Annotated in this window: 103 protein-coding genes and 2 tRNA genes (2 of these 105 cut by a window edge); 34 read left to right on the forward strand and 71 right to left on the reverse strand. The window is 69.4% G+C overall.

Annotated elements, in window-relative coordinates:
* The 11 genes from mobF to ACZ7OI_RS02670 form a co-directional block, all read right to left on the reverse strand.
* Positions 1 to 287, reverse strand: the beginning of a protein-coding gene (mobF, locus tag ACZ7OI_RS02620; protein WP_470262476.1) for a MobF family relaxase. Its footprint begins 4,150 nt before the window's first position; the window shows 287 of its 4,437 coding nt (coding positions 1–287); it begins with the start codon at positions 285 to 287; the stop codon falls past the left edge of the window.
* A gap of 220 nt (positions 288 to 507) precedes the next feature.
* On the reverse strand, positions 508 to 1,425 hold the full coding sequence (locus ACZ7OI_RS02625) for a DUF2637 domain-containing protein (RefSeq protein ID WP_470262477.1): 918 nt from the start codon (positions 1,423 to 1,425) through the stop codon (positions 508 to 510).
* On the reverse strand, positions 1,422 to 3,767 hold the full coding sequence (locus ACZ7OI_RS02630; protein WP_470262478.1) for a hypothetical protein: 2,346 nt from the start codon (positions 3,765 to 3,767) through the stop codon (positions 1,422 to 1,424). Before ACZ7OI_RS02630 ends, ACZ7OI_RS02625 begins: the two co-directional genes overlap by 4 nt.
* On the reverse strand, positions 3,764 to 4,519 hold the full coding sequence (locus tag ACZ7OI_RS02635; RefSeq protein ID WP_470262479.1) for a hypothetical protein: 756 nt from the start codon (positions 4,517 to 4,519) through the stop codon (positions 3,764 to 3,766). The genes ACZ7OI_RS02630 and ACZ7OI_RS02635 overlap by 4 nt, the downstream gene beginning before the upstream one ends.
* The gene (locus ACZ7OI_RS02640) at positions 4,516 to 4,779 is read right to left on the reverse strand and encodes a hypothetical protein (RefSeq protein WP_470262480.1); all 264 of its coding nucleotides are present in this window, start codon (positions 4,777 to 4,779) and stop codon (positions 4,516 to 4,518) included. The genes ACZ7OI_RS02635 and ACZ7OI_RS02640 overlap by 4 nt, the downstream gene beginning before the upstream one ends.
* Positions 4,776 to 4,985, reverse strand: coding sequence for a hypothetical protein (locus ACZ7OI_RS02645; protein ID WP_470262481.1), 210 nt, complete (start codon positions 4,983 to 4,985; stop codon positions 4,776 to 4,778). The genes ACZ7OI_RS02640 and ACZ7OI_RS02645 overlap by 4 nt, the downstream gene beginning before the upstream one ends.
* 95 nt (positions 4,986 to 5,080) lie before the next feature.
* Complete coding sequence (locus tag ACZ7OI_RS02650; RefSeq protein WP_470262482.1) at positions 5,081 to 5,482, reverse strand: hypothetical protein; 402 nt, start codon at positions 5,480 to 5,482, stop codon at positions 5,081 to 5,083.
* Positions 5,479 to 6,036, reverse strand: coding sequence for a hypothetical protein (locus ACZ7OI_RS02655; RefSeq protein WP_470262483.1), 558 nt, complete (start codon positions 6,034 to 6,036; stop codon positions 5,479 to 5,481). Before ACZ7OI_RS02655 ends, ACZ7OI_RS02650 begins: the two co-directional genes overlap by 4 nt.
* Positions 6,033 to 6,416, reverse strand: a complete 384-nt coding sequence (locus ACZ7OI_RS02660; protein WP_470262484.1) for an SsgA family sporulation/cell division regulator — start codon at positions 6,414 to 6,416, stop codon at positions 6,033 to 6,035. Before ACZ7OI_RS02660 ends, ACZ7OI_RS02655 begins: the two co-directional genes overlap by 4 nt.
* Complete coding sequence (locus tag ACZ7OI_RS02665) at positions 6,416 to 8,428, reverse strand: type IV secretory system conjugative DNA transfer family protein (RefSeq protein WP_470262485.1); 2,013 nt, start codon at positions 8,426 to 8,428, stop codon at positions 6,416 to 6,418. The genes ACZ7OI_RS02660 and ACZ7OI_RS02665 overlap by 1 nt, the downstream gene beginning before the upstream one ends.
* The gene (locus ACZ7OI_RS02670) at positions 8,428 to 8,697 is read right to left on the reverse strand and encodes a helix-turn-helix domain-containing protein (RefSeq protein ID WP_470262486.1); all 270 of its coding nucleotides are present in this window, start codon (positions 8,695 to 8,697) and stop codon (positions 8,428 to 8,430) included. The genes ACZ7OI_RS02665 and ACZ7OI_RS02670 overlap by 1 nt, the downstream gene beginning before the upstream one ends.
* 285 nt (positions 8,698 to 8,982) lie before the next feature.
* Between ACZ7OI_RS02670 and ACZ7OI_RS02675 the strand changes: the two genes are divergently transcribed.
* Both ACZ7OI_RS02675 and ACZ7OI_RS02680 read left to right on the forward strand, forming a co-directional pair.
* On the forward strand, positions 8,983 to 9,822 hold the full coding sequence (locus ACZ7OI_RS02675; RefSeq protein ID WP_470262487.1) for a GntR family transcriptional regulator: 840 nt from the start codon (positions 8,983 to 8,985) through the stop codon (positions 9,820 to 9,822).
* The gene (locus tag ACZ7OI_RS02680) at positions 9,819 to 10,484 is read left to right on the forward strand and encodes an HAD family hydrolase (RefSeq protein ID WP_470262488.1); all 666 of its coding nucleotides are present in this window, start codon (positions 9,819 to 9,821) and stop codon (positions 10,482 to 10,484) included. The genes ACZ7OI_RS02675 and ACZ7OI_RS02680 overlap by 4 nt, the downstream gene beginning before the upstream one ends.
* Positions 10,485 to 10,488: 4 nt before the next feature.
* Here the strand turns inward: ACZ7OI_RS02680 and ACZ7OI_RS02685 are convergent, their stop codons facing one another.
* The 5 genes from ACZ7OI_RS02685 to ACZ7OI_RS02705 form a co-directional block, all read right to left on the reverse strand.
* Positions 10,489 to 11,286, reverse strand: a complete 798-nt coding sequence (locus tag ACZ7OI_RS02685) for a phosphotransferase (protein ID WP_470262489.1) — start codon at positions 11,284 to 11,286, stop codon at positions 10,489 to 10,491.
* The gene (locus tag ACZ7OI_RS02690; RefSeq protein ID WP_470262490.1) at positions 11,283 to 12,587 is read right to left on the reverse strand and encodes a tyrosine-type recombinase/integrase; all 1,305 of its coding nucleotides are present in this window, start codon (positions 12,585 to 12,587) and stop codon (positions 11,283 to 11,285) included. Before ACZ7OI_RS02690 ends, ACZ7OI_RS02685 begins: the two co-directional genes overlap by 4 nt.
* An 81-nt stretch (positions 12,588 to 12,668) precedes the next feature.
* Positions 12,669 to 12,744: transfer RNA gene (locus ACZ7OI_RS02695), tRNA-Ala, on the reverse strand.
* A gap of 29 nt (positions 12,745 to 12,773) precedes the next feature.
* Entirely contained in the window at positions 12,774 to 12,944 is a 171-nt protein-coding gene (locus tag ACZ7OI_RS02700) for a DLW-39 family protein (RefSeq protein ID WP_020663676.1), read from the reverse strand.
* 157 nt (positions 12,945 to 13,101) lie between these two features.
* Positions 13,102 to 13,872 carry a phosphotransferase gene (locus tag ACZ7OI_RS02705; protein WP_470262491.1) on the reverse strand — a complete coding sequence of 257 codons (771 nt, stop codon included), beginning with the start codon at positions 13,870 to 13,872 and terminating at the stop codon, positions 13,102 to 13,104.
* 46 nt (positions 13,873 to 13,918) lie between these two features.
* Between ACZ7OI_RS02705 and ACZ7OI_RS02710 the strand changes: the two genes are divergently transcribed.
* Positions 13,919 to 14,533 (forward strand): DinB family protein, encoded by a 615-nt coding sequence (locus ACZ7OI_RS02710; protein ID WP_470262492.1) that lies wholly within the window; start codon positions 13,919 to 13,921, stop codon positions 14,531 to 14,533.
* On the opposite strand, the gene ACZ7OI_RS02715 is transcribed toward ACZ7OI_RS02710, so the two are convergent.
* From ACZ7OI_RS02715 to dnaA, 10 genes are all read right to left on the reverse strand, one after another.
* Complete coding sequence (locus ACZ7OI_RS02715; protein ID WP_470262493.1) at positions 14,534 to 15,931, reverse strand: hypothetical protein; 1,398 nt, start codon at positions 15,929 to 15,931, stop codon at positions 14,534 to 14,536. It abuts the gene before it with no gap.
* Between the two features lie 92 nt (positions 15,932 to 16,023).
* Positions 16,024 to 16,097 (reverse strand) — tRNA-Ile (locus ACZ7OI_RS02720).
* A gap of 72 nt (positions 16,098 to 16,169) precedes the next feature.
* Positions 16,170 to 16,820, reverse strand: coding sequence for a DUF3566 domain-containing protein (locus ACZ7OI_RS02725; RefSeq protein ID WP_470262494.1), 651 nt, complete (start codon positions 16,818 to 16,820; stop codon positions 16,170 to 16,172).
* Between the two features lie 35 nt (positions 16,821 to 16,855).
* Positions 16,856 to 19,492 carry a DNA gyrase subunit A gene (gyrA, locus tag ACZ7OI_RS02730; RefSeq protein WP_470262495.1) on the reverse strand — a complete coding sequence of 879 codons (2,637 nt, stop codon included), beginning with the start codon at positions 19,490 to 19,492 and terminating at the stop codon, positions 16,856 to 16,858.
* A gap of 50 nt (positions 19,493 to 19,542) precedes the next feature.
* On the reverse strand, positions 19,543 to 21,510 hold the full coding sequence (gyrB, locus tag ACZ7OI_RS02735; RefSeq protein WP_470262496.1) for a DNA topoisomerase (ATP-hydrolyzing) subunit B: 1,968 nt from the start codon (positions 21,508 to 21,510) through the stop codon (positions 19,543 to 19,545).
* Between the two features lie 197 nt (positions 21,511 to 21,707).
* Positions 21,708 to 22,343, reverse strand: a complete 636-nt coding sequence (locus ACZ7OI_RS02740; RefSeq protein ID WP_470263426.1) for a DciA family protein — start codon at positions 22,341 to 22,343, stop codon at positions 21,708 to 21,710.
* Between the two features lie 109 nt (positions 22,344 to 22,452).
* Complete coding sequence (gene recF, locus ACZ7OI_RS02745) at positions 22,453 to 23,607, reverse strand: DNA replication/repair protein RecF (protein ID WP_470262497.1); 1,155 nt, start codon at positions 23,605 to 23,607, stop codon at positions 22,453 to 22,455.
* Positions 23,608 to 23,625: 18 nt separating this feature from the next.
* On the reverse strand, positions 23,626 to 24,516 hold the full coding sequence (gene gnd, locus ACZ7OI_RS02750) for a phosphogluconate dehydrogenase (NAD(+)-dependent, decarboxylating) (RefSeq protein ID WP_470262498.1): 891 nt from the start codon (positions 24,514 to 24,516) through the stop codon (positions 23,626 to 23,628).
* Between the two features lie 49 nt (positions 24,517 to 24,565).
* Positions 24,566 to 25,699 (reverse strand): DNA polymerase III subunit beta, encoded by a 1,134-nt coding sequence (gene dnaN / locus ACZ7OI_RS02755; protein WP_470228658.1) that lies wholly within the window; start codon positions 25,697 to 25,699, stop codon positions 24,566 to 24,568.
* A 911-nt stretch (positions 25,700 to 26,610) separates the two neighbouring features.
* A complete protein-coding gene (gene dnaA, locus ACZ7OI_RS02760; RefSeq protein ID WP_470262499.1) occupies positions 26,611 to 28,299 on the reverse strand; it encodes a chromosomal replication initiator protein DnaA in 1,689 nt (562 codons plus the stop codon).
* A gap of 599 nt (positions 28,300 to 28,898) precedes the next feature.
* On the opposite strand from dnaA, the gene rpmH reads away from it, so the two are divergent.
* Genes rpmH through ACZ7OI_RS02785 form a run of 5 tightly spaced genes read left to right on the forward strand, consistent with a single transcriptional unit; the run spans position 28,899 to position 31,561 of the window.
* Positions 28,899 to 29,042 (forward strand): 50S ribosomal protein L34, encoded by a 144-nt coding sequence (gene rpmH, locus ACZ7OI_RS02765; protein ID WP_116205226.1) that lies wholly within the window; start codon positions 28,899 to 28,901, stop codon positions 29,040 to 29,042.
* 22 nt (positions 29,043 to 29,064) lie between these two features.
* Positions 29,065 to 29,496, forward strand: coding sequence for a ribonuclease P protein component (gene rnpA / locus ACZ7OI_RS02770; RefSeq protein ID WP_470262500.1), 432 nt, complete (start codon positions 29,065 to 29,067; stop codon positions 29,494 to 29,496).
* Between the two features lie 6 nt (positions 29,497 to 29,502).
* Entirely contained in the window at positions 29,503 to 29,829 is a 327-nt protein-coding gene (gene yidD / locus ACZ7OI_RS02775) for a membrane protein insertion efficiency factor YidD (RefSeq protein ID WP_116205228.1), read from the forward strand.
* 4 nt (positions 29,830 to 29,833) lie between these two features.
* Complete coding sequence (yidC, locus tag ACZ7OI_RS02780) at positions 29,834 to 30,994, forward strand: membrane protein insertase YidC (RefSeq protein ID WP_470262501.1); 1,161 nt, start codon at positions 29,834 to 29,836, stop codon at positions 30,992 to 30,994.
* Positions 30,995 to 31,021: 27 nt separating this feature from the next.
* A complete protein-coding gene (locus tag ACZ7OI_RS02785) occupies positions 31,022 to 31,561 on the forward strand; it encodes a Jag family protein (protein ID WP_067578310.1) in 540 nt (179 codons plus the stop codon).
* A gap of 236 nt (positions 31,562 to 31,797) precedes the next feature.
* On the opposite strand, the gene ACZ7OI_RS02790 is transcribed toward ACZ7OI_RS02785, so the two are convergent.
* The gene (locus tag ACZ7OI_RS02790) at positions 31,798 to 32,079 is read right to left on the reverse strand and encodes a hypothetical protein (protein ID WP_470262502.1); all 282 of its coding nucleotides are present in this window, start codon (positions 32,077 to 32,079) and stop codon (positions 31,798 to 31,800) included.
* A 276-nt stretch (positions 32,080 to 32,355) separates the two neighbouring features.
* Between ACZ7OI_RS02790 and rsmG the strand changes: the two genes are divergently transcribed.
* From rsmG to ACZ7OI_RS02805, 3 genes are all read left to right on the forward strand, one after another.
* On the forward strand, positions 32,356 to 33,036 hold the full coding sequence (rsmG, locus tag ACZ7OI_RS02795; RefSeq protein WP_344282431.1) for a 16S rRNA (guanine(527)-N(7))-methyltransferase RsmG: 681 nt from the start codon (positions 32,356 to 32,358) through the stop codon (positions 33,034 to 33,036).
* Positions 33,037 to 33,121: 85 nt separating this feature from the next.
* Positions 33,122 to 34,045 (forward strand): ParA family protein, encoded by a 924-nt coding sequence (locus ACZ7OI_RS02800; RefSeq protein ID WP_470263427.1) that lies wholly within the window; start codon positions 33,122 to 33,124, stop codon positions 34,043 to 34,045.
* The gene (locus ACZ7OI_RS02805; RefSeq protein ID WP_470262503.1) at positions 34,042 to 35,052 is read left to right on the forward strand and encodes a ParB/RepB/Spo0J family partition protein; all 1,011 of its coding nucleotides are present in this window, start codon (positions 34,042 to 34,044) and stop codon (positions 35,050 to 35,052) included. The genes ACZ7OI_RS02800 and ACZ7OI_RS02805 overlap by 4 nt, the downstream gene beginning before the upstream one ends.
* A 131-nt stretch (positions 35,053 to 35,183) precedes the next feature.
* Here ACZ7OI_RS02805 and ACZ7OI_RS02810 read toward each other — a convergent pair whose 3' ends face one another.
* Positions 35,184 to 36,134: a D-alanine--D-alanine ligase family protein gene (locus ACZ7OI_RS02810; protein ID WP_470262504.1), complete on the reverse strand. Its 951-nt coding sequence runs from the start codon at positions 36,132 to 36,134 to the stop codon at positions 35,184 to 35,186.
* 30 nt (positions 36,135 to 36,164) lie between these two features.
* Entirely contained in the window at positions 36,165 to 37,484 is a 1,320-nt protein-coding gene (locus tag ACZ7OI_RS02815; protein ID WP_344282443.1) for an aminotransferase-like domain-containing protein, read from the reverse strand.
* A 182-nt stretch (positions 37,485 to 37,666) separates the two neighbouring features.
* Between ACZ7OI_RS02815 and ACZ7OI_RS02820 the strand changes: the two genes are divergently transcribed.
* Positions 37,667 to 38,311 carry a GNAT family N-acetyltransferase gene (locus ACZ7OI_RS02820; RefSeq protein ID WP_470262505.1) on the forward strand — a complete coding sequence of 215 codons (645 nt, stop codon included), beginning with the start codon at positions 37,667 to 37,669 and terminating at the stop codon, positions 38,309 to 38,311.
* A gap of 888 nt (positions 38,312 to 39,199) precedes the next feature.
* Here ACZ7OI_RS02820 and ACZ7OI_RS02825 read toward each other — a convergent pair.
* The 9 genes from ACZ7OI_RS02825 to ACZ7OI_RS02865 all read right to left on the reverse strand — a co-directional run bounded on the left by ACZ7OI_RS02825 (position 39,200) and on the right by ACZ7OI_RS02865 (position 50,398).
* Positions 39,200 to 40,348, reverse strand: coding sequence for an N-acetylmuramoyl-L-alanine amidase (locus ACZ7OI_RS02825; protein WP_344282451.1), 1,149 nt, complete (start codon positions 40,346 to 40,348; stop codon positions 39,200 to 39,202).
* Between the two features lie 270 nt (positions 40,349 to 40,618).
* A complete protein-coding gene (trxA, locus tag ACZ7OI_RS02830) occupies positions 40,619 to 40,942 on the reverse strand; it encodes a thioredoxin (RefSeq protein WP_009085330.1) in 324 nt (107 codons plus the stop codon).
* 28 nt (positions 40,943 to 40,970) lie between these two features.
* Positions 40,971 to 41,963, reverse strand: a complete 993-nt coding sequence (gene trxB, locus ACZ7OI_RS02835; RefSeq protein ID WP_470262506.1) for a thioredoxin-disulfide reductase — start codon at positions 41,961 to 41,963, stop codon at positions 40,971 to 40,973.
* Between the two features lie 94 nt (positions 41,964 to 42,057).
* The gene (locus ACZ7OI_RS02840) at positions 42,058 to 42,855 is read right to left on the reverse strand and encodes a hypothetical protein (RefSeq protein WP_470262507.1); all 798 of its coding nucleotides are present in this window, start codon (positions 42,853 to 42,855) and stop codon (positions 42,058 to 42,060) included.
* Positions 42,852 to 43,517, reverse strand: coding sequence for an RNA polymerase sigma factor SigM (sigM, locus tag ACZ7OI_RS02845; protein ID WP_344282464.1), 666 nt, complete (start codon positions 43,515 to 43,517; stop codon positions 42,852 to 42,854). Before sigM ends, ACZ7OI_RS02840 begins: the two co-directional genes overlap by 4 nt.
* A gap of 31 nt (positions 43,518 to 43,548) precedes the next feature.
* Positions 43,549 to 45,147: a hypothetical protein gene (locus tag ACZ7OI_RS02850; protein WP_470262508.1), complete on the reverse strand. Its 1,599-nt coding sequence runs from the start codon at positions 45,145 to 45,147 to the stop codon at positions 43,549 to 43,551.
* Positions 45,148 to 45,226: 79 nt separating this feature from the next.
* Complete coding sequence (murJ, locus tag ACZ7OI_RS02855; protein ID WP_470262509.1) at positions 45,227 to 47,005, reverse strand: murein biosynthesis integral membrane protein MurJ; 1,779 nt, start codon at positions 47,003 to 47,005, stop codon at positions 45,227 to 45,229.
* A gap of 711 nt (positions 47,006 to 47,716) precedes the next feature.
* Positions 47,717 to 49,876 (reverse strand): DUF6049 family protein, encoded by a 2,160-nt coding sequence (locus ACZ7OI_RS02860; RefSeq protein ID WP_470262510.1) that lies wholly within the window; start codon positions 49,874 to 49,876, stop codon positions 47,717 to 47,719.
* 15 nt (positions 49,877 to 49,891) lie between these two features.
* Positions 49,892 to 50,398 carry an NUDIX hydrolase gene (locus ACZ7OI_RS02865; RefSeq protein ID WP_470262511.1) on the reverse strand — a complete coding sequence of 169 codons (507 nt, stop codon included), beginning with the start codon at positions 50,396 to 50,398 and terminating at the stop codon, positions 49,892 to 49,894.
* Between the two features lie 101 nt (positions 50,399 to 50,499).
* Between ACZ7OI_RS02865 and ACZ7OI_RS02870 the strand changes: the two genes are divergently transcribed.
* The 3 genes from ACZ7OI_RS02870 to ACZ7OI_RS02880 all read left to right on the forward strand — a co-directional run bounded on the left by ACZ7OI_RS02870 (position 50,500) and on the right by ACZ7OI_RS02880 (position 54,199).
* Complete coding sequence (locus tag ACZ7OI_RS02870; protein WP_470262512.1) at positions 50,500 to 51,945, forward strand: CCA tRNA nucleotidyltransferase; 1,446 nt, start codon at positions 50,500 to 50,502, stop codon at positions 51,943 to 51,945.
* Positions 51,946 to 52,055: 110 nt separating this feature from the next.
* Positions 52,056 to 53,381: a sensor histidine kinase gene (locus tag ACZ7OI_RS02875; RefSeq protein WP_470262513.1), complete on the forward strand. Its 1,326-nt coding sequence runs from the start codon at positions 52,056 to 52,058 to the stop codon at positions 53,379 to 53,381.
* Positions 53,366 to 54,199 carry a class I SAM-dependent methyltransferase gene (locus ACZ7OI_RS02880; protein WP_470262514.1) on the forward strand — a complete coding sequence of 278 codons (834 nt, stop codon included), beginning with the start codon at positions 53,366 to 53,368 and terminating at the stop codon, positions 54,197 to 54,199. The genes ACZ7OI_RS02875 and ACZ7OI_RS02880 overlap by 16 nt, the downstream gene beginning before the upstream one ends.
* Here the strand turns inward: ACZ7OI_RS02880 and ACZ7OI_RS02885 are convergent.
* The 5 genes from ACZ7OI_RS02885 to ACZ7OI_RS02905 all read right to left on the reverse strand — a co-directional run bounded on the left by ACZ7OI_RS02885 (position 54,185) and on the right by ACZ7OI_RS02905 (position 61,512).
* A complete protein-coding gene (locus ACZ7OI_RS02885) occupies positions 54,185 to 56,077 on the reverse strand; it encodes a TNT domain-containing protein (protein WP_470262515.1) in 1,893 nt (630 codons plus the stop codon). The genes ACZ7OI_RS02880 and ACZ7OI_RS02885 overlap by 15 nt on opposite strands.
* A 124-nt stretch (positions 56,078 to 56,201) precedes the next feature.
* The gene (locus tag ACZ7OI_RS02890) at positions 56,202 to 58,430 is read right to left on the reverse strand and encodes an ADP-ribosylglycohydrolase family protein (RefSeq protein WP_470262516.1); all 2,229 of its coding nucleotides are present in this window, start codon (positions 58,428 to 58,430) and stop codon (positions 56,202 to 56,204) included.
* Positions 58,431 to 59,801: a TNT domain-containing protein gene (locus ACZ7OI_RS02895; protein ID WP_470262517.1), complete on the reverse strand. Its 1,371-nt coding sequence runs from the start codon at positions 59,799 to 59,801 to the stop codon at positions 58,431 to 58,433.
* Between the two features lie 20 nt (positions 59,802 to 59,821).
* Entirely contained in the window at positions 59,822 to 60,124 is a 303-nt protein-coding gene (locus tag ACZ7OI_RS02900) for a hypothetical protein (protein WP_470262518.1), read from the reverse strand.
* Positions 60,125 to 60,204: 80 nt separating this feature from the next.
* Positions 60,205 to 61,512, reverse strand: coding sequence for an MFS transporter (locus tag ACZ7OI_RS02905; protein WP_470262519.1), 1,308 nt, complete (start codon positions 61,510 to 61,512; stop codon positions 60,205 to 60,207).
* Between the two features lie 1,515 nt (positions 61,513 to 63,027).
* Here ACZ7OI_RS02905 and ACZ7OI_RS02910 point away from each other — a divergent pair.
* Entirely contained in the window at positions 63,028 to 63,609 is a 582-nt protein-coding gene (locus tag ACZ7OI_RS02910; RefSeq protein WP_354735848.1) for a YqgE/AlgH family protein, read from the forward strand.
* Positions 63,610 to 63,662: 53 nt separating this feature from the next.
* On the opposite strand, the gene ACZ7OI_RS02915 is transcribed toward ACZ7OI_RS02910, so the two are convergent.
* On the reverse strand, positions 63,663 to 64,082 hold the full coding sequence (locus ACZ7OI_RS02915) for an SdpI family protein (RefSeq protein ID WP_470262520.1): 420 nt from the start codon (positions 64,080 to 64,082) through the stop codon (positions 63,663 to 63,665).
* A 65-nt stretch (positions 64,083 to 64,147) separates the two neighbouring features.
* On the opposite strand from ACZ7OI_RS02915, the gene ACZ7OI_RS02920 reads away from it, so the two are divergent.
* The 3 genes from ACZ7OI_RS02920 to ACZ7OI_RS02930 all read left to right on the forward strand — a co-directional run bounded on the left by ACZ7OI_RS02920 (position 64,148) and on the right by ACZ7OI_RS02930 (position 69,046).
* On the forward strand, positions 64,148 to 65,317 hold the full coding sequence (locus ACZ7OI_RS02920) for an esterase-like activity of phytase family protein (RefSeq protein WP_470262521.1): 1,170 nt from the start codon (positions 64,148 to 64,150) through the stop codon (positions 65,315 to 65,317).
* Positions 65,318 to 65,476: 159 nt separating this feature from the next.
* Positions 65,477 to 68,365 carry a leucine--tRNA ligase gene (gene leuS / locus ACZ7OI_RS02925; RefSeq protein WP_470262522.1) on the forward strand — a complete coding sequence of 963 codons (2,889 nt, stop codon included), beginning with the start codon at positions 65,477 to 65,479 and terminating at the stop codon, positions 68,363 to 68,365.
* Between the two features lie 51 nt (positions 68,366 to 68,416).
* The gene (locus tag ACZ7OI_RS02930) at positions 68,417 to 69,046 is read left to right on the forward strand and encodes a hypothetical protein (RefSeq protein WP_470262523.1); all 630 of its coding nucleotides are present in this window, start codon (positions 68,417 to 68,419) and stop codon (positions 69,044 to 69,046) included.
* Between the two features lie 7 nt (positions 69,047 to 69,053).
* On the opposite strand, the gene ACZ7OI_RS02935 is transcribed toward ACZ7OI_RS02930, so the two are convergent.
* Together ACZ7OI_RS02935 and ACZ7OI_RS02940 are read right to left on the reverse strand one after the other, a co-directional pair.
* Positions 69,054 to 69,821: a hypothetical protein gene (locus tag ACZ7OI_RS02935; RefSeq protein ID WP_470262524.1), complete on the reverse strand. Its 768-nt coding sequence runs from the start codon at positions 69,819 to 69,821 to the stop codon at positions 69,054 to 69,056.
* The gene (locus ACZ7OI_RS02940; RefSeq protein ID WP_470262525.1) at positions 69,818 to 70,693 is read right to left on the reverse strand and encodes an ABC transporter ATP-binding protein; all 876 of its coding nucleotides are present in this window, start codon (positions 70,691 to 70,693) and stop codon (positions 69,818 to 69,820) included. Before ACZ7OI_RS02940 ends, ACZ7OI_RS02935 begins: the two co-directional genes overlap by 4 nt.
* Positions 70,694 to 70,844: 151 nt before the next feature.
* On the opposite strand from ACZ7OI_RS02940, the gene ACZ7OI_RS02945 reads away from it, so the two are divergent.
* Positions 70,845 to 71,582 carry a 3-oxoacyl-ACP reductase family protein gene (locus ACZ7OI_RS02945; protein WP_470262526.1) on the forward strand — a complete coding sequence of 246 codons (738 nt, stop codon included), beginning with the start codon at positions 70,845 to 70,847 and terminating at the stop codon, positions 71,580 to 71,582.
* Here ACZ7OI_RS02945 and ACZ7OI_RS02950 read toward each other — a convergent pair.
* The gene (locus ACZ7OI_RS02950) at positions 71,579 to 72,316 is read right to left on the reverse strand and encodes a TetR/AcrR family transcriptional regulator (RefSeq protein WP_470262527.1); all 738 of its coding nucleotides are present in this window, start codon (positions 72,314 to 72,316) and stop codon (positions 71,579 to 71,581) included. The two genes, ACZ7OI_RS02945 and ACZ7OI_RS02950, sit on opposite strands and share 4 nt — an antisense overlap.
* Positions 72,317 to 72,658: 342 nt before the next feature.
* Here ACZ7OI_RS02950 and ACZ7OI_RS02955 point away from each other — a divergent pair, with 342 nt between their 5' ends.
* Genes ACZ7OI_RS02955 through ptsP form a run of 3 tightly spaced genes read left to right on the forward strand, consistent with a single transcriptional unit; the run spans position 72,659 to position 75,966 of the window.
* Positions 72,659 to 73,531, forward strand: coding sequence for a ribokinase (locus ACZ7OI_RS02955; RefSeq protein WP_470262528.1), 873 nt, complete (start codon positions 72,659 to 72,661; stop codon positions 73,529 to 73,531).
* A gap of 28 nt (positions 73,532 to 73,559) precedes the next feature.
* Positions 73,560 to 74,297, forward strand: a complete 738-nt coding sequence (locus ACZ7OI_RS02960) for a hypothetical protein (protein ID WP_470262529.1) — start codon at positions 73,560 to 73,562, stop codon at positions 74,295 to 74,297.
* Positions 74,290 to 75,966, forward strand: coding sequence for a phosphoenolpyruvate--protein phosphotransferase (ptsP, locus tag ACZ7OI_RS02965; RefSeq protein ID WP_470262530.1), 1,677 nt, complete (start codon positions 74,290 to 74,292; stop codon positions 75,964 to 75,966). Before ACZ7OI_RS02960 ends, ptsP begins: the two co-directional genes overlap by 8 nt.
* A gap of 55 nt (positions 75,967 to 76,021) precedes the next feature.
* Here the strand turns inward: ptsP and ACZ7OI_RS02970 are convergent, their stop codons facing one another.
* A complete protein-coding gene (locus ACZ7OI_RS02970; protein WP_470262531.1) occupies positions 76,022 to 76,684 on the reverse strand; it encodes a DUF1707 SHOCT-like domain-containing protein in 663 nt (220 codons plus the stop codon).
* 222 nt (positions 76,685 to 76,906) lie between these two features.
* Here ACZ7OI_RS02970 and ACZ7OI_RS02975 point away from each other — a divergent pair, with 222 nt between their 5' ends.
* Entirely contained in the window at positions 76,907 to 77,809 is a 903-nt protein-coding gene (locus ACZ7OI_RS02975; protein ID WP_470262532.1) for a hypothetical protein, read from the forward strand.
* Position 77,810: 1 nt separating this feature from the next.
* Here ACZ7OI_RS02975 and ACZ7OI_RS02980 read toward each other — a convergent pair whose 3' ends face one another.
* From ACZ7OI_RS02980 to ACZ7OI_RS02990, 3 genes are read right to left on the reverse strand one after another with little or no spacing between them, the layout of a single operon-like run.
* Positions 77,811 to 78,467, reverse strand: a complete 657-nt coding sequence (locus ACZ7OI_RS02980; protein ID WP_037809091.1) for a response regulator — start codon at positions 78,465 to 78,467, stop codon at positions 77,811 to 77,813.
* Entirely contained in the window at positions 78,464 to 79,600 is a 1,137-nt protein-coding gene (gene macS / locus ACZ7OI_RS02985; protein WP_470262533.1) for a MacS family sensor histidine kinase, read from the reverse strand. The genes ACZ7OI_RS02980 and macS overlap by 4 nt, the downstream gene beginning before the upstream one ends.
* Complete coding sequence (locus tag ACZ7OI_RS02990; RefSeq protein ID WP_470262534.1) at positions 79,597 to 80,817, reverse strand: AI-2E family transporter; 1,221 nt, start codon at positions 80,815 to 80,817, stop codon at positions 79,597 to 79,599. Before ACZ7OI_RS02990 ends, macS begins: the two co-directional genes overlap by 4 nt.
* Before the next feature lie 299 nt (positions 80,818 to 81,116).
* Between ACZ7OI_RS02990 and ACZ7OI_RS02995 the strand changes: the two genes are divergently transcribed.
* Together ACZ7OI_RS02995 and ACZ7OI_RS03000 are read left to right on the forward strand one after the other, a co-directional pair.
* The gene (locus tag ACZ7OI_RS02995) at positions 81,117 to 82,151 is read left to right on the forward strand and encodes a hypothetical protein (protein ID WP_470262535.1); all 1,035 of its coding nucleotides are present in this window, start codon (positions 81,117 to 81,119) and stop codon (positions 82,149 to 82,151) included.
* 194 nt (positions 82,152 to 82,345) lie between these two features.
* A complete protein-coding gene (locus ACZ7OI_RS03000) occupies positions 82,346 to 85,483 on the forward strand; it encodes a beta strand repeat-containing protein (RefSeq protein WP_470262536.1) in 3,138 nt (1,045 codons plus the stop codon).
* An 82-nt stretch (positions 85,484 to 85,565) separates the two neighbouring features.
* Here ACZ7OI_RS03000 and ACZ7OI_RS03005 read toward each other — a convergent pair whose 3' ends face one another.
* The gene (locus tag ACZ7OI_RS03005; protein ID WP_470262537.1) at positions 85,566 to 86,345 is read right to left on the reverse strand and encodes a dioxygenase family protein; all 780 of its coding nucleotides are present in this window, start codon (positions 86,343 to 86,345) and stop codon (positions 85,566 to 85,568) included.
* 103 nt (positions 86,346 to 86,448) lie between these two features.
* Here ACZ7OI_RS03005 and ACZ7OI_RS03010 point away from each other — a divergent pair, with 103 nt between their 5' ends.
* The 4 genes from ACZ7OI_RS03010 (at position 86,449) to ACZ7OI_RS03025 (ending at position 89,374) form a co-directional block, all read left to right on the forward strand.
* A complete protein-coding gene (locus ACZ7OI_RS03010; protein WP_470262538.1) occupies positions 86,449 to 86,988 on the forward strand; it encodes a YciI family protein in 540 nt (179 codons plus the stop codon).
* A 438-nt stretch (positions 86,989 to 87,426) separates the two neighbouring features.
* Positions 87,427 to 87,927 (forward strand): TetR/AcrR family transcriptional regulator, encoded by a 501-nt coding sequence (locus ACZ7OI_RS03015; RefSeq protein ID WP_470262539.1) that lies wholly within the window; start codon positions 87,427 to 87,429, stop codon positions 87,925 to 87,927.
* Positions 87,928 to 87,941: 14 nt separating this feature from the next.
* Positions 87,942 to 88,292, forward strand: coding sequence for a hypothetical protein (locus tag ACZ7OI_RS03020; protein WP_470262540.1), 351 nt, complete (start codon positions 87,942 to 87,944; stop codon positions 88,290 to 88,292).
* Between the two features lie 89 nt (positions 88,293 to 88,381).
* Complete coding sequence (locus tag ACZ7OI_RS03025) at positions 88,382 to 89,374, forward strand: aldo/keto reductase (RefSeq protein WP_470262541.1); 993 nt, start codon at positions 88,382 to 88,384, stop codon at positions 89,372 to 89,374.
* 191 nt (positions 89,375 to 89,565) lie between these two features.
* On the opposite strand, the gene dnaB is transcribed toward ACZ7OI_RS03025, so the two are convergent.
* The 12 genes from dnaB to ACZ7OI_RS03085 form a co-directional block, all read right to left on the reverse strand.
* The gene (dnaB, locus tag ACZ7OI_RS03030) at positions 89,566 to 90,969 is read right to left on the reverse strand and encodes a replicative DNA helicase (RefSeq protein ID WP_037809085.1); all 1,404 of its coding nucleotides are present in this window, start codon (positions 90,967 to 90,969) and stop codon (positions 89,566 to 89,568) included.
* A 715-nt stretch (positions 90,970 to 91,684) separates the two neighbouring features.
* Complete coding sequence (locus ACZ7OI_RS03035) at positions 91,685 to 92,482, reverse strand: ESX secretion-associated protein EspG (protein ID WP_470262542.1); 798 nt, start codon at positions 92,480 to 92,482, stop codon at positions 91,685 to 91,687.
* Positions 92,483 to 92,493: 11 nt separating this feature from the next.
* On the reverse strand, positions 92,494 to 93,870 hold the full coding sequence (locus ACZ7OI_RS03040; RefSeq protein ID WP_470262543.1) for a hypothetical protein: 1,377 nt from the start codon (positions 93,868 to 93,870) through the stop codon (positions 92,494 to 92,496).
* A 42-nt stretch (positions 93,871 to 93,912) separates the two neighbouring features.
* Complete coding sequence (locus ACZ7OI_RS03045) at positions 93,913 to 94,527, reverse strand: DUF3558 domain-containing protein (RefSeq protein ID WP_470262544.1); 615 nt, start codon at positions 94,525 to 94,527, stop codon at positions 93,913 to 93,915.
* Positions 94,528 to 94,534: 7 nt separating this feature from the next.
* Positions 94,535 to 94,942 carry a hypothetical protein gene (locus ACZ7OI_RS03050; protein ID WP_470262545.1) on the reverse strand — a complete coding sequence of 136 codons (408 nt, stop codon included), beginning with the start codon at positions 94,940 to 94,942 and terminating at the stop codon, positions 94,535 to 94,537.
* A gap of 236 nt (positions 94,943 to 95,178) precedes the next feature.
* Positions 95,179 to 95,643, reverse strand: a complete 465-nt coding sequence (rplI, locus tag ACZ7OI_RS03055) for a 50S ribosomal protein L9 (protein WP_470262546.1) — start codon at positions 95,641 to 95,643, stop codon at positions 95,179 to 95,181.
* A gap of 14 nt (positions 95,644 to 95,657) precedes the next feature.
* Positions 95,658 to 95,906: a 30S ribosomal protein S18 gene (gene rpsR, locus ACZ7OI_RS03060; RefSeq protein WP_009085242.1), complete on the reverse strand. Its 249-nt coding sequence runs from the start codon at positions 95,904 to 95,906 to the stop codon at positions 95,658 to 95,660.
* A gap of 34 nt (positions 95,907 to 95,940) precedes the next feature.
* Positions 95,941 to 96,474, reverse strand: coding sequence for a single-stranded DNA-binding protein (locus tag ACZ7OI_RS03065; protein ID WP_449668917.1), 534 nt, complete (start codon positions 96,472 to 96,474; stop codon positions 95,941 to 95,943).
* A gap of 29 nt (positions 96,475 to 96,503) precedes the next feature.
* Positions 96,504 to 96,827 (reverse strand): 30S ribosomal protein S6, encoded by a 324-nt coding sequence (rpsF, locus tag ACZ7OI_RS03070; protein WP_116206072.1) that lies wholly within the window; start codon positions 96,825 to 96,827, stop codon positions 96,504 to 96,506.
* 102 nt (positions 96,828 to 96,929) lie between these two features.
* Positions 96,930 to 97,850: a hypothetical protein gene (locus ACZ7OI_RS03075; protein WP_470262547.1), complete on the reverse strand. Its 921-nt coding sequence runs from the start codon at positions 97,848 to 97,850 to the stop codon at positions 96,930 to 96,932.
* Between the two features lie 79 nt (positions 97,851 to 97,929).
* Positions 97,930 to 98,838 carry a hypothetical protein gene (locus tag ACZ7OI_RS03080; protein WP_470262548.1) on the reverse strand — a complete coding sequence of 303 codons (909 nt, stop codon included), beginning with the start codon at positions 98,836 to 98,838 and terminating at the stop codon, positions 97,930 to 97,932.
* Positions 98,839 to 99,018: 180 nt separating this feature from the next.
* Complete coding sequence (locus ACZ7OI_RS03085) at positions 99,019 to 99,852, reverse strand: hypothetical protein (protein WP_470262549.1); 834 nt, start codon at positions 99,850 to 99,852, stop codon at positions 99,019 to 99,021.
* A 116-nt stretch (positions 99,853 to 99,968) separates the two neighbouring features.
* Between ACZ7OI_RS03085 and ACZ7OI_RS03090 the strand changes: the two genes are divergently transcribed.
* Entirely contained in the window at positions 99,969 to 100,742 is a 774-nt protein-coding gene (locus ACZ7OI_RS03090) for a deoxyribonuclease IV (RefSeq protein WP_037809070.1), read from the forward strand.
* A 45-nt stretch (positions 100,743 to 100,787) separates the two neighbouring features.
* Here ACZ7OI_RS03090 and ACZ7OI_RS03095 read toward each other — a convergent pair whose 3' ends face one another.
* Both ACZ7OI_RS03095 and ACZ7OI_RS03100 read right to left on the reverse strand, forming a co-directional pair.
* Positions 100,788 to 102,347, reverse strand: a complete 1,560-nt coding sequence (locus ACZ7OI_RS03095; RefSeq protein WP_470262550.1) for a glycosyltransferase family 87 protein — start codon at positions 102,345 to 102,347, stop codon at positions 100,788 to 100,790.
* A 35-nt stretch (positions 102,348 to 102,382) separates the two neighbouring features.
* Positions 102,383 to 103,450 (reverse strand): ROK family transcriptional regulator, encoded by a 1,068-nt coding sequence (locus tag ACZ7OI_RS03100; RefSeq protein WP_470262551.1) that lies wholly within the window; start codon positions 103,448 to 103,450, stop codon positions 102,383 to 102,385.
* 57 nt (positions 103,451 to 103,507) lie between these two features.
* Here ACZ7OI_RS03100 and ACZ7OI_RS03105 point away from each other — a divergent pair, with 57 nt between their 5' ends.
* Complete coding sequence (locus ACZ7OI_RS03105) at positions 103,508 to 104,566, forward strand: Gfo/Idh/MocA family oxidoreductase (RefSeq protein WP_470262552.1); 1,059 nt, start codon at positions 103,508 to 103,510, stop codon at positions 104,564 to 104,566.
* A gap of 66 nt (positions 104,567 to 104,632) precedes the next feature.
* Here ACZ7OI_RS03105 and ACZ7OI_RS03110 read toward each other — a convergent pair whose 3' ends face one another.
* The 3 genes from ACZ7OI_RS03110 to ACZ7OI_RS03120 all read right to left on the reverse strand — a co-directional run bounded on the left by ACZ7OI_RS03110 (position 104,633) and on the right by ACZ7OI_RS03120 (position 110,762).
* Positions 104,633 to 106,960, reverse strand: a complete 2,328-nt coding sequence (locus ACZ7OI_RS03110; RefSeq protein ID WP_470263428.1) for a transglycosylase domain-containing protein — start codon at positions 106,958 to 106,960, stop codon at positions 104,633 to 104,635.
* Positions 106,961 to 107,401: 441 nt separating this feature from the next.
* Positions 107,402 to 110,290: a transglycosylase domain-containing protein gene (locus ACZ7OI_RS03115; RefSeq protein ID WP_470262553.1), complete on the reverse strand. Its 2,889-nt coding sequence runs from the start codon at positions 110,288 to 110,290 to the stop codon at positions 107,402 to 107,404.
* Positions 110,291 to 110,360: 70 nt separating this feature from the next.
* On the reverse strand, positions 110,361 to 110,762 hold the full coding sequence (locus ACZ7OI_RS03120) for a DUF5318 domain-containing protein (RefSeq protein ID WP_470262554.1): 402 nt from the start codon (positions 110,760 to 110,762) through the stop codon (positions 110,361 to 110,363).
* Positions 110,763 to 111,008: 246 nt separating this feature from the next.
* On the opposite strand from ACZ7OI_RS03120, the gene ACZ7OI_RS03125 reads away from it, so the two are divergent.
* Together ACZ7OI_RS03125 and ACZ7OI_RS03130 are read left to right on the forward strand one after the other, a co-directional pair.
* A complete protein-coding gene (locus ACZ7OI_RS03125) occupies positions 111,009 to 111,566 on the forward strand; it encodes a PadR family transcriptional regulator (protein ID WP_452077986.1) in 558 nt (185 codons plus the stop codon).
* A gap of 65 nt (positions 111,567 to 111,631) precedes the next feature.
* The gene (locus ACZ7OI_RS03130; protein WP_470262555.1) at positions 111,632 to 112,720 is read left to right on the forward strand and encodes an inositol-3-phosphate synthase; all 1,089 of its coding nucleotides are present in this window, start codon (positions 111,632 to 111,634) and stop codon (positions 112,718 to 112,720) included.
* Between the two features lie 83 nt (positions 112,721 to 112,803).
* On the opposite strand, the gene ACZ7OI_RS03135 is transcribed toward ACZ7OI_RS03130, so the two are convergent.
* On the reverse strand, positions 112,804 to 113,661 hold the full coding sequence (locus tag ACZ7OI_RS03135; RefSeq protein ID WP_470262556.1) for an SAM-dependent methyltransferase: 858 nt from the start codon (positions 113,659 to 113,661) through the stop codon (positions 112,804 to 112,806).
* A 107-nt stretch (positions 113,662 to 113,768) separates the two neighbouring features.
* A protein-coding gene (locus ACZ7OI_RS03140; RefSeq protein ID WP_470262557.1) for an HAD family hydrolase crosses the window boundary here: on the reverse strand, positions 113,769 to 114,139 show its 3' portion. Its footprint extends 268 nt past the window's final position; 371 of the gene's 639 nt are visible here — the last part of the coding sequence; its start codon lies off the right edge, out of view; its stop codon occupies positions 113,769 to 113,771.

The following is a 114,139-nucleotide window of genomic DNA, read 5'->3' on the forward strand; positions in this document are numbered from 1 at the left end:
TCGTCCTCCGTCGGATATTTCCGGCCGGTGTGGCCGAGAGTGGACGCCTCGCCCCAGCGGGCCGGATCTTTGAACAGCTCGTCGCGCGGGTCCACGAACGACTCGAACACCGCGCGCATGTCCTGCTCGTCCACGAGCCCCGTCAGGCCCAGCGCCGCGGCTCCCGAGCCGTACCAGCGACCCGGCGGCTCCCCCGCCGCGACCGCGTCGGTGTAGTAGTTCTCCCGCCCCTTCGCGACCTCGTCCGTCAGGTACTTCACCGAATAACCGCGCCCGATCGACAGCATCACAACCCCCGAACAAGATCGACAAACCAGCTTTCAAGATCCACAACGGGAGTCGTGTTCCCGCGCGCCCGCCAGGGCGCAGCGCCCCGTCGGATCGTGATGCCGAGGTGTGCATTCCTTCTTTGGTCCTTGGCTTTGTCCTTTGGTGAGTGCGTGCTGGGTGTCTTGGTCTTCGTGAGTGGGTTGTTGGTGACTGATTTCGTGATGAGTGTCGTGGTGATCATGGGTTGGCCTGCTGGGTGCTGTGGTCGGTGATGAGTTGCAGTGAGGCGGGCTGGTTTCGCAGTTCCTGCAGGGCTGTTCCGGCGGTGCCGCGTGAGACATCGGCGAGTTCCATCAGCTGGTCGACCGTGGGCAGGTGCCCGGAGTGGATCTGAAAGCGGCGGGCCTCCGCGCGCGCCCGGTCCTTCTTCGGCGACGACACCGGCACGACTGGACGCTCCGGCTTCACCGGCTCCGGCTCCGCGTCCGCAGGCGGGTCGGGCTGTACGGTGTCGCCCTGCTCGGCTGTACGTCCATCCGCCGCCGCGACACTGGACGCGTCCAGTGCATGCGACTGAACGGGATCGGACTGGACGCCCGGGGATTGAACGGCCGGAGGCTGAACGGACACCGGAGCGGCGCCCGGCACGTCCCGCTCGACGCGCGCCGGGGACGCGGGAGTGTCGGCGAGCGGGCCGTCGGACGCTGCGTCCACCGTCGCGTACGGGCGGTCGGTGGCGAGCATGAACAGCAGGTGCGCGACGATCGCCGCCGCGACCGCGGGCCACGCCCCCACCCCGAACCGCAGCAACCCGTCCGCCGCCGAGGCGGCGCCGGCGGGGCGGGCGACCCCGCCGGCGAGATACACCGCCTGCGCGAGCCCGGACAACCCGGCCGCCAGGATCACCACGCCCCACGCGTACCTGCGCCCGTGCTTGGGCAGGCGCGACGTCGCCGCGTAGGCGACGATCGCGAGCCCGTCGGTGATCAGCGGGTAGATCCACGCGATCTGCCACGGCACCCCGGACGCCACCGCGACCTCGAACAGACCGTGCGCCGTCGCCGCCGCCGCGCCGAGCGCCACCAGCAGACCGGCGACGAACACCGCCGTCGCCGCCCGCTGCGGCCCCGCTGCTGTCGTGTTGTCCGTGCTCATCGTTCGTTCCCGTCGCAGTCCCGGTCGCAGTCCGCGGCCTCGGTGCAGGCGTCGTCGGTGTTCCACCGGGCGCACCGCTCGGCCCGCGCGTCGTCCTCGTTCGAGGACCGGGCGCGGTGCACGGCGGTTTCGGCCTCGGCCAGCGCCTGGTCGCACTCGCGCGCCGTATCGGTCAGGCGCGGCGGTTCCGGTTCGGCGAGCACCTCGTCGATCCGGTCCAGCATCGTGTCCACACCGGACACCGCAGACGCCTGATCCGTTCGCCCGGCCCGAATCCCGCGGCTGGGCGTGACCTGGATGCCGTCCTGCCGACCGACGGCGGTCGCCGCGTGCGCGGTGTTGTCGGCCGTCGTTCCTTGTGCGGCAGCAGGATCGGGGTTTCGCCAGATCGCGTCCGGGTGCGTCACGCTCCAGTCGTCGGCCGAATCGCCGCGGGCGGCGGCCTCCGCCACCTCGGCGTCGATGTCGGCCTGCTCCGCCGCGCGGTCGTCGGCTTCGATCCAGTCCTGCAGTGCGTCGCCCTCGTCGCGGTCGGCTATCCCGCTGACACCCCATGGGTCAGCGGCGGCGGGCGAATCGGCGACGGCTGTGTCCCGCCCCGTGGGGTTTTCCGCTTCCTGGACCGCGATCTGCTCGGGCGAGAGCCCGTTGAGGCGGTCCCGCGCGGCGGTGACGTTGTCCCAGAAGTTCGGGTCGTCGCCGCGTTCCTCTGCGCTGCACGTCGGGCAGTGCTCGACAGGCGTCCGGCAGCCGCTGGTGTGCGCGGTCAGCTCCGCTGCTTGTTCAAGGATCTCCCGGGCCCGCGCGACGCTCAGTGCGTCAGCGGCCTCGCGCCGTCCCCGCTCGTACTCGCTCGCTTCTTCGGCGACTTCGCGTTCGTGTTCGGCGGTCAGGTACTCCCGCGCAGCGGCGGGCAACTGCTCGCGGCTGAGCGAGTGCAGTTCGGCGGGGTCGAGCCCGACGCTGGCGAGCGACTCCTCGGTGACGGGTCCGTCCCCGAGCCGCGCGAGCCGTGCCTGGACGTCCTCGGCGTACGCGCGCTCGCCGTCAAGCAGCGGGACGCGGTCGCCGTAGCCGACGGTCAGGTTCCGGGCGATCCAGCTGTCCGGCTCCGGTTCCCGCTCGGGCACCGGCGACGGCGCGGGCGGGTTGTCCCGCCAGGCCGCGTCGTTGACGTCGGGTTCGCCGACGACCCGGTCGAGCAGGTCGCCGGTCAGCTGGCGCGGGTTCGCGACGACGACAGTGCCCAGGTCGGCGTCGACGAGGATGACGTCGCCCGCCTCGCGGTCGGCCAGGGCCGCGTCCGCGGCGGGCACCTCCGTGTCCCAGAAGTCGGTCCTGCTCGGGTCGTACTCGCGGCAGGTGGCGCACTCCTGCGGCGGAATCGCGCAGGAGGTGATGTGGTCGCGCGCCCGCGCCGCGCGCACCACCACCTCGCGAGCCCGCTGCTCGCTCATCGCGGCGGACCGACCGGCGGATGCCGTCTCGTTGGCCTGTGCCTGTGCCTGTGCGTGGTCGCGGGCGTGCCGGGCGGTCAGGTTCCGCGCGATCCAGCTGTCCGTCTCCGGTTCCCGCTCGGGCACGGTGTCCTCCAGGTCCGCGGCCGCGAAGTTGCCGGCCAGGATGTCGTCGACGCTGTAGTCGGCCAGCCGGGCACGGGCGCTGCCGACTTCGTGGTCCCAGAACCCGCTCGCGTCGAGCAGGTTCTCGCTGCAGGTCGGGCAATTCGCCTCGCCCAGGCTGCAGGTTTCGAGGTGCCGGGTGAGTTCCTCGGCACGGACGACGATGTCGCGGGCCTGTCCTGCCGTCATCGCCCCTGCGTGGTGGTCGGCGGCGATCGGGTCGTCCTGCGGATCGGCGAGTCCGTGCAGTTCCATCTGGTAGCGGGCCTCGGCGTGTTCGTGCGCGTCCTCGGCGTCGAGGTCGAACACCGGCTCCGTCTCGCCGAGGCGCTCGTGCAGGCTCGGCCACGCCATCGCCAGCAGACCCGGTTCCGCGCGGTAGAAGTCCGCTTCGGACACCCCGGTCCGCGCGCATTCCTCCTTTACCGCTTTGCGGTAGGCCGCGAGCCCGGACCGGTGCTCACGGTCCGCCTGTTCCATCGCGAAGCCGCCGACGTCGTCGATCCGTTGCGCGATCTCCGGGCGGATCACCGATCGCCGCCGCGCCCGCTCGCCCGCGATCCGCCGCGCGTCCTGCGGGCTGCGCCCGATGCCGAGCAGGAACTCTTCCTGTCGGCGCGCGATCCGATCGCGGACGACCTGCTGTTCGGCGGGGTCGAGGTAGGGCGAGGCCGCGTCCGTGCGATCGCGGCGTCGGCGGAATCTGTCGAGGATGCTCATCGCCGGACACCTCCGCTGCGGCGGCGCGCGGTCTCGGCGGCGCGCGCCTCGGTCACGAGCTGGTCATCGGGTTCGGGTGCGACGCTGGTGCGGTCTTCGCCCCACCACAGGGAAATCGGGGCGAGCGCGAGCCCTGCCGGGACCGGCGCGGCGGGCAGGTGGCGTTCGCCGCCGTCCTGGTGGGCTTCCAACGAGCAGTTCGCGGTCGCGGACTTGATCCGCTTGACCGCGCCGGGCCGGTAGCGGTCGTGCCAGTCCGCGGCGCGCCCGACGGTGGCGTCCTTGTCGACGTAGGCCGCGAGCCAGGACCGCATCAGGCACACCAGTTCCTCGACCACGTCCGGGTGCCACCACCAGCACTCCGGCAGCGCCGCCGCGGCGTCCGGGTAGCGCAGGAACACCCGTGTCAGCCAGAACGACAGGTCTTCGAGCATCTCCTGCGCGGCTTCGGCCGGATCGCGGCCGGCGTCCTGGCCGTCGGCCAGGTCCAGCCACGACGCCGGGTGCGTCTTCCCGCCGTCGCCGTCGGGGTTTGCTTGCTCGGCAAGAGTTTTGACTACCTTCGCGAGCTTGCTGACCTGCTCCGGCAGCGGCGCGACCTCGTCGTGCAGCGCCTTCAACTGCCCGGGCAACGGCGACACGGCTTCCACCGCCATCCGCAGCGCCTCGACTTCGCGCGCCAGGCCCGCGACCGCGCGCATCGTCTCCTCCGGATCCGGTCCGGCAGCAGAGTTGTTGTCGGTCGAGCTCATCGGGATTCGCCTCCCGTCTCGTTCCGAGGCGCGGCCTGCAGGACGTTCCAGACGACCGTCAACGAGTCGACCGGGCGTGCCACGGCCTCGTGCACGAACTCGGCGGCGGCAACCGGTCGCGTCGCGAGGCGGCGCAGAACGTCCTGGTGCTCGTCATGGCGGCCGCGGGCGTAGCCGCGGGCCCGCGCCTCGCGCTGCAACTGCCGGATCGCGCTGCGCGACAACGTGATCCGGTCCGTTCCGGACTGGTCGCTGTTCATCGGGTCACCTCCACGAGGTCGAAGCGGGTGTGCAGTTCGCGCCAGTCGGCGTGGTGCCGGCCGTCGGCGGTGCAGTAGCAGTCGGTGTGGTTCTCGGGCTGCCAGCGGCGGCCCATCTGGTCGCGCACCACCGGCCGGTCCGCCGGGACGGCGCACGGGGTCGCGGCGAGCCAGACCCGCGGCGCGACAGTGCTGGTGGTGGTCATCGGCCGGACTCCTTGCGTCGTTCGCGGGTGATGCGTTCCTGGTCGCGGGTGACCGAGTCGTGCAGGTCCCACGGGTCTTCGGGTGCGGGCATGGCTCAGCACTCCTCGCTGCCCGGGTCGGTCCCGTCCGCGCTGTGGCGGTCGGGCAGCAGCGCGCTGAGCACGACGACCACGTCGCCGCCGTGCGCGGGCAGCGCGCCGACCGCGCGCAAAGACGCCGCGCCGCCCGCCGCCGAGCAGCTGGTTTCGCGCAGGTCCAGGAACTCCGCCCAGCGGGCGAACAGCTCCCGCGCCTTCCGGTTCGTCAGGACCCGGCCGTACTCGTTGATCCGCCCGTACAGGCCGCCGAGGTCGGTCACCGTCCACGTCACCGGGGCCAGTTCCGCGACGGCGGCGCGGGACAGCACGGTCGCGAGGGCGGCGTGCGCTTTCAGCTGCCAGGTGCGACGTTCGGCGTCGATGACTGGGCCGAACAGGTCATCGGGGTTGTGGTTCACCGCGCCTCGCCTCCGCGGCTGAGGCGGACCAGCCGCCAGCGGCGCGACCCGAAGCGCGAGGCCGCTTCCGGCAACCTGGCCAGCAGTGCCGTCCGAGGCCGCCCCGGAGCGACGGCGAGCAGACCGGTGAGCACGGAGGCCTTGTGCCGCAGCCATTCCCGCCGCGCTGCCGCGCGATTCCCGTCGACCACGGCGGAAGCGCGCCAGTCGCAACCGCAGGCCACTTCCCAACCGCCCGGGTCGGTGTACCAACCCAGCTTCCGCGGCGCGTGCGCGGCGATCCGCGCACCGTGCGGCGCCGGGGTCGGGATCTCCTCCGGCCGCACCAGCAACGTGACCGGGTCCGAGAGCCGGTCACGCTCGAACCGCGGCCCGGTCCAGTCCGGGTTCGGTGCCGGCGACACCACATGCGGAGCAGGGCCCCACGACGCGGCGGTCAGCCGGTAGACCGTCCACGGCTCCGGGTGGCCCTCGACCAGCACCCGATCGCCGACCTGCACGTCCGAGGCCAGCATGGGGACCTGCACCCACTGTTCGAGATCGACGGGGTTCACAGCGCCACCCCCGGGAACTCGGCGGTGTCGGACCAGTCGAGTTCGGCGGTTTCCTGTCCGGCCAGCACGATGCCGTTGGTGGCGGCGAGGAACACCTCGACCTCGTCGCGGCGGAACACCGCCGTCCCGGTCCCGGCCGGAGTGGACATGCCCAGCACCACCAGGTCCGCGCGGACGGTGACCGTCACGTCCCCGATCCCGGCCTGCCCGTATATCAGGGCGTCGCAGAGCAGGTCGCGGGCGATGACCCACTCCACACCGGGCTGGATGGTGTCGAACCCGAGCGTGACCGCGTACGGGTCGTCGCGGTGATAGCTGGCCGAGACGGTGGTGTTCCCGGACTCCAGAAGCACCGGCAGTGCCACGGTGATCGCGTCCATCACTCGCCCTCCCCTGCTTCGGCCGGGGCGGCGTCCAGGCGCAGCGCATCCGCGCGCACCGCGGGTTCGGAATGGTCCTGTGCCGGGACCCGCACCCGCGCGGCACGTCGCTTGTCGCGGCGGGCTTCGGCGCGGGCAGCGAACCAGGATTCGCCCTGTTCCAGCCACGGCTCGACCCGGTCGGCCAGCGCGTCCACGAACGCGCCCACGCGGACCGCGAACTCGTCGCGGCGGTCCTGCCACCGCTCGAACGCCTCGGTCCAGCGCTCGACCCGCGCGCTGTTGCGTTCCGCGCGGACGGCGGCCTTGACGTCGCGGCGTTTCCACGCCATCTGCAGCTTCCCCACCGCCGCCGGCATCCCCCGGCGCACGATCACCGCGTGCATCGCGGGCAGCTGCGAGATCTGCCCCGCCGAGAGCACCGGCACCTTCCGCGGCGACCGGCCGGTCACGTTCCCGTCCGCGTCCTCGGTGTCCACGTGCTCGTCGCGGTCCGAGGTGAGCAGCGAGTAGGCGTTCAGGTCGTCCGGATCCCGCGACCCGCCCAAAACCAGCACGGTCGCGCTGTTGGTCATGATCGACGCCGCGCCGGTCGCGCCCCACCGCTCGATCAGCTGGGCCCGGGACTGGGCGCCGATGTGGATGGTGATGTTGCGCCCGCCCATGTCCGCGGTCCACTTGTGCAACGGAATCGGACAAATCAGGGCAGCTTCGTCGAGGGCCAGCGTCAGCGCCGGGTCCAGCCGGCCGCCCGGCGACTCCGACGCGATCCGCCGCGCCTCCCGGGCGATGTGCGCGGTCAGAGCCGCCACCAGGGGCGCGGTGTGGCCTTCTTCTGCGCCGAGCATGTACACCGTGCCGCGCTCGTCCAGCAGCTCGGCGACGTCGAACGCGCCGCCGGTGGCCGCCGCGTGGGCGGTCGGGTCGGTCAGCCACCCCAGCGCGGGCATGATCGTCGTCGTGATCGACGACCGGGTGCGCTCGTTCGTGGTCAGGAACTGCTGCGCCGCCGTCGCGAACGTCGGCTCACCCGACCTGCGCAACAGGCGCAGCACCTCGTCGGTCGCCTCTTCCGGGTCGGCGACCCACGCCTGCACGTCCCGCATCGCCAGCCCGCCCAGCGCGGCCGCGTGCAACAGAGCGGCGAGGGCCTGGCGCGCCAGCGCCACCCAGTGCTCCCGCTCAGTGTTGCCGTCCGCCGACGGCAACAGGTCACCGGCCCGGTGGGTCGCGGTCACCGGGTTCTCGCACCCCGACAGCGGGTCAAAGGTGATCGTCGACTCCAGTCCGGCCAGCCCGGACGGGTTGAACACGTACACCGGGCCCTTGCCGCGGCGCACCTTCGCGGTCAGGTCGATCAGGTCGGTGCGGGTGCTGGTCGCGATCACCGCACCCGGCGCATCCAGGATCCGGCACGCCAGCTCGCCGGTCTTCCCGGTCCGGGGCCCGCCGACCCGCAGCGTCACGTCCTCGACCGACGACCAGATCCCCTGCCCGCCGACCCGCGCCAACCGGGTCGCGTACTCCGTCACCGGCGTCCGCCGACGCTCCCGCCGCGACACCTCCCGCAGGCTCGGCTTCACCGTCTTCGCCTTGCGCCGCATCGCGAACGCCGACGCCACCCGGAAAATCTGCCACCGCGACGCCGTCCCGCCGTTGCGCCGCGAACGCCGCGACCACCGGCCGATCAACCCCCGCGACCCGCCCCGCGCCTGCACCGCCATCACCCCGACGACCACCAGCACCGGCAACCCGACCAGGCCCCACGGCCACACCTCATAGCCCGGCGTCGCGTCCGGAGCCTCGATCGCGAACCACACCGTCACGGCCGCCAAACCGGCCAGACCGATCATCAACCGCGCGACATTCCCGCGCGTCAACTCCACCAGCCGGAACAACGCCACGAACGCGCCTGCGACCACAAACCACGGCCACACCGGAACAAAGTCCGCCATCGCGGAACCCAAAAGAATCAACACACCCGCCGCCAGGGCAGCAATGAACGTGCGCATCAGGCCGCACCCCCGGCCGTCGAGGCGCGCCAGCTGTCGACCCACTCGGCGACGTCGACGCAGTTCCCGCTGTCTGAGGCGGCATCAAGCAGCCGCTCGACGGCTTTCGCCGGCACTACGTATCGACCTTGCCCAGCGCTACGACGAACTCGCAGTGCGGGAAACGCATCGTCCTGAATGAGGCGGTAGACGTATTCCTGCGAAAGGCTCAGGAGGGCAGCTGCCTCGGGAACCGTGTAGGTCGGCACGCCAGCGGCACGTTTGCTCATGGCGTTCCTCAAAGCCGCGGCACGCATCAGCTCACGGCACTGGGCACGCCCTGTTCGAGCATTCGCTGTCGTAACTTGTTCATGCATCTGGGTCTCCAAATGTCCGATGCGAGGCCCGGGCGGGGCGGCATCCCCGCCCGGGTCGCTTTGTTTCGGCCGTCTCCTACCTGTCCAACCTGCACAGGTTGTCTAGGCATATTTGAAGATACCCAGGTTGCCTAGGCATGTCAATCGGTTGTCTAGGCTGCCTAGCTCAGTGGGGGTCCAAGCCGTACCCTGAGCTGCATGGAGCTGGATCCGAACGACCCGTCGCCCGAGTTCAAGCAAGTCGCTAACGTCCTACGGGCCGCGATCCTGACGGGTTCCTACCAACCGGGCGACAAGCTGCCGTCCGGTCCGGACCTCGCAAAGGAATTCGGAGTTGCTCGAATGACTGTGCTGTCCGCGATTCGGGTCCTGCGAGATGAAGGGCTCGTCATATCAAGGCAGGGCAGCGGAACCTTCGTTCGAGAACGGACACAACGACCAGTTGACCTTCGATCGCACATCGAGCGGGCCTTCGAGGCTCCCGACGTGTCGGTGGACTTTGCTGGCTTTTCGGGCGAGACGTTGCACGGCGCGATCACTGAACCGTTGGACAAGATCCGAAACGGCCGACTGCGGCCAGAAGCCCTCTCTGTTCGAGTGCTCGTTCCCGATCCCCGACAGCCCTGGGCGTTGCCGGCCAGGGTCGAAGACCTCGCCGACAGCCCCGCCTTCCGCGCCCGCGCGACTCGAATCATGGAACGACACACGCTGGCGATCGTCGACGAGGTGAACGAGCTCGGCGAGCTTGGGCTCGTGACCAATGCCCGTGCCGAAGTGCGGGTGGTTCCTTCGGTTCCCCTCTTCAAGGTCTACCTGCTGAACAACGCCGAGGCGTTCTTCGGCTATTACCCGGTCCAGGAACACCAAGTCATGCTTGATGGAGAGCGAACCGGGATCTGGGACCTAATGGGCAAGGACGCGACGCTCTTTCGACACTCGACAGACGAGGACCAGGACAGCCTCGGAGCCGAGTTTGTCCGGCAGTCGAAGATGTGGTTCGAGTCGCTGTGGGACTCGGTCGGTCGGGAGTACCGATGACCGCGGACACGGCCGCCGCCGTCCTGGCGTCGACGTCCGCGGTCCTCCTCGACTTCGACGGCCCGGTGTGTTCGGTATTCAGCGCCTTTACTCCTGCGGAGGTCGCGAACGATCTGAGGGAAGCCCTCAACCTGCAGGACTCACCCGAAACCGGTGAGCCGTTCGAGCTCCTAACCTACGTTGCAAACTCATTCCCCGCAGCTGCGTCAGACGCAGAAGCTGAACTCGCTCGGCTGGAGCGAGTCGCCGTGATTGAGGCACAGCCGACTCCCGGAGCAGAAGCGCTCCTCCAACGATTCCATTCGACGGGCCGGCCGGTAGTCATCGTCAGTAACAACTCATCGAGCGCAGTAGACGTCTACCTCGATCAGCACGAGCTCCGGCAGTTCGTTGTCGGCGTATCGTCGCGCATCTCGCCAGATCCCGCACTACTGAAGCCGCATCCGCACCTGTTGAACCGTGGCGCGGAGCTCATTGGTGTGCCAATCGGCGACTGCGTGATGGTCGGAGACTCCACAACCGACATCGCGGCAGCGCATGCCGCTGGCGCGGCGGCAATCGGCTACGCAAACAAGCCTGGTAAGCGGGAGCGTTTCGAAGCGCTCGGCGTCACGGCCATCGTCGAACAGATGTCAGAGCTTCTGCAATTCCCGGTACAATAACGGCTCAGACTCGGGCTGCGACAGCTACGTATCGCCATGCCTTGGTACGTTCAAGGTCGAGTTCGAGGCGAGCAACCAGGTCATCAACACTTCGTTCGGACTTCCACGTGACAACCGCGACGTCATATTCGAGGTCGCCTGACACGGCCCGCGGATCAATCAAGCGGAACCCCGCGTCATCTCGGAGCACATTTCCGCTGGACATGTCTCCGTGACAAAGTGACGGCCGCTCATCTGGAGTCAGTTCTTCAAGCAGGGACAACGCATTCCGCCGCTCGGCTCGACTCGGGACAGCTAGACCGGGTGCCAAGTCAACCGCCCCAGCGGAGTTCAGGCGCGTCCGAAGCCAGGTTGAGACGCTCGGGAACGGGCCGGACGCTGAAACGCAAGCGAGAGGAGTCAGCACTGCTACCAACTCGGAAACAGTCGCGAGCCGTATGTCGCGGCTACCAGGTCGGACCTCGTCCATCACTGTCCACGTGCTGAACTCCGACCGCGCAACCTCATGCACTGTCGGCCCAACGCCCAACCGCGCAAGTTCGATCGCTGCAGCAGCCTGGCGCGGACCAGCCGGATCGGGAGTTGACTTGAGAACCAACCGGCTCCGCGGCGTCTCGACCGACACGACGAATCCGTACCGAGCGTTGAAAACGTGCAGTTGCCGTGCTTCGTACTTAACGCACAGCTGCCTGAACTCCCCGAGGACCGAGGATTCCCACTCGCGCGCACGGTCTGGCCAGCGCGCGCGAACGTCTCGGACGACACCAGCGGGCAGCAGAACTCGGCGCGGAGCGACCATCATCTAGCTCCGTGCCGGTTTTTTCGCGTCGGCCGCGAAAATTGGTTGCTGACCACGCTTGCTGCGCGCCGATCCGCCTCGGCAACCCAGGCGGCGTAAACACGTAGCGTGGTGGTCCCACCGTCCGCGTGCCCGAGCCGGCCCGCGACGGTGCGGATGTCGACGCCAGCGAGGATGAGTTCCGTAGCCGAATAGTGCCGGAGGGCGTGGAGATGGCTGTCGATCCCGATCGAAGCACACATGCGGCCATACCGGTGGGTGATGGCCGACCGGTTGCATGGCCGATCAAAAGTCGGAGAGTAGGAGAAGAGGTACGCGTCGTCGCTCGGCTCGACAGCCAGGGCACGCATGCGATCCTCGTAGTGGCTTCGGAGGTCCTGCAGCACCTCGATTGTGGCGTCGTCGAGTGAAATCCTGCGTGGTTGGTCGGTCTTCGTCTCGTGCACCGCGATGATCTGCCTCGCGAATTGCACGTCGCGCCAGCGGAGCCGGACAAGCTCGCTGCGGCGCACACCGGTCACCATCACCAGCCAGACAAGCGACCCCCAGGCGTCGTCCTGCTCCCAAGCCGCATTAATGATCTTCGCTGCTTGCTCCGTCGTCGGCGGGTCCGGATCGGGCTTCGGCGCCCGCGGCTTGCGTGCACTCTCCGCCGGGTTGCTCTTCACCCATTCCCACCGAATCGCTGCTGCAAAAGTCCCGCTGATCATGAAGTGCAGCTTGAGCACCGTTGCTTTGCCGAGCGGACTGCACTCGTGTGGCTGGCATTGCGTGACAATGCAGCCCTTTTCCTTGCAGTCGTGCGGCGGGTAGCCGGCGGCCGGTGGTCGCCCAGGCGGCCGCTTGTGCCGGACTGTTCGACACTCGTGTGGTCCTTCGATGCGATGCTCGATGTGCGGCTTGCCGTCGCAACGAGCTCGGCAACGCTGGATATCCGCGTAGAACTCCTCAAGCGTCCGCGCCTTGATCTTTGACAGCGGGGTATCACCGAACGCCGGGTAGAGGTGGTTCCGGGCGTAGCCCTCGTAAGTGTCGCGGGTCTCGTCGGTGAGCTCCGCGAGGCGAAGCCAGTCGTCCATCGCTACGCGGAAAGTAGCTTTGCTGCGGGCGTGACGTTCTTCGTCGACTTGGGCGATCAGCCGAGTCAGGATCCGGTCGGCTTCCTTCTCGTCGGTGGTCGACTCGGTGAGGTAGAGACGCCTGCCTGTCAGTGGGTCAACGCCGGCGTAGACCTTCACGCGCAGAGAGTTGCCTCGGCGCTCGATCTCGCCGCGGGAGCGTTTGTTAGCCGACTTCCTGGCCATGATCCGATCGTACCCGCACCCACCATAGCCCCCATTGATCAAATTTAAGAGCAATCAACGCGGTAAAAGTGCTGGTCAAGCTGGTGGACCTGAGGGGAATCGAACCCCTGACCCCCGCCTTGCAAAGGCGGTGCTCTACCAATTGAGCTACAGGCCCGGTGCGGACCGGGGTCCGCGAGGTGTGGGTCAGTTGCGGGACGCGTCCGCGGCCTTGGCCGGCGCGCTGCCGTTCGCCGACGGGGCGGCAGGCGTGGTGGCCTCACGCCACAGGTCAGCCTCGGCCTTGGCGGCCTTGTTCCGCTTGACGACGAACAGGACGCCGCCCGCGACGACCGCGAGTGCCAACAGCTTCTTCACCTGAAGCCCCCTTCTGAATGCTTGCGCTACCCCTCGATGCTACCGGACCCGTCGCGCGTCCCGTCCAGCGGTTCCGTCTCTCGTTCCACGTGGAACACCGGGAATATCCGGAGTGATCGGTCCGTTGAACCGGACGGCCCCAGCGGCCGCGCATCACTCAGCCCTGCCGGTCCTTCTCTTCCCGGCAGGGCTGACTCGTCTCCACGAGCCGCGCACGGGTGCCGGTGAGACCCGATTCGACCAGGTCAGGGCGGTCGTTCTCCAGTCCGTACGTCACCTCGTACCACGGGCCCAGCTGGTTCCACGCCCACGCGCGCCGACGCAGTTCGGGCGTGACCTCGTACTCCGCGGAGAACGCCGCGACACACTCGGCGGACGTCCCGAACAGCAGCCACGCCAGGTCCCGCGCGAGGTCGCCGATCGACACGTCGGACCAGTCGATCACGCCGCTCACCTGGCCGTCCTGCTTGAGCACGTGCTCCGGCCCGAGGTCTCCATGCACGACAGTGTTTGCTGGATAATCCTCAACCTCCGCCAGCAAAACACGAGCACGATCGGCCAGCGGACCAAGCAACTGCGGGACCGCATCCAGCGCCAGGACTTCCGGCTCCGCGCCCAGTTCGCGTGCCTTGGACACGTCCGCGCCGTGCAAAGCATGGAGAAACCGGCCGAGCGCGCGGCCGTCGTCAGCGGTCAGCTCGCCCGGTTCTCCTGGCACCAATTCATGCCGCACGACCAACGGATCTTCCTGCCACACAACGGGAATCGGCACCGCCAACGGCAGCTGCGGAGCCAGCCACGGCAGCACGGTCGTCTCCCGCAGCAGCCACGCGCGTACCTCGTCCCGCTTGGGTCGCCGCTCGACCCACCGCCCGTCGACAAGCGTCGCGACGCTGTCCCAACCCTCGCCCAGATCCTCGCCGGTCATGCCACACTGAACCAGGTCTTGCCGGCATCGGCCCAGGGAGTTTTCCGTGCCGCCGCCCCGTTTGGCTCCGCTGCTCGACCAGTTCGACTTCGCCCGCACCCGCCTAGTGAACCGCCTCACCGGTCCGTTCCTGGACAGCGGCGACGGCTCCGAAATACCGGTCAGCCCGATGACCGACGCCGAATACCACTGGCCGCCGGTCCCCGGGCACTGGTCGGTACGCCGCCGCGCCGACGGGCCCGGACCGCGCGCGACCCACCTGGCCGGCACCGGAGAGTGGGGCCGCGACGCCGCGCCGTACCCGCAACCGTCGCCACCGCCGTTCACCACCATCGCCTGGCGGCTCAGCCACCTCAGCGAAATGCTCGCCCTCCGCGCCGACCACACCGCGGGCACGCACACCAAAACCCGCGACGACTACCCGATCGCCGGCGACGTCACGACCGCCATCGCCGCTTTCGACACCGGTGCGACAGCCTGGCGCGAAGCCTTGCTGACCGTCGACGACGCCGCGCTGGACACCGTCGGCTACTGCACCTACCCGCACGGCAGCGACGCCGAAAACCCCTTCCTCGAAATCGTCTGGTGGGTCAACCAGGAACTCCTCCACCACGGCGCGGAAATCGCCCTGCTGCGCGACCTGTACCGGCAGACCCGCTGACTACACCGAAATCCCGGCGGCGAACGCGATCTCCAGAACCTGGTGCCGCTCAAAGGAACCCGTCCCGAGCAGAGCCGCGATACGTTGCTGCTGCGCATCACTCGGCTGGAGATACATCGGCAGCACCATCCGGTCCCAAGCCGCCCCGAACTCCAGGTCGGCGATCACCGCCTCCCAACCGCCGAGACCGCGGTGCAGCCACCACCCCCGACGCCGCAGCTCCGGATCCGCGGAATCCTTGAATACCACCAGATCCGCGAACGACCACAGCTGCGGACTGCTGCTGAGCACTTCTCCCGCCAGCCGGGCCACGCGCGAGTGCTCGCTCGTGATTTCGCGCAGCAACCACGGCACGTCCGAAGCGATCGCCTTGCCCCGCAGCAACGACAACCCGGTCTTCTTCAACGGCAGGTCCGAACTCTGGGCAAGACCGACGATCTCCGCACGGTCCAGCTCAGTCCCGGCCTCCGCGAGCCCGACGTACGCACGAGCCCGCACCACCGCCCGAGCAGCAGAACGCGCGACCGCCGCATAAACCTCGACCGGGTCCCGCCCCATTTCCTGCCAGCGCAGCCGAGCCCACAACCGCACCATCACCGACCGGTCGACCAGAAGTCGTTCCACCTCAACGGGATCGAGCTGCGCCGCGGTCAGCTTCACCAAACCCAGCACCCGACTCTCCGCGGACCGCCCGCGAAGCAGCGATTCAGCGATGACGTCCGGAGTCGCCAATTCAGCGACGACACCGATCAACTGCCGCCGGACGATCTGGTCCCGTTCCTGAGGCAGCAACCGGACCGCGTCCGGCAAGCCGAGCAATCCGGACTCGAAGCTGTGTCGAAACGCTGCCCGCCGTACGTCAAAGCCCTCGGAGTTTCGCAAGCACGCCCACACTGTTGCCTCGCCGTGCGCGGCGACCAGCTCACGCAGATAGCGCGCGAAAATTTCCGAACCCCGCCAGCGCTGCGAAATACGCTGCAGCAGTGGCATGATCCGCCCGGCCTGCACCAACGTCGTACGGCGCAGCACTTCTTGTACGGCCAGCTCCCGGACCACCTCGGAGTAGTCGGCAACCCGGACCGCCAAGGCCCGGTCGCTCAACGCGCCGTCCGAAGAGCACAACAGGCGAACTGCCCGCTCCCGCAGGTGTCCGTCGCGGTGCATCGAAGCCAGCGTCAGCGCAGCCACCGGAGCGCGCTTCAGCTTCCGATCCGTCACCCGACCCATTACCGGCTTCTCGGAGCGGGACTGGCGGGAGTAGTAGTCGATCCGCAGCAGCTCGCGCGCAGTCGCCGACTCAAGCCAAGCCGAGGTCGCGGCCAAGCCTTCGTGGTCGTCCCACTGCGCGGCGACCACCCCGAGGCTCAGCTGATAAAGGATCTCCGCCGGAGTCTGCATGCGGCTGATTCTGGCGACCGCACCACCCGGCAGTCATCCGAAATACCAGAAAGGCCGGTCCGCAGGAGCTGCGAACCGGCCTTCCGGAAATGTGGGCCCACCAGGACTTGAACCTGGGACCTCTTCGTTATCAGCGAAGCGCTCTAACCGCCTGAGCTATGGGCCCGTCGAACGAGGAGTACTTTACCGGACCCCTCATCCGCTCTTGCAACCGGGTATCGACCTTCGTGCAACCGGGTTACTCCCGCTCGGACAGGGTGACTTCCAGCCCGCCCGCGAGGTCCGCCGACACGTTGTAGATGAACGCGCTCACCGTCGCCAGCGCGGACACCAGCACGATGTTGATCGCCCCGAGGATCGCCGCGATGCCGAACACGCGACCGGCGCTGATCAGCGGTTCGGGGGACGCGTTCGCGCCCTCGCCGCCGACCAGGGACGAGTACGTGCCGTTCAGCTTGTCCCACACGCCCATGCCGTCGAGCACGGTGTAGAGCACGCCGACCGCGACCAGCCAGACGAAGAACATCGCGACGCCGAGCACCAGTGCCAGCTTCAGCACCGACCACGGGTCGAACCGCTTGATCTGCAGGCTCGCCCGCCGCGGGCCCCGGCCGGGACGGCGCAGCGCGCTCGGCGTCGGCCGGGTGCGGCCCGCGGGCGGAACGTCGTCCGCGGGCGGCGGTGCCTCGCCTCCGAAGAGCCGGGGCGCCGCCGTGCCGCTGACCGGGTAGTCGTTCTCGACCGCGGCAGGCTCGGGAGCCGCGGTGGGCACGTCCTCGGTCGCGATCCGCGCCGTGGCCATGGCCTCGGAGTCGCCGCCGCCGTCCTTGGCGGTGCGCTGCCAGGGCGGGTTGGCCGACGCGTCGTCGGCCTTGTCGGATGGTGCCACGTTGAGTCAGTCCTTACCCGTGCGTGGGGCGCCGATCACTGCTCCGGCGCCGTGCCGTCTTCTGCTGTGGGCTCCTCTGGCGTAGCCTCGGCCGCTTCTTCCGAAACCGATTCCTCCGAAACCGTCTCGGAAGCCTCGACTTCCGAGACCTCCGAAACCTCGGACGCCTCGGAACCGTCCTCGGCCGAGTCCTCGCCACCATTGGCGACGTCCGAACCCTCGTCCGCGTTGCGTGCGACCGCGAGAAGAGTGGTTCCGTCACCCAGGTTCATCAGCCGAACGCCCTTGGTCTGCCTGCCCGCCTTGCGCACGTCCCGCGCCGGCGTGCGGATGACCCCGCCGCTGGACGTGATGGCGAACAGCTCGTCGTCCTCGTCGACGATGAGTGCCCCCACCAGCCTGCCACGTTTACTGTCGTGCTGGATGGTGAGCACGCCCTTGCCGCCGCGGCCCTGTACCGGATAGTCCTCGATCGGCGTCCGCTTCGCATACGCGCCGTCCGTGGCGACCAGCAGGAACTTGTCCGGTTTGACCACGCTGATGCCGAGCAGTTCGTCACCCTCGTTGAACCGCATGCCCAGCACGCCCGAGGTCGGCCTGCCCATCGGGCGCAGCGCCTCGTCGGTCGCGTGGAAGCGGATCGACTGGCCGCCCGCGGACACCAGCAGCAGGTCGTCCTCGGCCGCCGCGAGCACCGCGCCCATCAGCTCGTCGCCCTCGCGCAGGTTGATCGCGATGAGCCCGCCCGCGCGGTTGGAGTCGAAGTCGGTGAGCTTCGTCTTCTTCACCAGGCCGCGCTGCGTGGCGAGCACCAGGTACGGCGCGACCTCGTAGTTCGGGATCTCGATGACCTGGGCGATCTGCTCGTCCGGCTGGAACGCGAGCAGGTTCGCCACGTGCTGGCCGCGCGCGTTGCGGTTGGCCTCGGGCAGGTCGTAGGCCTTCGCCCGGTACACCCGGCCCTTGTTCGTGAAGAACAGGATCCAGTCGTGCGTGGAGCAGACGAAGAAGTGCTGGACGATGTCGTCCTGCTTCAGCGTCGCGCCCTGCACGCCCTTGCCGCCGCGCTTCTGCGAGCGGTACAGATCGGTTTTCGTCCGCTTGGCGTAGCCCGTGCGGGTGATGGTGACGACCACGTCTTCCTGCGCGATCAGGTCCTCGACCGACACGTCGCCGTCGAACGGGATGATCTGGGTGCGCCGGTCGTCGCCGTACTTGTCGACGATCTCCATCAGCTCGTCGCGGATGATCGACCGCTGCCGCTCGGGCTTCGCGAGGATGTCCTTGAGATCGGCGATCTCCAGCTCGATCTCGGCCAGGGTGTCGATGATCCGCTGGCGCTCCAGCGCGGCTAGCCGGCGCAGCTGCATGTCCAGGATCGCGGTCGCCTGGATCTCGTCGATCTCGAGCAGCGACATCAGGCCCGGCCGGGCCTCGTCGGCCGAGGGCGAGCGCCGGATCAGGGCGATCACCTCGTCCAGCATGTCGAGCGCCTTGACCAGACCGCGCAGGATGTGGGCCCGTTCCTCGGCCTTGCGCAGCCGGTACCGGGTCCGCCGCACGATCACGTCGACCTGGTGCTTCACGTAGTGCCGGATGATCTGGTCGAGCCGGAGCGTGCGCGGCACGCCGTCGACCAGCGCCAGCATGTTGACGCCGAAGTTCTGCTGCAGCTGGGTGTGCTTGAACAGGTTGTTCAGCACCACCTTCGCCACTGCGTCGCGCTTGATCGTGACGACGATCCGCATGCCCGACCGGCTATTGGACTCGTCCGCGATGTCGGAGATGCCCGTGATCTTGCCGTCGCGCACCAGGTGGGCGATGTTTTCCACCAGGTTGTCCGGGTTGACCTGGTACGGCAGCTCGGACACGACCAGGATGGTGCGGCCCTTCGCGTCCTCTTCGACCTCGACCACCGCGCGCATCCGGATCGACCCGCGTCCGGTGCGATAGGCGTCCTCGATGCCGGAGGTGCCGAGGATCATCGCCTTGGTCGGGAAGTCCGGGCCCTTGATCCGCACCAGCAGCGCGGCCAGCAGCTCGTCGTCGGTCGCCTCGGGGTTCTCCAGCGCCCAGACGACGCCCGAGGACACCTCGCGCAGGTTGTGCGGCGGGATGTTCGTCGCCATCCCGACCGCGATCCCGGAACCGCCGTTGACCAGAAGGTTCGGGAACCGCGCCGGCAGCACGTCTGGTTCCTGCGTGCGGCCGTCGTAGTTGTCGGAGAGGTCGACGGTCTCCTCTTCGATGTCCGCCAGCATCTGCATGGCCAGCGGCGCGAGGCGGGACTCGGTGTACCGCATGGCGGCAGCCGGGTCGTTGCCCGCCGAACCGAAGTTGCCCTGCCCGTCGATCAGCGGGTAGCGCAGCGACCACGGCTGGGCGAGCCGCACGAGCGCGTCGTAGATCGCCGAGTCGCCGTGCGGGTGGTAGTTGCCCATGACGTCGCCGACGACGCGGGAGCACTTGTTGTACCCGCGGTCCGGGCGGAACCCGGAGTCGTACATCGAGTACAGGATCCGGCGCGCCACCGGCTTGAGGCCGTCGCGCACGTCCGGCAGCGCCCGCGACACGATGACGCTCATCGCGTAGTCGATGTAGGAGCGCTGCATCTCCTGCTGGATGTCGACCGGTTCGATCCGGTCGTGTTCCGGCGGCAAGGTTTCCGTCATGAGGTCCTTCTCGGTGAGCAGTCCTGGGGAAGCGAGTTAGGAGAGGACGCCTACACGTCCAGGAAGCGCACGTCCTTGGCGTTGCGCGTGATGAACGAGCGGCGGGCTTCCACGTCCTCGCCCATCAGCACGGAGAACAGCTCGTCCGCCTGTGCCGCGTCGTCGAGCGTGACCTGCCCGAGCAGCCGGTTCGCCGGGTCCATCGTGGTCTCCCACAGCTCCTCGGCGTTCATCTCGCCGAGACCCTTGTACCGCTGGATCGCGTCGTCCTTGGGAAGACGACGGCCCGCCTCGACTCCGGCCTGGATGACGACGTCCTTTTCCTTCTCCGAGTACGCGTACTCGGGCTCCGACCGCGGCCACTTGATCTTGTACAGCGGCGGCCGCGACAGGAACACGTGGCCGTGCTCGATCAGCGGCGTCATGAAGCGGAACAGCAGGGTGAGCAGCAGCGTGGTGATGTGCTGGCCGTCGACGTCGGCGTCGGCCATCAGCACGATCTTGTGATAGCGCAGCTTCGCGAGGTCGAAATCGTCGTGGATGCCGGTGCCGAGCGCGGTGATCAGCGACTGGACCTCGGTGTTCTTGAGGACGCGGTCGATGCGGGCCTTCTCGACGTTGATGATCTTGCCCCGGATCGGCAGGATCGCCTGGTACATCGAGTCGCGGCCTTCCTTGGCCGAACCGCCGGCCGAGTCGCCCTCCACGATGTAGAGCTCGCACTCGCCGGGGTCGTTGGAACGGCAGTCCTTGAGCTTGCCCGGAAGACCGCCGATCTCCAGCGCGCCCTTGCGCCGCACCAGGTCGCGCGCCTTGCGGGCGGCGAGCCGGGCCTGCGCCGACGAGATCGACTTGTTGATGATCGTCTTGGCTTCGCTCGGGTTGCGCTCGAACCAGTCGCCGAGCCATTCGTTCGACTGCTGCTGCACGAACGTCTTGGCCTCGCTGTTGCCCAGCTTGGTCTTCGTCTGGCCCTCGAACTGCGGTTCGGACAGCTTGATCGACACGATCGCGGCGAGACCCTCGCGCACGTCGTCGCCGGTCAGGTTCGCGTCCTTCTCCTTGAGCAGCTTCTTCTCGCGCGCGTACGCGTTGACCACGCGGGTGAGCGCGGCGCGGAAGCCCTCTTCGTGCGTGCCGCCCTCGTGCGTGTTGATCGTGTTGGCGAAGGTGTACACCGACGGCGTGAACCCGGTGTTCCACTGCATCGCGACCTCGACCTCGAGGCCGGCGCCCTTGGCGTCGAAGGAGATGACGCTCTCGTGGATCGGGTCCTTGCTGCCGTTGATGTGCTTGACGAAGTCCTCGAGCCCGCCCGGGTAGCAGTAGACCTTTTCCTTGATCCTCGCCGGCTTGCCCGCGGCGTCCTCTTCGGTCTCCTCGTCGGCGACGCGCTCGTCGCGCAGCGACAGGGTGAGGCCCTTGTTGAGGAACGCCATCTCCTGCAGGCGGCGCGAGATGGTCTCGAAGTTGTAGGTGGTGGTCTCGAAGATGTCGCCGTCGGCCCAGAACGTGATGGTGGTGCCGGTGTCGGTGGCCGGGCCGAGGTCCTCGAGCGGACCGGGGACCTGGTTCGTGTACTCCTGGCGCCAGCTGCGGCCGCCGACCTTGATCTCCGCGAGCAGCTTCGTGGACAGCGCGTTCACCACGGAGACGCCGACGCCGTGCAGACCGCCGGACACCGCGTAGGAGTCGCTGTCGAACTTGCCGCCCGCGTGCAGGATGGTGAGCACGACCTCGAGCGTCGGCTTCTTCTCCTTGGGGTGCATGTCGACCGGGATGCCGCGGCCGTCGTCGACTACCCGCACCCCGCCGTCCTCGAGGAGAGTAACCTCGACTTTGGTGGCGTACCCCGCCATCGCCTCGTCCACGGAGTTGTCCACCACCTCCTGGACCAGGTGGTGGAGACCGCGCTCACCGGTGGAACCGATGTACATGCCGGGGCGCTTGCGAACTGCTTCGAGGCCTTCGAGCACGGTGATGGACGACGCGTTGTACTCGCTCTTGTTCTCGGTCACCGGCGTTGTTTCTCCTCGTCTCGCCCGAGCGGACGTCCGCTACTACAACAGTGTACTTGGCCGCACGCGCTCACATGCGGCTAGGACACCCCTCAGCCGGTCGCAGAGGGACGAAATCACCCTCAGTTGAGTCATCTCGTATCTGAACCTGCGCGGCCCGGTTCTCGGGGAACTCACCCGCCGAAGCGCAACCCCCGTCAGCCGTACGTGTCACGCGGCCCGCGACCAGGCACGTGCCGGGGCCCTTTCCGCCAGCTCGGAGCGGTCGGACCCTGGATCCGCATCCGCTTGACCACGCCGTTCCCGACGCCCGCGGCGATCTTCGCCAGCAACTTGCCCTGCAGCAACCGCAACTGCGTCGCCCACGCGGTGGAACTCGCTCGGACGGTCAGCTCGCCGTCTTTCAGCGCAACCGGCTGGGCGTGTTCGGCTACGTCCTCGCCCACGAGCCGGGCCCACTGCCCGAAAACGCGCGCGTTGGTGACGGTGCCCTGCCAGCCGCTGTCGGAGACCAGCCTCGACACGAGCCTGCCGAGCGGCTGCGGGTCGCGCGGGTCCGCGCCGGGACCGGACCAGCGCCGGCGCGCCCGGTTCTGTCCGCCGCCCCCGGTGATACGACCGCGCCGGAGGTTCGGCGGGGCGCCGCGCTCGCGGGCTTTCGCCTTCGCCGCTTCGAGCGCGGCGTGCGCGAGGTCCCGGCCGGTCGGAGCATCCCCAGCGGGCGTCTCGTTCGGCCCAGTGGAACTGTCACGCTCAGTCGCGCCACGCGCGGGATTCCGGGGGGTGTCGTCCGCTTTCGAGGTGTCAAGACGGCCATCCGGCCGGTTCGTCACGCGCGGCGATAACGCGGCTCCGGGTTTATCCACACTGTCCACAGGTTTGTCCCCAGATCGGTGGGCAACTCGCGTGACCCCGGTCACCCGGCGTGGTCGTTGTGGCTGTTCAGGCACGGTTCACCTCCCCGTCGGCCACCGTGAACCTCGCACCGGCGAGCTCGGTGGGCACGTCCTCGGCCACCGCCGCGGTGATGAGCACCTGCTCGGCGCCCGCGGAGACCTCGGCCAGCCGGGCCCGGCGCTTGCGGTCGAGTTCGGCAAAGACATCGTCCAGCAACAACACCGGTTCGCCGGCTTCGGCACGCAGAAGCTCGTAACTTCCGAGCCGCAAAGCGAGCGCGAACGACCATGACTCGCCGTGGCTCGCGTACCCCTTCGCCGGGAGTTCGCCGAGGATCAGCTCCAGTTCGTCCCGATGCGGGCCGACGAGACTGATGCCTCGCTCCAGTTCCTGCCGCCGCGTGTCGGCCAACGCCTTCAGCAACAGCTCGCGCAGTACTTCCGCGTCCGCGCGCTCTCCGCCAGGCACTCCGTACGACGGTGGAAGCGCTTCGCCGAGCGAAGACTTGTACGCGATCTTCGCCGGGCGAGAGTCGGGCGCGACGCCCATATAAGCGTCGGCCGTGTACGGCGCGAGGTCCGCGATGAGGTTCAACCGTGCCGCCAGCAGGTGCGCGCCAGCCACCGAGAGATGGTCGTCCCACACATCGAGCGTCGACAGTGCGTACGGGTCTTCGCGACCAGTACGGCGTTTGCCCGCAGTCTTAAGAAGCGCGTTGCGCTGCTTAAGCACCTTCTCGTAGTCCGCGCGCACGCCCGCGTACCGAGGCGCGCGAAGCACGAGCAGTTCGTCCATGAACCGACGGCGTTCGCTCGGATCGCCGCGCACGAGCGAGAGGTCCTCCGGAGAGAACAGCACCGTACGCAGGATGCCGAGCACGTCGCGCGGCTTGCCGACCGCGCCGCGATTCACGCGAGCACGGTTGGCGCGGCCAGGCGTGATCTCGAGTTCGACCGTCAGCTCGCGGTCTTCGTTGACGACCGCGACCCGGACGAGCGCGCGTTCACAGCCATGGCGGACGAGCGGGGCGTCCGTGGCGACCCGGTGCGAACCGAGGGTCGCCACGTAGCCAATCGCTTCGAGCAGGTTCGTCTTCCCCCGGCCGTTCTGGCCGACGAGCACGACCGGCCCCGGTTCGAGGGCGAGGTCGGCCAGCGGCCAGGACCGGAAGTCGGTGACCTGGAGATGTCGCAGATACACGGGCGGGGACCGCGGGAGCTAGCTCCCGGCCTTCTTCACCGCGTGACCGCCGAACTGGTTGCGCAGCGCGGCGACGGCACGCATCGCGGCGGAGTCCTTCTGCCGCGAGGAGAACCGGGCGAACAGCGCGGCCGACAGCACCGGCGCCGGGACCGCGTTGTTGACCGCTTCCTCCAGCGTCCAGCGGCCTTCGCCGGAGTCCTCGACGTAGCCCTCGAGGTCGTCCAGATCCGGGTCCTCGTCCAGCGCGCGCACCAGCAGGTCGAGCAGCCAGGAACGGACCACGGTGCCGCGCTGCCAGCCCTTGATCACGGCGGGCACGTCGTCGACGGTCTTCGCGGCTTCGAGCAGTTCGAAGCCCTCGGCGTAGGCCTGCATGATGCCGTACTCGATGCCGTTGTGGATCATCTTCGCGTAGTGCCCGGCACCGACCGAGCCAGCGTGCGAGAAGCCTTCTTCGCGCGGGCCCTCCGGACGCAGCGCGTCGAAGATCGGCATCGCGCGCTGGACGTCCGACGCCGCGCCGCCGACCATCAGGCCGTAGCCGTTGTCCTTGCCCCACACGCCGCCGGAGACGCCGCAGTCGAGGTAGCCGACGCCGTGCGAGGCGAGCAGATCAGCGTTCAGCTTGTCGTCGGTGAACTTCGAGTTCCCGCCGTCGATCACCAGGTCGCCCTCGGACAGCAACTGCCCGAGCTCGGTGACGGTCTGCCGGGTCGGCTCCCCGGCCGGGACCATGATCCACACGATCCGAGGACCGGACAGCTTGGACACCAGGTCTTCGAGCGAGGTCGAGTCGCTGACGTCCTGGTTGCGGTCGTAGCCGACCACCTCGTGCCCGGCGGCGCGCAGCCGCTCGCGCATGTTGAAGCCCATCTTGCCCAGGCCGACGAGACCCAGCTGAACCATGAGATCCCCTTTGGATTGGATCGGTTTTCCTCGGTTGGACGCGCGCTGCTCAGCCCGGCAGCCGGACCGGCATGAGCAGGTAGAGATATCCGGGGACGACGTTGCCCTCGGCGTCGGCGGGCTTGATCAGCGCCGGCCGGTTGGGCGTGGTGAAGGTCAGCTCGGCCCGGTCGCTGTGCAGCGCGCCGAGCCCGTCGACGAGGTAGCCGGGGTTGAACGCGATGGTGACCGGCTCGCCCTCGTAGTCGACCTGAAGTTCCTCTTCGGCGCTGCCCTCGTCGTCGCCGCCCGCGGACAGCCGCAGGGAGCCGTCGCCGAACTCGAGCCGCACCTGGGTGCCGCGCTCGGCGACCAGCGACACGCGCTTGATCGACTCGGTGAGCGCGCTGACCTCGATGACCGCGCGCGAGGTGTGGTTCGCGGGCAGCAGCTGGCGGTACGGCGGGAACTCGGCGTCGAGCAGCCGGGTCGTCGTGTAGCGGCCGGCGCCGGACAGGCCGAGCAGGCCGTCGCCGGAAGCGAGCGCGAGCTGCACGGTGGTGCCCGCGCCGCCGAGCGTCTTGGCGGCCTCGGCGAGCGTGCGCGCCGGGACGAGCACCGCGGCGTCGGACAGGCCCTCGGCCGGCTTCCAGGTGAACTCGCGCATGGCGAGCCGGAACCGGTCGGTGGCGACGAGGGTGAGCGTTTCGCCGGAGATCTCCAGCCGCATGCCGGTGAGCATGGGGAGGGTGTCGTCCTTGCCGGCCGCGGTGGCGACCTGGGTGACCGCCTGGCCGAAGACGTCGCCGGTGAGTTCGCCCGCGCGGGCGGGCTGGGACGGCAGCTGCGGGTAGTCCTCGACCGGCATGGTCGGGAGGCTGAACCGGGCGCTGCCGCACGTGATGGTGGCGCGGGCGCCGTCGACGGAGATCTCCACCGGCTGCGCGGGCAGCGCCTTGGTGATGTCGGCGAGGAGGCGGCCGGAGACGAGCAGCCGTCCGCCGTCGGCGATGGTCGCGGGAACGCCGACCGTGGCCGAGACCTCGTAGTCGAAGCCGGAGACCGTGAGCGCGTCGGACTCCCCGTCCGCGCCCGCGTCGAGGAGGACGCCGCCAAGCACCGGCACCGGAGGCCGGGAGGGGAGGCTTCTGGCCACCCACGCGACGGCGTCGGCGAGCCCGTCGCGCTCGACGCGGATCTTCATGCGCGCTTCCTTTCGACAGCCGAGCCCCTCGGCTCGTGAAGGGGTCGCCGGGTACCGGGTCGTGAGCACCGCGTGCGACCGGGTCCCCGCCGGTCCGGTCCGCCCCGCGCGGGAACGGACCAGCTGCAGACATCCACGTTAGGCCGTCGCCGGGGGCGCCGTCACCTCGGCCTCCCCTTCGCTTTGTCGACAAGACGACACGAATCTCGGCTTGTCCCCAGTTTCGTCCTCCGCCTGTTTTTGTTCTGTTCTTTCTTAGAAGAGATGAAAAACCAGTAGCAGTAATAGGGGCTGTGGATTGTGTGGACAGGGCTCGTTCGCGCTGGTCGTAGCGTGCGGCGGCCTGTGGGCAGCCCTGGTGGCGGATCGGTGGATGGTTCGGCCGATCCGTGGATGGTTTCGGGCCGTCCCCGATTCATCCACAATCGGGCCCGGTTGTCCCCAGGGTTGTCCCCAGGCTGGGGCCGAGTTGTACCCAGGCTCTGGGGGCAGTCCGAGCGGTCGGGATCGCCCTGGAGAGTGACGAACCACAGCTGTGGATGACCTGTGGGCAACCTGGGGAATCAGCGTGGACAACCCTGGGGACAACCTGTGGATTCGGTGTGGGCGGGATGTGGATCGAATCCGGGTCGTCGCAGCTCCGGGATTCGTTGGCACTGTGGGCAAACTGCCCACACCCTGGGGAAAACCCCTTGTGTATCAATAAGTTTGAGAAATTCTGTGTACACAGGCTGTGGACGTCTGTGGATGCGTACGCGTGCTTCGCTCCTACGCCGCCGCGTACGCACGCTTCAGCTGCGTACGGGCGAGAAGCCAGTCAGGGCACCAAAAAGGGCACCACGGGTGTCCGTGGTGCCCTTGATCGTCGAAACAGGACTGTCTACAAGCGAGTGTCCAAACGCAGCAGTCGGCTACTGACGCGCGCGCTGCTTGATCCGCGACGTCAGCTCTTGCACCTGGTCGTAAATCCGCCTGCGCTCGGCCATCTCCTTGCGGATCTTCTTGTCCGCGTGCATGACGGTCGTGTGGTCGCGGCCGCCGAACGTCTGCCCGATCTTCGGCAGCGACATCTCGGTCAGCTCGCGGCAGAGGTACATCGCGATCTGGCGGGCCGTGGCGAGCGCCTTCGTCTTGCCGGGGCCGCACAGCTCGTCGAGCGTCACGTCGAAGAACTCGGCGGTGACGCCCATGATGGTCGGCGCGGTGATCTCCGGCGTGTGCGAATCCGGGATCAGGTCGCGCAGCACGATCTCGGCGAGCCCGGCTTCCACCGGCTGCTGGTTCAGCGACGCGAACGCGGTGACGCGGATCAGCGCGCCCTCCAGCTCGCGGATGTTCGCCTCGACCCGCGACGCGATGAACTCCAGCACGTCGCCGGGCACCGCGAGCCGGTCCTGCGCCGCTTTCTTGCGGAGGATCGCGATCCGGGTCTCCAGCTCAGGCGGCTGGATGTCGGTGATCAGGCCCCATTCGAACCGCGTCCGCAGCCGGTCCTCCAGGGTTTCCAGCCGTTTGGGCGGCCGGTCGGAGCTGACCACGATCTGCTTGTTCTGGTTGTGCAGCGTGTTGAAGGTGTGGAAGAACTCCTCCTGGGTGCCTTCCTTGCCCTCCAGGAACTGGATGTCGTCCACCAGCAGGATGTCGACGTCGCGGTAGCGCCGCTGGAAGGCGACCTTGCGGTCATCGCGCAGCGAGTTGATGAAGTCGTTCGTGAACTCTTCGGTGGAGACGTACCGCACGCGCATGCCCGGGAACAGCCGCTGCGCGTAATGCCCGACCGCATGCAGCAGGTGCGTCTTGCCGAGTCCGGACTCGCCCCAGATGAACAGGGGGTTGTACGCCCGTGCTGGCGCCTCGGCCACGGCGACCGCGGCGGCGTGCGCGAAGCGGTTGGACGCGCCGATGACGAAGGTGTCGAAGTTGTACTTCTCGTTCAGCTTCGTCTTCGACGTCTGCGGCTGCGCGGGCGCGGTGTAGGGCTGGCCCGCGATCGGCTGCCCGGCGAACCGGGGCCAGATCTCGTTGGCGGTCGCCAGCGCTTCGCCCTCTTCGTCGACTTCTTCGTCCGGGTCCTCGATGTCGTCCAGGCCGGGGTGGGCCGGGTGCATCGGCTGCTGCTGAGGTGGCGGCGGCGGGTCGACCCGCGCCGGCGGAAGACCGGCAGCTTCGACCTGCGGCCGCCGCGGCGGCGGTTTCGGCTTCGGGCGCTCCGGGCGCACATGGTCGGCCTGGCCGTTTTCCGTGTGCGGGCTCGCGGTCGGCATCGGCTCCGGCTGTGGGACATCGTTTTCCACCCGGGCGGGTGACGCCGCATAACGGGGAACCGGCGCCACCGGTTCGGTGCTGTCGACCTTCACCGCGAGCGACACCGGACGGCCGAGCCGACGGGACAGTGCTTCGGTGATCGAGGTGCGCAGCGCGCGTTCGATGGCTTCCTTCGCGAAATCGCTCGGCGCGGCGAGCAGCGCGGTGCCGTCGAGGAGACCGATCGGGCGGGTCACCCGCATCCAGGCTCGTTGCTGCGGGGAGAGGGTGCCGTCGGACAGCTCCCGCACCACCTGCTCCCAGATGACGCCCAGATTGTGCTGGTGCTCCGACACCGGTCTGACTCCCCTCCCCTCGTCGGCGCGCACGCCTCGGACGCATCCCGAGCACGTCCTGAAAGCTCGCCTCGAGCACGCGGTCCGGACTCACCCGCGCGACGGCACAGCGATATCCACAAAGTTGTCCACAGCTGTGCACTAATGTACGGCCGTCCGCAGCCACGCCACCTGCGGGCTCGGCGTACTCCCCGGGCGCCTCCACACCCCTGCCGCCGGCGAAGCGGCATCAGTCCTGCCCGCAGGCCGGAAGAGGCACGCTAACAAGCCCTGCCCGATGCCACAAGGCGTGGTGCTGCGCAAGCATTTCACGGTGTACGGCGTGTTGCCATTCGGTGCCGCGCCGTGCCGGGAGGCAGTCTCGCGGCACGGTCGCCGAGGGTGGCGGAGGGGCGCCTGCGGCGTTCACGACCGGGGTGCGTACCCTCGTAAGGTCTCCCGTATGCGACGGGTGCGTTTCGCGTGCCTACGTATGTCGTCGCTCGTCGTGACGAGACCACCCGGTGGTAGGAGACAGCACGAACTTCCGTGCGACCCGCACGACACGCCGGGCGCCGGGGAATCCGCCGTCGCCCGACGGCCGAGACACAGGAGAAGCAGTGAGCAAGGGCAAGCGCACCTTCCAGCCGAACAACCGTCGTCGCGCGAAGACCCACGGTTTCCGCCTGCGCATGCGGACCCGTGCGGGTCGCGGCATCCTCGCGGCGCGCCGTCGCAAGGGCCGCGCCGAGCTGTCCGCCTGATCCGGCTCCGCGCAACCGCGTCGTGCTGCCCGCTGGCGCACGTCTGCGGCGGAGCGAGGACTTCCGGGTCGTCCTCCGCCGGGGGTCCCGAGCCGGCAGGCGCCGCCTCGTCGTTCATGCGTTGACCACGGACCCGTCCGTGGCCGCCTCGTTCGCGGCCAGGGCGGGTTTTGTGGTGAGCAAGACCGTCGGCAACTCGGTGGTCCGCCACCGGGTGACCCGGCGGTTGCGCCACCTTGTTTCCGCGCGTCTCGGAACACTGCCCGCGGGCACTTCGTTGGTGGTACGGGCATTGCCTCCGGCGGCGTCCGCGTCGAGCGCTGAGCTCGGCTCCGATCTCGACGCCGCGCTGCGCCGGCTCGGCCTCGCGCCGTCCGGCCGTCCGGCCGGGGCCGATGCTCCCCGGCAGCCGCGTCAGCAGGGCGCGGCACCTGACCACGGATCAGCGGTGTAAACGCCCATGGACGCCACCTCCGAGCACAGCACCACCGAAGCACCCGAGGAAGGCAAGCCGCCCCGACCGGGACCCGTCGCGTGGGTGCTGCTCCTTCCCGTGCGGTTCTACCGCAAGGCGATCTCGCCCTTTCTTCCCCCGGCCTGCCGGTTCTACCCGAGCTGCAGCGCGTACGCAGTCGAAGCACTGACCCGCCACGGCGCGGCCAAGGGCTCCTACCTCGCGCTGCGCCGGCTGCTTCGCTGCGGCCCGTGGACCCCGCCTGGCCGCGACCCGGTGCCCGAGAAGTTCTCGTGGCGACACCGCACGCCTGAAACACCGATCGAGGAGTAGCTCAGTGCTCGATTTCATCTACTACCCCGTGTCCTTCATCTTGTGGTGTTGGCACAAGGTCTTCGGGTTCGTGTTCGGGGAAGCGACCGCGATCTCGTGGATCCTCGGCATCATCTTCCTGACGTTCACCGTCCGCGGCATCATGTTCAAGCCGTTCGTGAACCAGGTCCGGTCGATGAAGAAGATGCAAGACTTCGCGCCGGAAATGAAGAAGATCCAGAAGAAGTACGCGAACGACCGGCAGCGCCAGGCGCAGGAGATGCAGAAGCTCCAGCGCGAGCACGGCGTCAACCCGCTCGGCAGCTGCCTTCCGATGATCCTCCAGATTCCGGTCTTCATCGGCCTGAACCACGTGCTCCGCGCGTTCACCATGCCGCCCGCCGGCGGCGGCGCGAAGACCGAGAACTACTTCTTCAACGCGCACGATGTGAACTCCTACGTCAGCGCGAAGCTCTTCGGCGTCAACATGGGCGAGGCGGTCAACAACGGCGTCGGCGCCGTCGCCGGCCACGTCGCGAACGGCGGGTGGCACTGGGAGGTCCTCCCGGTCGCGCTGCCGCTGATGATCATCGCCTCGATCGCCACGCACCTCACCGCGCGGCATTCGGTCTCCCGACAGAACGCCTCGGCCGCGGGCACGCCGCAGACCGCGATCATGAACAAGCTCACCATGTACATCTTCCCGCTCGGTGTGCTCGTGTTCGGTGCGTTCTTCCCGCTCGGCCTTCTCTTCTACTGGCTGGCGAACAACGGCTGGACGCTCATGCAGCAGCGCCTCGTCTACACGAAGATCGACAAGGAAGAGGCGGCCCGCAAGGCGGAGGCAGCCGAGAAGCGCGCTTCGCTCGGCCCGAAGCCGGGCCAGAAGCCGACCGCGCCGAAGGTCGGGCAGAAGCCGGTGCAGCAGAAGAAGAACCAGCAGCAGGGTCAGCAGGGCAAGGTGACCAAGGCGGGTTCGGCGCACGGCTTCGCGCAGACGTCTTCCGGTGGCAAGTCCGGCAACGCGAAGTCCGACGGCGCCGCGTCGTCCGAGACGAAGGCGACCGAACCGGCGGAGAGCGCGCCGGAGCAGACGTCGAACCAGAACGGATCGAAGGAGAACGGCACCGGGGTGCCCGGACTCCTCAAGGACTCGAACAGGAAGTCGGGCCGCAAGCGTCGCTGACGCTTCGGTTCGGAGAGGAGACTAAAGATGTCGGAGACGGTCGACACGATCGACGCCGATCAGGAAGAGACGAGCGCACCGGCCGAGCCGAAGGCAGGCGGTGACGACGCTCTCGTGCAAGAGGGCGACATCGCCGGCGACTACCTCGAGCGTCTGCTGGATCTGCTCGACTACGACGGCGACATCGACTTGGACGTCGAAGCCGGCCGCGCGATCGTCAGCATCGACGGCGGCGACGACCTCGAGAAGCTGGTCGGCCCCCGCGGCACGGTGCTCGAAGCGCTGCAGGAGCTGACCCGCCTCGCGGTCCAGCAGGAGACCGGCTCGCGCAGCCGGCTGATGCTGGACATCGCCGGCTGGCGCGCGGACCGCCGGGAGGAGCTCCGCGAACTCGGCCGGTCCACCGCCGAGTCGGTGCTGTCGAGCGGCGAGCGGGTGCGCCTGCAGCCGATGAGCCCGTTCGAACGCAAGGTCGTCCACGACGCGGTCGCGACGGTCAAGGGCGTCACGAGCGAGAGCGAGGGCGAAGACCCGAAGCGGCGCGTGGTGATCTTCCCCGAGGACTGAGCCCTCGGACGCGGAGCACTGAGCCGAAGCGGCCCACCGGAGTGAATCCGGTGGGCCGCTTCTTTTATGCCCGCCGGTTGGCCCGGTGCAGCAGGTGCGTCACCCCGGCTTCCCTGGCGACCGCAATCGGTCCCGCTCCGAAGCGCACCGGCGCGACTTCCCCGAACAGAGTCTTCCCCCGCTGCCAGGACGACCGGGCACCAGTTCGATGCCGACCTCGTCGAGCAGATCGGCCTTCAGGCACGGCCGCGCCATGTGTCCCCCGCTGGTTGTTTGGCTCTCGCCACCGCCGCCTCGATTCGACCCGTGGCGAAGACGAAGCTCTCGTCGTCCTCCGGTCGGTCGCCGGGACAGCGCTGGGTCAGGACGACCGTGGTGGCGTTCATCGGATGGCGTCCACCCCACGCGTTGGTCAGGTCGTAGAGATGGCGGCCGACAACCAGTGCGTCAGCGTTCCCCCACTCCGACTTGAGCGACTCGGCGCTCGCCGCTGAGGTCCGGTGATGACCTTGCCCCATTGGTGAGTTCTCCCTCGGTGTGGTGTCCTCGCTGATGCATCGGACGACGGACGCCCGGTTCGACGCCGGAGCGAATTACAAGCGTGGCGTTTCACGTGAAACTCGCCGCCTGCTTCACCCGTGCGCCGCGTTTCACGTGAAACGACCTGTGGATCGCTCGGCGACTCGAGTGGAGTTGTCCACAGTTGCGGTCTGTCGGCTCGATTTGGCGTCGGCATCAGGGACAATCAACCGAGCGCGTTTCACGTGAAACGCGCGGAGCGAGGAGTGGGAGTAGTGAGCTTGGACGGCGCCACCGGGACGGTCCGGACCGCGGCGGTGGAGGTGTTCGGGGAGCGCGTCGAGCAAGCCGCCGGGTACGTGGAGCTGCTGGCGACTCATGGAGTCGAGCGAGGGTTGATCGGGCCGCGTGAGGTGGAGCGGCTGTGGGAGCGGCACGTGCTGAACTCTGCGGTGATCGGCGAGCAGATCCCGTCCGGGTCGCGCGTGGTCGACGTCGGGTCGGGTGCCGGGCTTCCGGGAGTACCGCTGGCGATCGCTCGACCGGACCTCGATATCGTGCTCTTGGAACCCATGGCTCGCCGGGTTGACTGGTTGGCCGAGGTCGCCGAGAAGCTGGAACTCCCGATCACCATCGTCCGTGGACGCGCCGAGGAGCGGTCCGTACGCGAGCAGCTGAGTGGCGCAGATGTCGTCACCGCCCGCGCGGTCGCCCCTCTTGCTCGGCTCGCGGGCTGGTGCCTTCCCCTGGTTCGTCCCGAAGGTCGACTGGTCGCCCTCAAAGGCGCCAGCGCCGCTGAAGAGATCTCCCGTGACCGCGACGCGGTGCGCAAGGCCGGTGGTGCCGAACCACAGGTCGCTGAATGCGGGAAGGCAGTACTCGAAGTCCCCAGCACGGTGGTCCTGATCCGTCGCCTGCCGCCGAAGCCGAACCGGCCACGCGGCAGACGGAGCTAGCGCACGACAGCGCCGCGCCGTTCCACGTGAAACATCGCGGTGTGAACGTCCCCGAATCGTCTACCAGGAGGAGGTGTCGAGACCGGTGAATCCCCCGCCGTCCGACTCCGCGGAGGCCAGCCAGGAGATGGGCTGGACGCCGATCGCTGAAGAAGCCGTTCGCGCCGCGAGCGTGCTTCACCCCAAGGAAGGGGTACTCCCCCGACCGGCTCGCCGCCGCGTGCTGACCGTCGCCAACCAGAAGGGCGGGGTCGGCAAGACGACCAGCACCGTCAACCTGGCCGCGGCGCTCGCCGTGCACGGGCTGAAAACGTTGGTGATCGACCTCGACCCGCAGGGCAACGCCAGCACCGCGCTCGACATCGACCACCGCTCCGGGACGCCCTCGATCTACGAGGTGCTCATCGGCGAGGTCTCGATCGCTGAGGCCGCGCAGCAGAGCGAGCAGTCCCCCAACCTCTTCTGCGTGCCCGCGACGATCGACCTCGCAGGTGCCGAGATCGAACTCGTCTCCATGGCGAACCGCGAGACGCGGCTCAAGGAGGCGCTGTCGGCCGAGGTGCTCGACCAGATCGGCGTCGACTACGTCTTCATCGACTGCCCGCCGTCGCTCGGTCTGCTCACCGTCAACGCGATGGTGGCGGCGCAGGAAGTGCTCATCCCGATCCAGTGCGAGTACTACGCACTCGAAGGTCTCGGGCAGCTCCTCAGCAACATCGAACTCGTACAGCAGCACCTGAACCGCGAACTCAGCGTGTCCACGATTCTGCTCACCATGTACGACGGTCGCACCAAACTGGCCGACCAGGTGACCAACGAGGTCCGCAACCACTTCGGCGACACGGTGCTGAAGACCGTCATCCCGCGCAGCGTGAAGGTGTCCGAGGCACCCGGCTACGGCCAGACCGTCCTCTCCTACGACCCCGGTTCACGTGGTGCCATGAGCTATCTCGACGCGGCGAAGGAGATCGCCGAGCGGGGTGTGAACGAGAGGAGCAGCACCACATGACTGAGCGCAGAGGAGGGCTCGGCCGCGGACTGGCGGCCCTGATCCCGACCGGGCCGGCGACGCCTCCTCCGGCCGCGACCGAGGCCACCACGGCCGCGGAGAAAGCGGTGCGCGAGGACAAGGGCTGGTTCGCCGCGAACGGCGCGGCGGGCCAGCCGAGCGGCGAGGTCGCCGGCGCGGTGTACCGCGAGATCCCGGTCAGCTCGGTCAAGCCGAACCCGAAGCAGCCTCGCCAGGTTTTCGACGAGGAAGCGCTCGCCGAACTCGAGCATTCGATCCGCGAGTTCGGGCTCATGCAGCCGATCGTCGTCCGCGAACTCGGGGACGACGAGTACGAACTCGTCATGGGCGAGCGCCGGCTGCGGGCCTCGCAGCAGGCGGAGCTCGAGGCGATCCCCGCGATCGTGCGGCAGACCGCCGACGAGTCGATGCTGCGGGACGCGTTGCTGGAGAACATCCACCGCGTGCAGCTGAACCCGCTCGAGGAGGCGGCCGCTTATCAGCAGCTGCTCGACGAGTTCGCGGTGACGCACGAGGAGCTGGCGAGCCGCATCGGCCGCAGCCGTCCGGTCATCACGAACACCATCCGGCTGCTCAAACTCCCCCTCGCCGTCCAGCGGCGGGTGGCGGCAGGCGTCCTGTCCGCCGGGCACGCGCGAGCTCTGCTGTCTCTGGAGGATCCGGAAAGCCAGGAGGAACTGGCGGCGCGGATCGTCGCGGAGGGCATGTCGGTGCGCGCCACCGAGGAAGCCGTCACGCTGAAGAAGAGCGAGAAGCCGGCCAAGCCGAAGGCCTCTCCCCGCAAGCCGATTCAGGCACCCGGATTGCAGGAACTCGCGAACCGGCTGTCCGATCGGTTCGACACCCGGGTGAAGGTCGACCTCGGCCGGCGCAAGGGGCGCATCGTTCTCGAGTTCGGCTCGGTGGACGACCTCGAGCGGATCGTCGGGATCATCGACGCGAATTCCGGGGAAAAATCGGCGAATCAGACCGACGAAACCGATTAGGGATCACCCAGGGGCGTTTCGTCACGGTGATGATTGCGGATCGGGGCGGCCATGGTCACCCGGAGTGGCCGCCGCAATCGACCGGCGCGGGGAGGGGCGGCAGTCCGCCGCCCGCCCCCGTCCGCCAGGTTTCAGTTCGCGCGGGCGACGGCGCGCGCGACGAGGTCCGCGAAAACTGAACCGAGTGTGGTGCCGGCGGCTTCGACGGCCATCGGCACCGTCGAGGTTTCGGTGAGACCCGGCGAGAGGTTCACTTCGAGGAAGTGGACTCCCCTGTCCGGCGTGATCACCGCGTCGGTGCGCGAGATGTCGCGCAGCCCGAGCCACCGGTGCGCGCCGACAGCGAGTTCGCCGACTGCCTTCGCGGCTTCGTCGGAAATCCGGGCCGGGGTGAAGAAGTCGGTAAGACCCGCGGTGTAGCGCGCGGTGTAGTCGTAGACGCCGCTCTCCGGCACGATCTCGACCGCGGGCAGGGCCTCGACCCCGTTCTCCCCTTCGATGACCGTGACGGCCACTTCAACGCCGTCTACGAACCGTTCCGCGAGCACGGTGTCGCCGTAAGCGAAGCAGCCGACCATCGCCGCGGGCAGCTCCGCCGCCTCCCGGACCACCTGCGTGCCGAGCGCCGATCCGCCCTGATCCGGCTTGAGGATCAGCGGCAGGCCGAGCCGCTCCACCATCGCGTCGAGCACCGACTGGGCACCCAGCTCCCGGAAAGTGCTGTGCGGCAACACAACCCAGTCCGGTGTAGAGAACCCGGCCTGCTGCACGAACGCCTTCGCGGTCGGCTTGTCCCAGGCCCGGCGGCAGCCCTGCGAATGGGTGCCGACGAACGGCACGTCAAGCATCTCCAGCACGGTCTGCACCGAGCCGTTCTCGCCCTCGCCGCCGTGCAGCGCGACGACAACCGCGTCCGGACGCTGCGTGCGCAGCCGTTCCAGCAGCCCGGCGTCGGTGTCCCACTCCTCCACCGTGAGGCCCTCGGCCCGCAGCGCGGCGGACAGCCTGCGCCCGGAGCGAAGCGAAACGTCGCGTTCGTGGGAAAGCCCGCCGGCGAGCACGGCAACGGTACGGTCGACCACCGTGGGAACTCCTTAGTGTTGCAGGGCCGGTCAGACCGTGTCCGGAGACGGGGTCTCGGGCCCCGGGATGGTGCGCGCCTTCACGCTACCGAAGGTGCGGCTGAGGTCCATTTCGGACTCGAGCACCGCGGCGAGGCGGCGCACGCCCTCCCGGATGCGCTCCGGCGTCGGGTAGCAGTACGACAACCGCATCTGGCGGGAGCCGAAACCGTCGGCGTAGAAACCGGTGCCGGACGCGTACGCCACCCGGGCGGTGACCGCGCGCGGCAACATTGCTTTGGTGTCAACGCCTTCCGGCACGGTGACCCACACGTAGAAGCCGCCGTCGGGGTTGGTCCAGGAGCAGCCGGGCGGCAGATACTGTTGCAGCGCCGACAACATCGCGTCGCGGCGCTCGCGGTAGTTCTCCCGGAACTTCTTGATCTGGCCCTTCCAGTCGTGCGTCGCGAGGTAGCGCGAGACGATCATCTGGTTGAAGGTCGGCGGGCACAGCGTCGCGGATTCCGCTGCCAGCACGAGCTTTTCGCGCACCGCGTGCGGCGCGAGCACCCAGCCGACGCGCAGCCCGGAGGCGAACGTCTTCGAGAAGGAACCGAGATACACGACGTTGTCCGGGTCGAGCGAGCGCAGCGCCGGGTAGGCCTGGCCGTCGAAACCGAGCAGGCCGTACGGGTTGTCCTCGATGATCAGCACGCCGTGCTCGCGGCAGATCTCGACGATTTCCGGACGCCGTTCGACCGAAAGGGTAACGCCGGCCGGGTTGTGGAAATTCGGGATCGTGTAAAGGAATTTGACCCGCTGCCCGGCCTTTTCGGCCTGGCGCAAGGCTTCCCGCAACCCCTCGGGCACGAGACCGTGCTCGTCCATCGCGACGTGCACGACGTTCGCCTGGTAAGCGGAGAACGACCCGAGCGCGCCGACGTACGACGGGCCTTCGGCGATCACGACGTCGCCGGGGTCGCAGAAGAGCCGGGTCACCATGTCGAGGCCCATCTGGGAACCGACGGTGACCACGACGTCGTCGGGGTGCGCCTTGATCCCCTCGAGAGCCATGATTTCGCAGATTTGGTCACGCAGCGCCGGAACTCCGTGCGCGGACCCGTACTGCAGGGCGACGAGCCCCTCCTCGGCGATGATCTCGCCGACCTGAGCCGAAAGCGTGTCGAGCGGCAGCGCGGCGAGGTTCGGCATGCCGCCGGCCAGCGAGACGACCTCCGGCCGGCTTGCCACTGCGAAAAGCGCGCGGATCTCGGATGCGGTCATCCCGGCGGTACGTGCCGCGTACCGGTCGAGATGCGGGTCGAGATTGTGGCGGCCGGTCTGCGGCTTGGCTGGGCGGTTCTCGGTCATCGGACACCTGAGGGCTCGGTGGGTACCTGCTGGTAGATCCATCGAGTGTAACCGCGGCCTCTTCCGGCTCCCCGCTCTTCCGGCGCTTGTCACATCGGCCTATCCTCGGGGAGGTTCTTCCGGTGCTGCCTGCGCTCTTGCGGGCGCCGAAGCCGGAGTTGAGGGGTCCAGGGAGGTTTCAGGTGTCACGTCGCGTGGTGGGCGTCACCCTGGACAATCTCGAGCACCTGCCCAAAAGCTGCCGGCAGTGCGTGTACTGGGAGCTGGCGCCGCATCTGAAGGCGCAGGCCGAGGAGTACGGCTCCACCGAGGTCGAGAAGGAAGCCTGGGTGTCCAGCGTGCTGCTGGAATGGGGTTCCTGCGGCCGCATCGTCTACAGCGACACGCTGCCGGTCGGGTTCGTGCTGTACGCCCCGCCGAACGCGGTGCCTCGCTCGCTCGCTTTCCCGACGTCGCCGCCCAGCGCCGACGCCGTCCTGCTCACCGCGTTCCAGATCCTGCCGGAATTCCGCGGCGGCGGACTCGGCCGGATGCTGGTGCAGGCCGTGGCGAAAGACTTGACCAAACGCGGCGTCCGCGCGATCGAAGCCTTCGGCGACGCCACCCCCGACGACGAGGATCCGCTCGGCCAGCACTCGTGCGTGCTGCCCGCGGCGTTCCTGCAGAGCGTGGGCTTCAAAACGGTGCGCCCGCACCCGAAGTACCCGCGGCTGCGCCTGGAACTGCGCTCGGCGATCACCTGGAAGGAAGACGTCGAAGCGGCCCTGGAGCGGCTGCTCGGCCAGGTGACGATCACGACCGCGGAACCGAGCCTCGGGCGAGCCTGACTGTTCTTGCTTCTGGTGCCGTTTAGGCGCTGTCCGGATCAGCCAGAATGACCTTGCTGGCACCCACCATGAACAGCCCGCCCGGCTTGCTCGCTGCGATCCGCAACACCCGGCTCCGGTCCGGCTCCGTCGTCACTCTCCGTGCTAATCGAGCGGAGCCCTTGGCTTCCCGCCGGACTTCCACCCCTGCTCGGATAGCCGCGATTGGCCCGCTTCGGCCCCGCCGCGGAGCCGCCTGAACAGCATCGATCGAGGTCAGCCCGCGCCCGGTTCCCCGCCGGTCCGCTTCCGCCCCGGATGTGGTCTGCCTCTGCTCGACGCGCCCCATACCACCTCAGGATCGCCGGGGAAACACCCACTCCCGGTACCTGTGTACAGCTGTGGAAGAACCCCCGAGTTATCCACAGATTGCAGATAGAGGCCGTGGAAAAGCTGTGGATGGATAGAATGGATCTGGGGACGCCCCCCGGTGAGGGCGGGGGTTGCCCCCAGGTGTGGTGGCGGCTGGAGCGGCTGGGCGCAAGTTCTTGTGGCGCCGGTTAAGCGGTGGGGTGGCTCCGGTTGTGGGGTGCTGGGGGTCGCGGTTGGCGGTGTGTGGGGTGGGGGCGCTGGGCGCGGTGGGGGTTCGGAGTGCCGGGCCGCGGGTGAGGCGGTTGGCGGTGACTGTGGGTAGTGGGTGGCTGAGGTGAGGGCGGGTCAGCACGGGTAAACGGGACCGGGGTGGGGCCTGGGCGCGCGGAGGGCTGAGAGGGGCGGTAGCCGGTTGGGGCGTGCTGGAGGTGGCCCCGGCGGCATTCGGCGATGAAAGTCCGGTGAAGGGCGTCTCAGGGGCGGAGACAGGGGGGCAAGACGGATGGCGGGGCTACCAGAAGAGGCCGAAGGAAGGGGCTATTCGGCCTTCGCGAGTTCGTGGGCCAGGACGTCGGCGAAGGTGAAGGTGCCGGTGGGCTGGTCGCCTTCGCCCAGGAGGTAGAGGCGCTTCACCGCGATGAGGATGCCTTCGGCCACGACGTCACGGAAGGCGGGGTCGCCGAGGCGGGCGGCGTCGTCCGGGTTGGTCAGGTAGCCGATTTCCACGCGGACGGCCGGGCAGCGCGTGCGGGTGAAGATTTCCCACGTCTTGTAGTGCGTGCGGCAGTCCAGCAACCCGGTCCGGGCGGCGACCTCGCGCTGGATGAAGCCGGCCAGCAGTTCGCCGACGGTGGACGTCGTGCCGTTGCCGGTGCCGAAGTGGAAGCTCGCGACGCCCTGGGCGCGCGGCGACGGGTTGCTGTCGCTGTGCAGCGACAGGAACAGGTCCGCGCCGGCGTCGTTGGCGAAACGGGCGCGTTCGAAGTCCGTCGGGCTGTGGTTCGGGCCTCGGCTGATCAAGGCTTCCATGCCGGTGGCCTGCATCCGGCCTTCGAGCCGTCGCGCCAGGTCCCAGGCGATGTCTGCTTCGCGCAGGCCGCCGGCGACGACACCGAGGTCCTCGCCGCCGTGGCCCGGGTCGATCACGATGCGCTTGCCGCGCAGGCGTGGGCCTGCCTGGCGCACCTGCTCCTGCTCGCGCAGGAAGACCGGGCGGCCGCCGCGGGCGCGCGGGGACGAGAGGCGGTGCAGTTCGCGGATGGTGGCCGGGCCGCAAATGCCGTCCGACGTCAGCCGCATGTCGCGTTGGAACGTGCGCAGGGCGCGCTCGGTCTGGGGGCCGAAGTAGCCGTCCGGGCGGCCCGCGTCGAAGCCCAGCTCGGTGAGCCGCTCCTGAAGAGTGAAAACGTCGTCGCCGTTCACCGGCGACGACAAAAGGTACTGGAGCGGGCGGCTCCCGAGGTGATAGCTGGCGCCCTTGAGCGCCTGGTACGTCGCCTGGCCCACTACGCCGTCGGTGATGAGCCCGCGGCGCTGCTGAAACGCGCGCACGGCCTGCTCTACCGCGACGTCGAACGTGTTGTACCGCTCGGTCCCCGCCACCGGCGGGAGCAGATCCATCCCGGCAAGGATCGACCTGATCTCGGCGACGTCGGGACCGGCGTCACCGCGGCGGAGTACCCGCATGCACTCCTCGCTCTTCCTCAGGCACCGAAACCGGCTCGATGCGAAACAGAAACCTGGGCAGGGGTGTACCCAGGCACCTATTGTGCCCTGTGAACTCTCGGTGAGTACGCAGGCCCGGTCGGTGCGCCGCCGGACGGGTGCGTCATCCCCAGGCAGACACGCCAGGTGCACCTGCGGACACCCCTCCGCGCGGGTGTCCCCCGAACGTGCGAGAACCCGGGCTGGCGGGTCGGATCGCCGCAGGCCCGGGTTCTCAGCAGGTGGACCGGCTCAGAGCACGTCGGCGAGATCGGACAGCAGCGCGGCCTTCGGCTTCGCGCCCACGATCTGCTTCACCGGCTTGCCGCCCTGGAACAGGATCAGCGTCGGAATCGACATCACCTGGTAGTCACGCGCCGTGTTCGGGTTCTCGTCGATGTCGAGCTTCGCGACGGTGATCTTGTCGCCGTTTTCCTTCGCGATCTCCTCGAGCACCGGGGCGACCATCTTGCACGGACCGCACCAGGTCGCCCAGAAGTCGACGAGAACGGGCTTCTCGCTGGTCAGGACGTCGTCCACGAACGACTTGTCGGTCACCTTCACGGGTTCGGACATCGCTTGCTCCTTCAATTCGGTGGGAAAGTCAGTGCTCGCCGGCGCCGTAGCCGCCGCCGACCAGTTCCGGTGCCTCGTGCGCCTCGGTTTCGCCGTGCTCCGCGAGCCATCGTTCCGCGTCGATCGCCGCGCTGCAGCCGGAGCCGGCCGCGGTGATCGCCTGCCGGTAGGTGCGGTCCACCAAGTCGCCGGCGGCGAACACGCCGGGCACGTTGGTGTAGGACGTGCGGCCCTGGGTGAGCACGTAGCCGTCCTCGTCCACGTCCACCTGGCCGCGCACCAGTTCGCTGCGCGGATCGTGGCCGATCGCGACGAAGAACCCGGTCACGTCGAGCGTCTTCTCCTCGCCGGACTGCGTGTCGCGCACCTTCAGGCCGGACACCGTCCCGTCGCCCTCCACGCCGGTGATCTGCGAGTTCAGCTGCCACTTGATCTTCTCGTTCGCGCGAGCGCGCTCGAGCATGATCTTCGACGCCCGGAACTCGTCGCGGCGGTGCACGATCGTCACGGACTTGGCGAACTTCGTCAGGAAGGTCGCCTCCTCCATCGCCGAGTCGCCGCCGCCGGCCACCGCGATGTCGTGGTCGCGGAAGAAGAAGCCGTCGCAGGTCGCACAGGCGGACACGCCGCGGCCGAGCAGCTCCTGCTCGCCCGGCACCTTCAGGTACCGCGCGGCGGCGCCCATGGCCAGCACGACCGCGCGCGCGGCGTAGCGCTTGCCGTTCGCGACGACGTACTTGATGTCGCCGGTCAGCTCAAGCGACTCGACGTCTTCCGCGCGCAGCTCGGCGCCGAAGCGCTCGGCCTGCTTGCGCATCTCCTCCATCAGGTCCGGACCCTGGATCCCGTCGCGGAAGCCCGGGAAGTTCTCGACCTCGGTGGTCGTCATCAGCGCGCCGCCGAACTGCGTGCCCTCGAACACCAGCGGTTCGAGCTGTGCGCGCGCCGCGTAGACCGCTGCGGTGTAACCGGCAGGACCCGACCCGACGACGATCAGGTTCCTGATTTCCTCGGCAGCCACCCGTCAACCTCCGCTCGTCATGACCTGTGCTCCAGGCTCAACACGATCGTAGGTGGAGGTGTTCCCGGCGGTGACGCCCGCTACGCCCCGCCCGCTACTTCTTGCCGACCACCTTGTCGAACAGCTTGTCCGCGTTGCCCGGCCCGCAGTCCGCGCCGAACGCGACCAGCCGGAACTGGGCGAGCTTGCCGGTGGTGTAAATCGCCACCACGCCCGGCTTGCCCCCGACGGTCACCGGCCGCACGCCTTCCGGCCGCACGTCCGGGTCCATTCCGGCCGCGGCGACGCACGCGTCGAACCGCTTCGAGTCCTGCAGCGGGCCGTAGTTCCGCACACCGAGGCCGCCGCTCAGCAGCGATTCGGCACCGCTGCCGTCGCTGCCGACGGACGGGCCGCCCACCGCGGACGGTGCGGGCGCGGCGACGCCTGAGGTGTCCGAGGTGGTCGCTCCGGGAACCGACAGCGTGATGGCCACCGCGGCGGCCGCGGCGGCGGTCAGGATCCCGGCGCCCCAGCCGAGCTGCCGGTTCCGCCGTTTCCGCGCCGCCGACAGGTCGACCACCGGGGCGACCGGCTGCTCAGCGGGCTCCGGTGCGGCCGCCGGAAACGTGGCCTCCTGCCGGGCCGCCGACTCCGCGGCGAGCGCGGCGTCGAGCCTTGCCGCGAACTCGGCGGGCATCGGCGGGGCCGGTTCCGCGGCGAGCGCGGACAGGTCGGCGGTGGTCGCTTCGAGGGCCTCGAGGATCGCGCTCGCCTCCGGATCCGCGCTCACCCGCGGCCAGAGCTGCGCTGCCTCCTGGTCGTCGAGGACCCCGGCGTGGAGGTCGGCGAGCAGGTCGACAGACCAGGGCGGCCCGATGGTTCCGCCTGCCCCCCGGCTCTCGTCCGTCATCGTCCCTCCCCGTTCCCCGGCGAGCGCTGGGCTCGCCCGGCACTCCGGGACCCCTCCGAAGTGGCGTGCTTGCGTTTGCTTTCGTTAGTTGGGACGTCGCCACCCCCGTCCGGGTTCCGCAGATGCCCGAGAACCTTCGCGAGTTTTCCCCGCCCGCGCGCGCAGCGGCTCTTGACCGTGCCCTCGGCGATGCCGAGCATTTTCGCCGTCTCCGCCACGGAATAGCCCTCGACGTCGACGAGCAGGATCGGCGCGCGCTGGTCCTCGGGCAGCTCGTCGAGCGCCTTGCGGACCAGCAGGCTGGTTTCCTTCTCCGCCATCGAATCGCCGGGCGCGGCCGGTTCGTTGAACTCCCCGGTCTCCGGCAGCGGAACGGTCGGGCGGGCCTGCCTTCGCCGGATCCGGTCGAGGCACGCGTTCACCACGATCCGGTGCAGCCAGGTCGTGACCTGCGACTCCGCGCGGAACTTGCCCGCCGCGCGGAAAGCCGAGATGAACGCCTCCTGCAGCGCGTCCGACGCCTCTTCCGGATCGCGCAGCGTGCGCAGCGCTACCGCCCACATGCGGTCTCGATGCCGCCGGACCAGTTCACTGAACGCATGCGGATCGCCCGCGGCGTGCGCCGCGATCAGATCCGCATCCGTGGGAGCTGCAGCCGTCACCCGGCAGAGCCTACTGAGTCGTGCTCGCAGCTCACGCCGCAGGCAGGAAGCTCAGCTCTCCGATCTGGCTCACGAAGCCGTTGCCGCCGTTGTCGCCCAGCTGGGTGATCCAGACGATGAAGTACTGGCTTTGCGTCGGCTGTTGCAGGGTGATCGTGGTGTCCGGCCCGTTCAGGTCGCCGCTTCCAACCACCTTGGTGTCGTCGAGCTGCGGATTCTTGGTGTCCGCCGAGCGGATCTCGACCTTCGTGCCCGGGCTGTCCGCGCTGATCTTCACCTGCGCGAGGTTCACCGGGTTGTCGAATTGGATCGCGATCCCGACGCCGGGCTTCAGCGCGGGCAGCTGCTGCTGGTACTGGTCGGTCTTCCAGACCGTTCCCGGATCGCCGTCGATCGTGTTCTTCGCCCGGCCCGCGTTGTCGCCGGAGCCCTGCGGGTTGTAGAGCGACGCCGACTTCGGGGCCACCGGGTCGCCCATCTTCGGCGCGGCGGGCGGCTGGTTCGCCGGCGGTGGGGCCTGGTTGCCCGGTTTCGCCGGAGCACTGCTCGGCGGGGCCGCGACGTTGATCGCCGGACCGGTGGGCTTGCCGTCGCCCTGGAACAGGTTGATCAGCATCAGCCCGCCCCACGCGAGGATCACCACAGTGGCGACCACCAGCACGGTCACGCCGAAGGCCAGCTTCCGCCGTCGCGCGACGTCCTTCACCGGCTTCTTCGTGGTCCAGATCGTGCCGTCGGTCTCCGCGGCCGCCTCGTTCTTGCCGACCGCGTTGATCAGCTGGGTGCGTTCCTCCTGCTCGGCGACCTGGCCGAGCACGCGCAGGATGGCCGAGCTGGTGCGGATCCCGCCGCTGCCGCCGTCCTCGATCGTGCGCACGGCCAGCGAAGACAGCTCCGGCGGCACCGCGGGCACCAGCGATCGCGGCGGCACGACGTGGCCCTGCGGCGTGAGCGGCGCCGCGGGGATCGCGGGCGGTCCGCCCGGCAGCGCCCAGCGTCCGGTGAGCAGCAGATACAGCACCGCGCCGAGCGCCTTGACGTCGTCGCGGAGAGTGGCTTCCGGCAGCGGGCCGGGGAAGGCGAGCTTGAGCGCGCCGCCCGGCGTGAGCCGCAGCCGCTGCGGGTGGTCGAGGCCGAGGACGAGGCCGTTCTGGTGCGCGTGGTCGACCGCTTCGGCGAGCGCCTGCACCATCCGCGCGGCCGCGGCGGGGGCCACCGGGCGCTGCGCGACCAGGTCCACCAGGTCGCTGCCCTTGGTCCACTCCGCCACCACGACGCCGAGCAAGCCCTCGCTCGAGGTGACCCCGCTGCCGAGGCTGAGCACGTCCAGCACCCTGGCGACGCCGCCGTGCCCGAACTTCGACGCGTGCGCGGCCCGCTCCAGCGTGCGCCGGGCCTGCCGGGCCGCCTCCGGATCCGCCGGATCGCCGACCAGCAAGGTCAGCGCGACGTCCCGCTTGAGCTGCCCGTCCCGCGCCCGCCACAGGTGCGCGGCGGCTCGTTCGTCCACCCCGAACTGGGCAAGCAGGCGATACCGGCCGTCCCCTACGACGCGTCCGGGCGCGAGCGATCCGCCCCGGGCGCGAATGCCCGCGGCGTCCCCCGCCTGCTCGCTTCGTCTCGTGTCCACGCTCTCTCCCGCTTCGCTCCCGGCACCGAGGGTACCCGGATCATCGGTCAGGGAAGCGTCGTGAGTCGTGAATCAATCGTTACCCGCGCTTGATCAATCGGGTGAATCTCGATGTTACGGGCTTCAGCTCCTCGACCTTCAGCGCCATGAGCACGCCGAACGAGACCACGATCCCGACGATTCCCTGCAGGATGAGCTTGATCCAGGCGTGCGGAACCGGGCTGAGCGACGAGGGCACGATCAGCCCGACGACCCACGCGGCCCCGACCCCGAGGACGCTCGCCACGACGGTGAAGAGGATCACCCCGATCACCCGCTTGCTGCGCAGGTTGCCGAGCGTCACCCACAGCCACACCTGGCCGAGCATCGCGCCGATCACATAGGTCAGCGCGTTCACCATCATCACGCCGAGCACCACGTTTTCCGCGTTCAGCAGCACCGGGCACAGGAACAGCAACGGCACCTTGACCACGGTCATCACGATCATGATCAACGTCGGCGTGCGGGCGTCCTTCATCGCGTAGAACACGCGCATCTGGAGCATCACCAGCGCATACGGCAGCAGCGCGAACGCCGTGATCGCCAGCGCCTGGCCCATCCGCTGGGCGTCCTCCAGCGTGCCCTTGCCCATCGCGAACAGCGCGACGCCCATCGACGAGCCGACGATCGTCATCACCGCGGAAATCGGCACGAGGGTGACCGTCGAGATCCGCGAGGCGTAGGACAGGTCGCTGACCAGCTTCTTCGTGTCGCCGTCGGCGGCGGCACGGCTCATCCTCGGCATGATCGCGGTCAGCAGCGAGACGCCGAGCACGCCGTAGGGCAGCTGGAACAGCAGCCACGCGTAGTTGTAGGCGGTGACGCCGCCCGAGGTGCCCTTGGTGAGCACGCGGGTGGTGATCGTGAGGCCGACCTGGCTGACCGCGACGTAGCCGACGACCCACAGGGCCAGCCCGCCGAACTCCTTCATCCGGCTGTCCAGGCCCCACCGCCAGCGCGGGCGGAAGCCCGACCGCAGCAGCGGCGGGATCAGCATGAGCGCCTGCGCGGCGATGCCGCCGGTGACGCCGAGGCCGAGCGTGAGCACCTTCGGGTCGGTGATCGACGGATGGTCGGTGTCGATCGAACCGGGCATCAGCCACACCACGAGGATGGTGAAGATGACCACCAGGTTGTTGATCACCGGAGCCCACGCGGTCGGTCCGAACACGTGCTTGGCGTTGAGCATCGCCGAGACCAGCGCGAACACGCCGTAGAAGAAGATCTCCGGCAGCAGCAGGTAGGCGAACGCCGTGGTCAGGCCGGAGCTCGCGTGCCCGGAGGAATCGATGTACAGCGAGGTGAACGCCGGCGCCGCGATCACCGCGATCACCGTGCCGATGAACAGCACGGTGATGCCGGTGGTCAGCAGCCGTTGCGCGTAGGCCTGTCCGTGGTCCGGATCGTCCTGCGAACGCACCAGCAGCGGCACCACCACACTGGTGAGCACGCCGCCGAGCAGCAGCTCGAAGATGATGTTCGGCATCGTGTTCGCGACGTTGAACGAGTCGGTCGCGATCCCGGAACCGATCGCCGCGACCAGCAGCACCTTCCACAGGAAGCCGGTGATGCGGCTGATCAGCGACGCGATCGCCATCCGGCCGGACGCCTTGGCGACCGAAGGGCCTTCGTCCTTCGGCTGCTCCGGAGCCTCGGTGGGACGCGCGAGCGGCGCGTCCTTGATCCGCGGCATGACCTGGGTGGCCAGCGCGTCGTACGGGCGCAGCACGTCCGGGTCGGCGGTCGGCCAGCGCGAGGGAGCCGCCAGCGGGACGCCCGCGGTGCGCGGGATGAACCGGGTGGCGTCCGGGTCCCGCATCGCTTCTTCCTGCCACGGCCGGATCGGCGCGCCGGGACGCGGGCTGCGGCCCCGGTGCACCGGGGGCGGCGGCGGGCCCGGCACGTTCGCGGGCGGCGGCGTCGGCTGCGGAAGCTGGCCGCGGTTAGGCGGCTGGTTCGCCGGCGGAAGCGGTTGCGCCCCCGGCGGCGGGAGTGGTTGCGGGCCGGACGGCGGGAGCTGCTGCGGACCCGACGGCGGCCCGGACGGCCTCGGCGGGGGCGGCCTGCGCACCGGCGGCATGGCGGCCCTGGTCGGGGCCGGTCGCTGGCCGTTCGGAGGCGGCGGCGGGACGCGGCGCGGCGCGCGGTCCCGTGGTTCGCGGGGCTCGCGAGGTTCTCGGGGTTCGCCGCCGCGCGGGTCGATCCGGCGCGGCTGAGCCCGGTCGGGAGGGGCAGGCGGACGGTCGTCCGGCAGCGGCATCCGGCGAGTGCCATTGGGCGGCGGCTGCCTGCGTTCTGCCGGCGGCGGAGGAGGCTGGCGACGGGCGTCCCGGACCGCGCGGCGAGGAGGCTGGTCGTCCCGCCTCGGCGCCGCGCCGTCCCGCCGAGGACGACCCGCACGCTCGGGTGGTTGACCCGGCTCTTTGTCCAACGCGTGCCCAATCCTCGGCGGTCCCCTGGTCCCTGCCATTGTGGCAGCGCCGACCCAGGGTAATCGGGAACGGGCGCGAGCACCCGGCCCCTTCGGATGTCAGGGCGTGCCGCCTCGGCTTTCCTTGATCCGCCGGTAGATCCGCCGGGACGCCAGCAGGAGCAGCGCGCAACCAGCGGCAACCGTGACGATGATGGTGATCGGGCCGTATTCGGTCGAGGTCAGCTCGAACCGCGCGGTCGCGCCGAGATCGGTGCCCGAAGGGGTGGTCAAGGACACATCGACCGACAGCCGCCCGGCCCGCAGCGCCTCGATCTGCACGTATTTGGTCTGCCCGCCCTTCGCCGGGAAGAGCAGGATCTTGGCGTCCTCGGCCCGGATGCCCATGGTGTTCTTGAGGGCGATCTGCGCGCTGACCCCGACCGGCAGGTCGTTGTGCACGTACACCGGCAGCGGCGAGGACCCGGACGCGAGCGCAATCGTTTGCTTCGGCTGTTCCACGGTCACCTGGTCGCGGATCGCGCCGAGTTCGGCGGTCGCGTTCGCCGAGGCGGACGAGGAAGACGCCGAGCCGAACGCGGTCGAACTGCCGCGGACCAGCGCGTCGCGCACCGGCCCCACGATCGCCTTCGGCTCGACCCGGTTCCTGGGGTCCACCTGCATCGCGGACATCAGGCTGGCGACGTCCTGGTCGAGGCCGGACAGCTGGTCGGCGACCGCCGCGCCGCCGTCGGAATGGGCGCCCGCGACGAGCGAGGCGCTGCCTTCGGGGGTGCTCCCCAGCAGGTCGTCGAGCGTCGACCCGGCGGTCACCCCCGCGCCGGTCAGCTTGCCGAGCCCGGACAGGAAGGCGTTCAGCTCGTCGGTGGTGGCGTCCCAGCGCCGGGGCGGGGCGATGAGCATCGGCCCGCCGGTCGAGCCGTCGGTACGGCCGAGACCGGCCTCGAACGCGATCGCGGCGAGCCCGTTCTGCGTGGAGACCGCGCGCTGCGAGGCTCCGCTGTAGGTGGTCGGCGCCTGCGGGCTCGGCGCGAATCCGGTGAGACCGGCGGTGGCCATCGAGTTGGTCGGCTGCGCGCGCAGGCCGTCGGAAAGCGTCGCCGCGCCGGTGACGGTCTCGTCGTCTCCGCCCGCGCGCAGTTTGCCGTTGTCGGTGAGCACGGTCTGGAAGCCGCCCGTCGAAATCGCCGACAGCGCCTTGTCGTCCGGCGTCCCGCCCGGCCACAGCACGCCGCTCTTCGACTCGACGCCGAGCACCTGGCGGATCGTCGCGGTGCCAGTCAGCGCAGTGGTCATGAGGCCGGCGTCGGGATTGCCGTCGGCGCCGCGGATCTTGCCGAGGGTGGTGAGATCGGCGTCGGCGAACGGCAGTGGGATCACACACCGGCCGGTGACCAGCGCGCGCAGCGCCGCCAGCCAGTTCGATGCGGCGTCCGCGCCCTTGCCCGTGACCCCGCCGTTGACGCGGTAGCCGCCGCGCATCGCGTCAACGGTGCGCAGCAGGTCGGGATCGAGGGCGAAGCACAGCGAACTGCCGACCTTCTGGTTGTTCTCCTGGGCCGCTCGCGCCGCCGAGACCAGCGAATACAGCCGTCCGCCCGGGCTCAGCTCGTCGGCGAGCGAATCGTCGGTGAGCGTCATCGGCACGCCGAACGGCGCGGACTGGATGTGCGGAGTGCTGTCGGTGATCGGCCAGAGCACGGCCACCTTGGAATGCCGCTGCGTCGCCTGGTTGTTCGCGTGGCCGGGCGTCGACAGCACCGGCATGAGCAAGCTCACCGCGGCGAGCCGGGCCGGGCCGCCGTACTCCGGCGTGCCGTTCACGTTCACCAGCAGCGGGTACACGCCCGGCCGGAGCGCGGCGCCGCGCGGTCCGGTGAGCGGCACGGTGATGTCCAGCCGGGCGCTCTGCCCCGGCTCCAGGTCCTCGGCGAGCGGGGTGAAATCGGTGAGCGGGCTGTCCTGCACCGGGGTCCCGGCGAGCACCGCGTCCATCGCGCGCGGGCTGGCGAGGCGTTCGCCGATCTGCAGCCGGGCCATCGGCTTGACGATCCGCCGGGACCCGGTGTTGGTCACCGTCCCGGTCACCGTGATCGCCTGGTCCGAGCTGGTGATCAGGCGCGGGGACAGCTGGCCGAGGTCGAGCCGCAGCCGGGCGGGTTCCGGCACCGGGTTCTCCTGCGCGCCCGCCGGCGCGCCGAACAACGCGGTGGCGGCGATGATCAGCAAGGACAGCAAGAAGGCGGCGGGCCGCTTCACTCGGGGTGCTCCCTCTCAGCCGCGCTCGTCGGGCGCGAAAAGTTCTGCTGCCCCGCGAACCAGCTTGCGCTCGTCCGCGTAGGCGAGGGTGGTCTCCAGCTCGGCCAGCGGGACCCAGGCGACCTCGGTCACCTCGACGTCCTCGTCCGACAGGTCGCCGCCGGTGGCTTCGAGCAGGAAATGGTGCACGGTCTTGTGCACCCGGCGCTGCTGCGCGACGAACCAGTAGTCGATGGTGCCCAGCGGGTGCAGCACGCGCGCGGAGATGCCGGTTTCCTCCTTCACCTCGCGCACCGCGGTCTGCTCCACCGTCTCCCCGTCCTCGATGTGGCCCTTCGGCAACGACCACAGCAGTCTGCCGTGTCGGTCGAGCCGCCCGATCAGCACCGCGCGTTCCCGCTCCAGGTCGACGACCAGTCCGCCCGCCGAGGTCTCGTCGACCGTGGTCAGCCGCCTGCCGCGGTGGCGCCGTCGCCGCCGGCGCGGCGTCGGCGGTCCGGCGCGACCGGCAGATCCAGACATGCTGCGATGCTAGAGCAAACGGCCGCCCGGGTACTCTGGCTCTCCGTGTCCGTGTCCGGCGGCGTCCGCAGCGTTGGCGCCATTTTCGTGGTGGGATTCGAGTGAACAACCTGGTCGCCCAGCAGAACGCGGTGACGGAACTGATGCGAGTGTCCCCGCTTGCCGACGAGCTGGCCGAGCGCTTCGCGCGCGCCGGCCACAGCTTGTACCTGGTCGGCGGCAGCGTGCGAGACGCGCTGCTCGGCAGGCTGTCGAACGACCTCGACTTCACCACGGACGCGCGCCCGGACCGGGTGCTGCAGATCGTGAGCGAATGGGGTGACGCGGTCTGGGACGTCGGCATCGCGTTCGGCACCGTCGGCGTCACCAAGAACGGCACGACGCTCGAGATCACCACGTTCCGCGCGGACAGCTACGACCGCGTCGGACGCAACCCCGAGGTCACCTTCGGCGACACCATCGAGGGCGACCTGCTCCGCCGCGACTTCACGGTCAACGCGATGGCGATCGACCTGGTCGGGAAGACCTTCATCGACCCGCACGACGGGATGGACGCGCTGCGGCTGAAGGTGCTCGACACCCCGGCGCTGCCGCAGGAGTCGTTCGCCGACGACCCGCTGCGGATGATGCGCGCCGCCCGGTTCTCCTCGCAGCTCGGCTTCACCGCCGCGCCGCGCGTGGTCGAGGCGATGACGTCGATGGCCGAGGAGATCGACCGGATCACCGCCGAGCGGGTCCAGACCGAGCTGTCGAAGCTGATGCTGGCCCCGGATCCGCGGCCGGGCCTTGAGCTGCTGGTCGACACCGGGCTGGCCGAGCGCGTACTGCCCGAGCTGCCCGGCATGCGGCTGGCGATCGACGAGCACCACCAGCACAAGGACGTCTACCAGCATTCGCTCACCGTGCTCGCGCAGGCGATCGAGCTGGAGAAAACGCACGAGCCGGCCAGCGAGCCGGACCTCGTGCTGCGGCTGGCCGCGCTGCTGCACGACATCGGCAAACCGGCCACCCGCGAGTTCGCCCCCGGCGGCGGCGTGAGCTTCCACCACCACGAGGTGGTCGGAGCGCGGATGGCCCGCAAACGTTTGCGGGCGCTGAAGTACTCGAAGGAAATCGTCGAGCAGGTCTCCCAGCTCGTGTTCCTCCACCTGCGGTTTCACGGGTACGGCGGCGGCGAATGGACCGATTCGGCGGTCCGTCGCTACGTCACCGACGCCGGCGACCTGCTGACCCGGCTGCACAAGCTCGTCCGCGCCGATTCGACCACGCGCAACAAGCGCAAGGCGGCCGCGCTGCAGGCGACCTACGACGACCTCGAGGCCCGCATCGAGCGGATCAAGGAGCAGGAGGACCTCGACCGCGTCCGGCCGGACCTAGACGGCAACGAGATCATGCGACTGCTCGGCCTCCCGCCAGGCCCGCAGGTCGGCCGAGCCTGGAAGTTCCTCAAGGAGCTGCGGCTCGACCGCGGCCCGCTGGAGCACGACGAGGCGGTCGCCGAGCTGAAGAAGTGGGCGGCGTCGGAGGGGCTCGGCTCGGGCGCGTAGTCCCGGGAAGTGAATTCAGGATCGCGGGTTCGCCACGATCCCCCTTTGGCCTCTGGATCATCGACCTGGCAGCCGAGATACTCCCTTCTTTAACCGAACAGGGGGGATCGATGACGCGGCAGCACGACGGGGACCGGCGCGGCGCCAGCTTTCTCGTCATGTTGCTGCGCCGCGGCACGCCCGCGCTGGCCACCGCGACGACCGGGCTGACCGACGAGATCGCCGATCCGACGCCGGTGCGCGCGCTGCAGCGGATCTCGCGGATGGCCGGTCCGGTCGACGAACGCCACCACGACGGGTTGCTGTTGCGCGCGGCTCGGTACGTGGTGCTGGTTCCGCTCGTCTACCGGCTGGTGGTGGTGCCGTCGACGTTCGCCTCGTACGCGCTCAAGCACGGTTCGGCCGGGCTGGCGTCGGTCGCGATCGTCACCGTGTTTTCGGTCGCGCTGAGTGCGTTCGGCCTGTTCTGGATGATGCGCCGAGCCCCGTTCCGCAGCGACCTCGCGGGGCGGCTGCTGCTGGTCGACATCGTGGCCACGCTCACCTTCGAGCTGTTCATGGGCGCGACGGTGTCGCCAGCGGTGTTCCACGACGCGGTCGGCGTCGCGGACAAACACCTGCTCGGCAGCGTCGCCCTGCTCACGCTCGCCGTAGGCATCCCGTCCGGGATCGGGCTCGCGGTGCTCAGCCTGCCGGTGCGGCTGCTGTCCGACCTGCTCAACCACGGCACGTTCGACTTCGCGCAGGCCGCGTCGCTGTACCCGACGATGTTCGGCGTCCTGTTCACCGCGGTCGGCGCGCTGATCCTGCTCGGGCTCGGGATCCGGCTGGCGCTGGCGTACGGGACCCGCAACGGGCGGCTCGCCGAACGCGCGCGGCAGCACCGGATGCTGCACGACACGGTGCTGCAGACGCTGGAAGCCATCGCGCTCGGCGGTCCCGGCGATTCGGATCAGCGGTTGGTCGAAGTGCAGCGGCTGGCCCGCGCGCAGGCGATCGAGCTGCGGCAGACGATCGAGACCGCCGCCGCGCAGCGAGCCGAGGAAGGCGCGCGGCCGCTCGGCGAGAAGCTCGCGGCGCTGGCCGCGGAGATGGCGCGCGACGGTTTGCGGGCGCAGCTGGTGATCGCTGAGCTGGACAACGACACGCTGTCCGAGGTCCGGCAGATCGCGATCCGCGACGCGGTGCGGGAAGCGATGCGCAACACGATGAAGCACGCGGAGACGGACAAAGTCGTGGTGCGCGTGGAGGAACGCAACGGCGGAATCGCGGTGATCACGCGGGATCACGGCACTGGGTTCAGCCCGCAGGACCGGCCGGCCGGGTTCGGGATCAGCGAGTCGATCACCGCGCGGTTGTCCGAGGTCGGCGGGACTTCGCTGGTCGAATCGAGTCCGGGGAGCGGAACGAGGGTGACGTTGTGGGTGCCGCTGTGAGCGGGGTGGCCGGTGCGCTGGCGGCGTATCGGGACGGCGATGTCGAGCGGGCGGGTGTGCTTGCTCGTGAAGCTGGAACTCCGTTGGGTGCCGAGTTGGCGACGTATCTCGCGGCGGGTCCGAGCGGTCCGGTGTACGACCAGCCTGCCGCGTTCACGGCGTTCATTCGCGGTGGCGGGAACGTCGGGTTGTACCGGCGGTTGAGCGAGGAACTGGCCGCGCGGTACGACTCCTGGCGTCCGGCGGCGCTGCTGGATCTGGGGTGCGGCGACGGGTTGGCGATCGAACCGGCGTTGGCGCAGGCCTCGTTCCGGCCGGAGCGGATCGACCTCGTGGAGCCGTCGGAGGCGCTGCTCGCGGATGTCGAGGTCCCTGGTGCACGCCGGTTTTCGTTGACCGCACAGGACTTTCTCGCGGCGGATGGTTCCACGTGGAACCTCACGCAGTCGACGTTCGCGCTGCAGTCGATCGAGCCCGCTGCCCGCGCCGAGGTGTTGAGCGCGTTGCGGCCGAGGACGGAACGGTTAGTGCTGGCCGAATTCGACGTGCCGGACACCGCCGGCCTGGAGTCGCTCGCGCAGCGGTACGAACGCGGCGTCGCCGAGTACGGCGAGCAAGCTTCCCTGGTGGCACAAGGATTTCTGCTGCCCGTGCTGCTCGGCGTCGCCGCCGGGAAGGCACGGACGAACTGGGAACATCCGGCCGCGCAGTGGACCCGGCAGCTCGAAGCCGCCGGGTTCGCCGACGTGACGGTGGAACCGCTCGCGGACTACTGGTGGTCGCCCGCCGTGCTGATCACGGCTTCACAGCCGGGATAGCGTTCCCTGCTCCAGGTGCTGCGCGATCGGCCGCGGCAGCAGGTACGCCGTCGCTCCGCCGGGCTGCTGGCCCCACGGATTGGTGACTCCCGTCAGCACCCGGATCGTGCGCTGCACGCGGTACTCGTGCCGGTCGCGTTCGCGGTCCGGAGTCAGCGAGGTCTCGAGGAACCGCACCGAATTCCCGTGCACCAGGTTCCCGGTCTCGGGGCCGAACCGGACCACCGTCGTGCCGGCGGGCAGCGCGACGATCCGCTTGCCGCGGAAGAACGAAAGCGGCGGTTCGCCGCGCATCGGCAGGATTGGCCAGTCCGCGGGTTGATCGGATTCTTCCGGGGCCTGCGGCGGCAGCATCAGCAGCGTGCCGAGGAGGAACCGGGCCGCGTCGGCGAGATTGGCGAACGCCACCGGCTCCACCGCAGGCGGACGCGACACCTCCCAGCCGTTTTCCGCGCGGCGCAAGGTCCACACGCCCTCGGCGGGCACCTCGTTCGCGCCGATCCGGTATGCCGACGACGGCACGCCGTGCTCGACGAGCCGTTGCTGCAGCAGCGCCAAAGTCTCGGCCCCGCGCAGAGCATGGGTCTGTTCGCCGCGGACCGCGCGGGCGAGCGAGCTGTCGTCCGGGAGGTCGGCCTCGGTACGCCCAGGGCGCGGTTTGCCGAGCACGTCGGCCTCGGCGGTCGCGCGGACCAGATCGCGCACGATCGGCGGCCGGAACCCGGCGGCGCGGATGTGCTCGACCAGCTCCGGCTCCGGCGGAACGCCGTATTTGCGCAGGTAGTGCGGCACGGCGGCAGGCCAGATCCAGGTGCCGTCGGTGTGGAAGGCCTGCGGCACGTCCGGCGGTGCGCCGGGCGCGAAGATGTCCGGCTGCGGCACTGGGCGATGCAGTACGACCGGCGAGCGGAACAGGTAGTCGAGTACGCCGCGGACCTGGTCCGGCGGGACCGGCGGGCGGTTGACCACGGGTCGTTCGCCCTCGTTGTGCGCGTCGACCGGCCGTGCCTGGCGGAATCCGACGCTCAGCGGCAGTCCGGCTTTCGCGCCGAGCCAGTCCGGAAGGTGCTTGTCCGGGCGCGGGAAACGGGTCAGCTCGACGAGGTAGGACTCGCGGGCGGGCTCGCCGCCGTCGTTGGGCGGCAGCCGCCAGTCCGGCTCCTGGTCGGCGTCGAAGTCGAAATCGAACTGCGAATCGGCGTCGAGCGTGAAGGTGCCCTGGAACCAGGTGCCGCTTTCCGGCTGGTACATCGCCGCGCGCAGCTGGGTGAACAGCGTGCTCAGCTGCGGCGTGCCGGGCAGCGACACCGAAACCGGGCCGTTCTCGTCGCCGACGGCGCGGACCTCCAGCTCGGAGTAGTCGCCGACCTGCCGGAACTGCGCCGCGACCCGCGACCATCCGCCGGGCACCTGGCGCAGCGTGCGGCCGATCCCGCGCAGGATCCGGGTCTGGTCGCCGCCCTCGGTCTCGGCCTTCGGCTCGCCGTAGTCGTGCCGGGTCAGCCACAGCCCGGTGAGCTGCTTGCCCGGGACGGTCACCGAGAAATCGGTGAGCCCGAGCTGCGCGGCGCGCGCCGGATCGTGCCGCGTCCAGCGCAGGGTCAGATTCGCCTGGTCGCCCGGCGCGACCTCGAACAGTTCGTCGTCGTATTCGACGTAGGTGCGCAGGTCGAACGTCGCGGGCACCTCGTTCGCGAGTACGACTCTGGCCGGCTTGCCCTCGTGCTCGCGGTCGAATCCCTCGGGCGCTTCCTCGTCGCCGACGACGGTCAGCAGCAGCGTGCCGTCGGTGGTGGAGCGTTGTGCCGCGAAAGTCCGATCGTCGAGCGTCGCGTACAGGCCGTCTGGGCGTTCTCCCGATTCCACCCGGTACCGCACGTCTGGTTCCTCCCCGAAGTCCCCCGTGTAGCCGCAACGAACTTATCTGACCGTGTCACGACCCGACCATCGGTCACCGGAGACGGGAGAATATGCGCCCACAAATACCTGCCCGGGTGACCGATCAGCGCCGTGGGTAGCGCTGAACCCACGCGTCGCCGAGTGCGTTCCGCGCCGAATGGCGGTCGAAATGCCACAGCGCGTCGGTCGCCACCTGCTCGATCAGGTGGTGCAGTTCCAGCTGCTCGACCCACTTTCGGGGCAGCCCGGGAACGCCTACGCGCGCGCCGAGCAGCGCACCGGTCAACGCGCCGGTCAACGCGCTGCGGCCGGAGTGGTTCACTGCGCGCAGCATTGCCTGCTCCGCGTAGTTCTCGAAGCCGGACAGCGCGGCGAACGAACGGCCGAGGACGGACAGCGTGCTCTGTCCGTCGCCAATCAGCTCCGGCATCCGCAGGTCCGGCAGGCCATGCTCGCCGAAGAACGGCACCGCCTCGGCGACTAGGTCGCGCACCGGTCCCCACTCCGGGCCGTCGTGCTCTTCGAGGACCTCGCGGGACAGGTTCCACACCGGATAGCTGAACGAGTCCTTCGTGAGCGCCTTCTCGAACACCCAGGCCAGGTACGTCGCTGCGGCCACGTCGTCCGGCTGGTGCGTCACGCCGGCCAGATCGCGCACGACCTGACCGATGCCGCCGCTGAACCCGGTGCCCGGGCCGGCCGCGGTCAGCACCGCGGGCAGCGCGCCGAGCAGCGCGGCCGGGCCCGACAACGGCGCGGCGTGCGGATCGCCGGTGACCAGCGCGTGGTACGCGTTGAGCTCGGCGTCGTCGATGGCGCGGCGGGCGTGCAGTTCCGGCACCTTGACCAGGAAACCGTCGGCGTTCTGGATCGCCGCGCCCTGCGTGTGCAGCCAGCGGCCCAGCGCGCCGCGGACCACGCCGGGGAACAGCTTTTCGACGTCGCGCGACTCCGGCTGTTCGCGATGCGGGCTGCGGATCACCGCCTCGGTGAGGAAGAGCAGCCGCTGTGTCATCGAGCCGATCCGGCCTGGTTGGTCGAACGCGAGCGGCAGTTCGCGGACGCCGTCCGGACCGTAGGTCGAGACGATCTCGTCCAGCCGCATCCGGTCGACGGCCGACCCGAGCGCCTCGCCGAGCGCGAACCCGACCCACGCGCCGACGACCCGCTGCCAGCCGTAGCGGAAGTTCTCCAGGTTCGTCTCGGGGTATTTGCCGAACGTGTCGAGCTTCGGGACGATCCGGCCCTCGTTGTCCCAGGACGGGACGAGACCGTTGGCGCGCAAGTCGTTCGGCCGCGAGCGGCTCGGCTCCGGCTGTTCGAACCGGCGCAGCCACGACCGGCCGAGGACGGTCTTGCGGCATTCGTCGGCGGTCAGTTCGAAACCGTGCCGCCGCGCGCGTTCGGCGGCTGCCTTCGGCACGTCGACCGGCTTCTCCAGCCCGATCCGGGCAGCGGTTTCGACGGCGAATTTCTCGAGGTCTTCTTCGATCTCCGGGCAGCGGCCGTTCTCGTCGACTCGCGGCTCGTGGCGCGGAAACCGCTTCGCGATCGTGGTCAGCTCGGCTCCGGCGACGTCCTCGAACGTCGCGGGACCGCCGTTGATCACCAGGTTCGGCGGGTGCTCGAACTCGGCGAGCGTCGCCAGGTCGACGCGCCACCAGGCGTGCTCGCGGGCGGGCAGATGCCGGGTCGAGCTGAAGACGCGCAGCTCGTTGCGTTCCTCGGAGAAGTAGAAGCGGTCGGTGGCACCGGTTTTGAGGTCGAACGGCACGAAGACTTCGCAGCGCAGCAGGCCGATCAGCAGCTGTTCGCGCGAGAGCCAGCCGACGCTCGCGAAAGCGAGAAGGGTTTCCAGCGGGTTTTCCGGCTTCGGGTAGCCGCGGCGGATCGGACCGGCCTTGTACTCCGGGTTCTCGCGCTCGTCACCGGTCTGGTGGCCGTCGTTGTCGACCTTCACCCAGCCCGCGACGGCGGGAAGCGGCACGCCGAGTTCGCCGAGGCCGGCCTTCGCGTACTCCGGGTCGACGACCTCTCGCCAGCTCTCCTGGCCGGGGTACGCGACCGGGGTGCTGAGCCCGCCCGGATGCGGATGCGCCTGGCGCAGTTCGCCGTCCGGCTCGCGCACGAGCACCGACGGAGGAGGGAACAGCTCCTTGTCCGGACGGCCGTCGTCGAGGAACGCGACGGTGTTGTAGGGGATCGACCAGCCTTCGGGGACGCGCAGCACGCGGTCGTGGTCGACCCGGAGGCCGCCCGGCCCGGAGACCTCGGGGCCGTGCACGGCGCGCAACCACTTCCCGACCTTCTCCACCGCTTCCGCCGCTTCCACCTACTCGATCCTCTCCAGGCTTCCGTCGGACTCGTGCTCCGCGATCGGCTTGGGCAAGACGTACGCCACCGCCCCGCCGGGAAGGTTCGCCCAGGGCACCGTCACCCCGGTGACCACATGGAGTGATCTTCGGAGGCGAAAAGTGCTGGTCATGCGCTCCCGTTCGAGTGGAAGGGACGTCGACGCGAACCGTACCGCCTGGTGGTGGACCAGGTTGCCGGGTTCTTCACCGAATCGCAGGACGACGGTACCTTCCGCCAACCGAGTGAGTCTCTTGTTCCGCAGCAGCGTGAGGGGAGGGTCACCCGGGGCGGGCTGGACCGGCCAGTCGGCGACCTCCCTCGCGGTTTCCAGCGGAGTTTCGCGGCCGCCGGTCGCGCGGGCGGGATGCAGCAGCAGCGCGCCGAGCAGCTGTTGAGCGGCGTCTTCGAGGCGGGCGAAGATCTGTTCGCGGCCTTCCGGCGCGACGACTGCCCAACCGGCTTTGACCTGGTAGAGGCTCCATTTTCCGGCTTCGCGGCCGCCGAGACAGCGGACGTCGCGCCAGATGCCGAAGGAGTCGAGCCGGTGGCCGAGGTGGGCCAGGAGATCGGCGTCGGACAGGACCGGATCCGGGTTGGTCTCTCGCTCGGCGGCGACGTCGGCCGCAGTCCGCTGGAGGTCGTCCGCGGTCGGTCGCGGACGGGGCTTCCCTGCGAGATCGGCTTCCGCCGTGCGGCGTACCAGATGCTCGACGTACGGCGGGTGAAAGCCCAGGTCACGGATGTGCTGGAGGAATTCGGGCTCGGGTGCGGTGCCGTGTTCTCTGAGGTGCTCGGCCACCTCGACCGGCCAAATCCAGGTGCCGTCGGTGCGATGTCGTTCGCCGACCTCAGCCTCGCGTTCGAGGTACCGCAGCACGAGCGGCAGTTCTTCCTCCGGCAACGGTTCGCCGGTGCTGGCTGTGGCGTGCCGGAATTCGACGCCGAGCGGGAGTCCGACGTGCAGCCGCCACCAGTCGGGAAGGTGCTCGTCGTCGCGGGGGAAGGTGGCGAGTTCGGCGAGGTAGGCGGCCGAATCGGGCGGCGTCGTCCACGGAGGCTCGCCGTCGGTGAAATATTCGAAGTCGAACGCGCCGTCCGGAGTGAGGACGTAGCGCGCCTGAACCCAGGTGCCGCGGCCCTGCTGGTACATCTCGGCGCGCAACGCGGTGAGCCGCTGGACGACCTCAGTGCTGGCGACGGTGTTGCGCGCCTGGACCTCGAAATGGTCGCCGAGCTGGGCGAACCCGATGCCGGCCGCCGCGTCCGGATCGGCCCGGTTCGCCCGGATCAGCCTGCCGAGGTCGACGAGCGCCCGCTGACCGGTACTCGTTGGTTCCACGTGAATCATCCCGTCCGGAGCGGACGGCATCAGGACCCGCGACGGCGGTTCTGCGGAACAGTTCCGCGCGGACGAACGCGGCGCGGGGTCGGCCGCGGGGCAGGCATCGAGGAGACGTGCTGCGATTCGGGTGCGTCAGCCAGGTGCTGGACGAGTGCCTGGACGGTCAACGCGAGCTGCGCGGGCGTCGTCCGCTCGAAGGCGTCCGGGGCGAACTCGAGCCGGCCGAGCGTGCCAGCCGGACCGGCGGTCGCCCGAACGAGTCCGTCGGGCGAGGTCAGGACAGCTGGAGCGGCGTCGAGACGGGCACGGTCGTCGCCGATGGTGCTCACGGTGGCCCCTCGTGTCGGTTGCGCGTGCCGAGATTAACTCGACCGGGTCACAAGTCACCCTAATGCCAGACGGTGAGTTACTACCCCCGTTTGGCTTCAACGGTTTGCGGCAGCGAATCCCCGCGACGTCGTCGGGCCAGCAGATATCCGGCCCCGCCCAGCAGATAGAGCGCGGTCGCGACGATCATCAGCTCCGGCGAGTACCCGTTGTCCTTGACGAAGGCCGCCGCGATCGAGACCGGCACCACCTGGGTGATGTTGAACAGGGTGTCGTAGAGAGCGAAGACTCGTCCGCGAGCCTCGTCCGCGACATCCAGCTGTACCGAGGAATCGACGGACAGCCGCAGCACCTGGCCGGTCCCCATGATCAGGAACGACGCGAGCACCGCCAACGGCAGCAGCATCGGCAACCCGAGCGCGGCCTGCGTGACCGCCGAGATAAGCAGCGATCCCAGAACCGTCCGAACCCGCCCGATCGACCGGATCAGGCGCGCCGTCACCAGACCCGCGACGAGAATTCCCGCCCCCGCACAAGCCACCAGCTGCCCAAGCCCAGGCAGCCCTGCTCGGAAAACCCCTTCGTCAGTGAAGTAATTGCGCATCAGCAACACGCTGACCAGCAACGAAATCCCGTACGCGGCGCGATGCGCGAACAACGCGACGAACCCGGCCGTGACGTTGGGCGCCCGCCAGGCGTGCCTAGCTCCGTCCGCGAGCCCCCGCGCAACCGCCACCACCGGATTGGTCGGCTCGTCCACGACCGTCGGCCCCAGCACTCCCTTCGCGAACCGATGCGCGAGGAAGGCCGACAACAACGCCCCGACCGCCGCGAACGCCGTGGTCTCGGCCGACCCGATGTCGTCAGACCCGAACACCGCCCGCAACCCGATCGCGCACCCGCCCCCGACGACCGCGATCGCCGACCCGAGCGTCGCCGCCACCGCGTTAGCGGAAACGACTGCCTTCGGCTCCACGATGTGCGGCAACGCAGCCGACAACCCCGACCCAATGAACCGGCTGATCCCCTCGGCGAGCAACGCGAGCGAAAACAACCCGATCCCGCCGACCCCAGCCCCCACCGCGAAGACCGACGCCACGATCGCGGCAGCCCGCACGAGATTCGCGAACACGAGCACGCGCCGCCGATCCCACCGGTCGAGCAACGCCCCCGCGAACGGCCCCACCAGCGAATACGGCAGCAGCAAGGCCGCAAACCCCTCGGCAATGGCCAGCGGATCAGTCGCCCGCTCGGGATTGAACAAAACGGCCCCAGCCAACCCGGCCCGGAAAACGCCGTCCCCCCACTGCGCCGCGAACCGCGTGAGCAGCAACCGCCGAAACAACGGATCCCGAACCAACCGCCAACCCAGCCGCTCCCCCACCTTCACCCCGCAACCCTACCGAGACCCCCCGACAAAACCCCCGAAAACGAGACGCCCCACCCCCTGAGCCAGCCAACCAACGAAACGCCCGCACAACCCCACTAAAAGCACCCCCACAACCCAAAGACGCAGACGCCTCAAGCGCCCACAAGCAGAAGCCGCACCGCAAACCCAGAAGCACGCGGCCACCCACAGCCCACGAAAACCCCAAGAAGCAAAACAGCGAGGCACCGACAGCCGAAAAGCTGCACAGCAAACGCAAAGCGAAGCCCCTACCCGCAGAACCCGCAGTCACAAACAGAGCAAAAACGAACGCCAGAAAAGCAAAATCCGAGCAACACAAGCCACCCGCCCCAGACAAACCGCCGCCCCCGCCCGGCTCGCGCCCCCTGCTACCCCGGATAGATCGCGCCTTGCCACCCCGAACGTGCCGCAGCCCCGCCACGCCGAACGGAGCGCAGCCATGCCTGCGCCGGATCGGCTGCGGCCCCGCCGCTCCAAACGGCCCGCGGCCTCGCTGCCCCGAACGGCCCAGGCTCTGCTGCCCCGAACGGACCGCGGCCCTACCGCGCCGGATGGGCCGAGGCTCTGCTGCTCCGGACGGCCCGCGGCCTTGCAGTACCGGACGGGCCGGGCCTTGCTGCCCCGAACGGACCGCTGCCCTGCCTCGCCGGATGAGCCGGGGCTCTGCTGCTCCGGATGGCCCGCGGTCTTGCAGTATCGGACGGGCCGGGACTTTGCTGCTCAGGATGGACCGCGGCCCTGCCGTACCGGACGGACCGGGCTCTGCTGCTCCGGACGGCCCGCGGCCTCGCAGTACCGGACGGGCCGGGACCTCGCTGCTCAGGATGGACCACGGCCCTGCCGCACCGGACGGGCCGGGCTCTACCGCCCGAATGGATCGCAGCCTTGCCATACCTGACGGGCCGGGCCTTGCTGCACCGGATGGACCGCAGCCTTGCTACGCAGGATGGGCCAAGCTCTGCTGCCCCGGATGGACCGCAGCCTTCCTGCACCGGACGAGCCGCAACCCTGCAGCACCAACACATCAGCACACCCGGCAGGAACCCCACAGAAGCCGACAAACCTTCAGCAACCCACCCCACCACGAGCCACCCGGCTAACAACCCACCCAACTAACAACGCCACCGGGCCACCCCCCACCCGCACCCCCCAACGAAACCCAGCCACCCCGAAAGCCAAAGGGGGCTCCGCCCCCGCCACCCCGAAACCGCCACCGAAAAGCACCGCGGGGGTCCGGGGGGCTCGGCCCCCCCCGGGTACACGGCGCCGGTGCCGGGGGGAAGGTGCGAAGCACCGAACAGGAGAAGCCGACACCGGCGCACTCGTTTCGCCTCTCGGCGGCTTGGCGCAGTGTGGCTCCGGCCGGACCGGTATTCCACAAAGGCGGTTCTTCAGTGAGCCCGGGGGACACGAGTGCGCCGGCTCACTGTTCTCAACGGGGCGCGTGGTGCTGGTGTTCCCGTGCCGGGAGGATTTCCCGTGGCGGGTGATGGGATCATGGGTGGCGTGCCAGCGGACGCCGAGGTTGAACCGGGAACGCTCCTGGTCGCCGCACCCACGATGTTCGACCCGAACTTCAAACGGACCGTGGTGTTCGTGATCGATCATCGGGCGGAGGGCACGCTCGGGGTGGTCTTGAACCGGCCGTCTGATGTTCCGGTGAACGACGTCCTGCCGGGGTGGGGCGCGCACGTCGCCGAACCTCAGTCGGTCTTCGTCGGCGGGCCGGTCGACAAGAAGACCGCGCTTTGCCTCGCCGCGTTGCGGACTGGGGAGTCCGCTTCCAGCGTTCCGGGCGTGGTCGCGGTGCGGGGGCCGGTCGCGCTGGTCGATCTGGACAGCGATCCCGAGGTGCTCGTGCCCAAGGTGCGGGGCGTGCGCGTGTTCGCGGGCTACGCCGGGTGGGATTCAGGGCAGCTCGCGGGCGAGATCGAGCGTGAGGACTGGGTGATCGTCCCGGCACTGCCCAGCGACATTCTCGCGCCGCCCAGCCGCGATCTGTGGGGTCAGGTGCTGCGCCGCCAAGGGGTGCCGCTCGCGTTGCTGGCCACTCACCCCGGCGATTTGCAGCGAAACTGACGTCGTGAGTGTTCAGGCCGGTGAGAACCGGCCTGAACACTCACGAGCCGGTGTCAGGCCTCGCTGGACTTCTGCAGGACTCCGCAGCCGCCGGCGCCGCACGCGCAGCCGCTGCAACCGGCCGGGACCGGGGCGGGAGCGGGCACGGTCAGGGCGGCTCGTGCGCCCATCCGGGCTCCGGCGACGACCATCACCAGCAGGCCGAGCAGTCCGACGATCGCGGCGGCCACCAGACCAGCAGTAGCGGGGATCGCGAGGCCTGCGAGTCCGCAGACGACCGCGGCCGCGCCGCCAGCGAGCGTCGGGATTCCGGCCACCCGGTTGGCGAGCTTGAACGCCTCCTCGCTGCGCATCGAGGCTTCGGTCCGGACTCCGGCCCCGCCTGCCCTGCTCAGCCGTCCGCGCACGCCGAGGAAACCACCCCAGCCGACGACGACACCAAGGACGATCGGGACGAGCGCGATAGCGAACACCTCTTGAGGATAAGCGTGACCTCACGGCCATGTCCCGGATACCCTCGTCGGCTGTGCTACGGGCCATGTCTTCGTCCACGCGACACCGGCTTCTCGCCGCCGCCGGGATCGTCACGCTGTCCTTGCTCATCCCTGGACCCGGGGACGCCGCTGCTGCCGCGCCGCGTCCGGTCCGGCTGCTCGGCGAGCAGCGGGTGCCGCACAACCTGCAGTTCCAGGGCACGACGGTCGGCGGGTTGTCGTCGATCGACTTCGATCCGCGCACCGGCGGCTACGTCTTCATCAGCGACGACCGGTCCGCGATCAACCCGGCGCGCTTCTACACCGCGAAGTTCGACGTCAGCGCCAAGGGTGTGGGTCCGGTCACCTTCACCGGAACGCATCCGCTGCTGCGCCCAGACGGCACGCCTTACCCGCCGCTCGCGAAGAACGATCCGGCCGCTCCTCAGAACGAGCAGACGATCGACCCCGAGGAATTGCGCGTCGACCCGTGGACCGGGCACTACACCTGGTCGCAGGAAGGCGACCGGCTCGCTGACCAGCATCTGATCCAGCCGTCGATCCGTGAGGCCACCCGCGACGGGCACTACCTCCGTGACCTGCCGCTGCCCGCCAACGAGCGGATGACTCCGGACGCCGGTCCGCGCCGCAATTACGTCCTCGAAGGTCTCGCCTACACCGGGTTCGGCACGCTGCTGGCCAGCGAGGTCGAGGCCCCGCTGCTGCAGGACGGCCCGCCGCCAACGCAGACGTCGGGCGCGCTGTCGCGGATCACCCTGCAGAGCCGGTTCGGGCCCGTGCTCGCGCAGTACGCGTACCCGCAGGAGAAGCTTTTCGCCGAGCCGAAGCCCGCGACCGGGTTCGCCGACACCGGAGTGTCCTCGATGCTCGCGGTGAACCAGGCGGATCCGACGAAATTCCTGATGATGGAACGGTCCTTCGTCACCGGCGTCGGCAACAAGGTGCGCATCTTCGAGATCGACACCGCCGGCGCGACGAACGTCCTCGACACCCCGTCCCTGACCGCCGCCAAGCACGTCAAACCGGTGAAGAAGCGGCTGCTCGCCGACCTTTCCGATTTCCCGCTGTCCACTGTGGACAACATCGAGGGGATGACCTGGGGTCCGGCGCTGCCGTCCGGGGAGCGCAGCCTGCTGCTCGTGAGCGACAACAACTTCTCCGCGTCCCAGGTGACCCAGGTCGTCGCTTTGGCGGTCCCGTCGGAACGGCTTTGACCAGCGCGTTACGATGAGTGCATGAACACGGCTCGGCTGCTCCTTGGCCTGCCGCGCTGACCTGGTCCGATGACCGGCTCGGCGCGGCGACCCCTCATGCCTTCTGGCTTGGGGGGTCGAGTTGTTTCTGGGAGTGGCTCGACACGGAGGAAGACGGCGATGACAGGGTCTGACGAGGCCACCGGGGCCGCGGCGAAGAGTGCCGCGGACGCTGAGCACGCTCCGCCGTTCCGCTACACCGCGGAGCTGGCCGGGCAGATCGAGCAGCGCTGGCAGGACCACTGGTCCGACCACGGCACCTACCACGCGCCGAACCCGGTCGGGCCGCTCGCGGAAGCGGGCGAGCCGGTGCCCTCGGACAAGCTGTTCGTGCAGGACATGTTCCCGTACCCGTCCGGTTCCGGCCTGCACGTCGGGCACCCGCTGGGCTACATCGGCACCGACGTCTACGCGCGGTATCACCGGATGATCGGCCGGAACGTGCTGCACACGCTGGGTTACGACGCGTTCGGGCTGCCCGCCGAGCAGTACGCGGTGCAGACCGGTACGCACCCGCGCACCACGACCGAGCAGAACATCGCCACCATGCGCCGCCAGCTGAAGCGGCTGGGCCTTGGCCACGACGAGCGCCGGTCGATCGAGACGATCGACCCGGACTACTACAAGTGGACCCAGTGGATCTTCCTGCAGATCTTCAACTCCTATTACGACGAGGACGCCCGCAAGGCGCGTCCGATCGAGGAGCTGGAGAAGGCGTACGCCGCGGGTGAGCGCACGACGCCGGACGGCCGTCCGTGGGCCGAGCTGAGCACCGTCGAGCAGCGCAAGATCATCGACGACCACCGGCTGGTCTACATCTCCGAGGCTCCGGTGAACTGGGCCCCCGGCCTGGGCACCGTCGTCGCGAACGAGGAGGTGACCGCGGACGGCCGCAGCGACCGCGGCAACTTCCCGGTGTTCCGCAAGAGCTTGCGCCAGTGGATGATGCGGATCACCGCGTACGCCGACCGCCTGGTCGACGACCTGGACCTGCTGGACTGGCCGGAGAAGGTCAAGTCCATGCAGCGCAACTGGGTCGGCCGCTCGCAGGGCGCGCGCGTCGCGTTCGCCGCCGGTGACGAGAAGATCGAGGTCTTCACGACCCGTCCGGACACCCTGTTCGGCGCCACCTACATGGTGATCGCGCCGGAGCACCCGCTGGTCGAGAAGCTGACCGCGGCGCAGTGGCCGGGCGAGCACCCGGAGAGCTGGACCGGCGGCGCGAAGACGCCCGCCGAGGCCATCGCCGCCTACCGGGCCGCCGCCTCCCGCAAGTCCGATCTGGACCGGCAGGAGAACAAGGAGAAGACCGGCGTCTTCACCGGCACCTACGCGGTGAACCCGGTCAACGGCAAGGAAATCCCGGTCTTCGTCGGCGACTACGTGCTGATGGGCTACGGCACCGGCGCGATCATGGCGGTGCCCGCGCAAGACCAGCGCGACTACGACTTCGCGAAGAAGTTCGAGCTGGAGATCGTCCGCACGGTCGACCCTGGCGAGGGCTTCGAGGGCGAGGCGTTCACCGGCGACGGCCCGGCGATCAACTCCGCCAACGACACCGTCGACCTGAACGGCATGGGCGTCGCCGACGCCAAGAAGACGATCATCGCCTGGCTGGAGGACCGCGGCGCGGGCGAGGGCACCGTGCAGTACAAGCTGCGCGACTGGCTGTTCGCCCGCCAGCGCTACTGGGGCGAGCCGTTCCCGATCGTCTACGACGAGAACAACCTGCCGATCGCGCTGCCCGAGGACCAGCTGCCGGTCGTGCTGCCGGAGGTCGACGACTACTCGCCGAAGACCTTCGATCCGGACGACGCCGACTCCGAGCCGTCGCCGCCGCTGTCGCGCGCGAAGGACTGGGTCGAGGTCACCCTGGACCTGGGCGACGGGCCGAAGAAGTACCGCCGCGACACCAACGTCATGCCGCAGTGGGCCGGTTCCTGCTGGTACCAGCTGCGCTACGTCGACCCGGCGAGCCAGGACGTGTTCTGCGCGCCGGAGAACGAGGCGTACTGGCTGGGCCCGCGCCCGGCCGAGCACGGCGTGGACGACCCGGGCGGCGTCGACCTGTACGTCGGCGGCGTCGAGCACGCGGTGCTGCACCTGCTGTACTCCCGGTTCTGGCACAAGGTGCTGTACGACTTGGGCCACGTCTCCTCGAAGGAGCCGTACCGCCGCCTGTTCAACCAGGGCTACATCGAGGCGTTCGCCTACACCGACAAGCGCGGTGTGTACGTGCCTGCTGAGGACGTCGTCGAGCGCGACGGCAAGTTCTTCTTCGGCGACGAAGAGGTCAAGCAGGAATACGGCAAGATGGGCAAGAGCCTGAAGAACGCCGTGACGCCGGACGAAATGTCGGACACTTACGGCGCGGACACCTTCCGCGTGTACGAGATGTCGATGGGCCCGCTGGACATGTCGCGGCCGTGGGCGACCAAGGACGTCGTCGGCGCGCACCGGTTCCTGCAGCGGCTGTGGCGGCTGCTGGTCGACGAGCAGACCGGCGAGCTGCGGGTCTCGGCGGACGAGCCGACCGAGGCGGACCGGAAACTGTTGCACCGCACCATCGCCGGGGTCCGCGAGGACTACGCGGAGATGCGGTTCAACACCGCCGGCGCGAAGCTGATCGAGCTGAACAACCACCTGACCAAGGTGTACGGCTCGGCCGCCGGAACCCCGCGCGAGGTGGCCGAACCGCTGGTGCTGCTGCTGGCTCCGCTGGCCCCGCACGTGGCCGAGGAACTGTGGCACCGGATGGGCCACGCGGACTCGCTGGTGCACGGGCCGTTCCCGGTCGTGGACGAGAAGTACCTGGTCGAGGACTCGGTCGAGTACCCGATCCAGGTCAACGGCAAGGTCCGTTCGCGGATCACCGTTGCGGCGGACGCGAAGAACGAAGCGGTGCAGGCGGCCGCGCTGGCCGACGAGAAGATCGCCGCGCTGGTCGGCGACAAGACGCCGCGCAAGGTGATCGTGGTGCCGGGCCGTCTGGTCAACATCGTGCTCTGAAAAAGCGCGTTCCGGCCCGGGAGCCGATCCCGGGCCGGTACTGTCCTTTCCGTGCGTAACCGAGCGATCGCCGCGGTTGCTGTCGCGGCGGCGGCAGTGCTTTCCGGATGCGCTGTCGCGCCTGCTCCGCCGCCGGGGAAACCCGCGCCGCGGCTGCCGGCGGATTCGATCGCCTACGACACGCTGCCGGTCATCACGAGCCGGCCGAAGCTGTTCCCCGGCGACTGTTCGCAGTTCGAGAAGGACCCGGCGTTGCTGGGCGTTCTCGGCGGCAGTTCGCCGATGTACAACCCGTATGCCAAGGCCTGCGTCATGAAGCGGTCGGCGGGCACGCAGGTCGAGGTCGGCTCGATGGACCCGGACCAGCGCATCCCGGAGCCGTGGCCCGGCTGGTGGAAGGCCTACGACCACAGCGTCCACCACTTCCGCCGGATGCTGGTGCTGGACCGCTACTACGCGGTTTCCCAGCTCGACGGGTACGGCTGTGCGATCGCGGTGAACACCGGTTCGCCGCAGGTGGTCACCTTCCGGGTCGGCACCGAAGCGGGCAAGGGCCCGGTCCCCGGCGACAGCGTCGACGTCGATCGCCAGACGGCTCAGCGGTTCTGTCCGGACGCGCAGAACGCCGCCGAGAACTACCTGAACGCGGTCGACCCCGGCGGCGGCTCGCTGGCCGGCTGACCCGGGGTCACGCCGCTTCTCGCGTGCCCGCCCGCCAGATCGCGACCGCGGCCAGGCCGATCCACACCACGAGCGACGTGATCAGTGCGACCGGTCCGTGCTTGGCGATCCCCGCGAGCTGGCGCGCGGGTTCGGCCGGATCGACCCATCCCGCGTAGTCGATGCCGCTCTGCAGGAACACGAACAGCAGCGACAGCAGGACGTAGGCGGTGATCGATCCGGCGGTGTTGGGGATCAGCCAGCCGATGGTGATCGCGAACAGGGTCATGCAGAACCCGCCGAGCAGAATCGTCGCGGCCATCGCGCCTGGCCGGACGTCGAGCAGGAACTGCGTGTCGTATCCGTCGAGCTGGCTGCGGTAGTAGGTGAAGATCATCAGCAGGTTCAGCGCTGAAGTGACCAGCCAGACCCCGATCGCGATGGCGGCCTGCGCGAGCACGTAGCGCAGCCGCGACGGCTGGGCGAGCAGGGTCGGCTGCGCGCTGCGGTAATGCCATTCCGCGGCGATCAGCTTCACGAGCACGACGTTCATCAGCACCGCGCCGAGCCGGATCGTGAGGAACACCGGCAGCAGCTGCTTGTCGAGCGTGTAGTCGCGCGTTCCGCCCTGCAGGAACAGCAACGACAGCGTCACCAGCAGGATCGGCGCGGCGATCACCAGGATCTTGTCCGCCACCGTCGCGGTCATCTTCCGCAGTTCGACGCCCACCACGGTGCCGAACGACGCGCGCCGCTGCGCCGGGGCCTGCCACGCGGGCGCCTGCGCCGGGATCATCGGGCTCCTCCGGTGAGCCGGAAGAAGAGCTCTTCCAGGTTCTGCTGTTCCTCGCGCAGCTCCAGCACCTGCACGCGGGCGCCGAACGCGAGGTCGGACACCTGTTTCATCGGGGCGGCGACGGACACCCCGTCCGCGCTGGTCTGGCTCAGTTCGAGCCTGGCCTGGTGCAGCGCGGAGGTCAGCCGGGGCAGGTCGGCGGTGCGGATGAGCGTGCGAGCCGGTCCGGCGAAGCTTTCCAGCGGACCGTCGGCGACGACGCGCCCCTGGCCGATCATCACCACGCGGTCCGCGGTCTGGTCCACTTCGGACAGCACGTGGCTGGACAGCAGCACGGTGCCGCCGCGCTGGGCGTACCCGCGCAGCAACTGCCGGGTGGAGCGGATGCCGTCCGGGTCGAGGCCGTTGATCGGCTCGTCGAGGATCAGCACCGGCGGATCGCACAGCAGCGCCTGCGCGATGCCGAGCCGCTGCCGCATGCCGAGGCTGTACTTGCCGATCCGCCGGTTCGCCGCGTCGGAGAGGCCGACCTGCCCGAGCACCTGGTCCACCCGGGCGGCGGGCAGCCGCATCAGTTTCGCGGCGTTGAGCAGGTGATGCCTGCCGGTGCGGCCGGGGTGCACGGCGGACGCGTCGAGCAGCACGCCCGCGACGCGCGCCGGGTTGGGCCACTCGCCGAAGCGGCGGCCGGCGATGGTCGCGGTGCCGGACGTCGGCGTGGTCAGGCCGCAGATCATCCGCAGCGTGGTCGATTTCCCGGCGCCGTTCGGTCCGAGGAACGCCGTCACCGTGCCCGGCTGCAGGCTGAACGACACGGTGTCGACCACACGGCGTTGGCTGTAGACCTTCACCAGCTCTTGGACGTGCAGCAACCCGTCCCCCTCCCCGTTCTCCCTGGCAGAAGTCTGTCACACGCTGTGGCCGCCCGGGTGCGGAATCGAACCGTCACGGCCGAAAGACGCCAGCTTCGCCCGTCGTTCGGCGCTTCGATGGTTGAAAGCGAAACAAACGGAAAGGACGGACATGAACCTCGACGGCAAAGTGGCGCTGGTGACTGGTGGAAGCCGCGGAATCGGTGCGGCGACGGCACTGCGGCTCGCCGAGGCTGGGGCGGATGTGGTGCTCACCTACGCGGTGAACGCCGAGCAGGCGGCGGAAGTGGTCGACCGGATCAAGGCGCTCGGGCGGCGTGCGCTCGCCGTGGGTGCGGACAACGCCGATTCGGCGGCGGTCGAAGCGGCGGTGGAGGCGGCGGTCGTCGAGTTCGGGCGGCTGGACGTGCTGGTCAACAACGCGGGCGTCGGTTTCGTCGGGCCGCTGGAGCAGACCGGGATGGACGACGTCGACCGCGTGCTCGCGGTGAACGTGCGCGGAGTGCTGGCCGCGACGAAGGCGGCGGCCAAGCACCTCGGCGAAGGCGGCCGGGTGATCACGATCGGCAGCTGCGTGACCGATCGCGTGCCGGGGCCGGGGATGGTGCTGTACGCGGTCAGCAAGTCCGCGATGGTCGGACTGACCAAGGCGCTGGCCCGCGAACTGGCCGCGAACGGCGTGACGGTGAACCTGGTGCACCCGGGACCCACCGACACCGAAATGAACCCGGCCGACGGCCCGTACGCCGCGGACCAGGCGTCCATGACCGCGGCCGGCCGATACGGCAAGCCCGCGGAAGTGGCCGACACAGTGGCCTTCCTCGCCTCGCCGGCCAGCGCGTACGTGACCGGCTCGACCATTTCGGTCGACGGCGGCCACGCGGCCTAACCGCTGTAGAGGCCGACGTCGCGGGCGAGGTCGGTGAGCATGGCCTCGAACAGCACGTCCGGTTTGGACACCGGGATCGGGTAGTTGCCGAACACCTCGAGGGTCACGTGGCCGTAGAGCCGCGCCCAGAAGGTGATCATCAGGTAGGTGAGCCCGAGGTCCAGCTTCTCCGGCGGGATCTCCCGCCCGGACTCCTTGAGCACCGTCAGCAGGTCCTGCTGGAACGCGGTGAGGTCGTCGCGGAGTTCGGGCGGGACCACGTCGTTCGGCGGCATGACCAGGTCGTGCTGGGCGAGCACGTGGCCGGCCGCGGCGAGGAAGATCTTGCCGAACGGCTCGTCCAGCCTGCGCAGCGCGCTGCCGGTCGCGGTGCCGGTGGCCCCGGTCGGCGACGCGAACACCAGCGTGAATTCCTTGGTGTGGGTCAGCGCCCAGCGGCGGAAGCCCTTGCAGATCTGGAACAGCTGCAGCAGGCCCTCGTCCTTCAGCTCCGCGATGTCCTCGGCGATTTCGGCGGCGAGGTCGGTGCAGACGTCGAGGCGGAGGTTCTCCAGCAGGTCGTCGCGGGATTCGTAGTAGCGGTACAGCGCCGGTGCGGTGATCCCCAGCTCCCGGGCGATGGCCCGCAGCGTCACGGCTTCCGGACCCTGGCCTACCAGCAGATTTCGCGCGGTCCGGCGGATGTCGGATTCGGTAGCCGCTCGCGCGCGACCCCTGCGTGTGGGGCTGCTCATCTGGGCAGTCTAGGTGGTCTGGACACCGATTTAGGCGCCTGGCGCGCGAATCGGGGCGCCGCCGACGCCGATCACTCGGGGGGCTACGTGATCGGCGCCGGCGACCCGATGCCCTCTCCGGTGCGCTTCCGGTCGGGGCAACGTCATCGGCTCAAGGCCAGTGACGCTCGAAGAAGAGCGAAGCCCGTCGCAGAAGTGACGCCCGGGGGATACGGATCCCCCGATCGAGTGACGGACTGACGCTGTTCCGCCTGATTGTCGCACTGAGAGCCGCGAAAGTTACAAACGCTTTCACTTTCGGGCACGGATGGCGGAAAGGACGGGCCATGGCAGAGTGGCGGCATGAGTGCTGCGGTGCTGGTAGTCGGGTCCGCGAATGCCGATTTGGTGGTGCCGGTCGATCGTCGTCCCGGCGGCGGCGAGACGGTGCTGGGCGGCGACACCGCGTTGTCCCCCGGCGGCAAAGGCGCGAATACCGCGGTCGCGGCGGGAAAACTCGGTGCGGACGTCGCGTTGCTCGGGGCCGTCGGTGACGATCCCTACGGTCGAATGCTGCGGGATTCGTTGTCTAATGCGGGTGTCGATACGCAATTCGTTCGGACTGTTGATCGGCCTACCGGAATCGCCTACATCACCGTGACTCCGGACGGGGAAAACTCAATCCTCGTCTCCCCTGGCGCGAACTCCGCGCTGGAACCCGGGGACATCACCGACGAGGCGCTGGACGGCGTGCGCGTGCTCGTCGCCTCGCTGGAAGTGCCGCTGCCGACGATCGAACGCGCGGTGGTGCGGGCGCGGGAGAACAGCGTGCGGGTGCTGCTGAACCTCTCCCCGGCGGCCGAGGTGTCGCCGGAAACGCTGGCCGCGCTGGACGTCCTGCTGGTCAACGAGCACGAGGCGGCCTACCTGCTCGGCTCGGAGGACGCCGATCCCCGCAAGCTGCTCGAGCTCGGCCCGCGCGCGGCCGTGGTCACGCTCGGGGCCAAGGGCGCGGCTGTGCTTGAGGGCGACAAGTCGACAACCGTCGAGTCGCCCAAGGTGGAAGCGGTCGACACCACGGGCGCGGGCGACGCGTTCGCCGGTGCGCTGGCGGCGGCCCTCGCTGATGGTGCTGACCTGGTCGAAGCCGCCAACCGGGCGGTGAAAGTCGCTGCGGTCACCGTGACCCGGCACGGCGCCCAGCCGTCGTATCCGACCGCCGCCGAGCTGGAATGAGCCACGTCCGGGCCGTGTTGCAGGTCACGTGGGCGATTCGTTCGGTTCGGCGTGGTGGCAGGGGTACGCGACCCGGTTGCGGAGGATCGCGGCAGCGCGGACGCGTGATCCGCTGGCGTTGATGCCGCTCGACGAGACGCTCGCCGCACTGGGCCGGACTGCGGAAACCTACGAGGGGCTCCGCAAGGTCCCGGTCGACGGCGTAGTGGGCTCCCTCGCGCGTGCGGAGGATTTCGACCGGTTGTTCCGGCCCCGCAACCGCGCGCTGCGGGAGCGCTGGCGGGCGATCGCCGACGCTGTCGGGGAGCTTCCGCCGGTGCGGCTCGTGCGGTTGGGCGACATGTACTTCGTGGAGGACGGACACCACCGGATCGCGCTGGCCAGGGCGCGCGGGGCGGAGGCGGTCCTCGCCGAGGTGCGGTCGGTCTGCACGGTCGCGTTCGCGATGCGCTGCCTGACGCTGGCGGACCTGCCGTCGAAGCGGGCCGAGCGGATGTTCCTGGAGCGCGTCCCGCTCGCGGACGCCGATCGGACCGACCTGTGGCTGGACGACCCCGCCGACTGGTTCCGGCTCGCGGACTCGGCGGAGGCGTGGGGTTTCCGGCAGACTTTGCGGGGCCGGGTGCTGCGCGACCGCGCGGAACTGGCCCGCGCTTGGTGGCACGAGGAGGTGCGTCCGGTGGTCGAACGGGTGCGAAATCGGGAAACGGGTGCGGCGCCCCGGGAGATCGCCGTCTACGTGAGCTATGGTCTAGACCATGTCTGAGAGTGCCGCCGCTCCGGCCGAGTCCGCTGCCGGTTCCTCGCTGACCGGGGTCGCGGTGAGCCCCGGACGCGCGAGCGGACCCGTCGTGCGGGTCGCCGAGCCGCTCGGGGAACCCGCCAGCACGCCCGCGCCGGAGGACCCGGCGGCGGAGGCGGCCCGGATCGAGCCAGCCGCGCAGGCTGTCGCCGCGCGGCTGGAAGCGCAGGCCGAGGCCGCGACCGGCGAGGCGGCGACGATCCTCATCACGACGGCCGCGATGGCCGCCGACCCGGCGCTCGCTTCTCAGGCTCAACAGCTGGTGACGGCGCGGAACCTACCCGCGGCCCGCGCCGTCTACCAGGCCGCCGAAGGCTTCGCCGACGCATTGGCGGCCGCTGGCGGGTACATGGCCGAGCGGGTCCGCGACGTCCGTGACGTGCGCGACCGGCTCGTCGCCGAACTGCTCGGTGTCGCCCCTCCCGGGGTGCCCGAGCTGTCGTCGCCGAGCGTGCTCGTCGCCCGCGACCTCGCGCCCGCCGACACGGCGGGGCTCGACCCGGCGAAGGTGCTCGCGCTGGTCACCGAAGAGGGCGGGCCGACGAGCCACACCGCGATTCTCGCGCGGGCGCTGGGAATTCCGGCGGTCGTCGCGGTGCGCGGGCTGCTGGCCTCGGACGCGAAGGCGCTCTCGGTCGACGGCGACACCGGCGTGATCGAGGCGGTCGACCCGTCCGCGCCGATCGTTACCGCTGCCGCGTCTGGCCCGGCCGAGTGGAACGGCGTCGGCGAGCTGTCCGACGGGCACCGGGTGAAGGTGTACGGCAACGTCGGCTCCCCGGCCGACGCGCAGGCCGCCGCGGACGCGGGCGCCGAGGGCGTCGGGCTGTTCCGCACCGAGTTCTGCTACCTCGACGCGCCGGCCGAGCCGTCCGTCGAAGAGCAGCGAAAAGCTTATGCCGCAGTGCTTTCGCCCTTCCGCGGCAAGCCGGTCATCGTGCGCACGCTGGACGCGGGCGCCGACAAACCGCTCGCGTTCCTGTCCCCGGACGACGAACCCAACCCGGCGCTCGGCGTCCGTGGCCTGCGGATCGCGTTCGACCGGCCCGAGGTGCTCGACCGGCAGCTCGAAGCCATCGCGGGCGCGGCGGAGGATTCCGGCGCGGAAGTTTCGGTGATGGCCCCGATGGTCGGGACCGTCGAGGAAGCCGCGTGGTTCGCCGAGCGCGTGCGCGCCGCCGGGATCGCGCGGGCGGGCGTGATGATCGAGATTCCTGCTGCCGCGCTGCTGGCGCGGGAAATCCTGGACGTGGTCGATTTCGTCTCCGTCGGCACGAACGACCTGGCCCAGTACACCTTCGCCGCGGACCGTCAGCTCGGCGCGGTGGCGAAGCTGAATGACCCGTGGCAGCCCGGATTGCTGCGCCTGCTGAAGCTGATCGGCGACGCGGCGGAAGCGACCGGCAAACCGGCGGGTGTGTGTGGCGAGGCAGCGGCCGACCCGCGGCTCGCGCTGGTGCTGGCCGGGCTCGGCCTGACGAGTCTGTCGATGAACGCCCCGGCGGTCCGCGCGGTCGGCGCGAGCCTGGCGACGGTGCCGCGGGAGCAGGCGCGCGAGATCGCGGCGGCGGCGTTGGCCACCGCCGATCCCGCTTCGGCGCGCAAGGCGGTCGCGGAGGCAGTTTCCGCATAGGGGACGCCGGACCCGGGTGAGAGATGGGGTAACCGGGTCCGGCGCCGGACGCTGGTCAGCCGAAGATGCCCCGCCGAGGGTGGCGGATGACCAGCGAGCCTCCGTGGATGCGGCCGGTCAGCACGTAGCGCGGGGTGCCCGCGCGTCCGTTGCTGCCGGTCTTGTCGTCGAGCGAGCCGAACTTGATCTCGGTGATCGAGTTGTAGTCCACCGCCGCGTGCTGCGGGATGATCAGCTCGACCGAACCCCACTTCGAGTCGAGTTCGATCTGCACCACCGGGGTGGCGACGCGGGCCTCGGTGAAGTCGAGCTTGGTGCTGCCGTATTTGTTGCGCACCACCATCGCGGCCGGGACCTGCCACGGGCCGCTGCGCTGCAGTGACGAGTACTTGGCGTTGAGTTCGAGGCGCTGGCCCAGCCCGTAGTTCGGCCCGTAGCCCGGCGGGTCGGGCAGCGGCGCGTACTGCGGAGCCGCGCCGGGATGGACCAGCCCGGGCAGGTCGGCGAGGACGGTGTTGAGCTCGCCCCTGGTGCGGGCCGCGAGCGCCTGGTCGGTGCGTTCGGTGAACTCGTCGAGGGTGAGCATCCCCTGGCCGATCGCCTTCTGCAGCACTTCGACCACGTGTTCGCGCTCGTCGTCGGACACCCGGATGTCGCGCTCGGTCAACGGCTTGGTCTCGGTCGCGGGCTGCGCGGCGATCGTCTCTTCCTCGGCCATGGCATCGATGGTAGAACTCGATTTCCGCTGGCAGATCGGGGAAAAACCCTGAACGGACCCGTATCCCGCGCAACGGTCGCCCTGGTAGCGGCCTGTTGTCTGCTGACCGCCTGCACGAGCGGCGTCCCAGCACCGGCACCGATCACCTCGTCTGCGCGCCCGACTCCGACCACACCGCCGCCCACCGGCCTCGACGGCGGCGTCGCCACCGGCGGTATCGGCGTGGAGTTGTTGCTGGCCACGTCGCCGCCGACGGTGTTCGACTCCGACTCGGGCGTGCGCGGAACCCTGCCCGGCGTTCCCGGCGGGCAGCGGGCGGTGTCGGTGCTGCGGGTCGGCCACACGCCGGTCGTGCTGACCGCGCCGACGTGCTCGCAGGCCGCCTGCGATCCCGCCGAGGTGTATGTCTACCTGGGACTTTCGGCCCCTCGGTCGCTCGGCAAGGCGGTGAGCGCGGCACCGGGCGCGGACGGGACCAGCGTGTGGCTGATCCGCCAGGACGGCCCGGACCTCTGCCGGCTGGAACACGTCGCGCTCACCGGCGTCTCGTTCGGCCGGGGCACGGTGGCGGCTTGCCGCACGGTCGTCCGGGTGGAGACTTCGCACGGGTTGCTGATCACCGTCGGCGGCGGCACCGCGGAGACTGTCGACGTCCTGATCGACCCGGCCACCGGACGCACCGTGCAGCAATCGCCGCGCATCCTCGCCGCGGCCGGCGACCGGCTCGTGCTGGGCGAACTCACCGATATGGCCGTGCTCGACCTGCGCAGCGGAGCGCGGAAACCGGTGACGTTGCCGGTACAACAGCCGAACCCGTACGTGCTGCCCAGCCGGGACGGCACCGTCGCGGTGGTCGATTTCGGCACCCCGTCGTTCGCCGGAACCAGTACGCAGACCCGGGACCTGTGGCTGTTGAACCTGCGCGACGGCACCTGGCAGCAAGCGCCGTCGATGCCGTACTCGACGGAGAACCTGAAGCACTCGGGCCTGGAGTGGACGGAGGCCGGCGACCTGGTCGTGGACGACGGGGTGGTCGCGGCGTGGCATCCGGGCGAACCGGCCTGGCGGCTGGGGAAGGCGAAACTCGCCGCGGCGCAGCAGGCCGCCGGGGTCTCGACCTCGTAACTCAGTCCTCGTCGAGCCCGTGCTCGATCGCGTACCGCGCCAGCTCGACCCGGTTGTGCAGCTGAAGCTTCCGCAACGTCGACTGCACGTGGTTCTCCACCGTCCGGTGCGACAGCACCAGCCGCTCCGCGATCTGCCGCGCGGTCAGCCCCTTCGCGACCAGCCGGAGCACGTCGGTCTCCCGATCGGTGAGCCGCGGCGGTTCCGGCGCGCCGTCCGGAACGTCGGCCATCCGCCGGTACTCGCCGAGCACCAGGCCGGCCAGCCCGGCGGTGAACACCGGATCGCCGTCGGCCGTGCGGCGCACCGCGTCCACGAGCTCCGCCGCGGACGCCGATTTCACCAGGTAGCCGGACGCGCCCGCCTTCACCGCTTCCAGCACGTCGTTGTGTTCGCCGCTGGCCGAGAGCACGAGCACGCGCGTGTCCGGCGCCGCCGCGGTGATCTCGCGGGTCGCCTCGACGCCGGACGTGCCGCCGAGGTTCAGGTCCATCAGCACCACGTCCGGCCGCACCGCGCGCGCGATCCGGATCGCCGCCGGGGCGTCCGGCGCGGTCGCGGCCACCTCGAACCCGTTCTCGGACAGGTCGCGGGCCACGCCGTCGCGCCACATCGGGTGGTCGTCGACCACCATCACCGAGATCGTCCGTTCCGTCATCGTCCGTCCCTCATCGTGGCTGGCACTCGCACTTCCCACTCCGTGCCCCGGCCGGGAGCGCTGTCCAGCGTCGCGGTCCCGCCGAGGTCGGCCACCCGGCCGCGAATCGACTTCACTACCCCGAGACGGCCCTCGGCCGCCGCTCGTTCCAGCCTGCCGCCCTCGATCCCCGGCCCGTCGTCGCGGACGCTCACCACGACCTCGCCGCCGAGGTCTTCCAGCAGCACCCAGGCGTGCGCGTCCGGACCAGCGTGTTTCTCCACGTTGGCCAGCGCTTCGCGGGTGATCGCGACGAGTTCCTCGGTGACGTGCGCGGGCAGGTCCACGGTGCCGGCCGGCGTCGAGACCTGCACCGACGTGGTCGCCAGCAGCTGCAGTGCCGAGCGGAGGTCCGCGGTGTCGCCGGACCGCGTCGGCTCGCTGCTCACGAGCGCGCGCAACGCGATCTCCTGCTCGCCCGCGAGCTTCGCCAGCTCCGCTGCTTCACCGCCTACTTCGAGACCGCGACGCCGTACGCGCGCGAGGACCTGAAGCACGCCGTCGTGAATCGAGCGCGCAAGCCGTTCACGCTCGGCCGTCGCTGCTTCGGTGCGAAGTGCGCGCGCGAGTGTTTCGGCGGAGCTACGCGCGAGCGTCGCCGCCATACCGACAAGGAGACCGCTCGCGCACAACAGCACACCGTCACGGATGACGTCGATGTCGACGTTCGCGCGTGCGACACCAGTACCTACTGCCACGACGAGGCCCGCCAATACGCCGCCGCGCGCGCCGAAGCGCGTTGCCGTCGCGATCGGCGCTACGGCCGCCCAGACCGTGGTGATCAACGGCGTCGTCGCGTTGGCGAACTGCGCGTCCGACAGGATCCACGGCGACGTGAGCATGAGCGCTGTGGTGAGTACGAGGTCGAAGATCACCAGCCAGCGGTGCCGTCCGTTCTCGCGCATGTACGCCAGACTCGACACGACAGACCACACGGCCATCACTCCGATGACGATCCACCCCAGCCACGGCCGGTGGAAGCCCGTGTGGTGCGCGATCGCCACTGCCAGCGCGAACAACCACGTGACGACGCGCAGCACCACGACACCGCGCCACAGCGGTGCCGCCGGATCCCGGGTGGAACGAAGGCTCACTTCTCGTCTTCTGTGCTGTCTTCGGAGTCGGCATCCTTGCCGTCCGCACCCTTTTCCGGGGCGTTGTTCGGGTTCGCGGCCTTGCTGTGCAGCGCGTCGACGGTCGCCGGATCAGGATCGTGTTCGTGCAGCAGCGACCGGATCCCGGCGTTGAGCACGGCCAGCAGCGGCACCGCGAGCAGCGCGCCAGCGATGCCCGCGGCGACCAGGCCGGTGGCGATCGCGAGAACCACCGCGAGCGGATGCAGCCGCACCGCGCGGCCGAGCAGCAACGGCTGCAGCACATGGCTTTCCAGCTGCATCACGCCGACCACGATGGCCAGCACGACGACCGCGCCGATGACGCCCTTCGACACGAGCGCGATCAGCACCGCGACGCCGCCAGTGATCAGCGCGCCGATGATCGGGATGAACGCGCCGAGGAACACCAGCGTCGCCAGCGGGATCACCAGCGGCACGCCGACGATCCACAGCCCGATGCCGATGCCGACCGCGTCGACCACGGCCACCGCCGCCGTCGCGCGGATGTAGCTGACCAGCGACGCGAACCCGCGTCGTCCCGCCACGTCCACCCGCGAGCGCACCCGCCCCGGCACGCCGCGCACGAGGAACGACCAGATGCCGTCGCCGCCGGCGAGGAAGAAGATCGTGACGAAGAGCGTCAGCACGAAGCCGGTGAGGATCTCGCCGACGGTGCCCGCGGTGGTCAGCGCCGTCGTGGTGATCGACGCCTGGTTGTTCTGCAGGAAGCCGATCGCCTGGTTGATGAAGTCCTGGATCTGCTCCTGGCGCAGGTGCAGCGGACCGTTGATCAGCCAGTCCTTGATCTGGTTGAGGCTCGTGGTCAGCTGCTGCTGCAGTTCGGGAAGGCCGCTGGAGAACTGGGTGATCACGAACGTCAGCAGCCCGCCGAGCACGGCGAGCCCGGCCACGAGCACGATCGCCGTGGCGAGCCCGCGCGGGAAGCGGACCTGCACGAGTCGCGACACCGCCGGGGCCAGCAGCGCCGAAAGCAGCAGCGCGATCGACACCGGCACCACGACCGAGGCGAGATAGCCCAGCAGCCACACCACCGCGTACAGCGCGGCGATCACCACGATGAACCGCCACGACAGCGCGGCGGACACGCGCAGGCCGCGCGGGATGAAGCCGGTGACGTCGGCGACTGGTTCGGAAAGGGACGGTTGTTCGCGTTGTCCGCGCCCTGGCTGGCTCACGGGGTCAACCGTATCGGCCCGGCGGACGAAAACCGGGCGGATCGCCCAGCGGCCGGCGCGAATCACCGCTTCGCCGGTTCCGCGCGAACCGACTCGGGAGTAACCCGCCGTCTTCTCCGGGGATGACCCATCGTGAGACCCGGCCACACTCTGTGTTGTTCACACGATGGTGGCATCAAGCCGTGTCAAGGATGCGCGGTGGGCCGGAAATTTGGTTGTCTCGTATTTGCACCACCGCGGAACTATGCCGTTCCCGCCGAAAACCGAAATCAATTTTTGCTCTCGAGGAGAAATCACCTGTGACGAACGACGCTGTGCACGAGAGGCGGAGCGCGACGCGCTTCGGCCGTCTCGCGTCGCGTGCGTTGTTCGTCGTCGGCGGCGCGCTCGCGGCCACCGCGGCCGCGTGGGCCGTCTCCTCCTCCGCCGCTTCGGCGGACACCGTCGACGCGAGCGTCACGCCGGTCACCGACGCGACGGCCGCCGGAATCGGCGACGTCACCGACGGCGCGGCCCGTTTCGCGGGCGACGTCACCGGTGCGGCGCAAGGGCTTTCGTCGTGCGGACAGGGTGCCACCACGTGGTCTGAACCAGGCACGTCGCGGCACACCTGCTCGCTCGGCCAGCTGAGCGGTCCGCATCGCGACGACCTCGCCAGCGGCCAGGAGGCCGCCGGAAAGGTCAGCACCGCGGTCAGCGACCTCGGCCAGCACGCGGTCGTCAAGCCGGTGGAGCGCACGCTCGGCTCGCTCGAGCACATCGCGCGCAAGCCGGAGGACGCGCGCCAGGTGATCGCCGACGCGACCACCCCGCCGCCCGCCGCGCAGGATTTCGGCCGGAAGCTGTGGGACCTGCTCGACCCGAGCGCTCCCGCGAACCTGGTCGACTTGCCGAAGCTGCCGACCGCGCCCGCCCCCGGTTCCGAGCAGGCGCCCGCGCCCGGCATTCCCGAGCAGCCCGCCGACGCGGAGCAAAACCTCGGTGCCGCCGCGATGACCACGTCCGACGCATTGCAGTCGGTCTTCCCGTCGATGGACGCGCAGTCCCTCGACCCGGTGCAGGGCGTCGAACTGCCGTCGCGGCACCACAGCGGTGACCGCGGTCTGCCCGGCGCGCCGTTCTCCCCGGTGCAGCTTCCCGCCGCGCCGCTTTCCATCCCGAACTCCCCGGCCGGTGGGAGCACCGCGCCCGGAGGACACCTCGACGGCTTGCACTTCGGCGTCCCCTCCTGGGTCGTCGCCGCCGTCGACAACGCCGTTGCGGGTTCGACCCGCACCGGCCTCGCGCACACTCCGCGCACCCCGGGCGAGCAGCCCGGCGTCACTCCTGACTGATCCACTTCACCCGCGGGGTCTTTGACGCACCCACGGACACTTTTGTGTGCCGTTGCCGTCATCGACAGATACCCCGCGGGTTTTTCGCGCGCTGCGCAATTTTCCGCGCACGCATTTCCCCGGTGCATTCCCTGAGAGACAGGGCGCACCGCCACAAACCCGCAAGGGACCCCGATATGAAGGAGAAAAATCCCATGCAGACCTGGGCAAAGCGCGGACTCCAGACCGCGTTGGTCACGGGTGGGTTGCTGATGCTGGGCACCGGCATCGCCTCGGCCGACGAGAACGTGAACCCGGACACCCCGGCCTCCCCGCTTGATCTCAACGTCACCGTCCCGATCGACGAAGCCAACAACGCGATCGGCACCCCGCTCGGGCAGGTCGACCTCCCGGCGCACCACAACGAGATCAGCACCAAGCCCGTCACCTCCGCCGTGAAGGGAGCGCTCGCCTCGGCGAAGACGCCCGGCGGCTCCGCGGGCAGCCTGACCGACAGCCTCCCGAAGGCGGACGCGCCGCGGCAGATCACGCCGACCCGCGACGCGTTCAAGGGCAACAAGGTCAACGGCGACCTCGTCGTCCCGATCCAGGTCGTCGACAACGCCGTCGGTGTCATCGGCGACGCCCACGTGCAGGGCACCGACCACGACCAGACCTACACCCACAACCAGGACGTCGCGACCGACGGCAAGTACTCCGGCATCGCCGGCAACGTCGTGGCGCTCGACTGGGCGCTGCCTGTGCAGATCGCGGGCAACGGCGTCGGCCTGGCCGGCGGCAGCGGTGCGGTCAAGGGCGGTTCGGCGCACCAGAGCACCAGCGAGACCGGCAACATCGACACGACCGGCGAGGGTTCCGGCCTGTCCGGCAACGTCGTCGGCGGCCAGTTCGCGACCCCGGTCCAGGTGACCGGCAACGCCGCGTCCTGGATCCTCGGCAACGCCTACAGCGACTACAACGCCGACACCACCGCCACCTCCGGCGGTTCGATGAAGTCCAACGGCAAGGGCGCCGCGGGCAGCGGCAACGTGGTCGGCGCGCCGATCGCGCTGCCGGTCAAGTTCAACGGCAACGCCGGCGGCGTGTGGGGCTCGGACGCGGACTCCGTCTCCAGCTCCTCGGCCGACGCCAAGGCGGGCGACACCCGTCCGGGCAGCCTCAAGGGCACCCCGACGTACCTGGAGACCGACGGGGACCAGTCGTTCCTGTCCGGCAACGCCGCCGCCGCGCAGGCCAGCCCGGTCGCGAACGTCGCGTCCGTCGCCGGCTCGTGGATCGGCAACGCCACCACCGGCCAGGAGCTCGACCGCCAGGCCTCCTCCTCCACCCACGAGACCACCGCCACCTCCGGCGGCTTCGTGAAGACCAGCGGCAACGACGCCGCCGGCTCGGCCAACGTGGTCGACCCGGCCGTCGCGCTTCCGGTCGAGGCCTGCGGCGTGGGCGGCACCTACATCGGCCGCGCGGTCGCGAACTGCGACAACACCACCACCGCCACCTCCGGCGACGGCAGCTACACCCGCGGCAACGGCTCCACGCTGACCGGCAACATCGTCAACAGCCAGATCGCCGGCGCCCCCGAGGTGCACGGCATCGGCGCCAGCCACATCGGCAACGCTTCGGGCACCTCGACCGAGACCAAGACCGTCACCGCCGGCAACTACGACGGCAGCCAGGGCAACGACTCGTCCGGTTCGGGCAACATCGTGCAGGTCCCGGTGGCCGCGCCGGCCGAGGTGTTCGGCGTGGGCGGCTCGTTCATCGGGCAGGGCTCGGCCGACGGTTCCGAGACCAAGGTCGTGAAGGCGGGCGGCGGCGGCAACACCGCTGACGACAACGGCTTCCTCAGCTCGAACCTCGGCACCGTTCCGGCTTCGCTGCCGGTGCAGGTGTTCGGTGACGGCGCCTCGTTCGTCGGCCAGGGCCACGGCAAGGCCAGCAACGACACCACCTCCACCGCGGGCGGCGACGTGCACGCGACCGGCGCGCAGGGCGCGGGCGCGGGCAACCTCGTCGAGGCTCCGGTCTCGCTGCCGGTCCAGGGCCACGGCGTCGGCGGCTCGGTCGCCGGCATCGGCACCGGCATGTCGGACAACCTGACCGACTCGAAGGCGGGCGGCAACGCCAGCGCCGACGGCAAGGACGGCGCGCTCGCCGGCGACATCGTCAAGGCGCCGATCGCCGGTGCGGGCACCATCTTCGGCGACGGGGTCGCCGGGGGCGCGATCGGCCACGGCACCGCCACCAACGACGTCACCTCCGTCGCGGGCGGCACCGCCGACACCGACGGTGACGGCGGCGCGGTCGCGGGCGACATCGTCGGCGCGGACGCGGCTCCGGTCGCGCAGGTCTTCGGCGACGCGGTCTCCGCGGCGGGCGTGTCCTCGGGCGACGCCATGAACAACACCGTCGTCACCGACTCCGGCGAGGACACCACCTCGGGCACCGAGGGTTCGATCTCGGGCGACATCCTGGACCTCCCGGTCCCGGCTGTGGCGCAGGTCTTCGGCGACGGTGTCGCCGCGGGCGGCGTCGCGCACGCGGTCGGCGACAACGTCACCGACGTGACCGACGGCAACGACGCGACCAGCACCGACGGCACGGGCTCGGCGCTGTCCGGCTTCGACTACTACCACCCGCTGGGTGCGCTGGTGCAGGTCTTCGGCGTGCCGCTGGAGGTGCTCGGCGTGGCCACCGCCGAGGCCCCCAACTCGACCGACGTCGAAGAGCCGCCGGCGATCGACGTGCCGATCGGCGGCGAGATGGGCGCTGGCGAGCTTCCCGCCATGCCCGCCGTGCCGGGTCTGCCGGGCGGTTCCTCGGCCGCGCCGTCGCTGCCTTCGGCTCCGGCTCTGCCGGGCCTGTCCAGCCTGCCCACCGCCACCACGCTGCCCGCCCCGGCGCTGCCGGGCACCCAGCGTGCCGACGTGCCGCAGGTCAGCGGACTGTCCGCGCTGAACCAGCTCAACCAGCTGAAGGGTGCTTCGGCGCTGCCTTCGGTTTCCGGGTTGCAGAACGGCATCCACCTGCCGTCGGCTCCCGCGGTCCCGGCTCTGCCGGGCGTTCCGGCTCTGCCGGGTGCGGGCGCCGAGCGCGCGGACGTTCCGGCGCTGCCGGCCGTTCCCGCTCAGCTGCCGGTGAAGACCTCGCTGCCGACGCTGGGCCAGCTGCCGTCCTTCGCCGCGGTGCCCGCCGTTCCGGGTGCCCCGACGACGCTGCCGACCACGATGCCGACCGCTCCGGCCGTGCCGGCGATCGGTGACGCGACCGGCCCGCTGGGTGCGTTCCAGAAGCTGGCCGCGAAGGTGACCGGCATCTTCACCAAGAAGTGAACCGCTTCGCCTGAAGCGAGCCGGGGATAACCCCGGACGGGCCCGGAAGCCAAGTGCTTCCGGGCCCGTTTTGCGTGCTGGATCAGGAGAATTCGAGCGAGCGCTTCGCCAGCCCGTGCCAGAAACCGTCGATCACCGTGCGCCCTTCTCCTTCGGTCGAGCTGGCGCCGAGCGACACGAACAGCGGCGCGAAGTGCTCGATCCGCGGGTGCGCCATCGCGGCGGCGGGCGCCTTGTGCTGGAAGTCGAGCAACGCGTCGAGGTCGCGGTCGCGCAGCGCCTCGTCGCCCCAGTGGTCGAATTCCGCGGACCACTGCGGAGGGGTTCCGTTGCTGCCGTTGACCTCCTGCATCGCGCGGAGGTTGTGGGTGAAGAATCCGCTGCCGATGATCAGCACGCCCTCGTCGCGCAGCGGCGCGAGCTTGCGTCCGAGGTCGTAGAGCGCTCGCGGGTCGAGCGAGGGCATGGAAATCTGCAGCACCGGGACGTCGGCGTCGGGGAACATCTCCACCAGCGGGACGTACGCGCCGTGGTCGAGGCCACGATCCGGGGCGTCGTGCACCGGGGTTTCGGTCGAATGCAGCAGCTTGCGCACCTGCGCGGCAAGCTCCGGAGCACCCGGTGCGGCGTATTTGACCTGGTAGTAGCGCTCGGGGAAGCCCCAGAAGTCGTAGACGAGCGGGACCGTCGTGGTCGCCCCGAGCGTCAGCGGGGCTTCCTCCCAGTGCGCCGAAACGACCAGGATCGCGCGAGGTTTGGCCAGGTCAGCGGACCACCCGGCGAGCTGCCGGGTCCACGTCGCGTCGTCGGCGAGCGGCGGCGCACCGTGGCTCAGGTACAGGACCGGGGTGCGGGTCGCCATGACTTCCTCCAGGTGTTTGAAAGTTCAACTACTACCGTACGCCTGGTTCGCGGTCTTGGCGAATTCATCGTCGGCGGCTGCCCATGTGCGACAGACTCTCCCGGTGGAATTCTTCTGCTACCACCGCGACCGCCCCGGCTCCGCCGCGTTGCGCGCTGAGCTGAACGAGGAACATTGGTCCTATATGGACGGTTTCGCGGCCGAGCTGATCGCCCGCGGCCCGACCCTGGACGGCGAGCTGCCGACCGGCAGCGTGCACATCGTCGACCTCCCGGACGCCGCCGCCGTCCGCGAATTCGCTTTCGCGGAACCGAATTACCAGGCCGGCGCCTACCGGGACGTCCTGATTCGCCGCTGGGACAACGCTCTCGGCCGCACCATGTGGGAGTTCCCCGGCGATCCGGAGGCGGCGAACCTGTATTTGGTGCTGGGCTTGGGTTCCGGCCCCGCCGTCGACCTCGAACCGTCCGCCGCGGAGACCTTGATCGCCTATGGCCCGCTGTGGTCCGACGACGGCACCGCCTGGCTCGGCACCGCCGCACTGGTCCAAGCCGTCGACGCCGACACGGCCCGCGGAATCCTTGCCGCCGAGCACTACGCCGCGATCGAGGTGCACGACTGGCGACCAGGAGGCCGCTCCTGACCGTCAGCGGGCGGACCGCCACACGAATCCGTCGGCTGTGAGCGCGGCGAGTGCGAGAAGCGTGGCGAAAACCGTTGTGCCGGCAGCGATTCCGAGGGCGTCGCTGAGGTATCCGGTGCCGACGGGCAGCAGTGCCGCCGGAAGGTAGCCGCCGCGATCCACCGCGCGTGCACGGCGCCCTGAGCGACCCGCTGCTGCTGAGGATCGTGTGAAAACTGCTGCTGGAACGCGAGGCTTACGACCATCCGTGCGGCTGGTTCGGGCTCGACCGCCCGAAATCGTCGCTGACCCATCACTTCAAGGTCTTGCGCGAGGCGGGCGTCCTGCGCCAGCGGCAATACGGGCTGGAACGCCGCAGCCGGGTGCGAGCGGAGGATCTCTAATTTTGGGGAACGATCGTTCTTGACTGATCGTTCCCCAAAATCCTATAGTCAGTGCATGGGCAGGCGCAGGGCATTCGACGAGGACGAGGTGGTGCGCGCCGCCGTGGGGTTGTTCGGTGGTCGCGCGTACGACGGGGTTTCCGTGGACGACCTCGTGACCCACCTCGGCGTGCACCGCAACAGCCTCTACAAGACGTTCGGCAGCAAGCGCGGCCTCTACCTGGTCGCCCTGCGTCGCCACCTCGCCGACGACGTCCGGCCCTTGGCCGAAACACTCGCCGCAGCAACGGATTCCGCGGCCGTGCTGCGGCTGATCACCTCGGCCGACCTCGGTCTGCTCCTGCTCGCGGCGGTCGAACGAGCACCGGCCGACGAGGAGGTAGCTGCCGAAGTGGCCGCGGCGTTGGCTTCTCTCGACCAAGCGATCGCCGACGCACTTGGCATCTCCACCGCCTTGGCCGCCGCCCTCACGGCTGCCGCACTGGGTCTCCGCCTGCGCGGCAACCCCGACGGCGCCGGCTCCGCGCTGACCCAACGACTCGATCCTCTTAACTGACAAGGAAAACAGACATGGCATTGGTCTCCATCGACGGCAACGACCTCGTTGTCGTGATCGAGGGTCTCGACAAGCTCTGGGCCTTCAAGAGCAGTCTGACCATCCCGCTGGCCCACGTTCGCGGCGCGACCGCGGACCCCGGCATCGCCGCCGATCCCAAGGGGATCCGCGCGCCGGGCGCCCACCTTCCAGGCGTAATCACGGCGGGCACCTTCCACCTCGACGGCGAAAAGGTCTTCTGGGACGTCAAGGATCCGTCGAAGGCCGTCGTGCTCGAACTCGCCGACGAGCGCTACGCCCGCCTGGTCGTCCAGGTCGACGACCCGCGCGAGACGGTCGCACTGGTCGAGAACGCCTTGCGGTGAGCCGGTTTTCTCCTCTGGCTTGACCTGGAGCGCGCTCCACGTCCTAGCGTCGGACGCGTTCGTCAGCCTTCGAAGAGGAGTATCCGCGCATGATCACCCAGACCACGCTCGGCTCGCCCGGTCTCCCCGTCAGCGCGATGGGTCTGGGGTGCATGGGGATGAGCGAGAGCTACGGCGCCGCTGACTGGGACGGCGGCCTGGCCACCATCGACCGGGCTCTGGAGCTGGGCGTCACGTTCCTGGACACCGCCGATGCCTACGGCGCCGGGCACAACGAGGTGCTGGTGGGCCGGGCCGTCCACGGCCGCCGGGACCGGGTGCAGCTTGCCACCAAGTTCGGCCTCGACCGCAGCGCCGGGGACCGGACGCGCCGCATCCGCGGTGCGCGGGAGTACGTGCTGCGCTCCTGCGACGCCTCGCTGCTGCGGCTGGGCGTCGACGTGATCGATCTGTACTACGCCCACCGCCCGCCCCAGGACGTGGAGATCGAGGAGACCGTCGGGGCGATGGCCGAGCTGGTCGAGGCGGGCAAGGTCCGCTATCTGGGGCTGTCCGAGGTCGACGGCGAGCTGCTGCGCCGGGCGCACGCGGTGCACCCGATCGCGGCAGTGCAGAGCGAGTACTCGCTGTGGACCCGCGACGTCGAGGCGGTCACCCCGGTGATGGCCGAGCTGGGGGTCGGGCTGGTGCCGTACTCGCCGCTGGGGCGGGGGTTCCTGACCGGTGCCCTGGACCGCTCCGCGTTGGGAGAGAAGGACTTCCGGCGCACCAACCCCCGCTTCGCCGGCGAGGCGGGCGAGGCCAACGAGAAGATCGCGCAGACCGTGCGCGAGGTGGCCGACCGGCTGGGCACCACCCCGGCCCAGGTGGCGCTGGCCTGGGTGTACGCCCAGGCCGAGCGGCTCGGGGTGGCGGTGGCGGCCATACCGGGCACCCGCAGCCCGGCCCGGCTGGAGCAGAACGCGGCCGCGCTGGAACTCACTCTGGACGCCGAGGCGCTGGCCGCGCTGGACCCGCTGAGCGACCAGGTGACGGGCGAGCGCTACACCCCCGCGCACACCGCCGAGATCACTCGGGGTTAGCCACGTCAGCTGCCCACCGCGAGCACGCCGACGCACAGCTGGGGTGTCGTCAACCGATCACTCGGCGGCACCCCACTTGTCGCGATGCTCAACGCGATCCACCGCCGCCAGGGTGGTCGCCCCGCTCCAGCTCATGTCAGCCTCGCGGCTGAGGGAGAACAGCCTGGGCATGGCCACCCCGCGACAACGCGTCAGTCGTGGGCCAAATCTGCGAACCGGCTGTAATGCAGCTGGTGTGCGACCACGATCGTGCTCGTCGGACCGGCACGGTGCTTCGCCAGGATCAGGTCCGCTTCCCCGGCGCGGGGGTCGTCGCGTTCCCAGGCGTCCGGGCGGTTGATCAGGATGACGATGTCCGCGTCCTGCTCCAGCGAGCCGGATTCACGAAGGTCCGACAGCATCGGCTTCTTGTCGGTGCGCTGTTCCGGACCACGGTTCAGCTGGGAGATCGCGATCACCGGCACCTCGATCTCCTTCGCCAGCAGCTTCAGCTGACGGGAGAACTCCGACACCTCCTGCTGTCGCGATTCGACGCGTTTGCCGGACGTCATCAGCTGCAGATAGTCGACGACCACGAGCTTCAGGTCGTGCCGCTGCTTGAGCCGGCGGGCCTTCGCGCGGATCTCCATCATCGTCATGTTCGGCGAGTCGTCGACGAACAGCGGGGCCTCGGACACCTCGCTCATCCGGCGGGCCAGCCGCGTCCAGTCGTCGTCGGACATCTTGCCGCCTCGCATGTCGGCGAGGCGGATTTTCGCCTCGGCCGACAGCATGCGCATCACGATCTCCGTACGGCTCATTTCCAGCGAGAAGATGACGCTGGTCAGGCCGTGCTTGATGGACGCGGACCGGACGAAGTCCAGTCCCAAAGTCGACTTGCCGACACCGGGCCGGGCCGCGACGATGATCATCTGGCCGGGGTGCAGGCCGTTGGTCAACTCGTCGAAATCGGCGAACCCGGTCGGGATGCCCTGGGACTGCCCGCCGCGCGAGGCGATCGCGTCGATCTCGTCCATGGTCGGCTGGAGCAGGTCTTCCAGCGCGACGTAGTCCTCGCTCGTGCGGCGTTCGGTGACGTCGTAGATCGCGGCCTGTGCGCGGTCGACGACCTCGTCGATGTTCGCGCCGTCGGCCGCGGCCGCGCCGTAGCCGTACTGCACGATGCGGGTGCCCGCTTCGACGAGCCGGCGCAGCACCGCCTTCTCGGACACGATCTCCGCGTAATAGCCCGCGTTGGCCGCGGTGGGCACGGTCGCGATGAGCGTGTGCAGGTACGGAGCACCGCCGACGCGGCCGAGTTCGCCGCGCCGTTCCAGTTCGGCCGCGACGGTGATCGGGTCCGCCGGTTCGCCGCGGCCGTAGAGGTCGAGGATGCAGTCGTACACGGCCTGGTGCGCGGGCCGGTAGAAGTCGCCGGGCCCGAGCGCTTCGATGACGTCGGCGACCGCGTCCTTCGACAGCAGCATGCCGCCGAGCACGGACTGCTCGGCCGCGATGTCCTGCGGCGGCTGGCGGTCGAACCCGCCAGGGCCGGGGTCGCTCGGACCCGGATCGGACTCCGCGTACGCCGGACCGCGGTCATCGGTCACCGCCACTGCCCGGACACCTCCCCTCGCCCCGCCGTCGTTCCGGCCGGCCCCGTCGTCTCGCGTGCGCCTGTCCTGTGCCGAACCGCGTCCGCCCGCCGCCTCGCGCGGAGGCCAGTCCATGCGAACACCTGTTCGAGTATGCCGGAGTCGGCCCGGCTTTCCCACCCGCCCGTCCGGTTCACTTCGATGATGGACCGGACGGTTCCCCGCGCCGGTGACCGCCACGCGGAGCCACCGGGAGTACTGGACGCGAACGCACGCTAGGTCCCCCGGAAGGACGAGCGCAAACCCGGGTGTTGACCGTGTTGTGGATAACCTGTGGATGACTGGGGGCAACGAATCACAGGTATCCGTGAGCCTGTGGACAAAGTGGGGACAGTGCAGATCGGCTTCACTGAACCCGCAGGTCAAGGCCTGTGCAGAGACTGTGGAGAACTCCGTGAAAACTCGTCCGGCGTGTCGTGTCGAACTGGTTCTTCGGCGTGTCGCACCCGGGTTGGTCCACCGGCCTGTGGATGGTTGCTACGCACGGTAGATCACCGACCCGATGGGCTGAACGAAGGAGAATTCCCCACGCGGCCTACTCGACGACTGCGCACAGTGAGCGATCAGGCAAAAGCGCAGGTTAACCGCGTGCAAACGCGAAACCGGGTGAGGTTCACCGGCCGGACATCTCGCGGTGCCGTGCCGGGAACCCCACCCGGAGTAACGCTCGGGTCGCTCAGCCCAAGGCGCTCAGCGCCTGGCGGAGCCGTTCGGAGACCGTCTGCCTGGACCAAGGCGTGTACACGAGGATGGACTCGCGTCCCGGTCGCTCCTCCATGAGCCAGCGCCCTTCGTCGATATCGACGAAGTTGATCGGCTTGGGAATTCGCCTGCGGGTGCCGCTCGGTGTCCGGGCAGCGACGTACAACGCGCCATTGCCCTTGCGCGGTGCCTGCATGATCCGCTGAATCTCCTTCAGCGGGGAAGCTGGTTGCTTCCGGCTCTGGTCGGTGACCATGATCGAACTCCGCGGTTCAGCGGAGTCATTGGCCTTCCCGGACTCGAATTCCTTGCGGTCGACAAGCAGCGCCTGCCCAGGAGGCGTTCGCGCGGTCGGGATGATGTCGAGGAAGGTCTCGAGGAGCCGTTCCGGCCGCTGCCGGGTGACGGCGAGCGTCGGTTGCCCGCCGGCCCGGACCAGTCCGAAACCGCCGCCGTTGCCACTGCCCACCAAAGCGGAGAAGTTGGCAGGGCTGCCGTCGTCGAACTGGCCGTCGAACCAGCCGTAGTACTCGAAATGCGGATGGGAGATGGAATCGATCAGCGCGAGCAGATCGCGGTCCATCCCCCGCGGGCCCATCAGCCCAGCCTGCTGAAGCCCTGCGTTGACCTGCTCGTCGAGCTTGCGCTGATCTTCCGGCACGTAGAACGCGGCGGTCTCGCCGATGATCTTGTGCGGCTCCGCGCCGCGTCGCCGGATCAGGTTGCACAGGGTGTAGGCAGTGAAGGACACCGGCCGGTCGAGAGTGATCACGTCGCCGATCCTCATTCACCGATGACCGGCGGAACGGTCATCTGGTCCGAGCCGAAGATGTCGTTGCCGTCTTCTTCCAGCAGGTACTTGGTCTGGTGTTCCTCGTCCTCTTGGCCCTTGCCGCCCTTGGCTCCGCCGCCCATGCCGCCCATGCCTGCCGCACCGGCCTTGCCGGCCGCGCCACCACCGCGCATGCCGCCCATGGCACCAGCGCCACCGGCACCGGCACCGGCACCCGCACCGGCCCCGCCTGCCGCCGCGCCGGAACCGCTGCCGCCGGGGCCGAAGCCCGCTCCGCCGAATCCGCCGGGTCCGAAGGCGCCGCCGGCACCGCTGCCGCCACCGCTGCCACCGCCGTATCCGCTGCCGCCACCGGTCGGGCCGAAGGTGCTCGGGTCGAACTTCGCCGGGTCAGTCGTCGGCGGCGCCCAGCCCGAGGTCTTCGTGCCGTCGTCAGGGGGGCCGAATCGACCTGGCCCGCCGGGACCTCCCGGCGGGGTGAACTTGGGCGGATCGACCTTCGGCGGCTTGTAGTTGCCGCCGGGACCTCCCGGCGGGGTGAACTTCGGCGGGCTCGTCTTCGGCGGAGTGAAGTTGCCGCCACCGCCGACACCGCCCGGTCCGCCGCTGAATCCGCCGGGGCCGCCGGGACCGGTGCCAGGGCCGCCGCCGTACTTGCCGGGGTCGGTGCCGCCGTCAGAAATGTTGTTGCCCTGCCAGACGTTGTACTGGGGCATCCCGCCGGCGTTCTGGGAACTCGAGCCGTAGTACGCGGTGTAGGCCTGGACGTTCGTCTGGCTGTCCTTGTTGTACTGGTCGATCTCGTCGTCTTTGTCGCTGAACGGCTGGTGGTCGTACCACTTCATTTCCGGCGGGTTCTGGTCCAATTTCTGGACCTTGCCGTGCACGTCGTGGAACGCGTCGATCTGGTTGGTCATGAAGGTCTGACTCGTGCCCAGATTTTTGGCGGAGTCGTCGTGCCAGATCTTGAGCGCATTCGCGCCCGACTGTGCCGCGCCCGCGCTGTTGCCCTGCCAAGCGCTGTTCATCTTGTTGTTCAGCGCATCGATCTGCTGAGAGCGAGAGGCGTGCCTCTGCTGAAGCTTGGTGGCTGCGTCCTGGCCGCCGTCGAGCGAGCCGGTGTTGCCTTTGCTGATCTTGTCGTAAATCGTGTACGCGTCGATCGACCCGCCGCCGACGTTCGCTTGAGCGTGTTCGGCGTGCGGCCCCCCGCTGAAGATGCTGGATGCCGCGCCGACCAAACCGCCGACCACGCCGCCGACGACTGCCCCTTCTGGTCCGAGCACGGCACCGTAGGTGGCTCCGATCACCGCACCCTTGGCTGTGTTCTTCAGGGTGCTGCCGGTGCTGTTGTCCTCATTCCCCATAATGAGAATCTTCCTTTCGGGCCTGCTAGAGCCGGGTGGCGATCAAGAAGCTGTTTTGAGGTGGTTGATCATCGCAGTGCCGATCTTGATCAACGGCTCGCACGGCTTGTCGTAGTTCTTGCCCTTCGCAAGTCCATCGACAATAAAGACGGTGAGCTGATCGGTGACGGCGATGACAAGGCCGCACGCGCCGGTCTTGCGAGAGTCGTGCTGAGAAGCGAAAACCGCGGGGTAGCCCTCGACCTGTGTTGGTTCGAAGTACGCCTGGCTCGACTTCATCGAGTAGGTGTCGGCGAGGCCGTTTTTGTTCTGGGGGATCGGCGACAGGGTGATCCCGTTCGCCTTGAGATCCGGGTCCGAGGATTGCCAGTCGCACCCGCGAGGCGTGATGTCGTTGATCTTCCCAGGAGGAGCGAGGCCGAGAGCTCGGGCGTCGTCGTCGCTGAGGGCAGAGCACGGATTGGCGAGCAGCTTCTCTGTCGGAAGCGGTGCCGGGACCTTCGGCACGCCGTTGCTCGACGAGTTGTCGGAACTCGACGGGCTGGGGTTGCCGGACGCGGGTGGCTCAGCAGTACCGCCGGTCCCGCCGCTGCAGGCGGTCAGCAAGCTGAGGGCAACGACAGTGCCGGCGGCGAGCCGGGCGATGTGTTTCGGCATGTGCTGATCAGAGCCCACTCTGTGTCTGCTTCTTCATGTCTTCGGCATTGTGCAGCTCGGTGATGCTGATCTTCTTCTTCGCCGCGGTAAGCGAATCGATGAAGTTCCGGGTGTATTGGACCATCTTGTCGTGCTCGTCGAGCAGGCTCTGTCCAGACGGGTTAGCGCCCTTGCTGACAAAGGTTTGGCTGGCCACTTCGTCGGCAGGCGGTTTCACGCGAGCGACGGTTTCGGCGTACTGGCCATCCTTCACCAGGTCGGTGAGCAAGTCCTGCCATTGCTTGATGACTGAGTCCACCTCGTCCTCGGTGAACTGGTAGCCGCCGGCCTTGCCGTAGCCGCCCACCATGATCGGCGGAACCGGAGGAACCTGAGTCCCGGAGTTCGCGCCGGATGCGGGTGATTGTTCAGTCATCTCGCTGGCCCCCTTATACCCATGCCTCGCTCTACCCCAGCGAGATCAGCACCTTGGATGTTAACGCACGGGAGTTGGTTCCCGCTCGGTGTTCGCAAGTTGGCTGGAGTGCATCTGAGCTGGGAACCTGTGGGCGGCGCGCCGCCCACGAGCCGGGCTCGGGACCCCCGGCCGTCGAAACGAAACCGCCCCCGGGAGATTCTCCCGGGGGCGGTTCGCGGAAAAAGACGCGAGCGTCAGTTCGCGGCCACGGCCTTGACCTCGAGCCGGAGGTCCACCTTCACGTTCGGGTGCAGGCGGGCGTTGACCGAGTGCTTGCCGACCGTCTTGATGTGGTCGCGCAGGTCGAGGATGCGCTTGTCGAGCAGCGGGCCGCCCTGTGCCTTGATCGCGTCGACGATCTCGCCGGCGGTGATCGAGCCGAACAGCTTCTTCGAGCCAGCCGCGGCCTTGCCGGTCAGCTGGATCGCGCCGAGGCCCTCGAGCGTCGCCTTGATCTCTTTGGCGTGGTCGAGGTCGCGGATGCGGCGGGATTCCTGTGCGCGCTGGATCGTGCGCACGTTCTTCTCCGCGCCCTTGCTGGCCACGATCGCGTAGCCGCGCGGCAGCAGGTAGTTGCGGGCGTATCCGTCCTTGACCTCGACGATGTCGCCGGGGCCGCCGAGGTTCGCCACGTCGGTGGTGAGAATGATCTTCGCCATGACTAGTGCTCCCCTCAGCGCGCGGTGGACGTGTAGGGCAGCAGCGCCATCTCGCGCGAGTTCTTCACCGCGATGGCGATGTCGCGCTGGTGCTGGCTGCAGTTGCCGGTGACGCGACGGGCACGGATCTTGCCGCGGTCGGAGATGTACTTCCGCAGCAGGTTGGTGTCCTTGTAGTCGATCGTCTCCGGGCGGCCCTTCTTCTCGGCCTTGCAGAAAACGCAGACCTTCTTCTTGGGCTTGCGAATGGGTGGCTTGGCCACTGGTGTACTCCTGGAATTCTAGAAAGAAATGAGATCAGAACGGGGGTTCGTCGGAGAAGCCTCCGCCGCCACCGCCCGCGGGCGGGGCCGAGCCCCAAGGGTCGTCGGCGGGCGCGCTGTTGCCGCCGCCGCCGCGATTTCCGCCGCCGCCGTTGAAGCCTCCGCCGCCTCCGCCGCCGAAGTCACCACCGCCGCCGCCACCGCGGCTGACCTTGTTGACCTTCGCCGTCGCGTAGCGCAGCGAGGGGCCGATCTCGTCGACCTCGAGCTCGACGACGGTGCGCTTCTCGCCTTCCTTGGTCTCGAAAGACCGCTGCTTCAGCCGCCCCTGCACCACCACGCGGGCGCCCCGCGTGAGCGACTCGGCGACGTTTTCCGCCGCCTGCCGCCAGATGTTGCAGCGCAGGAACAGCGCCTCGCCGTCCTTCCACTCGCCGCTCTGGCGATCGAGCGTGCGCGGGGTGGACGCGACGGTGAAGTTCGCGACCGCCGCACCGGACGGGGTGAAGCGCAGCTCCGGGTCGGACGTGAGGTTCCCGACCACGGTGATGACGGTGTCTCCAGCCACGGATGGCGTCCCTTCGGATCGGGCTCGGATCAGGCCTTGGCGGGCGCGGGCTTGGCCGCGGCCTTGACCTCGCGGCGCATGACCTTGGTGCGCAGCACGGTTTCCTGCAGCGACAGCTGGCGGTCCAGTTCCTTGACGGCGTCGGCCGTCGAGTTCAGGTCCAGCAGCGCGTAGATGCCCTCGGCGTTCTTCTTGATCTCGTACGCCAAGCGACGGCGGCCCCAGACGTCGACCTTCTCGACGCTTCCGCCCGAAGTGCGGATCACGTTGAGGAAGTTGTCCAGCGTGGGCGCGACCGTACGCTCGTCGAGCGTCGGGTCCAGGATGACCATTACCTCGTAATGGCGTGACATAACCACTCACCTCCTATGGGCTCGCGGTCACGGCGGATTCCGTGACAGGAGGGTTTGTCCAGGTAAGCGTACCCGGCGGGTCCGACAGTCCCGTTCGGCGGGTCAGCTGACGCGGCGCAGCACCCAGGTGCGGACCAGCCCGGCGGTGACGCCGGCCAGCACGATCACCGCGAGCAGCATCGGCAGCTGGACGTCGGAGGGCCGGCCCTGGCTCGCCAGCGATTCGGCGTTGCCCGCGTTGCGGATGTCCGGGCCCTGCTGGCCCTGCGGGTCCTGTCCGGCCGACGGCTGCTGCGGCAGCGCGCCGGAACCGGGCAGCGTGCCGTAGCGCGCGCCGGGGGCGATCGCGGTGCCCAGCGCGCCCGGGCTGCCCGGGGTCGCGGTCGGGATGCCGCCGTAGTCGCGCGGCGGGGCGATCCCGGTCGAGCCCGGCTGGTAGTTGCCCAGCGGGTTGCCGCCGCCGTTCTGCGCGGGCGCGTTCCCGTTCGACTGGGTGCCGCCGTTCGACGGGGAGCTCGAGGACGACGGCGCCTGGTAGTTGTTCGCCGTCGTGGTGAGCCCGCACGCGGACGCGACGCCGCTGCGGATCCCGTTCAGCACCTTGGTCTTGGTGTCCGGCAGGACGCCGAGCCCCCACTCGTTCTTCAGCGCGTTCGAGACGACCTGGCCGATCGCGTCGCCGCCGATCGTGCCGCCCGCGGCGTTCGGGATCGCGCCGACCTGCAGGTTGCCCTTGTTCGCGATGGCGTTCGCCAGCGAGTCCGGCCAGACGGTGGCCAAACTCCAGAAGGTCACCTGGTCCCTTGCCGACTGGCGGACGATCTCCTTGACCGCCGAGCCGGGCACCGCGACCGAATCGCCCATGCCGCCGGTGACCGCGCCCTTGCACTGGTTCGCGAGCGTGGTCGCCGCGGACGCGGTGCCGGCGCCCAGGAACGTGCCGCCGGTGAAAAGGGCGGCGAGAGCGGTGACGGTGAGTGCTCGACGGGTTCGCTTCCAGGTGGGGATTTTCCGCACGAGCACTATCCTCCGGGGTCCGTGGGCATGGTTCGTCGCATCAGGAACAACGAATGGACTCCGGTAAAGATACTGGTGAGTTGGCCTAACCTACAGCGGCCATTCGGCGGAGCACCCAGGTCCGGACCAGGCCCGCGCTGACTCCGGAGAGTGCCAAAACTGCCACCAGAACTGGCCAGTCCAACCCGTTCGTGTGGTTGCCGCCGGTGCCCGGCAATGCTTCGGCATTGCCGGCGTTCTGGATCGTGCGGTCGCCGCCGTTCGGACCGTCCGGGTTGGCAACGCCGTATTGCGGCGCGTAACCCGGGATCTGGCTGCCGTAGCGCAGCGAGGGTGACGGGCTGAACAATCCGGCCATCGCCATCGGGATGCCGCTGTAATCGCGCATCGGCGCGTATCCGGTGCTGTAGCCGTACGACAAATTGCTGAAATTCGGCAGGAAAGCCGAGAACGGGGCGGCTCCTCCGCCGGCGCCGCCGAAATCGCCGAGGACCGGGCTGTTCGAGCCCGGCATCTGCGACTGCTGCCCCGGCGAGCCGCCCTGCTGCGGGCTGCCGCCATTGCTGCCGGACGGCGGTTGCTGCGGGTTCGGGCCCGGGTTCTGCTTGCCCGGCTGGCTGCCGCTGAAGCCCTGGCCGACGGCGGCGACGCCCTGCTGCACCGCGTTGGTGCCGCCCGCGACCGCGCCGTTGACCGCGCTCGCGGCCGGTGCGCCGATGACCGGAACCGGCGCGACGACGGTGTTGACCACGTTCACCGTGACCTTGCAGACCGTGCCGAGGATCGAGTTGATGGTGCCGGTGAGCACGCCGGAGACCTGGCCGACGATGCCGAGGTCGATCGGGAGGCCGAGCAGCGGGGTGGTCGCCTGGACGTGGTCACCTGGTTTGGCAGTGATGGTGGAACCGCAGGTCGCGGTCAGGGTGCCCGCCGACGCGGTGCCGGGGGCGGCGAGCGCGGCGGAGCCGGCCAGGACGAAAGCGGCGGCTCCCACTGCGGTAGCCCTCCGTGCCCGGTGCTGCTGCATGGCCGTCGACCCTTTCGCCGCGTCCGTTGTACCTGCCTTGCTGAGGACAACGACGGTAACGAAGACGAGTAACGCCCGCCTCCCCTCCGAGGTCAGGCATTCGGGTGGAAGCGGGCGCTACTGAGAGTCAGGGTCTGGGAGTCAGAGTCAGGCGGGCTTGCGGCGCAGCCACGCGCGCACCAACGCGGCGGCCACCATCGCGAGCGCCAGCACCGCGATGAGCAGCGGCAGCCGGGCGGGCGGGTTGGCGGCGGGCAGCGCCTCGGCGGTGCCGGACTTCTTCGCGTCGACCGTCGGCACCTGGTCCGGCTGCGGCAGCTGGCCCGGGACTACCTGGGTGACGAGCGGGGCCTGCACGAAGGTCGCCGGGAGCATCGCGGCTCCGGTGAAGATGCCGGACACCGAGTCGAGACCGGACAGCCCGTCGACCGACGTCACCGGGCCGAGCGTGTCGCCGCCGGGGACGGGCTGGCCCGGGCCGCCGGGGCCGGGAGCCGGGGACGGCGGGTGGGGCGTGGGGTTCGGCGGAGCGGGAGGAGTCGGTCCAGGCGGCTGCGGAAGCGGGGTTCCCGGAAGCCCGCCGACCAGCTTCTGGGTGGTGTTGCCGACGCCGTTCGCGGCGGCCTGCACCATCGGGCAAGTGTCCTTCGCGGCCGTGTCGCCGACAGCGGGGACCTCGCCGACGCCCAGAGTCCGGACGGTGTCGCCGACCGGGAGGTTGAGCAACGTGTTGTTGCCGTCGGCCTGCTTCGCCTTCGAATCGAGGCCGACAGTGAGCCGGTTCGGCGCGTTGAGCGGAGCGCCCGCGTCGAGGGCGAGGCCGGTGCCGTCCTTGCCGTTCTGCAGCGTGGACTCGCAGTCGCCGCTCACCGTCGGGTTCGGATCGGCGGACGCCGTCGCGGGAAAGGCCAGAACCACCGACAGCAGCGATGCCGCGAGCGCGACCCCGAGTGCGATCGTCCGTCCAGCACGTTTCCGCATGCCTTCCTCCCCCGACTTGCTTACTCCGAATGGATCACGGAACGCGCTCACGGTACTCCACGAGCGTCACCAACTCGGGCGGAAGGGGGAGATTCGCCCGGTAGTAGCGTCAGGGCATGCAGATTGGCGCCCATGTCCGCGACGACGATCCCTTGGCCGCCGTCGCCGAGCGAGAAGCCGACGTCGTCCAGTTCTTCCTCTCCGACCCGCAGGGGTGGAAGGCACCGAAACCGCATCCGCACGGCGAGGAGATCAAAGCCTCCCCGGTCGAGGTGTTCATCCACGCGCCGTACCTGATCAACGTCGCGTCCAAGAACAACCGGATCCGCATCCCGTCCCGCAAGAACGTCACCCAGCACGCCGACGGGGCTGCCGCGATCGGCGCGAAGGGCCTGATCGTGCACGGCGGGCACGTCGGCGCCGGCGACGACGTCGAGGAGGGCTTGGTCAACTGGCGCAAGCTTTTCGAGCGCGAAGCGGAGAAGGGCGGCTTCGCGGTGCCGATCCTGATCGAGAACACCGCGGGCGGCGACAACGCGATGACCCGCGAACTCGACGTGATCGCCCGGCTCTGGGACAAGGTCGGCGAGTTCGGCGCGGGCTTCTGCCTCGACACCTGCCACGCCTACGCGGCGGGCTGGGACCTCGCGACCGCGGTGGAGAAGGTCAAGGCCATCACCGGCCGGATCGACCTGGTGCACTGCAACAACTCCCGCGACGAGCACGGTTCCAATCGCGACCGGCACGCGTCGGTGGTCGACGGCGACGGCACGATCGAACCGGAGCTGCTGGCCGAGGTCGTACGCCAGGCGGGCGCGCCGGTGGTCGTCGAGACTCCGGGCGAAGGCCAGGCCGCCGACATCGCGTACCTGCGCAAACAGCTCGCTTGAGAAGCCGTGCGGGGAACCCCTCGATCGGGGTTCCCCGCACGGACTTCAGGAGACCGGTTGTTCGGTGCGGGAGCGGCGGAAGGGTGCGAAGGTGACCTTGTCGCGGGCCCGCTCCAGCACGCCGCCCGCCGGGTCGTCGTCGCCGGAGAGCCGGACCAGGTCGGTGCGCGGGCGGTAGATCTCGCGGACCACCAGCACGCACAGCCCGATCACCGCGAGGTCGCGGATCACCACGCCGCCGAGGAACCAGCCCGCGGGCAGTCCTTTGTGGTCGACCCCGAGGTAATAGAACATCCGCGGCGCCCACACCGCCGCGTCGATGACCATCCAGCCCAGCAGCAGCCGCCAGCGCGGGATCGCCAGCACCGCCAGCGGGACGAGCCACAGCGAGTACTGCGGGCTCCACACCTTGTTCGTCAGCAGGAACGCCGCCACGACGAGGAAGGCGAGCTGGCCGAACCGCGGCCGCCGCGGCGCGGTGAGCGCGACGTACGCGATTCCCGCGCAGCAGAGCACGAACAGCACCGCGACCACGACGTTCAGCACGGTCGGTGACTGTCCTTTTTGGAGCACGCCGTCGAAGCCCGCCCAGCCGGTGACGTAGGAGACGACGTTGTAGAGCGAATCCGGGTCCATCGGGCGCAACGTGTTGAGCCGGAAGAACTCCCACCAGCCGCGCGGCGCGGCCACGATGAACGGGACGTTCACCACCAGCCAGGCCAGCACGGTGAACGCCGCGGCCCGGCTCCACGCGCGCAGTTTCCCGGCGCGCAGGCACAACAGGAACAGCACGCCGAGCAGCAGCAACGGATACAGCTTGGTGGCGACGCCGAGTCCGAAGAGGACTCCGGCGACCTCCGGGCGTTTTCGCGACCACGCCAGGATCCCGGCGGCGGTGGCCGCGGTGGCGAGTGCGTCGAAGTTCGTAAAGGTATGGACCAGTACGAGCGGCGAGATCGCGACGAGCACCGCGTCCCACGGCCGGCGTTTCGTCGTCCGGCCGGTGGCCCACACGGTGACCAGCCAGGCGAGCGCCAGCCAGAACGCGGAGATGTTGAAGTAGATCGCCACCGGAAGCGCGCCGGGCAGCCAGCCCGCGTTCGCGACCGACGTCCAGCCCGCCGCGAGCTTCGCGTTGATCCACTGGAACAGGCCGGTGACCACCGGGTACTCCATGTACCGGGTCTGGTTCTCCGCGGTCTGCGAATCCTCCTGCCACGACGTGACGTAGGGGAAGGTGTGCGCGTCGTCGAGCTTTTCCGAGCTGTAGAGCGGGACGATGTCGGAGTAGCACATCGCGACGAACGGACGGCCGGAGCGCCAGTCGAGCTGGTGCGCGCCGTTCGAATCGCTGTACTGCTGGATGCACGACGCCTTGCCGAACCAGCACACCACCAGCGCGAGCACAGCCATCGCGAGCCCGACGCGCTGCGGCGACCAGAACCACTGCCTGCCCACCGCCGCGTGCTCGCCGATCGGGCCGCCGACGGGTCTCGTCGCGGCGGCCACCAGCGGGTCGTGCCGGCTGGGGGCGATTCGCTCCGCCGGGGTGAGCGTGCGGGGAGCCGAATCCGGCTCGTCGGCGGGGTCGGAGACGCGGGACACGTCGGGATGCTATCGGTCCGCGAGTGGGCTGCCGGTCATTTCGGATCCTCGTAGAACCCGGCAAGCACCTCGAATGCGGCGCCGAGGGCCACCGCCTCCTCGTCGAGATCGCTCAATTCGACGTCGATGCGCTGCCAGTACGGCACCGGCAGCAGGTCTCGCAGCTGTCGCGAGACCGTTTCGCGGTAGACCTCGGGCGCGCCGCGGATCGTCCGTCCGAACAGGACGATCCGCTCGAGATCGAGCACCTGCACCAGGTCGGCGAGCCCGATGCCGAGCAGGCGGGCGGCGTCGTGCGGGGTGCCCGCGGCGCGGTGCATGACCTCGACGCAGCCGCGGCGGCCGCAGGCGCAGCGCGGTCCGGCGTACGCGATGGTGGTGTGGCCGAATTCACCCGCGTTGGTGCGCGGGCCTCGGTAGACGCGTCCGTCGATCAGCAGTCCGACGCCGATTCCGGTGCCGACGAGCACCACCGCGGTCGCCGCCGCGGTTTCCTCCGGCCAGGCGTGCGCGAAGGCGGCGGAGTTGGTGTTTTTGTCCAGCGTGACCGGCAGCCCGGTGCGTTCGGCGAGCAGATCGCGCAGCGGGACGTCGTGCCAGCCGGGCATGTTCGTGGCGTCGCGGACGCGGCCCGCGTGGTGGTCGAGCGGTCCCACCGCGCCGACGCCGAGCCCGAGCACGCGCGCCGGATCGAGGTCGGCGAGCAGTGTGCGCGCGCCGTCGGCGATCGCGGTCACCGCGACCTCCGGGCTGAAACCGATCGGCAGCGGGCCTTCCACGATGTCCTCGACCTCGCCGGTCAGGCCGGTGCGCAGCACGAGATAGCCGTCCCGGTCGAGCTGTGCGCCCAGTGCGCAACGGGCTTCCGCGCGCAGCCGCAGCATGGTGCGCGGTTTGCCGACCCCGGCCGCGGGTGCGCGTTCGACGTCCAGCAGCCCTTCCGGCAGCAGGTCGGACACGATTTTCGACACGGCCTGCTGGGTCAGCCCGGACCGCTGCGCCAGCTCGACCCGGCTCAGCCCGCCGGCGCGCAGGATGTGCCCGAGCAGCAGCGCGCGGTTGTGGCGTCGCAGCCCGCGCAGGTTGACGCCGGTTTCCGCCATCGGCCGATCATCTCGGACGGGTGGCCTATTACGCAACAGTGTTGTTTAATAGGAGTCATGGCTGATGACGCGCGGGTCGGCATCCTCGGGTACGGGATCGGCGGCCGGATCTTCCATGCGCCGCTGGTCGCGGCGACGCCCGGCCTGGTCCCGGCCGTGCTGGTGACCGCCAACCCGGACCGGGCCGCGCAGGCGCGCGCCGAGCATCCCGGCGCCGAAGTGGTCCCGGACGCGGACGCGCTTTTCGCCCGTGCGGGTGATCTCGACCTGATCGTGGTGACCACGCCGAACCGCACGCACGTGCCGCTCGCCCTCCGCGCGATCGAGGCCGGGATTCCGGTGGTCGTGGACAAGCCGTTCGCGCCGACCGCGGCCGAAGCGCAGCAGGTCGTCGACGCGGCGAAGGCCAAGGGCGTCGGCCTCACGGTGTTCCAGAACCGTCGCTGGGATTCGGATTTCCGGACCGTCGGCAAGGTGCTCGAGTCCGGTCGTCTCGGCGATGTCTTCCGCTTCGAATCGCGCTACGACCGCTGGGTGCCGAAGATCAAGGACAACTGGCGAGAGTTCGGCGACCCGGCCGAGGCAGGCGGTCTGCTTTACGACCTCGGCGCGCACATCGTGGACCAGGCGCTGCAGTTGTTCGGCTCGGTCACCCAGGTCTACGCGGAGGTCGACCGCCGCCGCCCCGGTGTCCAGGTGGACGACGACGTGTTCGTGGCCCTGCACCACGCGAACGGCGTGCGGTCGCACCTGTGGTCGTCCGCGCTCGCCGGCACTCGCAATCCGCGCTTCCGCGTGCTCGGGGATCAGGCGACATTCACCAAGTACGGCCTCGACGTCCAAGAGCCGCAGATCAAGGCCGGTCTCCGCCCCGGCGACGACGGCTGGGGCGTGGAGCCGGAAAGCGACGCCGGAAGGCTCGGCGTGAACGACGACACCGAACTGGTGCCGACCGAAACCGGTTGCTACGAAGCGTTTTACGCCCAAGTCCGGGATGCGCTGCGCGGCGAGGCGGACTTCCCGGTCGACCCGGCGAGCGCGGTCGAGGCGTTGCGCGTGATCGAAGCCGCGCACCGCTCGGGCGCCGAAGGCCGCGTGATCACGCTCGGCGGCTGATCGCCGCCCCTGAACGGCCGTGGCTGCGACGGCTTCCCCCCACCGTCGCGGCCACGGCCTTTTTCCTTACTCCTGTGGCGGATCCTCGCCCGTTGACGGACCGCCGGTCGGCGGGTTGTGCGGCGACGTCGGCTTGCCGGACGGCCAGTGCGGGAGCCCGGTCGGCCAATGCGGCTGGGTGGGCCCGCCGGTGATCGGCCCGCCGTGGTCGTTGCCGTCGTCGCCCGGGTCCGGCTGGTTGCCGTTGGTCTGCTGCGGCGGCTGGTCGCCCGCGTTCTGGTCCCCCTGCGGCGGCGGGGCCTGAACGCCGATCAACGGCACCTGGTCGAACTTCTCGCCGGGCTTGCCCTTCAGATAGCCGTCGAGGAACTTCTGCCACATCGGGCCCGCGATCGTCGAACCGTAGATCGGCGACGTGCCCGCGCCGTGCAGCGCCTGGTCGCCGTCCGCGCCGACCCAAGCCGCGACCGAGACCGACGGCGTGTAGCCGACCATCCAGGTCTGCGCGTTCGCGTTCGCCGCCCACGCCGGTTCGCCCGGCCGCTTCGTGTGCTGCTGGGTACCGGTCTTGCCCGCGCATTCGTGCCCGGAAGGGCACTTCAGGTGAGAGAAGTCGATCACCGGACCCAGTGCCATGGTCACGTTGCCGGCGATCTGCTTGGCTTTGTCCGCGCTGCTGTCGAACACCGGTTTGCCCGCACTCGGCTGTGCCTCGTAGGCGACTTCCTTCTGCGCGTTGGTCACCTTCAGCACGAAGTGCCGGTCGCGCTGGATGCCGTTGGCGGCGAAGGTCGCGTACGCGCTGGCCATGTCCGCGGGCGTGATCTGGGTGTTCCCGCCGCCGAGCGCGATGTTGGCGTCCGCGGTGGAGATCAGCGACTGGCCGCCGTTGCTCTTGGTCTTCACGCCCGCTTCCTGAGCGGCCTGTCCGACCGGGCCTGGATGCGTCTCGTTCAGCACCATGTCGTAGAACACCGTGTTCGCCGACCGTTTCATCGCCTCGGCGACCGTGCACTGCCCGGAACAGCTGGAACTCGGACCCGCGTTGCGCACGACGCGGCCGTCGAAGACCCGGTTGTTGCTGCCGTCGAAGGTCGAGTTGATCCCCTTGCCCATCTTGAGGAACGCGGTGAGGTCGAACGCCTTCATCGACGAACCGGGGTTCTGCGGTGTGTTCGCCCAGTCGCGAGCGCCCTGCTTCTTCCCGTTCACGTCGACGGTCGCCGGCCCGCCGTAGTACGCGAGCACCCCGCCGGTCTTCGGATCGACCGCCACCAGCGAATCGAGCAGCCGGTCGTCGGACTGGTCCTTCAGCGCGTCGGTCGCCACCTGGGTCGCGACCTCCTGGGCGTGCTTGTCGATGGTGGTCTGGACCGTGTAGCCGCCCGCGAAGTACTTGTCGTCGTCGATGCCGTGCTGCGCCAGTTCGGCCTTCACCTGGGCGGTGATGAACTTGTACGGCGCGTTCGCTTCGTCCTTCGATTCCTCGAGCGGGATCACCTGCGGGAACTGTGCCGCTTGCCGCTGCTGCGCGGTGATGTACTTGTTCTCGAGCATCCGGTCGAGCGCGGTGTTCCAGCGGCCTTGGGCCACCTTCGGGTTCTCCGAACGGCCCGGCTGCTGGATCAGCCCGGCGAGCAGCGCGGCCTCGGAGTATTCGAGCTTCGAAACGTCCTTGTGGAAGAAGGCCTGCGACGCCGCGCCGATGCCGTACGCCCCGCGCCCGAAGTAAATGATGTTCAGGTACGCGGTGATGATGTCCTGCTTCTCGTACGTCTGGTTCATCTTGAAGGACTTCGCCAGCTCGGTCCATTTGCGGGTGAGCGTCGGGGCGTCGTTGTCGGTGGCCTTCTTGATGTACTGCTGCGAGATCGTGGACCCGCCGCCCGCCTTGCCGGTGAGCTGGTTGAACGCCGCGCGCAGCAGACCGGTGACGTCGAAGCCGGAGTTGGTCTCGAACGTCGAGTCCTCGGTCGCGATCACCGCGTGCTTCACCACGTCCGGGATCTGCTGCGGGGTGAGGATCTGCCGGTTGCCGCCGGAGGGCACGTCCTTGCCCATCGGGCTGCCGTCGGCGTACAGATAGGTGACAGCCTGGTTCTGGCCCTGCGCAATGCTCTGCGGCGAGGGCACGTCGACCATGAAGTAAGTGATCACGAACGCGATCGCCGGGATCACGATGAAAAGCCCGACGAACGCGTACGCGCAGCGCCGGATGATCTTCCAGCGTCTTTTCTTGCGCTGAGCGGGCGTGCGGCCCTTCTTGTCCAAGTCTTCCGGCCCGTAGCCGTCGTCCGGATCGAGCGGGCCCTCGTCCCGGTAGTCGGCGTCGCGGTAGTCGGCGTTGCGATAGCCCGGGTCGTGGTAGTCGTCCTCGGCCATCCGGTGGGTCATCAGCTCCGGCTCGCGCTGCGGCGGCGGGACCGGGCGGCGGCCGGGAGGCGGCGGACGGCGGCCCGGCGGCGGAGATCCGGCCGGCCCGGTCGGCCTGGCCGGACCCGCGGCGGGACGCTGCGGGCCGCGGGCCCACGGCGGCGGTCCGGGCTGGGAGGGAGGTGGTTGACGCCGCGGGTCGGGATCCCGGTCGGGCCAGGAGCGGCTGCGGTCGTCGTTCACTGCGGATCCTCTTCTCGGACACGGGCAGCCTGCGGACGCAGAAGGCCCTCTGATGACCAGACGCGGCAACCCCGGTCGAGGTTCACTCTCCTGGCCGATCCCCTTCGCGGGGGAGGGAGACCGTCGGTGAACCTACCGCACCCCCAGCCGGGCGGTACCGGCAAAAAGAGGCTCCTCTCCGGTGCGGAGAGGAGCCTCTTCACGGTGCCCTGAAGCGGATCAGCCGGAGCGCCTCGGCGGTTCGCCGTTCACCACCGGAGCGCCGCCGCTGCCCGGATTGCCGGGTTCGGTGCCGCCGCCGAAGATGCCGCTCGGCCGGGTCGGGCTCGTCGTCGTCGAGGACGGCGGGTGCGACGAAGTGGACGGCGGCGCCGACGAGGACTCCGTCGTGGGCGGCGGTGCCTGCTCGCTGGACGTTTCGCGCGGCGGAGGGGGCGCCTTGCTCGACGTGACGACCTGGTCGGCGTCCTTGCCGATCGGGTCGACCTTGTCGAACTTCTCGCCCGGCTTGTCCTTCAGGTAGTTCGTGAGGAAGTCCTGCCAGGCCGGGCCCGCGATCGTCTTGCCGAAGATCGGCTTGCCGTTCTTGTCGTGCAGCGCCTTGTTGCCGTCGCCGCCGATCCAGACCGCGGCCGACACCGACGGCGTGTACCCGACCATCCAGGTCTGGGCGTTGCGATCCTTGTACGAGGCCGGGTCGCTGTCCTTCGGGTCGTACTGCTGGGTGCCGGTCTTGCCGGCGCACTCGTGGCCGCTCGGGCACTTCAGGTGCGATTCGGCGATGACCGGGCCGAGCGCGTCGGTCACGTTCCCGGCGATCTGCTTGCTCTTGTCCGCGTTGTCGTCGAACGCGGGTTTCCCCTGCCCGGCGGACTCGTCGAAAATGACCTCGTCCTGGGAGTTCGTGAGCTTCGAGACGAAGTGCTGGTCGCGCTGGACGCCGCCGGAGGCGAACGACGAGTACCCGGCGGCCATGTCCTCCGGGGTGACCACGGTGGCGCCACCGCCGAGGGCGATGTTGGCGTCGCTCGTGCCGAGTTTGGCCTTGCCCTTCGGGGCGGCCTGCACGCCCGCTTCCTTCGCGGCCTCCGCGACCCTGGCCGGTTTCGTCCAGTTCAGCACCATGTCGTAGAACACGGTGTTCGCCGAGACCTCCATGGCCTTTTTGACCGTGCACTGCGGACCGCAACTGGAGCTTTCGCCCGCGTTGCGGACCACTCGGCCGCCGAGTTCCCGCCGGTCGGTGCCGTCGAAGGTTTCGCCGAGTCCCTTGCCCATCTTGAGCCAGGCGGTGAGGTCGAAGGCCTTCATCGACGAACCCGGGTTCTGCGGGACGTTCGCCCAGTCCGTGGCGAGCGTGTCCTTGCCCGCGTCGTTCTTCACCGTGGTCGGCCCGCCGTAATAGGCGAGCACGCCCCCGGTTCTCGGGTCGACGGCGACCAGCGCTCCTCTGAGGTTCTCGTCGGTCTGGCCCTCCATGTTGTCCTGGACGGACTGCGCCGCGAGCTTCTGCGCGTTCGGGTCGATCGTCGTGTAGATCTTCGCGCCGGTGGAGGCCAGCTTGTCCTCGCTGTAGCCCTTCGCGTCCAGCTCCTGCAGGATGCGCTGCTGGATGTGGTAGTCCAGCGTTCCGGCGTCCTGCTTCTGCTGCGAGTCGCGCGGGATCAGCGTGGGGAACTGCGCGGCCTTGCGGTCGGCGGGCGAGAGCCAGTGGTTGGCCACCATCTGGTCCATCACGTAGTTCCAGCGCTTCTGGACGTACGCGGTGTCCTGGTCCTTGCCGGGGCCCTGGATCATCCCGGCGAGCAGCGCCGCCTCGGACGCGTTGAGCTGCCCGACGTCCTTGCCGAAGTACGCCTTCGACGCGGCGGCGATGCCGTTCGCGCGGCGGCCGAAGAAGACGATGTTCAGGTAGCCGGTGATGATGTCCGATTTGGACGTCTCGTTGTTCAGCTTGAACGACTTCGCCAGCTCGGTCCACTTGCGGGACAGCGTGGCCTGGTCGTTTTTGGTCGCCTGCTTGATGTACTGCTGCGAAATGGTCGAACCGCCGCCGGTGCCGCCGGTCGCCTGGTTGAAGACCGACCGCAGGATCGCCATCACGTTGAAGCCGGAGTTGGTCTCGAAGGTCGCGTCCTCGGCCGAGTACACGGCGTGCTTGACGACCTCGGGAATCTGGTTGGGCTGCAGCAGTTCGCGGTTGCCGCCCTCCGGGATGATCCGGCCCATCACCGATTTGTCGCCGTAGTAGAAGGTGATCGGCTGGCTCTGCTTCGCGAGCACGTCCTGCGGCGAGGGCACGTCGACCGTGAAGTAGGTGATCACGAACGCGATCGCGGGCACCACGACGAAGAGGCCGAACATCGCGTACAGCACGCGCCGGATGATCTTCCACCGGCGTTTGCGGCGCTGCTTCGGCGTGAGGTCGGCCTTGCTCTTCTTCTTGCCGTCCTCTTCGCCTTCCGGGTCGTCCTCGAAGTCCGCGTCGTCCGAGTACTGGGCGAGGCGGGTTTCCTCGTCGTACGGATCGTCGTAAGCGTCGTCGTACCGGTCGTCGTAGGGCGCGTAGCCGTTGTGCGCGGCGTGCGTGATCAGGTCCGGTTCGCGGTCGGTCTCCGGATAGGACGGCGGAGGCGGCGGCGGGACCCGGCGGCCTTGGGGAGGCCGTCCGCCCGGCGGCGGCTGCCGGAAACCCTGGGTGGCGTTCCCGTTGGGAACGCCCTGAGGCCCGGGGCGTCCGCCCGGCGGCTGGCGGCGCGGAGGCGGCGCGCCCTGTCCGTCGAGGATCTGCGACGCACGGGTGCCCGCAGGGCCGGGGCCCTGCGGCGGACGGCCTTGCGGAGCGCGGTTTTGCGGCATCCGCTGCGGACGGCGCGGCTCGTCGGCCGCGGGCCACTGCGGACCGCCTTCGTCGCCGCTCGGCCATTCCGGACCGCCTTGGGCGCGCGGCGGCCGCGGGCCGCCCGCGGGAGGACGGCGGGGAGGCGCGGGGCGCCGGGGGGCGTCGTCGGCTGGCCAGGCGGGACCGGGGTCCTCCTGGGGTCGCCGGGCACGGCGAGGTGCATCTGGCTCCTGGCTCGGCCAGGAGCGGTCGCGGTCGTCGTTCACGAATGGGCCTCCGAAGGCAGCACTGTTTGCACTGGCGCCGCCCCGCGTTCTGCAGCGGTTGTGGTACTCATCACTGCCCGGCAGTCCTTCGCGGCCGGGTCGGCTGGGGTTCTCCCGTGCCGAGGACATAGGACAAAACCAGATGGTTCCAGTGGCACGTCCGGCACACCTCTACGTCATAGACGGTGAACTCCCCGAAAACCCCGGACATCCGGGCCAGTTCGGAGGGGGTGCGTGCCGATCCCGAAACGTGCTTGAGCTCGTCGCCGTACACCCACGAAACGAGGTGCAGCGGCGTCCGGCGGCACATCGGACAGGCCCGGTCCTCGGGTCTGCCGTGGAATTTCGCCGCGCGGAGCAGGTACGGGCTCGCGTCGCAGACCTCGTGGTCTCCGACGCGCCCGGAGCGGACGCCGGCCAGCAGCGCACGGCGCTGCAAGGCGTAATCCACAACCTGCCGCTGGTTTCGCACGAGGACAGAGTACGGGCTCTTTCTGTGTCCGCGGTGCCCCCTGCTTTCCCGCACCCTGGGCAACCGTTCGGACACGCCGAAAGTTAGATAACGCTCTGATCACGGATCATCGATCGAGTGCTGGTAGCGGGTTACTTCCGCCACTTCGATGTATCGGCGCGATATACTCGGCGAGTAGGTTGGCTGAGCCGGTTCCGTGTGGTCAACGGTGTCGGTCGCGGCGTATTCCCGAAAGCGGGGTGTGGTGTGCTCGAACTCGCGATCCTCGGATTGCTGCACGAGACGCCCATGCACGGGTACGTGCTGCGCAAACGTTTGCACGAGACGCTCGGGATGTTCCGGACGTTCTCGTACGGCTCGCTGTATCCGACCTTGCGCCGGCTGCTTCGGGCCGGTTATCTCGTCGAGGAGTTCGACGAGGCGGACGACCGGGCCTGGTCCCGGCGCGGCCGCCGCGTCTACAAGCTCACCGCCGAGGGCAAGGAACGCTTCGCCGAGCTGCTCGGCGACGCGGGACCGCAGACGTGGGACGACGAGGGATTCGGCGTCCACCTGGCGTTCTTCTCGCGGACACCGGCCGACGTCAGGATGCGAATCCTGGAGGGACGCCGCCGCCGCGTCGAGGAACGGCGCGAAGGATTGCGGGACGCGCTGGCCAGGGCCGAGGAGAAGATCGACCGCTACACCCGCGAGCTGCACCGGCTGGGGCTGGAGTCGAGCGAGCGGGAGGTGCGCTGGCTCAACGAGCTGATCGCGCACGAACAAGCCGAGCAGCGCGGCCCGGAGCAGCCGGGACGCGGTTGAGCGGCGGCCGCAACGGGGCGGCAGACCTGCAGATGCAAGTGAATGAGATTGAAGGAGAAACCGGCATGGGCGAGAACCGCCGCGTTCGGGTGGCCATCGTGGGCGTCGGCAACTGCGCCTCGTCGCTGGTCCAGGGTGTGCAGTACTACCGCGACGCGGATCCCGGTATGCGCGTCCCCGGTTTGATGCACGTCCAGTTCGGCGACTACCACGTGCGCGACATCGAATTCGTCGCCGCGTTCGACGTCGACGCGAAGAAGGTCGGCCGCGACCTCTCGGAGGCGATCTCCGCCAGCGAGAACAACACGATCAAGATCGCCGACGTGCCGCCGCTCGGCGTCACCGTCCAGCGCGGGCACACCTTCGACGGCCTCGGCCGCTTCTACCGCGAGACGATCGAGGAGTCCGACGAGGCTCCGGTCGACATGGTCGCCGCGCTGCGCGACGCGCAGGTCGACGTGCTCGTCTCCTACCTTCCCGTCGGGTCCGAAGAGGCCGACAAGTTCTACGCGCAGGCCGCGATCGACGCGAACGTCGCGTTCGTCAACGCGCTGCCGGTGTTCATCGCTTCCGACCCGGAGTGGGCGAAGAAGTTCGAGGACGCGGGCGTCCCGATCGTCGGCGACGACATCAAGTCCCAGGTCGGCGCCACCATCACGCACCGCGTGCTGGCGAAGCTGTTCGAGGACCGCGGCGTGCAGCTCGACCGCACGATGCAGCTCAACGTGGGCGGGAACATGGACTTCCTGAACATGAAGGAGCTGGAGCGGCTCGAGTCGAAGAAGATCTCGAAGACCCAGTCGGTCACCTCGCAGGTGGACCGCGAGCTCGGCAAGGGCAATGTCCACATCGGACCGTCGGACTACGTGCAGTGGCTCGACGACCGCAAGTGGGCCTACGTCCGCCTCGAGGGCCGCGCGTTCGGCGACGTGCCGCTGAACCTCGAGTACAAGCTCGAGGTGTGGGACTCCCCCAACTCGGCGGGCATCATCATCGACGCGGTGCGCGCGGCGAAGATCGCCAAGGACCGCGGCATCGGCGGCCCGATCCTGTCCGCGTCGTCCTACTTCATGAAGTCGCCGCCGGAGCAGTACGACGACTCGACCGCCCGTGACGCGGTCGACGCCTTCATCCGCGGCGAACTGGAGCGCTGACCCCAGCCTGGCCTGAAGTCCGTGAAGGACTCCTTGAGGGAATCAGATTCCCTCAAGGAGTCCTTCACGGCGTTAAAGGCGGGTCAGGGCAGGTCGGCGGTCACCAGTTCGGTTTTGGTCATGGCGTCGCCGAACGGGTCGGCCAGCCGGGTGCCGTAGCTGCCGGCGAGGTCGCCCGCGCGGTCGACGGTCGTCCGCCAGCCCTGTCCGGCGAGCCAGTCGACCGGGTTGCGGCGCGGTTCGGTCGAGAGCACGTCGTTGACGTCCAGGCCGAGCCGGGCTCCGGCGTCCGAGGACCGGATGGTGTCGAGGATGTCGGTGCTGCCGAGGTCGGGGATGTGTTCGATGCCGATCCGGCTGCCCGGCGCGCTCCGGGCGTGCACGAGGTCGAACAGCAGTTCCTCCGCCCGCGCGGGCAAGTACGGCAGCAATCCCTCGGCGATCCACACCGTCGGACGGCTGCGGTCGAACCCGGCGTTTTCCAAGGCGCTGGGCCAGTCCTCGCGCAGGTCGGCTCCGATCGCGTGGCGGCGGCAGCGCGGGGTCGCGCCTAGCCCGTCGAGCACGTCTTGTTTGAACGCGAGCACCCGCGGCTGGTCTACCTCGTAGACGTCGCGGCCGGACAGGTCCAGCCGGAAGGCGCGGGCGTCGAGCCCGGCGGCGAGGATTACCACCTGCGGTGCGTCCGTGCCGGTGACCACCTCGTCGAAGAACCGGGACCGCACCGCGAGGTAATCGGCCATCGCCATCCAGAGCGGGTCGTCGAGGGGTTCGATCGGCATCGGCCTCGGCGGATTCGCGGCGCGCACGAACTCCGCCGCGTACGGATCTTGGATCAGCGGATCCGGTGCCCCGGTCGCGATGGCCCGGCCCGCGGCCACCCCGAGCGCGGTCAGTCCGACGCTGCTGACGATGTCCCAATCCTGTTCCGGTGCAGCCATTTCCACCCCTAAAGCCGATCTTGTTGGCAGGCGTTCAGGATGGCGCCGCGCGATCGGCCGGATACGGTCAGCGACCGATTTGGGGTTATTTGCCGCTGTGGGCTGCGTCACTCCTTGAGAGCGGCGGGCAGCGCGGCCAGATTCGGCAGCACCGTGGCGTCCCGCAGCGCCTCCGGGTCCGGCGGGAAGTGCGGGTTCGGCACCGCGAACACCGTCATGTTCGCCGCGAACGCCGCGCGCAGGCCGTTCGTCGAGTCCTCGACGGCAGCGCAGCGGGAAGCATCGACGTTCAGCAGCATCGCCGCGCGCAGGTAGACATCCGGCTCCGGCTTGCCCGCGGCCACTTCCTCGCTCGAAACCGCCACCGGGACCAGTGACGTCAGGTCGCACGCGGTCAGGAACGAGTGGATCAGCACCGGCGGCGACGAGCTAGCGATCGCGACCGGCCAGTGCCGGGAGATCTCCCGGACGACCTGGT

It is taken from the genome of Amycolatopsis sp. NPDC114503, from assembly GCF_055633655.1.

Bases quoted from the DNA above. Each gene is read 5' to 3' on its own strand.
- ACZ7OI_RS02715 (WP_470262493.1), bottom strand. From the start codon at position 15,931: ATGCAGACTCCGGCGGAGATCCTTTATCAGCTGAGCCTCGGGGTGGTC.
- ACZ7OI_RS03025 (WP_470262541.1), top strand. From the start codon at position 88,382: ATGATCACCCAGACCACGCTCGGCTCGCCCGGTCTCCCCGTCAGCGCG.
- ACZ7OI_RS02950 (WP_470262527.1), bottom strand. From the start codon at position 72,316: ATGAGCAGCCCCACACGCAGGGGTCGCGCGCGAGCGGCTACCGAATCC.
- ACZ7OI_RS02645 (WP_470262481.1), bottom strand. From the start codon at position 4,985: ATGACCACCACCAGCACTGTCGCGCCGCGGGTCTGGCTCGCCGCGACC.
- rplI (WP_470262546.1), bottom strand. From the start codon at position 95,643: ATGGCGAAGATCATTCTCACCACCGACGTGGCGAACCTCGGCGGCCCC.
- ACZ7OI_RS03050 (WP_470262545.1), bottom strand. From the start codon at position 94,942: ATGACTGAACAATCACCCGCATCCGGCGCGAACTCCGGGACTCAGGTT.
- gnd (WP_470262498.1), bottom strand. From the start codon at position 24,516: ATGGTTCAGCTGGGTCTCGTCGGCCTGGGCAAGATGGGCTTCAACATG.
- ACZ7OI_RS02685 (WP_470262489.1), bottom strand. From the start codon at position 11,286: ATGATGGTCGCTCCGCGCCGAGTTCTGCTGCCCGCTGGTGTCGTCCGA.
- ACZ7OI_RS02660 (WP_470262484.1), bottom strand. From the start codon at position 6,416: ATGGACGCGATCACCGTGGCACTGCCGGTGCTTCTGGAGTCCGGGAAC.
- ACZ7OI_RS03085 (WP_470262549.1), bottom strand. From the start codon at position 99,852: ATGCGGAAACGTGCTGGACGGACGATCGCACTCGGGGTCGCGCTCGCG.
- ACZ7OI_RS02680 (WP_470262488.1), top strand. From the start codon at position 9,819: ATGACCGCGGACACGGCCGCCGCCGTCCTGGCGTCGACGTCCGCGGTC.
- ACZ7OI_RS03135 (WP_470262556.1), bottom strand. From the start codon at position 113,661: ATGGCTGCACCGGAACAGGATTGGGACATCGTCAGCAGCGTCGGACTG.
- ACZ7OI_RS02935 (WP_470262524.1), bottom strand. From the start codon at position 69,821: ATGATCCCGGCGCAGGCGCCCGCGTGGCAGGCCCCGGCGCAGCGGCGC.
- ACZ7OI_RS02690 (WP_470262490.1), bottom strand. From the start codon at position 12,587: ATGGCCAGGAAGTCGGCTAACAAACGCTCCCGCGGCGAGATCGAGCGC.
- ACZ7OI_RS02825 (WP_344282451.1), bottom strand. From the start codon at position 40,348: ATGCGGGTACTCCGCCGCGGTGACGCCGGTCCCGACGTCGCCGAGATC.
- leuS (WP_470262522.1), top strand. From the start codon at position 65,477: ATGACAGGGTCTGACGAGGCCACCGGGGCCGCGGCGAAGAGTGCCGCG.
- gyrA (WP_470262495.1), bottom strand. From the start codon at position 19,492: ATGACGGAAACCTTGCCGCCGGAACACGACCGGATCGAACCGGTCGAC.
- ACZ7OI_RS02840 (WP_470262507.1), bottom strand. From the start codon at position 42,855: ATGACGGACGAGAGCCGGGGGGCAGGCGGAACCATCGGGCCGCCCTGG.
- ACZ7OI_RS02630 (WP_470262478.1), bottom strand. From the start codon at position 3,767: ATGAGCATCCTCGACAGATTCCGCCGACGCCGCGATCGCACGGACGCG.
- ACZ7OI_RS03015 (WP_470262539.1), top strand. From the start codon at position 87,427: ATGGGCAGGCGCAGGGCATTCGACGAGGACGAGGTGGTGCGCGCCGCC.
- ACZ7OI_RS02945 (WP_470262526.1), top strand. From the start codon at position 70,845: ATGAACCTCGACGGCAAAGTGGCGCTGGTGACTGGTGGAAGCCGCGGA.
- ACZ7OI_RS03005 (WP_470262537.1), bottom strand. From the start codon at position 86,345: ATGGCGACCCGCACCCCGGTCCTGTACCTGAGCCACGGTGCGCCGCCG.
- ACZ7OI_RS02665 (WP_470262485.1), bottom strand. From the start codon at position 8,428: ATGCGCACGTTCATTGCTGCCCTGGCGGCGGGTGTGTTGATTCTTTTG.
- ACZ7OI_RS02790 (WP_470262502.1), bottom strand. From the start codon at position 32,079: ATGGGGCAAGGTCATCACCGGACCTCAGCGGCGAGCGCCGAGTCGCTC.
- murJ (WP_470262509.1), bottom strand. From the start codon at position 47,005: ATGCGGGACCCGGACGCCACCCGGTTCATCCCGCGCACCGCGGGCGTC.
- ACZ7OI_RS02815 (WP_344282443.1), bottom strand. From the start codon at position 37,484: ATGACCGAGAACCGCCCAGCCAAGCCGCAGACCGGCCGCCACAATCTC.
- yidD (WP_116205228.1), top strand. From the start codon at position 29,503: ATGGACGCCACCTCCGAGCACAGCACCACCGAAGCACCCGAGGAAGGC.
- ptsP (WP_470262530.1), top strand. From the start codon at position 74,290: ATGTCTGAGAGTGCCGCCGCTCCGGCCGAGTCCGCTGCCGGTTCCTCG.
- ACZ7OI_RS02675 (WP_470262487.1), top strand. From the start codon at position 8,983: ATGGAGCTGGATCCGAACGACCCGTCGCCCGAGTTCAAGCAAGTCGCT.
- ACZ7OI_RS03100 (WP_470262551.1), bottom strand. From the start codon at position 103,450: ATGGCGGAAACCGGCGTCAACCTGCGCGGGCTGCGACGCCACAACCGC.
- ACZ7OI_RS03045 (WP_470262544.1), bottom strand. From the start codon at position 94,527: ATGCCGAAACACATCGCCCGGCTCGCCGCCGGCACTGTCGTTGCCCTC.
- ACZ7OI_RS03020 (WP_470262540.1), top strand. From the start codon at position 87,942: ATGGCATTGGTCTCCATCGACGGCAACGACCTCGTTGTCGTGATCGAG.
- ACZ7OI_RS02625 (WP_470262477.1), bottom strand. From the start codon at position 1,425: ATGAGCACGGACAACACGACAGCAGCGGGGCCGCAGCGGGCGGCGACG.
- rpsF (WP_116206072.1), bottom strand. From the start codon at position 96,827: ATGTCACGCCATTACGAGGTAATGGTCATCCTGGACCCGACGCTCGAC.
- ACZ7OI_RS02970 (WP_470262531.1), bottom strand. From the start codon at position 76,684: ATGGCCGAGGAAGAGACGATCGCCGCGCAGCCCGCGACCGAGACCAAG.
- ACZ7OI_RS03130 (WP_470262555.1), top strand. From the start codon at position 111,632: ATGGGCGAGAACCGCCGCGTTCGGGTGGCCATCGTGGGCGTCGGCAAC.
- dnaN (WP_470228658.1), bottom strand. From the start codon at position 25,699: ATGAAGATCCGCGTCGAGCGCGACGGGCTCGCCGACGCCGTCGCGTGG.
- ACZ7OI_RS02955 (WP_470262528.1), top strand. From the start codon at position 72,659: ATGAGTGCTGCGGTGCTGGTAGTCGGGTCCGCGAATGCCGATTTGGTG.
- ACZ7OI_RS03090 (WP_037809070.1), top strand. From the start codon at position 99,969: ATGCAGATTGGCGCCCATGTCCGCGACGACGATCCCTTGGCCGCCGTC.
- ACZ7OI_RS02670 (WP_470262486.1), bottom strand. From the start codon at position 8,697: ATGAGCAAACGTGCCGCTGGCGTGCCGACCTACACGGTTCCCGAGGCA.
- ACZ7OI_RS02980 (WP_037809091.1), bottom strand. From the start codon at position 78,467: ATGACGGAACGGACGATCTCGGTGATGGTGGTCGACGACCACCCGATG.
- ACZ7OI_RS03000 (WP_470262536.1), top strand. From the start codon at position 82,346: ATGCAGACCTGGGCAAAGCGCGGACTCCAGACCGCGTTGGTCACGGGT.
- ACZ7OI_RS02910 (WP_354735848.1), top strand. From the start codon at position 63,028: ATGGGTGGCGTGCCAGCGGACGCCGAGGTTGAACCGGGAACGCTCCTG.
- ACZ7OI_RS03110 (WP_470263428.1), bottom strand. From the start codon at position 106,960: ATGACCCACCGGATGGCCGAGGACGACTACCACGACCCGGGCTATCGC.
- ACZ7OI_RS02640 (WP_470262480.1), bottom strand. From the start codon at position 4,779: ATGAACAGCGACCAGTCCGGAACGGACCGGATCACGTTGTCGCGCAGC.
- ACZ7OI_RS02785 (WP_067578310.1), top strand. From the start codon at position 31,022: ATGTCGGAGACGGTCGACACGATCGACGCCGATCAGGAAGAGACGAGC.
- ACZ7OI_RS02805 (WP_470262503.1), top strand. From the start codon at position 34,042: ATGACTGAGCGCAGAGGAGGGCTCGGCCGCGGACTGGCGGCCCTGATC.
- ACZ7OI_RS03105 (WP_470262552.1), top strand. From the start codon at position 103,508: ATGGCTGATGACGCGCGGGTCGGCATCCTCGGGTACGGGATCGGCGGC.
- ACZ7OI_RS02865 (WP_470262511.1), bottom strand. From the start codon at position 50,398: ATGTCTGGATCTGCCGGTCGCGCCGGACCGCCGACGCCGCGCCGGCGG.
- ACZ7OI_RS02635 (WP_470262479.1), bottom strand. From the start codon at position 4,519: ATGAGCTCGACCGACAACAACTCTGCTGCCGGACCGGATCCGGAGGAG.
- ACZ7OI_RS02920 (WP_470262521.1), top strand. From the start codon at position 64,148: ATGTCTTCGTCCACGCGACACCGGCTTCTCGCCGCCGCCGGGATCGTC.
- trxA (WP_009085330.1), bottom strand. From the start codon at position 40,942: ATGTCCGAACCCGTGAAGGTGACCGACAAGTCGTTCGTGGACGACGTC.
- ACZ7OI_RS03040 (WP_470262543.1), bottom strand. From the start codon at position 93,870: ATGGGGAATGAGGACAACAGCACCGGCAGCACCCTGAAGAACACAGCC.
- ACZ7OI_RS02705 (WP_470262491.1), bottom strand. From the start codon at position 13,872: ATGACCGGCGAGGATCTGGGCGAGGGTTGGGACAGCGTCGCGACGCTT.
- ACZ7OI_RS02895 (WP_470262517.1), bottom strand. From the start codon at position 59,801: ATGATTCACGTGGAACCAACGAGTACCGGTCAGCGGGCGCTCGTCGAC.
- ACZ7OI_RS02875 (WP_470262513.1), top strand. From the start codon at position 52,056: ATGACGCGGCAGCACGACGGGGACCGGCGCGGCGCCAGCTTTCTCGTC.